The organism is Nostoc sp. C96, from assembly GCF_059384975.1.
Genome location: NZ_CM182020.1, coordinates 230,686 through 346,028, shown reverse-complemented (window position 1 = coordinate 346,028; position 115,343 = coordinate 230,686). Strand labels below are relative to the sequence as shown.

General features: G+C 40.4%; 93 protein-coding genes and 1 tRNA gene (1 of these 94 running past the window's edge). 50 read left to right on the top strand and 44 right to left on the bottom strand.

Features of this window, described 5'->3' with window-relative positions; all coding sequences use genetic code 11:
- The 3 genes in view from AC504W_RS01400 to AC504W_RS01390 are tightly spaced (each overlapping or abutting the next) and all read left to right on the top strand, a layout consistent with a single transcriptional unit that may run on beyond the window.
- Nucleotides 1-3,546, top strand: partial view of an ATP-binding protein gene (locus tag AC504W_RS01400; RefSeq protein WP_494878811.1) — the 3' portion only. The gene continues 615 nt to the left of window position 1, outside the view; only the last 3,546 of its 4,161 coding nucleotides appear in the window; its start codon lies beyond the left edge, outside the window; it ends in the stop codon at nt 3,544-3,546.
- Nucleotides 3,543-3,836 carry a hypothetical protein gene (locus tag AC504W_RS01395; RefSeq protein WP_494875877.1) on the top strand — a complete coding sequence of 98 codons (294 nt, stop codon included), beginning with the start codon at nt 3,543-3,545 and terminating at the stop codon, nt 3,834-3,836. The genes AC504W_RS01400 and AC504W_RS01395 overlap by 4 nt, the downstream gene beginning before the upstream one ends.
- Nucleotides 3,829-4,245 carry an aspartyl protease family protein gene (locus AC504W_RS01390; RefSeq protein ID WP_494875876.1) on the top strand — a complete coding sequence of 139 codons (417 nt, stop codon included), beginning with the start codon at nt 3,829-3,831 and terminating at the stop codon, nt 4,243-4,245. The genes AC504W_RS01395 and AC504W_RS01390 overlap by 8 nt, the downstream gene beginning before the upstream one ends.
- A 114-nt stretch (nt 4,246-4,359) precedes the next feature.
- Here AC504W_RS01390 and AC504W_RS01385 read toward each other — a convergent pair whose 3' ends face one another.
- Complete coding sequence (locus tag AC504W_RS01385) at nt 4,360-6,570, bottom strand: HAD-IIB family hydrolase (protein WP_494875875.1); 2,211 nt, start codon at nt 6,568-6,570, stop codon at nt 4,360-4,362.
- Nucleotides 6,571-7,084: 514 nt separating this feature from the next.
- Here AC504W_RS01385 and AC504W_RS01380 point away from each other — a divergent pair.
- Nucleotides 7,085-8,446 carry a UDP-N-acetylmuramoyl-tripeptide--D-alanyl-D-alanine ligase gene (locus tag AC504W_RS01380; protein WP_494875874.1) on the top strand — a complete coding sequence of 454 codons (1,362 nt, stop codon included), beginning with the start codon at nt 7,085-7,087 and terminating at the stop codon, nt 8,444-8,446.
- A gap of 188 nt (nt 8,447-8,634) precedes the next feature.
- Here the strand turns inward: AC504W_RS01380 and AC504W_RS01375 are convergent, their stop codons facing one another.
- The 4 genes from AC504W_RS01375 to AC504W_RS01360 all read right to left on the bottom strand — a co-directional run bounded on the left by AC504W_RS01375 (nt 8,635) and on the right by AC504W_RS01360 (nt 15,084).
- Entirely contained in the window at nt 8,635-11,376 is a 2,742-nt protein-coding gene (locus AC504W_RS01375) for an EAL domain-containing protein (RefSeq protein WP_494875873.1), read from the bottom strand.
- A gap of 841 nt (nt 11,377-12,217) precedes the next feature.
- Entirely contained in the window at nt 12,218-13,489 is a 1,272-nt protein-coding gene (locus AC504W_RS01370; RefSeq protein WP_494878809.1) for a tetratricopeptide repeat protein, read from the bottom strand.
- Between the two features lie 180 nt (nt 13,490-13,669).
- Nucleotides 13,670-13,996, bottom strand: coding sequence for a fluorescence recovery protein (gene frp / locus AC504W_RS01365; RefSeq protein WP_494875871.1), 327 nt, complete (start codon nt 13,994-13,996; stop codon nt 13,670-13,672).
- 128 nt (nt 13,997-14,124) lie between these two features.
- Nucleotides 14,125-15,084, bottom strand: a complete 960-nt coding sequence (locus AC504W_RS01360; protein WP_494875869.1) for an orange carotenoid-binding protein — start codon at nt 15,082-15,084, stop codon at nt 14,125-14,127.
- A gap of 548 nt (nt 15,085-15,632) precedes the next feature.
- Here AC504W_RS01360 and AC504W_RS01355 point away from each other — a divergent pair.
- From AC504W_RS01355 to AC504W_RS01335, 5 genes are all read left to right on the top strand, one after another.
- Nucleotides 15,633-16,958, top strand: coding sequence for a four-carbon acid sugar kinase family protein (locus tag AC504W_RS01355; RefSeq protein ID WP_494875867.1), 1,326 nt, complete (start codon nt 15,633-15,635; stop codon nt 16,956-16,958).
- Between the two features lie 405 nt (nt 16,959-17,363).
- A complete protein-coding gene (gene minC / locus AC504W_RS01350) occupies nt 17,364-18,506 on the top strand; it encodes a septum site-determining protein MinC (RefSeq protein ID WP_494875866.1) in 1,143 nt (380 codons plus the stop codon).
- Between the two features lie 45 nt (nt 18,507-18,551).
- Nucleotides 18,552-19,358, top strand: coding sequence for a septum site-determining protein MinD (gene minD / locus AC504W_RS01345; RefSeq protein WP_015111215.1), 807 nt, complete (start codon nt 18,552-18,554; stop codon nt 19,356-19,358).
- 31 nt (nt 19,359-19,389) lie between these two features.
- Nucleotides 19,390-19,689, top strand: a complete 300-nt coding sequence (gene minE, locus AC504W_RS01340; protein ID WP_015111216.1) for a cell division topological specificity factor MinE — start codon at nt 19,390-19,392, stop codon at nt 19,687-19,689.
- Between the two features lie 247 nt (nt 19,690-19,936).
- Nucleotides 19,937-20,581: a hypothetical protein gene (locus AC504W_RS01335; protein ID WP_494875865.1), complete on the top strand. Its 645-nt coding sequence runs from the start codon at nt 19,937-19,939 to the stop codon at nt 20,579-20,581.
- Nucleotides 20,582-20,746: 165 nt separating this feature from the next.
- Here the strand turns inward: AC504W_RS01335 and AC504W_RS01330 are convergent, their stop codons facing one another.
- The 5 genes from AC504W_RS01330 to AC504W_RS01310 all read right to left on the bottom strand — a co-directional run bounded on the left by AC504W_RS01330 (nt 20,747) and on the right by AC504W_RS01310 (nt 25,401).
- On the bottom strand, nt 20,747-21,085 hold the full coding sequence (locus tag AC504W_RS01330) for a P-II family nitrogen regulator (RefSeq protein WP_015111218.1): 339 nt from the start codon (nt 21,083-21,085) through the stop codon (nt 20,747-20,749).
- 255 nt (nt 21,086-21,340) lie between these two features.
- The gene (locus AC504W_RS01325) at nt 21,341-21,946 is read right to left on the bottom strand and encodes a hypothetical protein (RefSeq protein ID WP_096582492.1); all 606 of its coding nucleotides are present in this window, start codon (nt 21,944-21,946) and stop codon (nt 21,341-21,343) included.
- Nucleotides 21,947-22,136: 190 nt separating this feature from the next.
- Nucleotides 22,137-22,958 carry a bifunctional hydroxymethylpyrimidine kinase/phosphomethylpyrimidine kinase gene (gene thiD, locus AC504W_RS01320; protein ID WP_494875864.1) on the bottom strand — a complete coding sequence of 274 codons (822 nt, stop codon included), beginning with the start codon at nt 22,956-22,958 and terminating at the stop codon, nt 22,137-22,139.
- Nucleotides 22,959-23,134: 176 nt separating this feature from the next.
- A complete protein-coding gene (locus tag AC504W_RS01315) occupies nt 23,135-24,730 on the bottom strand; it encodes a hypothetical protein (RefSeq protein WP_494875863.1) in 1,596 nt (531 codons plus the stop codon).
- A 230-nt stretch (nt 24,731-24,960) separates the two neighbouring features.
- Nucleotides 24,961-25,401, bottom strand: a complete 441-nt coding sequence (locus tag AC504W_RS01310) for a hypothetical protein (RefSeq protein ID WP_494875862.1) — start codon at nt 25,399-25,401, stop codon at nt 24,961-24,963.
- Between the two features lie 120 nt (nt 25,402-25,521).
- Here AC504W_RS01310 and AC504W_RS01305 point away from each other — a divergent pair, with 120 nt between their 5' ends.
- Nucleotides 25,522-27,366 (top strand): S8 family peptidase, encoded by a 1,845-nt coding sequence (locus tag AC504W_RS01305; protein ID WP_494875861.1) that lies wholly within the window; start codon nt 25,522-25,524, stop codon nt 27,364-27,366.
- A 62-nt stretch (nt 27,367-27,428) separates the two neighbouring features.
- Nucleotides 27,429-27,662 (top strand): hypothetical protein, encoded by a 234-nt coding sequence (locus AC504W_RS01300; protein WP_494875859.1) that lies wholly within the window; start codon nt 27,429-27,431, stop codon nt 27,660-27,662.
- Here the strand turns inward: AC504W_RS01300 and AC504W_RS01295 are convergent.
- Nucleotides 27,649-27,972, bottom strand: coding sequence for a thioredoxin family protein (locus tag AC504W_RS01295; RefSeq protein WP_096582482.1), 324 nt, complete (start codon nt 27,970-27,972; stop codon nt 27,649-27,651). The genes AC504W_RS01300 and AC504W_RS01295 overlap by 14 nt on opposite strands.
- 2,120 nt (nt 27,973-30,092) lie before the next feature.
- Between AC504W_RS01295 and moaA the strand changes: the two genes are divergently transcribed.
- Nucleotides 30,093-31,079, top strand: coding sequence for a GTP 3',8-cyclase MoaA (moaA, locus tag AC504W_RS01290; protein WP_494875858.1), 987 nt, complete (start codon nt 30,093-30,095; stop codon nt 31,077-31,079).
- Between the two features lie 64 nt (nt 31,080-31,143).
- On the opposite strand, the gene rpsD is transcribed toward moaA, so the two are convergent.
- Nucleotides 31,144-31,752 (bottom strand): 30S ribosomal protein S4, encoded by a 609-nt coding sequence (rpsD, locus tag AC504W_RS01285; protein ID WP_096582478.1) that lies wholly within the window; start codon nt 31,750-31,752, stop codon nt 31,144-31,146.
- A 62-nt stretch (nt 31,753-31,814) separates the two neighbouring features.
- Between rpsD and AC504W_RS01280 the strand changes: the two genes are divergently transcribed.
- Nucleotides 31,815-32,531, top strand: coding sequence for a hypothetical protein (locus tag AC504W_RS01280; protein ID WP_245894795.1), 717 nt, complete (start codon nt 31,815-31,817; stop codon nt 32,529-32,531).
- 406 nt (nt 32,532-32,937) lie between these two features.
- Here AC504W_RS01280 and hetR read toward each other — a convergent pair whose 3' ends face one another.
- The 4 genes from hetR to AC504W_RS01260 all read right to left on the bottom strand — a co-directional run bounded on the left by hetR (nt 32,938) and on the right by AC504W_RS01260 (nt 40,497).
- A complete protein-coding gene (hetR, locus tag AC504W_RS01275) occupies nt 32,938-33,837 on the bottom strand; it encodes a heterocyst differentiation master regulator HetR (protein ID WP_494875856.1) in 900 nt (299 codons plus the stop codon).
- A 1,275-nt stretch (nt 33,838-35,112) separates the two neighbouring features.
- Nucleotides 35,113-37,326: an EamA family transporter gene (locus AC504W_RS01270; RefSeq protein ID WP_494875854.1), complete on the bottom strand. Its 2,214-nt coding sequence runs from the start codon at nt 37,324-37,326 to the stop codon at nt 35,113-35,115.
- Nucleotides 37,327-37,979: 653 nt separating this feature from the next.
- Entirely contained in the window at nt 37,980-39,299 is a 1,320-nt protein-coding gene (locus tag AC504W_RS01265) for an inorganic phosphate transporter (protein WP_494875853.1), read from the bottom strand.
- A gap of 151 nt (nt 39,300-39,450) precedes the next feature.
- Nucleotides 39,451-40,497, bottom strand: coding sequence for a zinc-dependent dehydrogenase (locus AC504W_RS01260; protein WP_494878807.1), 1,047 nt, complete (start codon nt 40,495-40,497; stop codon nt 39,451-39,453).
- 454 nt (nt 40,498-40,951) lie between these two features.
- Here AC504W_RS01260 and AC504W_RS01255 point away from each other — a divergent pair, with 454 nt between their 5' ends.
- Nucleotides 40,952-41,278: a protein tyrosine phosphatase family protein gene (locus AC504W_RS01255; protein ID WP_494875851.1), complete on the top strand. Its 327-nt coding sequence runs from the start codon at nt 40,952-40,954 to the stop codon at nt 41,276-41,278.
- Between the two features lie 390 nt (nt 41,279-41,668).
- On the opposite strand, the gene ruvC is transcribed toward AC504W_RS01255, so the two are convergent.
- Entirely contained in the window at nt 41,669-42,160 is a 492-nt protein-coding gene (gene ruvC, locus AC504W_RS01250) for a crossover junction endodeoxyribonuclease RuvC (RefSeq protein ID WP_096582468.1), read from the bottom strand.
- 284 nt (nt 42,161-42,444) lie between these two features.
- Between ruvC and AC504W_RS01245 the strand changes: the two genes are divergently transcribed.
- Nucleotides 42,445-43,815, top strand: coding sequence for a gluconeogenesis factor YvcK family protein (locus AC504W_RS01245; protein WP_494879515.1), 1,371 nt, complete (start codon nt 42,445-42,447; stop codon nt 43,813-43,815).
- Between the two features lie 77 nt (nt 43,816-43,892).
- A complete protein-coding gene (gene tsaE, locus AC504W_RS01240) occupies nt 43,893-44,348 on the top strand; it encodes a tRNA (adenosine(37)-N6)-threonylcarbamoyltransferase complex ATPase subunit type 1 TsaE (RefSeq protein WP_494875848.1) in 456 nt (151 codons plus the stop codon).
- A 1,607-nt stretch (nt 44,349-45,955) separates the two neighbouring features.
- Here tsaE and AC504W_RS01235 read toward each other — a convergent pair.
- The gene (locus AC504W_RS01235; RefSeq protein WP_494875847.1) at nt 45,956-47,278 is read right to left on the bottom strand and encodes a dihydroorotase; all 1,323 of its coding nucleotides are present in this window, start codon (nt 47,276-47,278) and stop codon (nt 45,956-45,958) included.
- Nucleotides 47,279-47,522: 244 nt separating this feature from the next.
- Between AC504W_RS01235 and lepB the strand changes: the two genes are divergently transcribed.
- The 10 genes from lepB to AC504W_RS01185 all read left to right on the top strand — a co-directional run bounded on the left by lepB (nt 47,523) and on the right by AC504W_RS01185 (nt 61,978).
- The gene (gene lepB / locus AC504W_RS01230; RefSeq protein ID WP_096582460.1) at nt 47,523-48,164 is read left to right on the top strand and encodes a signal peptidase I; all 642 of its coding nucleotides are present in this window, start codon (nt 47,523-47,525) and stop codon (nt 48,162-48,164) included.
- A 15-nt stretch (nt 48,165-48,179) separates the two neighbouring features.
- Nucleotides 48,180-48,998, top strand: a complete 819-nt coding sequence (locus tag AC504W_RS01225; protein ID WP_494875845.1) for an MOSC domain-containing protein — start codon at nt 48,180-48,182, stop codon at nt 48,996-48,998.
- A gap of 987 nt (nt 48,999-49,985) precedes the next feature.
- Complete coding sequence (locus AC504W_RS01220; protein WP_494875844.1) at nt 49,986-51,821, top strand: two-component system response regulator; 1,836 nt, start codon at nt 49,986-49,988, stop codon at nt 51,819-51,821.
- Between the two features lie 262 nt (nt 51,822-52,083).
- Entirely contained in the window at nt 52,084-53,244 is a 1,161-nt protein-coding gene (gene ldpA, locus AC504W_RS01215) for a circadian clock protein LdpA (protein WP_494875843.1), read from the top strand.
- 40 nt (nt 53,245-53,284) lie between these two features.
- Nucleotides 53,285-55,021: a R3H domain-containing nucleic acid-binding protein gene (locus AC504W_RS01210; protein WP_494875841.1), complete on the top strand. Its 1,737-nt coding sequence runs from the start codon at nt 53,285-53,287 to the stop codon at nt 55,019-55,021.
- Between the two features lie 582 nt (nt 55,022-55,603).
- Nucleotides 55,604-57,493 carry an iron uptake porin gene (locus tag AC504W_RS01205; protein WP_494875840.1) on the top strand — a complete coding sequence of 630 codons (1,890 nt, stop codon included), beginning with the start codon at nt 55,604-55,606 and terminating at the stop codon, nt 57,491-57,493.
- A 177-nt stretch (nt 57,494-57,670) separates the two neighbouring features.
- A complete protein-coding gene (locus tag AC504W_RS01200; protein WP_494875838.1) occupies nt 57,671-58,726 on the top strand; it encodes a hypothetical protein in 1,056 nt (351 codons plus the stop codon).
- A gap of 330 nt (nt 58,727-59,056) precedes the next feature.
- Complete coding sequence (locus AC504W_RS01195; RefSeq protein ID WP_494875837.1) at nt 59,057-59,728, top strand: DUF1361 domain-containing protein; 672 nt, start codon at nt 59,057-59,059, stop codon at nt 59,726-59,728.
- A 204-nt stretch (nt 59,729-59,932) separates the two neighbouring features.
- On the top strand, nt 59,933-61,108 hold the full coding sequence (locus AC504W_RS01190) for a baeRF7 domain-containing protein (protein ID WP_494875836.1): 1,176 nt from the start codon (nt 59,933-59,935) through the stop codon (nt 61,106-61,108).
- A gap of 48 nt (nt 61,109-61,156) precedes the next feature.
- Nucleotides 61,157-61,978 (top strand): hypothetical protein, encoded by an 822-nt coding sequence (locus AC504W_RS01185; protein WP_494879513.1) that lies wholly within the window; start codon nt 61,157-61,159, stop codon nt 61,976-61,978.
- 4 nt (nt 61,979-61,982) lie between these two features.
- Here AC504W_RS01185 and AC504W_RS01180 read toward each other — a convergent pair whose 3' ends face one another.
- Entirely contained in the window at nt 61,983-64,319 is a 2,337-nt protein-coding gene (locus tag AC504W_RS01180) for a putative PEP-binding protein (RefSeq protein WP_494875834.1), read from the bottom strand.
- 681 nt (nt 64,320-65,000) lie between these two features.
- Between AC504W_RS01180 and AC504W_RS01175 the strand changes: the two genes are divergently transcribed.
- Nucleotides 65,001-65,456, top strand: a complete 456-nt coding sequence (locus tag AC504W_RS01175) for an MgtC/SapB family protein (protein ID WP_494875833.1) — start codon at nt 65,001-65,003, stop codon at nt 65,454-65,456.
- 12 nt (nt 65,457-65,468) lie between these two features.
- On the opposite strand, the gene AC504W_RS01170 is transcribed toward AC504W_RS01175, so the two are convergent.
- The 3 genes from AC504W_RS01170 to AC504W_RS01160 form a co-directional block, all read right to left on the bottom strand.
- Entirely contained in the window at nt 65,469-65,885 is a 417-nt protein-coding gene (locus AC504W_RS01170) for a hypothetical protein (protein WP_494875832.1), read from the bottom strand.
- An 82-nt stretch (nt 65,886-65,967) separates the two neighbouring features.
- Nucleotides 65,968-67,086: a DNA replication/repair protein RecF gene (gene recF, locus AC504W_RS01165; RefSeq protein ID WP_494875831.1), complete on the bottom strand. Its 1,119-nt coding sequence runs from the start codon at nt 67,084-67,086 to the stop codon at nt 65,968-65,970.
- Nucleotides 67,087-67,246: 160 nt separating this feature from the next.
- Nucleotides 67,247-70,108 (bottom strand): cation-translocating P-type ATPase, encoded by a 2,862-nt coding sequence (locus AC504W_RS01160; RefSeq protein ID WP_494875830.1) that lies wholly within the window; start codon nt 70,106-70,108, stop codon nt 67,247-67,249.
- Nucleotides 70,109-70,433: 325 nt separating this feature from the next.
- Here AC504W_RS01160 and AC504W_RS01155 point away from each other — a divergent pair, with 325 nt between their 5' ends.
- A complete protein-coding gene (locus AC504W_RS01155) occupies nt 70,434-72,068 on the top strand; it encodes a transglutaminase domain-containing protein (RefSeq protein WP_494875828.1) in 1,635 nt (544 codons plus the stop codon).
- A gap of 511 nt (nt 72,069-72,579) precedes the next feature.
- The gene (locus tag AC504W_RS01150; RefSeq protein WP_494875827.1) at nt 72,580-73,947 is read left to right on the top strand and encodes a Sll1247 family protein; all 1,368 of its coding nucleotides are present in this window, start codon (nt 72,580-72,582) and stop codon (nt 73,945-73,947) included.
- A 60-nt stretch (nt 73,948-74,007) separates the two neighbouring features.
- On the opposite strand, the gene AC504W_RS01145 is transcribed toward AC504W_RS01150, so the two are convergent.
- A complete protein-coding gene (locus AC504W_RS01145) occupies nt 74,008-74,847 on the bottom strand; it encodes a PD-(D/E)XK nuclease family protein (RefSeq protein WP_494875826.1) in 840 nt (279 codons plus the stop codon).
- 150 nt (nt 74,848-74,997) lie between these two features.
- Between AC504W_RS01145 and AC504W_RS01140 the strand changes: the two genes are divergently transcribed.
- Together AC504W_RS01140 and AC504W_RS01135 are read left to right on the top strand one after the other, a co-directional pair.
- Nucleotides 74,998-76,425, top strand: coding sequence for a phosphoglucomutase/phosphomannomutase family protein (locus AC504W_RS01140; protein ID WP_494875825.1), 1,428 nt, complete (start codon nt 74,998-75,000; stop codon nt 76,423-76,425).
- A 121-nt stretch (nt 76,426-76,546) separates the two neighbouring features.
- Nucleotides 76,547-76,819, top strand: a complete 273-nt coding sequence (locus AC504W_RS01135; protein WP_494875823.1) for a LapA family protein — start codon at nt 76,547-76,549, stop codon at nt 76,817-76,819.
- 43 nt (nt 76,820-76,862) lie between these two features.
- On the opposite strand, the gene AC504W_RS01130 is transcribed toward AC504W_RS01135, so the two are convergent.
- Nucleotides 76,863-77,084 (bottom strand): CopG family ribbon-helix-helix protein, encoded by a 222-nt coding sequence (locus AC504W_RS01130; protein WP_494875822.1) that lies wholly within the window; start codon nt 77,082-77,084, stop codon nt 76,863-76,865.
- Between AC504W_RS01130 and AC504W_RS01125 the strand changes: the two genes are divergently transcribed.
- The 4 genes from AC504W_RS01125 (at nt 77,067) to speB (ending at nt 79,353) form a co-directional block, all read left to right on the top strand.
- Nucleotides 77,067-77,288, top strand: a complete 222-nt coding sequence (locus AC504W_RS01125) for a hypothetical protein (RefSeq protein WP_494875820.1) — start codon at nt 77,067-77,069, stop codon at nt 77,286-77,288. The two genes, AC504W_RS01130 and AC504W_RS01125, sit on opposite strands and share 18 nt — an antisense overlap.
- Entirely contained in the window at nt 77,288-77,635 is a 348-nt protein-coding gene (locus AC504W_RS01120; protein ID WP_494875818.1) for a type II toxin-antitoxin system PemK/MazF family toxin, read from the top strand. Before AC504W_RS01125 ends, AC504W_RS01120 begins: the two co-directional genes overlap by 1 nt.
- Nucleotides 77,636-77,803: 168 nt before the next feature.
- Complete coding sequence (locus AC504W_RS01115) at nt 77,804-78,259, top strand: response regulator (RefSeq protein ID WP_494875817.1); 456 nt, start codon at nt 77,804-77,806, stop codon at nt 78,257-78,259.
- 56 nt (nt 78,260-78,315) lie between these two features.
- A complete protein-coding gene (gene speB, locus AC504W_RS01110) occupies nt 78,316-79,353 on the top strand; it encodes an agmatinase SpeB (protein ID WP_494875815.1) in 1,038 nt (345 codons plus the stop codon).
- Between the two features lie 29 nt (nt 79,354-79,382).
- Here speB and AC504W_RS01105 read toward each other — a convergent pair whose 3' ends face one another.
- Nucleotides 79,383-79,655 carry a hypothetical protein gene (locus AC504W_RS01105; RefSeq protein ID WP_096582416.1) on the bottom strand — a complete coding sequence of 91 codons (273 nt, stop codon included), beginning with the start codon at nt 79,653-79,655 and terminating at the stop codon, nt 79,383-79,385.
- A 375-nt stretch (nt 79,656-80,030) separates the two neighbouring features.
- Between AC504W_RS01105 and AC504W_RS01100 the strand changes: the two genes are divergently transcribed.
- On the top strand, nt 80,031-80,441 hold the full coding sequence (locus AC504W_RS01100; RefSeq protein WP_187308014.1) for a hypothetical protein: 411 nt from the start codon (nt 80,031-80,033) through the stop codon (nt 80,439-80,441).
- A gap of 151 nt (nt 80,442-80,592) precedes the next feature.
- On the top strand, nt 80,593-81,447 hold the full coding sequence (locus AC504W_RS01095; RefSeq protein WP_494875812.1) for an HIT family protein: 855 nt from the start codon (nt 80,593-80,595) through the stop codon (nt 81,445-81,447).
- 87 nt (nt 81,448-81,534) lie between these two features.
- Here the strand turns inward: AC504W_RS01095 and AC504W_RS01090 are convergent, their stop codons facing one another.
- Both AC504W_RS01090 and AC504W_RS01085 read right to left on the bottom strand, forming a co-directional pair.
- Nucleotides 81,535-82,428: a 2OG-Fe(II) oxygenase gene (locus AC504W_RS01090; protein WP_494875810.1), complete on the bottom strand. Its 894-nt coding sequence runs from the start codon at nt 82,426-82,428 to the stop codon at nt 81,535-81,537.
- Nucleotides 82,429-82,675: 247 nt separating this feature from the next.
- Nucleotides 82,676-82,816: a hypothetical protein gene (locus AC504W_RS01085; protein ID WP_494875808.1), complete on the bottom strand. Its 141-nt coding sequence runs from the start codon at nt 82,814-82,816 to the stop codon at nt 82,676-82,678.
- Nucleotides 82,817-82,962: 146 nt separating this feature from the next.
- On the opposite strand from AC504W_RS01085, the gene AC504W_RS01080 reads away from it, so the two are divergent.
- Together AC504W_RS01080 and AC504W_RS01075 are read left to right on the top strand one after the other, a co-directional pair.
- A complete protein-coding gene (locus AC504W_RS01080; protein WP_096582406.1) occupies nt 82,963-83,370 on the top strand; it encodes a hypothetical protein in 408 nt (135 codons plus the stop codon).
- Nucleotides 83,371-83,467: 97 nt separating this feature from the next.
- A complete protein-coding gene (locus AC504W_RS01075) occupies nt 83,468-84,241 on the top strand; it encodes a hypothetical protein (RefSeq protein ID WP_494875806.1) in 774 nt (257 codons plus the stop codon).
- 386 nt (nt 84,242-84,627) lie between these two features.
- Here AC504W_RS01075 and AC504W_RS01070 read toward each other — a convergent pair whose 3' ends face one another.
- The 5 genes from AC504W_RS01070 to gshA form a co-directional block, all read right to left on the bottom strand.
- Entirely contained in the window at nt 84,628-85,062 is a 435-nt protein-coding gene (locus tag AC504W_RS01070) for a SufE family protein (protein ID WP_103123330.1), read from the bottom strand.
- A 176-nt stretch (nt 85,063-85,238) separates the two neighbouring features.
- A tRNA-Met gene (locus AC504W_RS01065) sits at nt 85,239-85,312 on the bottom strand.
- A gap of 172 nt (nt 85,313-85,484) precedes the next feature.
- A complete protein-coding gene (locus AC504W_RS01060) occupies nt 85,485-87,725 on the bottom strand; it encodes a peptidoglycan DD-metalloendopeptidase family protein (protein ID WP_494875804.1) in 2,241 nt (746 codons plus the stop codon).
- Between the two features lie 791 nt (nt 87,726-88,516).
- Nucleotides 88,517-88,978 (bottom strand): tRNA (cytidine(34)-2'-O)-methyltransferase, encoded by a 462-nt coding sequence (locus tag AC504W_RS01055; protein ID WP_494875803.1) that lies wholly within the window; start codon nt 88,976-88,978, stop codon nt 88,517-88,519.
- A gap of 473 nt (nt 88,979-89,451) precedes the next feature.
- Nucleotides 89,452-90,591: a glutamate--cysteine ligase gene (gene gshA / locus AC504W_RS01050; RefSeq protein ID WP_494879510.1), complete on the bottom strand. Its 1,140-nt coding sequence runs from the start codon at nt 90,589-90,591 to the stop codon at nt 89,452-89,454.
- Between the two features lie 1,211 nt (nt 90,592-91,802).
- On the opposite strand from gshA, the gene AC504W_RS01045 reads away from it, so the two are divergent.
- The 8 genes from AC504W_RS01045 (at nt 91,803) to AC504W_RS01010 (ending at nt 101,194) form a co-directional block, all read left to right on the top strand.
- Nucleotides 91,803-92,303, top strand: coding sequence for a DUF2231 domain-containing protein (locus tag AC504W_RS01045; protein ID WP_494875800.1), 501 nt, complete (start codon nt 91,803-91,805; stop codon nt 92,301-92,303).
- Nucleotides 92,300-92,905 carry a DUF2231 domain-containing protein gene (locus AC504W_RS01040; protein ID WP_494875799.1) on the top strand — a complete coding sequence of 202 codons (606 nt, stop codon included), beginning with the start codon at nt 92,300-92,302 and terminating at the stop codon, nt 92,903-92,905. Before AC504W_RS01045 ends, AC504W_RS01040 begins: the two co-directional genes overlap by 4 nt.
- Nucleotides 92,906-92,993: 88 nt before the next feature.
- Nucleotides 92,994-93,911 (top strand): cytochrome c oxidase subunit II, encoded by a 918-nt coding sequence (locus tag AC504W_RS01035; RefSeq protein ID WP_096582390.1) that lies wholly within the window; start codon nt 92,994-92,996, stop codon nt 93,909-93,911.
- 41 nt (nt 93,912-93,952) lie between these two features.
- Complete coding sequence (gene ctaD / locus AC504W_RS01030) at nt 93,953-95,623, top strand: cytochrome c oxidase subunit I (protein ID WP_494875797.1); 1,671 nt, start codon at nt 93,953-93,955, stop codon at nt 95,621-95,623.
- 108 nt (nt 95,624-95,731) lie between these two features.
- Entirely contained in the window at nt 95,732-96,343 is a 612-nt protein-coding gene (locus tag AC504W_RS01025; RefSeq protein ID WP_103123334.1) for a cytochrome c oxidase subunit 3, read from the top strand.
- A 259-nt stretch (nt 96,344-96,602) separates the two neighbouring features.
- Nucleotides 96,603-98,681 (top strand): cation:proton antiporter domain-containing protein, encoded by a 2,079-nt coding sequence (locus AC504W_RS01020; protein ID WP_494875796.1) that lies wholly within the window; start codon nt 96,603-96,605, stop codon nt 98,679-98,681.
- Between the two features lie 297 nt (nt 98,682-98,978).
- Nucleotides 98,979-99,530, top strand: coding sequence for an alpha/beta hydrolase (locus tag AC504W_RS01015; RefSeq protein WP_494875795.1), 552 nt, complete (start codon nt 98,979-98,981; stop codon nt 99,528-99,530).
- Nucleotides 99,531-99,769: 239 nt separating this feature from the next.
- Nucleotides 99,770-101,194, top strand: a complete 1,425-nt coding sequence (locus AC504W_RS01010) for a WGR domain-containing protein (protein ID WP_494875794.1) — start codon at nt 99,770-99,772, stop codon at nt 101,192-101,194.
- A 13-nt stretch (nt 101,195-101,207) separates the two neighbouring features.
- On the opposite strand, the gene AC504W_RS01005 is transcribed toward AC504W_RS01010, so the two are convergent.
- From AC504W_RS01005 to psaK, 4 genes are all read right to left on the bottom strand, one after another.
- Nucleotides 101,208-102,338, bottom strand: a complete 1,131-nt coding sequence (locus AC504W_RS01005; RefSeq protein WP_494875792.1) for an HhoA/HhoB/HtrA family serine endopeptidase — start codon at nt 102,336-102,338, stop codon at nt 101,208-101,210.
- Nucleotides 102,338-102,814 (bottom strand): TspO/MBR family protein, encoded by a 477-nt coding sequence (locus AC504W_RS01000; RefSeq protein WP_494878805.1) that lies wholly within the window; start codon nt 102,812-102,814, stop codon nt 102,338-102,340. Before AC504W_RS01000 ends, AC504W_RS01005 begins: the two co-directional genes overlap by 1 nt.
- A gap of 187 nt (nt 102,815-103,001) precedes the next feature.
- A complete protein-coding gene (locus AC504W_RS00995) occupies nt 103,002-103,556 on the bottom strand; it encodes a CAP domain-containing protein (protein WP_494875790.1) in 555 nt (184 codons plus the stop codon).
- A gap of 200 nt (nt 103,557-103,756) precedes the next feature.
- A complete protein-coding gene (gene psaK, locus AC504W_RS00990; protein WP_494878803.1) occupies nt 103,757-104,008 on the bottom strand; it encodes a photosystem I reaction center subunit PsaK in 252 nt (83 codons plus the stop codon).
- Nucleotides 104,009-104,114: 106 nt separating this feature from the next.
- Here psaK and AC504W_RS00985 point away from each other — a divergent pair, with 106 nt between their 5' ends.
- Nucleotides 104,115-104,747, top strand: a complete 633-nt coding sequence (locus AC504W_RS00985) for a phosphoribosylanthranilate isomerase (protein ID WP_494875788.1) — start codon at nt 104,115-104,117, stop codon at nt 104,745-104,747.
- 168 nt (nt 104,748-104,915) lie between these two features.
- Here the strand turns inward: AC504W_RS00985 and folE are convergent, their stop codons facing one another.
- From folE to AC504W_RS00960, 5 genes are all read right to left on the bottom strand, one after another.
- Complete coding sequence (gene folE / locus AC504W_RS00980; RefSeq protein WP_494875786.1) at nt 104,916-105,623, bottom strand: GTP cyclohydrolase I FolE; 708 nt, start codon at nt 105,621-105,623, stop codon at nt 104,916-104,918.
- Between the two features lie 116 nt (nt 105,624-105,739).
- Complete coding sequence (locus tag AC504W_RS00975) at nt 105,740-106,465, bottom strand: SDR family oxidoreductase (protein WP_494875785.1); 726 nt, start codon at nt 106,463-106,465, stop codon at nt 105,740-105,742.
- A 363-nt stretch (nt 106,466-106,828) separates the two neighbouring features.
- Nucleotides 106,829-107,809 carry an acetyl-CoA carboxylase carboxyltransferase subunit alpha gene (locus AC504W_RS00970; protein ID WP_096582364.1) on the bottom strand — a complete coding sequence of 327 codons (981 nt, stop codon included), beginning with the start codon at nt 107,807-107,809 and terminating at the stop codon, nt 106,829-106,831.
- A 106-nt stretch (nt 107,810-107,915) separates the two neighbouring features.
- The gene (locus AC504W_RS00965; RefSeq protein WP_494875783.1) at nt 107,916-108,935 is read right to left on the bottom strand and encodes a long-chain acyl-[acyl-carrier-protein] reductase; all 1,020 of its coding nucleotides are present in this window, start codon (nt 108,933-108,935) and stop codon (nt 107,916-107,918) included.
- A gap of 264 nt (nt 108,936-109,199) precedes the next feature.
- Nucleotides 109,200-109,895 carry an aldehyde oxygenase (deformylating) gene (locus tag AC504W_RS00960; RefSeq protein WP_096582360.1) on the bottom strand — a complete coding sequence of 232 codons (696 nt, stop codon included), beginning with the start codon at nt 109,893-109,895 and terminating at the stop codon, nt 109,200-109,202.
- 238 nt (nt 109,896-110,133) lie between these two features.
- Between AC504W_RS00960 and AC504W_RS00955 the strand changes: the two genes are divergently transcribed.
- The gene (locus AC504W_RS00955; protein WP_494875781.1) at nt 110,134-110,958 is read left to right on the top strand and encodes a carbohydrate ABC transporter permease; all 825 of its coding nucleotides are present in this window, start codon (nt 110,134-110,136) and stop codon (nt 110,956-110,958) included.
- 859 nt (nt 110,959-111,817) lie between these two features.
- Nucleotides 111,818-112,192: a hypothetical protein gene (locus AC504W_RS00950; RefSeq protein ID WP_494875780.1), complete on the top strand. Its 375-nt coding sequence runs from the start codon at nt 111,818-111,820 to the stop codon at nt 112,190-112,192.
- A 153-nt stretch (nt 112,193-112,345) separates the two neighbouring features.
- On the opposite strand, the gene cobT is transcribed toward AC504W_RS00950, so the two are convergent.
- The 3 genes from cobT to AC504W_RS00935 all read right to left on the bottom strand — a co-directional run bounded on the left by cobT (nt 112,346) and on the right by AC504W_RS00935 (nt 115,015).
- Nucleotides 112,346-113,464: a nicotinate mononucleotide-dependent phosphoribosyltransferase CobT gene (gene cobT / locus AC504W_RS00945; RefSeq protein ID WP_494875779.1), complete on the bottom strand. Its 1,119-nt coding sequence runs from the start codon at nt 113,462-113,464 to the stop codon at nt 112,346-112,348.
- A 72-nt stretch (nt 113,465-113,536) separates the two neighbouring features.
- On the bottom strand, nt 113,537-114,301 hold the full coding sequence (locus tag AC504W_RS00940) for a DUF2232 domain-containing protein (RefSeq protein WP_494875778.1): 765 nt from the start codon (nt 114,299-114,301) through the stop codon (nt 113,537-113,539).
- 12 nt (nt 114,302-114,313) lie between these two features.
- Nucleotides 114,314-115,015: a Crp/Fnr family transcriptional regulator gene (locus tag AC504W_RS00935; protein ID WP_494875777.1), complete on the bottom strand. Its 702-nt coding sequence runs from the start codon at nt 115,013-115,015 to the stop codon at nt 114,314-114,316.
- Nucleotides 115,016-115,343 lie beyond the last annotated feature (328 nt).

The window sequence follows — 115,343 nt, the reverse complement described above, 5'->3', positions numbered from 1 at the left end:
TCTGGGATTACACCCGGAACTGGCGCAACTCCTGAGCAAATTGACTTAACCCAACCTCATGATCCTTGGGATTTAATCCAAGTTAAACAGACAAAGCAAGCTAAGTTAATTCAGAATTTACCTCCAGAAATTGGCATTAATTCTGCATCATCGGCTGTCGTTATGCCTATTGCCCAATCAGGTAAGGTAGAATTAGCCGCCATAGTTATATTAGGCATTAGTCGGCAACGAGCATTTAATGATGAATATGAAGGATTTTTTGATTTAGTCGCCAATAATATTGCTACAGCGATCGCCAATGCAGATGCTTACGAAGCAGAACGTCAACGTGCCGAAGCATTAGCAGAATTAGACAGGGCAAAAACAACATTTTTTAGTAATATTACTCATGAGTTTCGCACCCCCCTGGCTTTGATGCTAGGGCCATTAGAAGAAACTTTAGCAAATCCTAGTGGGCCTTTACCGAGCGATCGCCAAAAACTCGAAATTGCCCATCGTAATTCTCTCCGTTTACTCAAGCTAGTCAATACCCTACTAGATTTTTCCCGCATTGAAGCCGGGCGAATGCAAGCCCAATACCAGCCAACTGACCTCGCAATCTTAACCGCTGATTTGGCTGCGGTATTTCGGTCAGCAATTGAACAAGCCGGCATCCGTTATTTAGTCAACTGTTCCCCTTTGCCAGAAGCAATCTATATTGACCACCAAATGTGGGAAAAAATAGTCCTGAACTTGCTATCCAATGCTTTTAAATTTACCTTTACTGGGGAAATTTCTCTGGACTTGCGCTATTGCCAAGATCATATTGAACTGGAAGTGCGAGACACAGGTATAGGTATTCCCGCTGAAGAATTACCCCGCATATTTGAGCGATTTCATCGAGTTCCCGCCGCTAAAGGACGCACCTATGAAGGTTCTGGGATTGGGCTGTCTTTAATTCAAGAACTAGTCAAACTGCATCAAGGCACAACTACAGTTACTAGTATTGTTGATCGCGGCACCAGCTTTATTATCTCCATTCCTACAGGATGTGATCACTTACCAAGCGATCGCATCTCTGGCGTTACAAGCACATCCATCCTCTACCCAACAATTCAAGCCAGCACCACCTATATTGCCGAAGCACTACGCTGGCTACCAGAAGAAAGCAACAGAGACGAAGAATCAAGCCTATCACCTGTCACCTGTCACCTGTCACCTTTATCACCTTCATCTCCCCGCATTCTCTTAGTTGACGATAATGCAGATATGCGCGATTATGTGCAGCGTTTATTAAGTCTGCGATATGAAGTTGATACAGTAGGGGATGGAATAGCCGCTTTAGCATCTATTCGCCAAAAAATGCCTGATATTGTGCTGACAGACATTATGATGCCAAAACTCGATGGTTTTGGCTTATTACAAGAGCTAAGAGCCAATCCTGAAACTCAAACTTTGCCAGTAATTCTGCTTTCTGCTCGTGCCGAAGAAGAATCTTGTGTCACCGGATTAAACATCGGAGCAGACGATTATTTAATTAAACCTTTCTCTGTCAAGGAGCTATTAGCACGGGTAGATGCTAACCTGAAAATGGCAAAAATCCGCCAAGAACTTGCTGTCTACGAGCAGCGATTACGCCTGGAAGCGGAGACAGCCCGCAATCAAATTGCCACCATTCTCGAAAGTATTACTGATGCTTTTGTGGCTTTTGACCACGAATGGCGTTACACCTACGTCAATGAGCAAGCTACAAGGTTATTGCAGAAAACCCGCGAACAATTGCTAGGGAAGCACGTTTGGCAAGAAGTATTTCCTGAAATAGTCGGAATGCTAAGTTATCAAGAACTTCACCGGGCTATTAATCAACAAGTTGCTGTTGTCTTAGAGGAATTTATTGAGCCTATAGGTAAGTGGCTAGAAGTTCATGCTTATCCTTCACCTGATGGACTGGCTGTTTATTTCCGAGACATTACAGAACGTAAGCAATCAGAGTCAGCTTTGCGCCAAAGTGAGGAACGCTACCGTTCACTAGTGGCTGCAGCATCAGCAGTAGTTTGGATGACTAATCCTTTCGGTGAATTTATTAATGTCCAACCGTCTTGGGAAGAATACACAGGTCAAAGTTGGAATGATTATGCTGGCTGGGGTTGGCTGCAAATGATTCACCCAGAGGATCAAGAACAAGTTCAAAAACAATGGCAACAAGCACTGGCTGCGAAAACATTCTACGAAATAGAATCACGATTGTGGCATCATTCCACTGGTGAATATCGTTATATGATTGCTCGTGCTGTTCCCGTCCTGAATGGCGATGGTTCAGTCCGAGAATGGATTGGCACAAACACAGATATCAACGATGCCTATCAGCAAGCTACGCAACGCAAACAAGTTGAAGAAGAACGCAATAACTTACTTTATCGTGAGCAAGTCGCACGCGCCCAAGCAGAAGAAGCAAACCGAGTTAAGGATGAATTTTTAGCCATTCTGTCTCACGAACTGCGTTCACCGCTGAACCCCATCTTAGGTTGGTCAAGACTGCTGCAAACTCAAAAATTAAATGCAGCCAAAACTGCCGAGGCTCTAGCAACGATTGAACGTAATGCTAAATTACAAACTCAACTAATAGACGATTTGTTAGATGTCTCGCGGATATTACGCGGTAAACTCAACTTGAATGTAGCACCAGTTGATTTATCATTCATTATTGAGTCGGCAATAGAAACGATGCGAACTGCTGCTGTTGCTAAATCAATTGTGGTTCAAACTCAGTTAGAACAGCTAGGACAAGTTGCTGGCGACTCGGCGCGGTTACAACAGATAGTTTGGAATTTACTTTCCAATGCGATTAAGTTCACCCCAGATAATGGGCTTGTGTCAATTCAGTTACAACGAGTTGGCAAATATGCTCAAATTACTGTAAGTGATACTGGCAAAGGTATCGAGCCAGAGTTTTTACCGTTCGTTTTTGACTATTTTCGCCAAGCTGATGCTTCCATCACACGCAAATTTGGTGGTTTAGGGCTAGGACTGGCGATCGTGCGACACTTAGTCGAACTGCATGGGGGAACAGTGAATGTGACTAGTCCGGGTGAAGGATTAGGGTCAACTTTCACGGTAATGTTGCCCTTATTGCCTGTGCAGTCACAAAAGCAGCAAGACTCTCAATCTAGTAATCTGGTATTAGATTTGACGGGAGTGCGCGTTTTAGTTGTTGAGGATGATGAGGACTCCCGCGACTTTTTAGTGTTTGCATTAGAAGAATATGGTGCGACAGTTATGGCTGCTGCAAATGCAGCCACAGGCTTTGAAATATTGCCAGAATTTCAACCAGATGTGTTAATTAGTGATATTGGGATGCCTTTGGAAGATGGCTATAGTTTGATTCGCAGAATCCGAAGATGGGAAGCAGCACAGGGCAGAAAAATTCCGGCGATCGCACTTACCGCCTACGCTAAAAATGAAGACACTCAACAAGCCTTAGCCGCAGGTTTTCAAAAGCATCTTGCTAAACCAATAGAACCAGCACAGTTAGCCATTGCTGTTGTCAGCCTGCTAAGAGAGTTATGACTATTCGCACTTCACTGCAAGGAAACAAAAATAGCTATGAGAAAATAAAGAAGTTGGATTTTTTTCTCGGTTTTATGACAACAATAGACCTTTTTTCAACTCTAAGAAATTTACCTCGCCCAGAAAAATTGAAAGTTATGCAATTTCTAATTGCAGAGTTAGCGAAAGAAGAAGAGCCAACCTTACAAGCTGGAGCAACATACTCACTTTGGTCGCCCCTCAATTCACATGAAGCGGCTCATAAACTTAGCCAACTCTTAGAATCGGATCAATCGATACAAAATGCCTAAAGCCCAGCGATTTCACTTCATAGAAGGGTTTGATACCTTTGGTGTTCCTGATGCACTGCCCCAATTACCGTTAATTATGACCTATAGAGGTTCATCAGTTGAGGTTTCAGCACTTCTAGATACAGGTGCAAGCGTCAATGTCTTACCATATAGCGTTGGCATTCAGCTTGGGGCAATTTGGGAAGAGCAAACGACCTCTGTGATTCTCTCTGGCAACTTGGCTTCGACCGAAGCCAAGGGTTTATTAGTTTCTGCCCAGATTGGCAATTTTGCTCCAGTGCGGTTAGTCTTTGCATGGAGCTTGTCAGATGATGCACCTTTGCTATTGGGTCGAATGAATTTTTTCTGGGAATTTGATGTTTGTTTCTATCGTTCACAGCTTGCCTTTGAAATCTGTCCTAAAGCATAGATAGAAGCCTTTTATCTTGCTCAAGAATTGAGGCAGAATTTTGCGATAAAACTTGAATCCCGCGTATGTAAAAAAGTAAAAACTTACCCCCTACATACGCGTGAAACTGAAAAATTACACTGCTAACATTTCTGGTTCTGGCTGTGTTACAGATAAATTACCAAAAAAGTCGTAGTGATCTAAGGCTTCTAAAATCCCCCAAGCATAGCGTCCTTGAGCAAAGTAAATCTGGGGATAACCGCGTAACTTGTGGATTTCTTTGCTGTAATTCCCCACGACAACTGCCAAGGTATTCCCAGCCAGCATAGATTCATCATTACCTGATGCACCTGCTACTAAGAAACGCTTTACGGGTAATCCCCATTTTAAAGCTACATAGCGCAGAGCATCTCCCTTAGAAGCCCGGAATGGTAATAAATCAAGATACATATTATGGCTAAAAATGCCTTTGACGGGGAGTTGTTGTTGGCGCAGGTGGCGGATGATTTCGCGGAAATTGGGTGCTTTATCAGCATCAACAAAGTAGCTAATTTTAAATTTGCCTTGGGTGTCTGGGGGCTGTAATTCTATTCCAGAGATAGCTTTCATCGCTTCTCGAATTGCCGCAGGCTGCCAATTATAGCTGATGTGTTTTTGCCAACTTGTATCTGTAACGATTTGCGGGCCATAGTAGATTTCGCTCCCAGCTGAGGTAATTAGCAAATCTGGCATCGGAAATTCCCATTCCTCTAACATACTTAAGGTACTTTGGAGGTTGCGGCCTGTAGCAATACCAACACCCGTTGTATGTCCTTCGGCACGAATCCGCTGAATTAACTTGTGTAGTGCTTCTTGGTCGCCTAATAAAGTGTTATCAATTTCCGTAATCAGAAAGCGATCGGCGGTTGGTAAGTGGTTGGTTTCGGGGATTTTCCAGTCTGGGCGATCGCGTGTGGGAAATTCTCGCACTGGACTGAGTAAAGATTGAATCTTTTGTTGGGGAAATAGGCGCACTTTCTCTAGATATTGTTCTACATGACTTTCCCAAGAGAAATGCTTGCGTACATTACTTAAGCCTTTGCTAGACCAACGTTGCCATTGTTCCCTATTTGTCAAAGCATCACGCAGGGCATTTTGAATGTCTTCAATATTCAACGGGTCAATCAACACGCCATTTTCACAAGCACCAATAATATCTCGTGGCCCGCCATCAGATGTGGCAATAATTGGCACACCACAAGCAGTGGCTTCAATCAGCGTTAACCCAAATGGTTCTGTCAGTGCGGGATTAATAAACACGCCGCCAGTTTTCGCTGTCAAGCGATATAAATCAGGCACATCATCAGAATTATGGTGTTTGGGATAGGCTATGTGACCATAAAGATCATAGCGATCGATTAATTGAAAGATTTCTGTAAAAACTTGTCTTGGCCCAGATTCCATTGTTGAGATGTCGTCTCGTTGTCCTAGCACAACTACAAGATTAGCTAGATGACGCAGTTCGGAATCTTCTCCAAAAGCTTTAATCAAACGATTGACGTTTTTCCGCATCGCTGGTCGGGAAATTGCCATGATCATGGGCTTTTCCGGGTCTTTGAGGAATCGCTGTAATTGCTTATATATCGGCGGATTTGGCCAATTTTCTGGTGCAGGATAAAAATTTTCTAAAGTTACTCCAGGCGGGATGACCACCATTCTTTCTGGTTGATATTGGTCGTAAACGCTGTACTGTTCATCAATTTCTTGATGAGTACTGGCGATGACTAAGGCTGCACCGCCAAGGGTAATTTCTTCGGCTTCAATGCGAGTACTAATATGAAAGTGATCTTCAATCGCTTCGAGTTTGGTTCCTTGTTCTAATAATCTTTGCTGTTTGACTCGGCCGAGGGAATGCCCTGTATGTACAAGGGGTGTTCCTAGCCAACCAGCAACTCGACAACCGACATATCCCGCATCGGCGTAGTGAGTATGAATAACATTGGGAATTCTGCCAACTTTGCGAATATGTCTGAGTAATTCATCCGCAAAGGTATCTAAATGCGGCCAAAGAACTTCTTTGCGGAGATAGCGGCGTGGCCCACAAGCCAGGCGAATAATTTGGGCTTTGTCTGACAGCATTTCTACGGGTTTTGCGTAGTCTGAACTGACTTTTGGGTCGTCTACTAAACGCGTCACCAAGTCTACTCTTTCTACTTGGGGATTTTTTGCTAGTGTACAAGCAAGTTCGACTACATATTTTGTTTGTCCACCAGTGTCAGCATCTCTGCCTAATTCCAGGTTTTTACCTCTAATCAAACCGTGAACACTGACTAGTAGAATATACAACCCTGAATTATTTGATACCATGTCTTCCTCTGTGGTTGATTGTAGATAGGTAATGCTATAGTTCGCCTGATGAATGTTGAATTTGTAGGGAGAGTTAAAGACAGAACATCTATCATTAGCATTAGGTAGCCTTAATCAAAGATGTCATACTTATTTTCCCTGGGTGTGGACTGATAATTAAAAAAATTAACTACCAAAAGAAAGGGATTTTGTTACTTTGCCGAAATTGTCGCCAAATGACTTGCCAAAAATGAGAATTAGTGTCTAATTTTATGGATAATTTAGTATGAATGATGACAAAATTAGGCAGTGAAATATGATCTGTCATGGTTAAATCGACAAATGGGATTATGTCTCAGAAAATAATTAACTTCCTGAACGATCGCTAAAAATTTACGGCGTAAAAACAGTATGGTAGTTTGTATTTTTCTCACACAGATCATACGATGAGAAAATTTTGTTGTCTTCTCCTTTATGGAAGATTCAGTTAAGAAAACAGATAATCATTTTTGATAAAAATCATCCCAAAATATCTATGTCTTGGTCTTCTACCCTATCCCAACTGCTGCAAGTGATCTCGGCACAATCTAGCAACTTATCGGCAACTGCTTTAGCACAAGTGAGCAGCGGCATCCAAACTGATACGCGAATTATTCAGCCAGGAGAGGTATTTCTGGCTTTACGTGGAGAAAATTTTGATGGACATGATTTTATTCCCACAGCGATCGCTAAAGGTGCATTAGCAGCAATTGTGGATTTTGACTACGAAAATTCTCAATTTCCGGTGTTGCAGGTGAAAAACACTCTCGCAGCTTATCAACAAATTGCTAGATGGTGGCGCGATCACTTTGATATCCCAGTGATTGGGGTAACAGGTTCTGTGGGTAAAACTACAACCAAAGAATTAATCACAGCGGTTTTATCTACCCAAGGTAGAGTTCACAAGACTTACGGAAATTTTAATAATGAAATTGGTGTACCGAAAACTCTGCTGGAACTGGATGCAGAACATAATTTTGCTGTGATTGAAATGGCGATGCGGGGTAGAGGACAAATTGCTGAACTAACACACATTGTTCGGCCGACGATTGGGGTAATTACTAATGTTGGGACGGCGCATATTGAGTTGCTGGGTTCAGAAACAGCGATCGCTGAGGCAAAATGTGAATTATTAGCTGAAATGCCTCAAGATGGTGTAGCAATACTCAATCACGACAATCCTTTATTAATCGCCACAGCTAAAAAAATTTGGTCGGGTGAAGTTTTAACTTATGGTTTATCTGGCGGTGATATCTCAGGTACTTTAATTGATAGTGAAACAATAGAAGTTGCCGGCATAAAACTACCTTTACCGCTGGCTGGTCGTCATAATGCGACGAATTTTTTAGCCGCTTTAGCTGTCGCCAAGGTATTGGGAATTGATTGGTCAACTTTAACTGATGGTGTCACAGTGGATATGCCCACCGGGCGATCGCAACGTTATGCTTTACCCAATGATGTTGTCATTTTAGATGAAACTTATAATGCTGCACCAGAAGCAATGTTAGCCGCCTTGCAGTTATTGGCTGATACTCCCGGAAAACGCAAAATTGCCGTATTGGGAGCTATGAAAGAATTAGGAGAGCGATCGCCACAATTACACCAAAAAGTCGGTGAAACCGTCCGCCACTTGAATTTGGACGGGTTGCTAGTTTTGGTAGACGGACAAGATGCAGTAGCGATCGCTCAAAGTGCTGAAGGTGTACCCTCAGAGTGCTTTGCGAGTCACGGCGATTTAGTAGCGCGACTCAAAACATTTATTCAAGCAGGCGATCGGATTTTATTTAAAGCGGCTCATTCTGTAGGTTTAGATCGCGTTGTCAATCAATTGCGAGCAGAATTTACGGCAAAATGCTGAGTCAATCAATTTTGGATTTTAGATTTTGGATTTTAGATGAAGATAATCTTACTAAGCTACTGTGCTTACAAGTTGCACAATTGAAATTTTGGGGAAAAACTTCAAACCCTCTCCCCTGCTCCCCTGCCCCCCTGCGGTCTCAACCAGCAAATTAAGTGGTTAACAGCTTATCTAATATCTCCTATCTTCTAATTGAATTGAAATAACTTAAAAGGAGTAGGTCTACCAACACCATAACCTTGGGCATAATTTACCCCAAGGTTTTGAATTACTTTTAAAATGTCGTTGTTTTCCACAAACTCGGCAATAGTTTGAATTCCCATAACTTGACCAATTTTATTAATAGCATCTACCATTGCTAAATCAATTGGTTCTTCTACAATATGCTTCACAAAACTGCCGTCAATTTTTAAATAATCGACTGGTAAATTTTTGAGATAAGCAAAGGAAGACATCCCACTACCAAAATCATCCAAGGCAAAGCAACAACCAAAGTCCTTGAGTGCGCGAATAAATCCCGCTGCTTTACCTAAGTTTTTGATAGCCACAGTTTCGGTAATTTCAAAGCAAATAGCTGCGGGTGGAATTTGGTGTAATGTGAACTGGTCGCAGATAAAATCAATAAATTGCTCATCGTTAATACTAGCGCCAGAAAGATTGATGGTGTATAAACAACCACGAGAGTATTTTAGTAATGGACAATAATGTTGTTGAAAATCTACACATTGACCTAGATGAGTAAAAAAGGTGTGAATTACCCAACGGTCAATAGTTTGCATCAAATTATAGCGTTCAGCCGCAGGAATAAACGCCATTGGTGAGACTAACTTACCCGTTTCATCAATCAGTCTTAAGAGAATTTCGTAATGTTCTGTTTCGCAGTCGTTTCTAGTAACGGGAACAATGGACTGGTAATAAAGCCGAAAACGATTGTCTTCTAATGCTTGGGTAATTCTGCCTACCCATTGCATTTCACCATACTGTCTTGCCAATTCCAGATCATCAGCTTGATAAATATGTACACGATTACGCCCTTGATTTTTTGCCACATAACAAGCTGCATCAGCAGCACTTAAGGCACTATTCATATTTGGCGTATCAGCGTTGATAGCAACTAAGCCAATGCTGATGCTGAGATTGAAAACTTTATCCTGTTTCCAGACAAAGCGAAACTTTTGCGTGTTTTCTCGGATGATATTAGCCTTGAATACGGCTGCTTCTAGAGAACAGTTGTTAAATATAATGCCAAATTCATCTCCTCCTAAACGTGCAAGCGTTTCACAGGAAGGGATATGGCTTTGAAACAAATTAGCAATTTCACATAATAGTTCATCGCCAGCAATGTGTCCGCAAGTATCATTGATAACTTTGAATTGGTCTAAATCTAAATAGCATAATGCGTGTTGTTCTGTACCAGTATGAGCGTTGCTAACGGCCTGTGCTAGACGATTTTCAAACTCTCTTCGGTTTACCAGTCCTGTCAAACTATCATGCTTGGCTTGCCAGGATAATAAACGTGCCATGTTGCGGCTTTGGGTAACGTCGTGAAACACCAGCACTACACCAACAATATCGCCGTCTCTGGTACGAATTGGCGCAGCGGAGTCTTCAATCGACAATTCTCTACCATTGCGGGTAATCAGCACTGTATGATTGGCTAAAGCAACAATCATGCCAGAATCTAAGACTTGTTCAACTGGATTTTCTGCGGCTTCGCGGGTATTTTCATGAATAATCTGAAAAACTTCTGTTAATGGCAAACCCATTGCCTCACTTAGACTCCAACCAGTGAGTATCTCGGCAACTGGGTTGATATATTTAATCAAACCTCTAGCATCAGTAGTAATTACTCCATCCCCAATTGATTGCAATGTCACTAAAGCTAGTTCTTTTTCTTGAAAAAGAGCTTGTTCGATCATTTGGCGTTCGCCAATTTCTGTTTGTAACTGCTCTAGCGCCTTTAATAACTCGCTTGTGCGAAGCATCACTCTTTTTTCGAGTTCTTCATTGGCTTTTTGCAGTGCTATTTGCGATCGCCTTCGCTGATGATCAATAACGTTAAGCGATCGGGCATTCCGCCAAATCAACACCGCAAAGACAATAATATTCAAAACACTTAAAATACACAGTCCAAATTCCGCCGTATAAATCTCCATTCGATACCCATAGAGAACTAGCCAGCAGATGGCTGGCGGAAAGATAATTGCTGCTGGTAATAAATTCCTCGCCATCATCCCACCTGCATGTTTACTAGTGACTACAATCATTAACCCACGGTTTGGACAGGCAAACAAAATGCCACAGATGAGTAAAATCAATGCAACGGCTGTATGTATCGCTATTGATGTTAAGGAACCAAATTTATAGAAATAAGCATTACCATATACGTAGCCTAATAGCCCCATACTGGCAATAAAAAATGCCACTAGTGCAAATGACTGCGCTAAAAAATACTTGGGTTGCGCCAGACTCAACAGCAGTAGGCTCAAGCCCAACAACAAAAAAATAACAGCTGTATGAACAGCCATCCGACCAGGCGCAACATCACCTAAAGGGTCAATGCTGGTTTTAAATAAAATTTGATCAATCCCAAAGTCTAAGTTGAAGGCATATTGCATCAGTGTTAACAAACTAATTACTAACACTAAGAAGGCGCAGACTTGAGCCGCAGGCCGCGTTATGTAAGTTTTCCATTGCCAATGCCACAGCCATAAAGATGTTCCGCCTAAAATTAAACAGATAGCGGTGTTGACTTTCATTGCTACCCATCCCGGCACAACGCTCTTAAGAACTGTAATATCTTTCATCCATCCCATAAGGACAACACAGCCGATCAAAACGACGGCAATACTAGTTTTTTGTGAATAAAATTGGCATAAAGCATGAAGAGAAGAAGACTGATAACGAGACTGAAGATGATTAATAGTCATAGCTTATAACTCATAACTAGCAAATATCATGATATTTGCTAGTTTTACATGAAATTATATACATAAAAGTATAAAAATCTTGAAGCTAATATGAGCCTTTACTTCAAAAAATAGGTGTTTTTTGAGATTCTATCTGAGAGAGAGTATTAAATCGTGTGAACTCTATTCAAAAATAAAATCCGCTTTAGCGAACTAACTATTTAACAATAAGGGCTAATTATTGCTTGTCTGGACAATAAATGTGTCATATTAAGTCCGACTAAACACTTGTCATTACGAGTGCAGAAGAGTAATCACCGAATCCAAGCGATTGTGTCGTTCCAACTTGGTTATACTTGCGGCGGACATACCATCAGTAATTTGCTTGGTATGATATTAGACGACATTTTATTTTTTCTCAATTGAGCCGATATAGCAATATTTATCAATTATTTTTAGACATAATTAATGTAATATTTTCGGCTATTATCTGTGTTTGAAATAATAACAATTTATTTCAAAAAAAAAGTCCGCATTGGCGGACTTCGGACATTGGATAAGGTTAGGTTTTCACCAAGATCGCTTACTCTTTATGAGAGTTATATTTATTCTTATCTACGTCATCTGAAAAATCAAGGCTGATCCAGAAACTGTTTAGACATAAGTCCTGAGATTTGGTCTGCGGATAATTTGCCAAAACTTAGACATTTCTCAACTGGGCATTCACTTCTATGTTCTAGTTTAATTGCGATTTTGGCTGAAAATACTCACTCTACATATAGTTTATCAATGAAATTCAAGGACGATAGTTGAGCATTAATTAATCAATAATTTTCTGCATTTTGCTGGTGAATTTATGTGATTATCTACCGCGATCGCGTTCTAAATCTTCAATCACTTTTTGTAGATACCATTCATCTGGTTTTCCTGGATAATAATCTTGTTTTTGGTCAATTAATCGTTGAGCAATTTCCCAATAACCGCCAACTAAGCGCAAAAGTTTTTGGCGTAATAAGTTATACTTTTGCTTTTTCGATTCAGGATAAGTTGTCTGGATTTTTTGTAGGCTATTTAAAACTTGTTGGTAATTATCCCAATCTTCTTGTTCGCAAAAAATACTAGCTGCACGTTGATAATCTTCAACAGCGCTTTGCATTTCTTCAATTAATGTATAAGCAATGCCACGATTGTAGTAAGCTTGGGCATCATCAGATTTAATTTGTAGCGCTTGCGTATAATCTTGAATTGCACCAAGATAATTACCCATTGCTCGATAGACATTACCTCTAGCAACATATATCAAAGCATCTTGGGGTTGCATTAGCATTGCTTGATTAAAATCTGCGATCGCACCTTGATGATCTCCCAACAAAGCACGGGCTTTACCTCGGTTGCGATAGACGATAGCATCTTGAAACTTGAGTAACAGTGCTTGGTTAAAATCTGCGATCGCCTCGCGGTAATTCCCCATTTTGCAACGCACTACACCCCGACAGCAATAAGCTTGAGCATCTTGAGGATCTGCTTGTAAAACCCAGTTTAAATCTGCGATCGCTTCTCGTGTATCTCCCTTTTCGGCTTTGTCTAATAGTTGCGTAAAATAATCTTTGGTAGAGATGATAGGTGTAGTTGTAGAATTTTGTGGTTGTACGGCTACTTTAGTTGGAGGTTGTAACTGTTTAATCTGTGCTAGACAGAGACGACAATTTTCTTTATCTTTTTGTTGTAAATATAATTCTGCAGCTTGTTTCAAACTAGCGATCGCATCTTGAATGAATCCCTGTTTGCGGCGTACGATTCCCCGCAAATTATAAGCTGCTGCATAATTACCACGCAGATTAATCGCCCGTTCCACATCATCCAACGCGCCAGATAAATTTTTCAGTGCCACTCGCGCCAATGCACGACTATAGTAAGCTTCAACAAATTTAGCATCAATTTTTAGTGCTTCGGTATAATCAGAAACTGCCGAAAGAATTTGTCCTGAATCATAATACGCCAATCCTCTTTGCAAATACGCCTCAGCATCGAATGGCATTAGCTGTATTACTTGGCTAAAATTTGCGATCGCCCCAGCATAATCTTTTTGTTTAGCTTTTTCTAACCCCTGTAAGTAGAGTTCGTGATTACTCATAATTGATAATTTATAGGTGTATGTTGCAATCTGCCCACCGTAACTTCTATCTTGCACCATATTCAAAGCTGCGTTGCGGATAAATGATGAATTTAAATATCAAAGTGCTGGTACAAAAGAAATGCAGCAGAAAACATCTCTGTCTGTCTGCTGCTACCAAATATGAGGCTGAGTCACTTTTTACATCCGAGTCATAACGGCTACTTTGGTCAACTTATCTTTTTCCAGTCCCTGTAGTTCATCAAGATGCAGCCAACCCTCTTTGATCAACCTAGCAAAGACAAAGATGAGAACTGAATATCTGTATTCGTATTTACCATCTATTTCATGCCTTCTGGCACTTAAGAAATCGTGTAACTGCCACATTTCATCAGCCTGTGTCATCTTACTGGATCTTTGCCGGACTTCTTGGATTACCGCTTCAATTTCTCGCTGATATGCTTTTTCAAAAGCGTGTTTAGCTATTTCTTCCTCGGTCTTAGACCATTCAACTTCACTCACTTGCATTCCGAACCTTAAAATTTATACGTTTAATTGTTTTATCAATGGGCGATTTGCTGCAAAAAATAGGAGCGCCCTTGACTAGAGAGCGCTCACACAATCATTCAAGGTATAGCTATTAGCTGGTACTTCTTCTAGCGAACTAAATTTAATAGTTCTTTAGGAGATGCCAGCAAATCAATTGCCACAAAGAAAATTTTACCTTTAGGATTAATTAAAAATCGCCAAGCCATATTCATCCCAACACCAGCACCAAACCAAGGAGTTTGGACTTTACCAGTAACTTTTATTTGGGTGTAACCTTCTTCTGCTGGTTCAGAAACGCCTCGTTCTGGAAGCAATTTGAGGTTTTGGCATTCTTCATTAAAAAATCGCAGGATAGCGTCTCTACCCACGATTGGTCTTTGGAAAGGTGGTTGCAAAGCTGCATCAGGCGCGAATAGCTCAATTAATGCCCCAAAATCATTGGCATTAAGGTTGTCCATATAACTCAGCACTGTTTCATTTGTAATGCCTTCAATGGTGACTTGAGTGCGTTGCGACACATCTTTAGGTGTAACAACAGGTTCAGAGACTCTGGTATAGTCGCCCAACTTGTTGGGATCAAATCCCATATCAACTACAGAATTGCGTAAGACAGTAATTTGTTGTCCCTGATCCAGTTCTCTAACTGCTTGCAGTACTGCTGAAGCATTGGCAGAAAGCTGATAACCAGCAGGAATTGGAGCGACGATACCTTGATCCATCCATACTCCAAGTTGATACCAGAACCCTAGTTTGATATTTGCCGACCAAGTAGCATAGGTACGACAAATAGGTGTATCAGCATTGTTGGCTAGATCGCACATCACCTGACTTTGCTCAGGAAAACTCATTTCCCGAATTTGATTAAGAGTTGCTTCGGCAAACTGCATACGAGCAGCGCCTGGAGCAGCAACAGTGATTGTTTTACCCATCTCTAAATAAGCAAACCAAGTCCATGCCAACTGATCTTCCGCACTGAGTTGCTTAAATCTAGCAATTGTGGCTGGTACTGCATCGGCAGATAGGGTTTCTGGGAAAATACCACGAGCCGAGTCAATTGTAATTGGCATATTTACACACCTAACTTTAAATTGTATTTAGAATTAGCAAAAGGACGTGGGCGTGAGCGTTGAGACGTTCAAGCTTCCGCGACCTGTTACAAAAATATCACATAATTTAACAAAAGTTAATAATTTTTAACTGGATGGCAAAATATACCTCCTCAATGTTTGGAGGTAGTCAAGCAAGACTTATGTAGTGATAACTAATACAAATAGGGTGTAAGGCCATTAACCACCTACACCCCTACCCTCATACCAATTCTTGATGAAGCTGCGCTAAATCAGGGTTCCAGAATAAAGTCGTCAGAGGTGAGAGAGGCAATCATGGAAATACCATTTTTGCGGGATAATGAATGAAAAATTGCTGACAAATAATCAAGAATTATTTGTAAATAATTTAGCAAATCTGCAAGCTTGACAAGTAAGGACGTATGCAAGTTGGCGAATATGCTCAACTACTCAATTAATCATTGCAGATTGTCCTTGATGTGCCAGCCGAAATTAAAAAATTGCCAAAGCCTTAACTATCCCACACAACAGTTGCGCTGCTGACTCTCATGAGTAATAAACCAAAAATAATTGTTTTAGATGATGACCCTACAGGTTCGCAAACAGTCCACAGTTGCTTGCTGCTAATGCACTGGGATGTGGATACTTTACGCATCGGGTTGCGTGATGATTCACCGATTTTTTTTGTCCTGACTAATACCCGTGCATTACCGCCAGAGTCAGCCGCAGCAGTCACCAAAGAAGTTTGTCAAAATTTAAAACAAGCAATAGCGGCTGAAGGAATTAGCGATTTTTTGCTTGTGAGTCGTTCTGATTCTACATTACGTGGGCATTATCCCATTGAAACGGATGCGATCGCCACTGAACTCGGCTCTTTTGATGCTCATTTTCTCGTCCCGGCGTTTTTTGAAGGTGGACGCATCACCCGCGACAGCATCCATTACTTAATTATTGATGGTGTACCAACCCCAGTAGAGAAAACTGAGTTTGCCCGTGATTCCGTATTTGCATATCATCACAGTTATTTACCCAAATACGTCGAAGAAAAAACTCAAGGTCGCATAAGTGAAGAGTCTGTCACCAGATTTTTACTGTCTGATATTCGTGCTGGTAGCTTAGAAAGATTACTCAAACTCACAGGTAATCAATGTGCTGTGGTTGATGGCGAAACTCAAGCCGACCTCGATATTTTCGCCAAAGATTTATTAGCCGCAGCCAGCCAAGGTAAACGCTTTTTATTTCGCAGCGCCGCCAGCATCTTAACAGCTTTAGCAGCATTACCGCCCCAACCCATTCCTGCCGAAAACATGGCAAAATATGTGCGGCAAGGCAAACCTGGCGCAGTTATTGTCGGTTCCCATGTCAAAAAGACAACGCAGCAGTTAAACGCATTGTTGGAAACAGAAGGGACAGCGGGAATTGAAGTTGATGTTCAGCGATTACTCAATCAAGAAGAAAATTCAGCTACTATACTGCTCACCGAAACATTAGCAAATATTCAGACTGTTTATAACGCGGGTAAAACGCCAGTTATTTATACTAGCCGTCAAGAACTCACTTTTAATGATGTGAAAACACGGCTTGATTTTGGCATTCAAGTTTCCAGTTTATTGATGGATATTGTGCAGGGTTTACCTGCTGATATTGGCTTTTTAATTAGCAAAGGTGGGATTACATCAAATGATGTCTTGAGTACAGGCTTGGCTTTAACAACAGCGCGATTATTAGGACAAATTTTAGCTGGTTGTTCGATGGTAATAACACCTGCTAACCATCCTCAATTCCCCAATTTACCAGTAGTATTATTTCCCGGTAATGTTGGTGATGCTCATGCTTTAGCAACAGTTTACCAACGATTAACTAAAGAATTATGAAGTGTAAAGTCTGAAGTCTGAAAGTTTGGAGAGTTTTGCGCCTGCAAATATCATTTGTTATTGAATGTTGATAAAAACTATTGACCATTGACTGACCCTTGACTAATGACAATCCGCAAAAAAAAGTGCAATATGTATGCCTAATAGCTGTCTAGGTCACTAGTTAAGAATAATAAATCAGGGTTGATACAAAATGTTTGTTCTGAAATACTTCAGAAACATGAGTTCAGTGAAATCCTCAAAAGTTCTGAGCCGCAGTTGTTGGTGCATCCCACGGGAGGTAACAGAAGCGTTTACAGCACTTAGTTCTCATAACTTTCTTGGGTGAGAATGTTGTTCCGTTGTGTAACTAATTTAAGATAAGTAATTACCCGGAGTTTCCATTGTGTTTATGGCTGGTGCTGCATGACTTCTGATTTTGCTATCCCTAATCCAGAGTCAAATTCTGCACTTCCTGATGCAGAGTCTATCTCTCATCTATCTGATGTAGATGTAAATTCCAATGTTTTTCATATTGAGTCGAATTCCACCGTTTCTGAGCCAGATCCTCATTCTGTCATTCCAGATACGGAATTATCATCTGTTCTCCTTTATTTAAAATCAAATTCTCCGCCTTTAGTGTTAAATCCAGATTCTGTCCCACAAGAATTAGAGTCAACTGCTCCGCTTCAGGATGTAGAGTTAAATTCTGCTTCTAGAGAATTGGAGTTAAATTTGGCTAAGGACTTAGAACCCAATCCTGAAGCCTCAAAGACAGAAGCGAGTTCCACTCTTTGGGATGTGACAGAAGCCGAAGTAGATAATCGACTCAAAAATATCCAAGTTCAGTTCAAACATGAAGCTGGAAAACTGTTAGTTATCTTACCAACAGAATCTCAATTGCCAGCATCAGAACTAGCTTGGGCTGATATTTGGCAACAGTTGAAGTTGCGATTAAATGCAGGCGATCGCTTAAGGATACCAAATACACCTGTACATTTGATAGCCTATGACCGCTTGTTAGACAGCAGACAACTGCAAGATTTAGCCGATAGCTTTAGCGAAGTGCAACTCCAGCTAAAATGTGTCGCTACGAGTCGGCGACAAACTGCGATCGCCGCTGTCACATCAGGGTATTCTGTAGAACAACTACAGCCACAAACCTCCCTCAGTTCCGAAGCTCAAATAACTACAACAAGCCAAGCAGACGCACTCTATCTCGAAATGACTGTCCGTTCAGGAGTCGAAATTCGTCATCCCGGAACAGTAATTTTGCTAGGAGATGTCAATCCAGGTGGTATCGTAGTGGCAGAAGGAGATATTTTAGTCTGGGGGCGTTTACGTGGAATTGCTCATGCTGGCGCTGGGGGGAACCGCGAGTGCTTAATTATGGCTTTGCAAATGGAACCTACTCAATTGCGAATCGCCGATGCTGTAGCCAGAGCGCCTGAAAAGCTACCATCGCAATTTTCTCCCGAAGTGGCACATATCACGCCCCAAGGAATTCGCATCGCTAGGGCTACTGATTTTTCTAGAAATCAATTAGCTAGGATAAATCAAGTACCATAAATAACTATTATAATTCCTGAACCCTCATCGCTCGCAACTCTGAACATGACTCGCATTATTGTGATTACCTCCGGTAAAGGAGGGGTGGGTAAAACTACAGTGTCAGCAAACCTAGGTATGGCCCTCGCTAAATTGGGTCGTCAAATTGCCTTGGTTGATGCAGATTTTGGTTTAAGAAATTTGGACTTGCTGTTAGGACTCGAAAACCGCATTGTCTATACAGCCGTAGAAGTTCTCTCCAGAGAGTGTCGGTTAGAACAAGCGTTAGTCAAAGACAAACGCCAAACTAACCTTGTACTTCTACCAGCAGCCCAAAATCGTTCCAAAGATGCAGTCACCCCCGAACAAATGAAATTATTGGTGAATGCACTGGCGCAAAAATATCAGTATGTCATTATTGATAGTCCGGCGGGGATTGAAAACGGATTTAAAAATGCGATCGCCCCAGCCAAAGAAGCCTTAATTGTCACTACTCCAGAAATCTCCGCAGTTCGAGATGCCGACCGGGTAGTTGGGTTACTAGAAGCACAAGGTGTTAAGCGTGTACACTTAATAATAAACCGCATCAGACCAGCAATGGTACGGGCAAATGATATGATGTCTGTTCAAGATGTTCAAGAACTGCTTGCAATCCCATTGATTGGCGTGATCCCTGACGATGAGCGTGTAATTGTCTCGACCAATCGCGGCGAACCCTTGGTATTAGGGGATACTCCCTCTTTAGCTGCTATAGCTGTGGAAAATATTGCTCGGAGATTAGAAGGAGAAACAGTCGAATTCTTGGATCTCGACGCGCCCCCAGATAACATCTTCGCCCGTTTGCGGAAGTTGTTGTGGACAAAGATTGTTTAATGTTTCAGTCTCCTGAGATCTATTAACAACAATGATCATTGAACTTATCGAACGACTTTTTTCTCGACCTCCTGAAAACAGTCGCAATCAAGTTAAACGCCGCCTACAAGTAGTCATAGCTCACGATCGCGCTGACTTAGATGCTCAGACGTTAGAAAAAATGCGTCAAGAAATTCTCGATATCGTCTGTCGCTACGTGGAAATCGAAACTGATGGCTTGGAGTTCACATTAGAAAGCAACCAAAGAACAACAGCTTTGATTGCTAATTTACCCATTCGGCGGGTGAAAGATTCTATGTCTCTTTTGGAAAGTGGTGATAAATCACAGTAGTTGACAAAACTATATTTTTTCACGAGTTAGTACTGAGATAAATCTCAATTACTGTGAATTTTTGGTGAGCAAAATCTATTTAAAAAATAAATTTATTTGCTATGAGTTGAAGAAAAAGTCAGAATTCAGCAGTCAGAATCAAGAGTGTTGAGAATTCAGATGATGCACTGAAGAAAGACTAGTGACAAATGTGCGTCCATACTATCTATTTTGGGCAAACTAAACTAGCCAAATACTCAGATAAGTCATGATATCACTACCATTTGCCCACAAATTCTCTTTGAGCTTGCTAGTTTGCACTGCTTTACTCACTACTTGTCAAGTGTCTCAAGCATCAACTCCATCAAATTCTCAAACACCTGCGGCGAAAGAAAGCAAAATTATCGGGGGTGCAATTGATTGCGACAATGATGGGCGACAAAATGACTCACGCATTGATGATGATGGTGATGGTATTCCCGATAGATGTGTAATTGATACTTCTGCAAACGCACAACAGGAAATTAAGACAGAAAGTACTAAAGAAATTTTTGATACGCTAATGCAGGCTTTAACTGAAATGACTGAAGGTTGTGATGAAGCAACAAAAGTTAGAGCAGGCGTTAGTTATAGAATTTGTACTATCAATAATCAACCTGTCGCCGCTTCTGAAGCACTTTTAGAAGTAGGAGACGGGGTAGGTTTCTGGTTTAAAAATAACAAAGTCGTAGCTATCAGATATTTCCACTCAGGAGAAACTTTTTTCTTCGATAATGAAACATTAATTGCTAAATTTTCTGACGACGAGAAACTACAAAGCAACTTCACAAATGAAGAACGTCGGGAAGCTGAGAATTTAGCAAAAGAAGGCTACCAAACAATTTTTCAAGTTTTTGCAAAGTCAGCTAAATAATTTCTTAGAGAAATTAGTCTGTTGAATTTTCACAGTAGGCGTTGCTGATTTTAGAGACGAAAAAACCTCTGAAAGTTTAACTTTCGGATGTTGTTTATCACACTTTCAGCAACGCTGACTATTTGGCCTATAATTGGACGCGATCGCTCGCGCCTCTATTCAGCCTTATACTGCTTCTGTATTCTTTTCTCCAGTCCGAATCCGCACAACTTGTTCAACAGGAGAGATGAAGATTTTACCATCCCCAATTTCTCCTGTGCGGGCAGCAGAAATAATTTTGTCTACCACCATATCAACCTGATTATCTTCAACGACAATTTCTACTTTCAGTTTTTGCAGAAACTCCACAGTGTATTCAGAACCACGATAGCGTTCTGTTTGTCCCTTCTGCCGTCCAAAACCGCGCACTTCCGAAACCGTCATTCCCACGATACCAGCATTAACCAAAGCAATCTTCACTTCGTCAAGCTTAAATGGGCGAATAATTGCTTCTACTTTTTTCATGTATTTGACTCCTAAATTTTAATAGGTTTGTTTATCTATCTAACCAGATCAACCGTGTGACATTATTACCAATAACGCGATTACAAAAACATAATGTAATAATTGCAACTTTTTTTAAAGTGTTTAGTTTTTGTCTATGCAGTTTTGGCATCACAGATTGATGACTCAAAGAGGTAAGAGAGAAACATACTTTATTTAACTTAAAAATAGAAAGCTTCTACATTTAAGTATATTTGTTAACAATTTACAGCAAAATTAGTTACTCTGATGTGCAAACAGGGGACGCACAATTAAATACCCAGCACCAAAAGCAGTCAACATAACTAATAAAATCGTAATCACTAACCCCCAACCATTGATTTCCTTCTTTTTTGCTTCCATCGAAGGATAATAATTAACAGCCTGCTCTTCTATAAAGATTGTTTCTGGGATGTGAGAACTTATTTCTACTACAGGTACAGAAAAATCTGGGCGGCGCTTAGTTTTAGGTGTTTCCGGTGGACGCGTCCGCGCTGAGGGCGAACGAGGACGTGCTTCTTTTTTGGGCTGTTTGGCAATATTTTTCACTTCGCCACTAGCACGGGGATGAGAGTTACTATCCTTGCTTTCTGGACTACGGAAATCAACTAGCTTTTGCAAGTTGGCGACAGACTGTAAAACTTTGGTAATTTCTTGTCGCAAAAATTGATTTTCTTGCGTTAATTGCTGATTTTTTGCGGTGAGTGCATCTACTTTTGCCTGAGTCGCTTCTAACTCTGCTGCCAATTCCCGATATACGTACAGTGGCACAGAGGAAGGATGATTTTGAGAAGCGGGCCTTGTTGCAGAGTGGCTATGAACAGCTGCTGTGGTTGTTCGCATCGGTGAATTGGTATCAAAAGTTAAGGTAATGGAATTTTACAGAGAGGCTATGAAAAATTGCTATATCTGAAACTATGCCCAAGAATAATAGATAAATGCCGAGATAGCAAAGATTTTTTTTGGTCGAGTTAATACCTAAAAATTGCTAAAATCAGCAACTAATAACTTACAATATTCCACTAAGCACAGGTCAATTTCGTAACAAAGGAAAAAAGTGTCCTACAGGGCCTTGACCTTTGCCAATACTGAGTGAGTAAACCAGAGCAGTTGTAACATACTCTTTTGCTTGTTTGACAGATGTTAACAAATCCTTGCCGATCGCCAGATTAGCGGCGATCGCAGCTGATAATGTACAACCAGTACCGTGGGTATTTTGCGTGTCTACTTGCTGTGTTGTCAAGATTTCCAAACGGTTGCCATCAAACCAAATATCAACACCACGGGCATTTCCCTGCATCCCGCCACCTTTGACTAAAACAGTCTTTGCCTTTAAATTGCGGTGAATCATTTGCGCTGCTGCCCTCATATCATCCAGAGAATTAATCGGGAAACCACTTAAAATCTGTGCTTCATAGCGGTTGGGGGTGATAATAGCCGCCTGGGGAATTAACTGCTGGCGTAGCGTCTTAATCGCATCATCATCAATTAACTGCGCCCCTGTACGGGATACCATCACCGGGTCAACCACTAAATTATTTATTTCTAAAGTCTCCACTTGCTGGGCTACAGCAGCAATAATTTCTGGATTCAGCAACATTCCCGTTTTTGCTGCTTGTACACCAATATCCTCCACAACCGCTTGCATTTGGGCTACAACTGCCTCTGATGGCATTGCATCAACTCGCACCACTCCCAAGGTATTTTGTGCCGTCACGCAGGTTACAGCGCTAGTACCGTGGACACAGTGAAAAGCAAACGTACGTAAATCAGCTTGTATTCCCGCACCACCACCACTATCAGAACCAGCAATAGTTAGAGCAACAGGGATTTTTGATGTTGTTTCAACGTTCATAAGGGAAGGGAGGGAGAAAAAAGTATGAAGTTTGAAGTCTGAAATTTCATCCTTTAGCTTCGGTATGTTGACTAATGACTATATGACTTACGCAATAACTCTCTCAAACTCTTATGACTTCGTGTCCTTTGCGTCCTTTGCGGTTTGTTTCTTCATAATTTTGCGTAAGTCCTAGACTATTGACCTTTCAACAAAGGATTTGGTTGAGGATTTTGAGGTCTTGTTTGCGGCACAACTGTAAGATAAGGTTGCAGTTTTTCGGAGTCAACCCAACCAGAGTAATATTTTACGCTGGTGGATTTAGGAGAAATATCAATTAACTCTAAATCACCGCGTATTGCATTCCAATTCATGGGTAATTCTGGGTTAAATTCTCCAGAACCGATACCTTGAGGGCCACCCCCAACTAAATTAAGTCCAACTTCATCCAAAGCACGAACAAAGCGTTGTCCATTCCAGTGCCATTCAAAACCTGGCCATTCCACAGGTGGTTTTTCTGGCGGTAAAGAACGTCCAAACTCATACTTACTGGCACCTTCATTAATTTTAGTGGTGAAGCCTTGAGGGTATGTCACCTCATAACGTCCTTTGTTGGTTTGGAAGTTCACCGGACTCCACCACAACACTTCTACAGTATTATTACCAGACAAAGATACAGCGGGCTTTTTATTAGTTGAGGCACTATAAAGTGGTAATTTTTCTGGCAGTTTTGCCATTGCAGTAAAACGCCAACAAGCCCAACTTTCTGGGTTATCAGCGGCTTGCCATTTCACTTGGCAAACGCCGTTAGTGCCACTCACCCAAAGGATGTTATTTTCTAATCTGAGTTTGTCAGGAATTGCCCCAACTAATGGACTGTTATGTGTGGTGTAAGTACTTAAAGAACCATCAGGACGGTAAGCAACTAATCCTTTAGCGGGAAGGTAGAGATTTCCTTCACCACCCACATTAGTACCCATCCAAAAAGTAGGCTTATTAACATCACCCGTGATGGCTAAATCTGTAATTTGTGTAAATGCAAGTGCTTCTGGTTGAATCAGGCTAAATTTATCTGTTTTTGGGTCATAACTAATCATGGTAGCAATACCATTGTTACCTTCACCTTGCTCAAAAGCGATCGCCCACCAAATGCGATCGCCATAAACTAAACTAGATGTTACTCTCGGCACGCCCAACTGATTACCTTCAGCGGAAAATCCGGCTTTTACTGCTGCGTCCTGCAAATCCTTGAGAGTATACACAGTTTGCCGTTGAGGATTTTTACTATTAGGGGTAATTAGTTCAAAAACAATTTTATCTTTAGTTGGATCTGGGACTTCTGGTCTGGAGATATTATTATCTGAGCTTAAAGAATACTTTGGCTCTTGAACGACCCGATACTGATAAGTTGTACCCTGAAAATTGATATTCTTGAATTTTGGATTTACCCAATCCTGTGCCAAGGCTGCATAATTTTTTGGTGGTTGCAACTCCTTGGGTAAGGTTCCTGATTGTACTGTCCAAGTATTATTAGCTCGACAGAAAACAAAATCCTGTTTTAGAGTTTGAAACTTAATAGTGTCATCATTCGCTACGATATTGCGAATATGCCAATCAAACCTTTCATAAAAACCTTCATTTTTATTTGGTACTGCTAAAGAAACTACCTCAGCTTTTGGACAGTTTTCTACATTCGCTTTTGCTGTGTTAGTTGCCTGAGAGATGCCGTCAATACTAGAACTGCAAGCACCAACAAGTAAAAATACACCCAAAACTGCAATATTTTTCCCCATATCAATTCTCATCTATTGGCAAAAGTTTATTGATTTTTAACCTCTGAAGATTGACTACAGTTCGTAGACATAATATTTCTGAATTTTTGATAAAAATAAATTGATTTGGCCAAGATTATTTTTGGATAAATTCTCAGAAAATTAGATTCCCTATTTCTTACAGAACTGGGGAATCTAAAGTTTCTTAACTCCTAAATATACCTAGCGATTTCCTATAATTTTTGACTGTTCTACGACAGAGTTTGTTCCCCTAGTAAATTTTGTAATGCACCTTGTAAATATTCAGCCCATTTCACAGCTAAAGGGATTTCTGTAAAGGGTACATGTATAGAAGCTTTAGCAGATTCAGCAATAATGAACTCTAACTCAATAGCACGACCTTTTGTTGGGGGAGCTTTTAGATTTACAATTTTGCCATCTACCAAAAGATGAATTTCTTTGACATCAAGCATAGAAAAAGTTTCTAAGTTAATTATTCCTTTTGGTGTGGGTTTACCCCAAGTCAGATTGTTGTCTTTTTGACCTAATACCGCATAAATATCATATTTGGCTCGATCAAATTGTTCTGCCCAAATCTTATAAGCTTCAACTTTTTGATATTCTTTTGAGCCTTGCCAAGCTAACCAAAAAAACGCTATCAACAAAGGCAACCATAAAAGACCACGTTCCATCGTTTAAACAATCCTGAGTCGTAAGTGAAAGTTTAACTAACTAAAGTGACAATTACACCAATGAGGGATGCAGATAAGTTATGTTAGTGAGCAAACTGGCAAAAGCGGTGACGAGTTAATATGAGAAGGCTAATATTATTGTGCCTGTTTATTATTGGGTTAGGCGCTGCTGTTTTTGGATTTTTAAATTTTCAGGGACTAGCAGCGAAAGGTGATTTTGAAACGATTGTGCTTGATTTTCGGGAAGATATTGCTAAAGATGAAATAAACCGAGATTTGCAAGCGATCGCTCAACAATACAACGTTACACCCCAATTAGATAATAAATTTTCTGCACAAGACAATGTGTATATTATCAGAGGCGATCGCCAAAGGCTCAAACAACTGAAAAAATCTCAGTTTGCCAAAGCCACAGAATTCATTGAACCGAATTACATCTATAGAATTCCCCCAGAACCTCAAACCACCGTTCTTGGAGAACTCACACCACCCCAAAATAACGAGGCCAAACCTTCCTTAATCGGCCCCAACGACCCATATTACAGCAAGCAGTGGAACCTTCACAAAATCGGCATTGAAGGCGCATGGACTGAAACGAAAGGTAGTGGTATTACGGTTGCTGTGATTGATACTGGTGTAACCCAGGTACGCGACTTAAAAGAGACAAAATTTGTCAAAGGCTACGATTTTGTTAATGACCGAGAACAAGCCACAGACGATTATGGTCACGGTACACACGTTGCAGGTACAGTCGCCCAAGCTACTAATAATCAATATGGTGTAGCGGGTGTAGCTTACGAAGCCAGCCTCATGCCACTCAAAGTTTTAAATGAGTATGGTGGCGGTACTGTAGCCGATATTGCCGAAGCAATTAAATTTGCCGCCGATAAAGGCGCAGATGTGATTAATATGAGCTTGGGTGGTGGCGGTGAAAGCCAGTTAATGAAAGATGCCATTGATTATGCTTACAAAAAAGGTGTAGTCATCATCGCGGCGGCTGGCAATGAAAGTGCTAATGGTGCAAGCTATCCAGCCCGTTACCCTCACGTTGTTGGCGTTTCTGCTTTCGGCCCAGAGGGTGAAAAAGCTGACTACTCTAACTATGGTGCTGGTGTCGATATCTCAGCCCCTGGTGGTAGTGATACTGGCAAGATTTTGCAAGAAACCATCAACGAAAATGGCGAAAGTGAATTCTTGGGACTCCAAGGTACAAGTATGGCTGCGCCTCACGTTGCAGGTGTAGCTGCTTTAATCAAAACTAAAGGCATAGAAAATCCCGATGACATTTTAAAAGTCCTCAAACAATCAGCCAGAGTCATTCAAGATGATGGTTTGAATTATTACGGCGCTGGACAACTCAACGCCGAAGCCGCAGTTAAACTAGCAGCCCAAGGACAAATTAGTTTCCCAGATTTCTTCCGGTGGTTGCGCGATAACGGTTATATTAACCCCGGCTTTTGGATAGATGGCGGTGTTGTAGCACTGTTGCCGAAGATTTTAATGGTAGTCGGTTCTTATTTACTTGCTTGGTTTTTACGGGTTTACTTCCCCTTTACCTGGAGTTGGGCTTTATTTAGTGGCTTAACTTTTGGTAGTTCGGGATTATTCTTCCTCAAAGGCATCTATATATTTGACCTACCCCAGTGGCCTTTCCGCGTTTTAGGTAGTTCTTTACCTGAATTAGGTAATGCGCTACAAGGTACAGATGCTTTCAATCCTGTATTTGCCAGTGTTTTAATTCCGCTGGTTCTAGTTGTATTTCTGCTAGGACATCCCAGTTGGAAATGGTTTGCTATTGGTTCTACTTTAGGTGTAGCCGCTTGTTTGACAGTCAGTGCAATATACGACCCAGCCGTTTGGGGGTTGGGTAATGGTAACTTAGCAAGAATATTCCTCATTGTTAATGCCCTACTTTGCTACGGACTAGCTCGTTTGGCAGTTAACAACGATAAACAAGTCGCATAAAATATCAGGGAATAGGGAGTAGTGACTACTCACTACTCCCACTCAGCACTCAGCACTTAATTATGAGCATTACAGTTAAAGGCACTATTGAACGTCGTGAGATTGGTATGGGCGCTTGGGCGTTAGTTACCGATGAAGGTGTAACTTACGAAATTCTCAAAGGCGCTGATAAAAGCTTACTCAAAGCTGGGCAGCAAGCCAAAGTTAAAGGACAGGTGCGTGAAGACATCATTACAGCAGCTATGATTGGCCCAGTTTTAGAAGTAAAATCTTTTGAAGTAATTAATTCTGACTAGCGGCAGGATTTACAACTGCTTGCAGGCGACTTCTAAATTCTCCTTTGGGATGTCCGCCTTTAACCTCACCAATAATCTGAAATTCACCTTCGGGAGAATCACAAATAATATAAGTAGGCCATCCCATTTCCGATTTATCAGGATACTGGGTGAGCAAAATTTTCCGATATTTACGATAAGTAGCTGTGTCTTGCATTTTCACATCAATAAACTGCAAGCCCAGTTCTTCTGCTACTTTTTGATCATAAAAAGCCATTTTATGGCAAATACCGCACTCTTCAGAAGAAAATTTAATTACAGCTAAACTCATGATGATCTTGCGCCTCCCTGGAAATCGGGAGTAAATCTTACCATAGTTTCAATAAATAAGCATCTTACTTATGGATGATCAAGGTGCAATCATACAGTTAATGAGAATTTAAGTAAAAATTTATCTAAAAAAATATTTTACAGGAAATAGTTATAGCGAGGAAATGCTGTTGACTAGTACACGGAATTTAGCCAAAACCTAAGCTAGGACTATATTACAGATGTGGAAATCAAGCCTAAAAAATTAATTTTTAGCAATCTGTAATCCGGCTTTGACAAATCAGTAGAGATCTGACTATAAACTATGATAGGATGTACAAAATTACGATTCTCATCCAGGGTAGCTTCTGCAAAGCAACTGAGCGATCGCAAAAAAATTTCCACAATCCATCTGCTGCTTATAGATAGTAGACGTTTAATAAGTGAGTTTAATGTTATAAACACAAAAAGTGTTTAATTAGCTCTATCGGTGGCATGATACCTGCGAAGATTCAGAGTTAAGTTAAGTCAATAAATGCTGACACTGATAGTCAAAAAATACTATTTGCACTAGTATATTGTCTGAAACTTGCGCTAGAATATACGCCTAAGCAACTACCAACATTTCGCAAAAATCTCCAAGAAAGTGTTAGCTAATTCAGGGAGTTAAGTATCAGGGTACATCTACCAATTAATTGTTCCAAGGTCTAGCAAAGTCTTCCGGAACAATTGTTCTAAAGGTTATAAGGTGCTTCAAAATCGCAAAACAGTTGTATCTACCAAATCAGAAAGTTAGTTATCTTAGTACAACTACCAATAATCTGTTTCTAGGATTTAGAAGTATGTTCCGGATAAAAATTCCAAAAGCTAATATGCTGTTAAACCAGCATAAAAAAATCTACCAGTTGTGGCCAGTGCATAGGGGAGTTAGTTATTAGGGCGCGTCGATTAATAATTTATTTATTCGAGAAGTTATCAATATCTTCCGAATAAATTTTAAAAAATCATGGTTGCTATTTACCAAACATAAAAAAATCTCCCAGTGGTTGCAGATAACTAGGAGATTTATTTATCAGGGTGCATTTATAACAATTATTTTGTTCGAGTTTCAATTAGCATCTTCCAAATATAATCTATAATCACTAGCAAAACTTCAGATGAAGTTTTGCTAGAAAAAAATCCCCCAGCCAGTATTAGCCAGCTAGGGAAGAAAGTTATCAGGGTGCATCTACCAATTAATTGTTCTACTACTACAGTGCATTTCCCGGAAAAATTTGCATCGACAAGCTTTCATCTACCAAAAAAAATCCCCCAGCCAGTATTAGCCAGCTAGGGAGAAAGTTATCAGGGTGCATCTACCAATTAATTGTTCTACTACTACAGCGCATCTCCCGGAAAAATTTGCATCGACAAGCTTTCATCTACCAAAAAAAATCCCCCAGCCAGTATTAGCCAGCTAGGGAAGAAAGTTATCAGGGTGCATCTACCAATTAATTGTTCTACTACTACAGCGCATCTCCCGGAAAAATTTGCATCGACAAGCTTTCATCTACCAAAAAAAATCCCCCAGCCAGTATTAGCCAGCTAGGGAAGAAAGTTATCAGGGTGCATCTACCAATTAATTGTTCTACTACTACAGCGCATTTCCCGGAAAAATTTGCATCGACAAGCTTTCATCTACCAAAAAAAATCCCCCAGCCAGTATTAGCCAGCTAGGGAGAAAGTTATCAGGGTGCATCTACCAATTAATTGTTCTACTACTACAGCGCATCTCCCGGAAAAATTTGCATCGACAAGCTTTCATTTACCAAAAAAAATCCCCCAGCCAGTATTAGCCAGCTAGGGAAGAAAGTTATCTGTTAAGTTAAATATACTTAAAAATAAAGGCGCGAGGCTTTGCGCCTTTATTGAGTTACTACACTTTATCTATCGGGAATTGTTATATTTTTTGGGATAAATATCTTGCACCAGCTGCTTGATTGCAATTAAAGTCAGGTGGGTAATACGTAAACTTCCATCAAACCCTAACTTTTATTTTGTGGATATTGCCCAGCATATAGTTATTGAGAATGCTACAAGATATGAGGTGAGCAATGTTGCTTACCCTTTAGCGGAAAATACAATAGAAATAAATACTTTAAAATGAACCAGGTAGACTATCTCCGCATTAGTTTAATCGATCGCTGTAATTTTCGCTGTCAATACTGTATGCCGGAGGGTGCAGAACTAGAATATGCCCTTAAGCAACAGCTTCTCACTGACGCAGAACTACTGACTCTGATTCAAGAGGTGTTTATCCCTGTTGGTTTTACGCAGTTTCGCTTAACTGGGGGAGAGCCTCTACTGCGTCCTGGTGTAGTAGAGTTGGTAAAAGCGATCGCATCATTACCCGAAACTCAAGACTTGTCGATGACAACCAACGGCTTTTTACTTGCACCCATCGCCAAAAATCTTTACGATGCAGGTTTACGCCGAATTAATATCAGCCTAGATTCCCTTGATCCCGATATCTTTGATCAAATTATCGGCAATCACGGACGTTCTCGCTGGGAACAGGTTTGGAACGGGATTCAAGCCGCCTACAAGGTGGGATTTAACCCTTTGAAGCTCAATGTAGTTGTGATCCCCGACGTTAACGACCACGAAGTTCTGGACTTAGCCGCCCTCACAATTGACAAACAGTGGCACGTCCGATTTATTGAATTTATGCCTATCGGCAATTGGCAATTATTTGGCGATCGCGGTTGGGTATCTTCTGCTGATTTACGCCAACGCATCCGCAAGCAATGGGGATTGACAGAATCGCAAGTACGTGGTAATGGGCCTGCCGATGTTTTCCAAATTCCGGGAGCAAGGGGGACACTGGGATTTATTAGCCAGATGTCAGAATGTTTTTGCGATCGTTGTAACCGAATGCGTCTGAGCGCTGATGGCTGGTTACGTCCTTGTTTATTAAATGAAACTGGTCAATTAGACTTAAAAACTGCTCTACGCTCTGGTGTGAGCATCCGTTACTTACGAGAGCAAGTCAGAGACTTATTAGCTATTAAGCCAGAAATTAACTTTAAAGGCCGCGACTCTGGTACAAGCGGCACATACAGCCGCACGATGTCGCAAATTGGTGGTTAGTAAATAGTCCAAAGTCAATAGTCTAAAGTCTTTTGACTCTTGACTGTTGACTTTTGACTCTTGACTACGCTTGGCGTGAATAGTATTCCACAACCAGCAGTTCGTTAACTTGTAGAGCCACCCACTCGCGCTCAATAACACTGTTAACTTTACCAACCAGCTTATTTTTGTCAAATTCCAAATGGCTGGGAAGGTTCGCTAAACCAGGATATTGCAAGTTAGTTTCGACCAACTTCCGTGATTGTTCTTTATCCCTAACAGCAATTACCTCACCAGGACGGCACTGGTAACTGGCAATATTTACTACACGACCGTTAACTGTGACATGGCCGTGATTTACCAGCTGACGCGCTGCTGGAATTGTAGGAGCCATCCCCAAGCGGAAAACGGTATTATCTAAGCGCATTTCTAGCAATTGCAACAGTACTTGTCCTGTAGAACCAGTAACGCGTCTTGCTTTGCGAACATAGCGTAGCAGTTGCTTTTCTGTGAGACCGTAGTTCATACGGAGCTTTTGCTTTTCTTCTAGACGGATAGCATATTCAGAGCGCTTTTTGCGGTTCTGACCATGCTGACCCGGTGGATAGGCGCGTCTTGCGCTTTTACGAGTTAAACCTGGTAATTCGCCTAAGCGACGTACAATTCTGAGGCGTGGCCCTCTGTATCGGGACATGAGTTTCCTTAATCTAATCCTGTTTAAATTTTACCCAGACATACTATTATAAATATCTGTAAATGAAAAATGCCAAAAATCCGAAATTTAATCATCAAAAATTTATAAATAGAAGAATTCAACAGCCAAGTGTCAGAATCCTGAAGATCAATCAGAGTTATCGTACATTTGAGTTAGCAGAACTGATGGGTTTTTGGAAAATGGCAATGGAAACACAAAAGGTTAGTAAAGCTAGAAAACCTCAAAGCAAGTATATTTCTGGGATACTCAAGACTCAGACCATTCGTTGGGCTACACCAGTTTTGGCTATAGCCGGACTATGGACATCTAGCCTTCCCAGTACGGCTCTGACATTATTTTCTGATGATCACGATAGTTACCGTGTTTGTGCAGCGCAACTTTTAAAAGCCGGGGTAGCACAACCAGCAGCAGCCCAAGGTTGTGCTACAGCAATACGTCCCAGAGATTTATCTGCTTGTGTGGCGACAATTAAACAGAGAACAAAAATTGACCCAACAGATGCGCTGGCTTACTGTACAAGGGCGCGTCGTCCCAAGGAATTAGCTAGTTGTGTTGTAGATGTTAGCCTCAATACCAAAGAAGAAATTAACCCAGCCGTTTTAAATTACTGTGGTCGCAGTTTACAGCCTGTCACTTTTGCTGATTGTGTTGTTGGCTTGCGTAAAGAAATTTCTTTAACACCAGTACAAGCGTTAGATACTTGTATTGATGCTAGTGAAACAGCGAATGGACTCACGGTTTCACCGACATTGCCATAAATTTAAGATTACAGAACTTAGGCACAAAGCTTAGTTGTTGAAATTGGGTATAGGAATTTAGGGTGTAAGGGTTTTGCTCATTTACATCCTAAATTCCTATACCTATTGATTGTTGCGTTTTACTGCCTAAGTTTTAATATGACTATAGTGACTTATTTTTTAACGACAGATGGTTGACTAAAAATAACCCTGTTTATTTATATAAAGCTCAAAAATACTAATCATCCAACTTTTAAAAGTGGATGGCAACGGAAGCATCCTGCTATAAGAGACAAAAAATTCACAATGTCTCTGGTTTTGCAGCAGGAGCCTAACCGTCGTGATGATGATACATTTGATCTCAAGTTGTCGGTTGCTGAGTTTGAGGATGCTTATTTGATTAGCGGAAGTTTTCAGAGAAACTTGGCTAGTCTTCTTTTCTACCAAAAACCATCTGTAAAATCATAGGAATACCACCACTTTGGTGATATTTATCTGCCCAAGTACGGATAACTTCATCAAGTTCCTCCATTGCTTGATCCCACTTTTCTGGGGGAATATCTAGTTCTTCTAAAGCACGCATGGAGTTTGGTCGTTTCTCTGCCCAGTTTCTCATCATCCGAAAATACCGCGCCGTATCTTCTAGCATGATATAGGTACGTTCTTGATCGTCGGCTGGTGCATAGAAAGGACGAGTCAGTGCATAGAAGGGCATTCCCCAAGGCGAATCAATTCTAGTTACTGTACCTGAATAAAGCAGCCGACGCTTGATGTGTTCTGCGAGAGCTTCACTCAAGGGCATTTGATGCTCAGGTGGGAGAACTTCTTGCGATCGCTTGTGCAGAAATTCAATCAGTTCCAGAAACTCAAAAGAGCTAACTAATTGCGCGTCTGGCAAATTTCCAGGTAGCTTCTGCTCAATTTGTCTTTTTTCTTCACTCGTCAAACTAGTCCCAGGAACACGGGATCGCCCTGGTTGCCAAGGAAATTTTTCCATCCAAACGTAAGGCAGTTGAATTAAATAGCGTGGTTCTTGAGAACCCAGCATTTTCAGCAGTTTGCCTTCTGTCAGTGCTTGCCGAACTTCTTCAACAATAATCTTGACTCGCTTGGGTTCCAGGTGGTGCAAATGACCCGTCATTCTCAGGTTTTGTCCCTGTTCGAGATAGGTCATATAAATTGCACACTTAGCTGCCGTGGCTGCTGCATCTAAGAATGCTCCATGCCTGTGTCCACTCGTACGCATGGCACTAAAAGCCAGATAAAGCATGATCTGATCCATCGCACTAGGGCCAAGACGTTTGATCAGATCTATGTCGTTACTCATATTACAGACAGTTAAATAGCACGTTTACAGATTTATAGTCAGAGGAAAGTAAGTAGTATACACCCAACTTGAGGCGATGTCGTTACTTTAGACTTTTTAGGATGCTGTGACTCTGAAATTACTAGTAGTCGAAACTGCCAATGGCTCCGAATTATATAGCAAATGACTATTAAAAAGAAGCTGCTTTATTTGGCTATTGTTATCTTTTCCTGACAGACTCTGAAAATAACCGTTTATTTTCTCTACTTGTCATCCCCATTACAAAAGCATCTATTTTCCCGGTTTAATCTATAAAGATTGTCTTCAGGTTCAAGACTTTTGCATCCTTTACTAGTGACAACAGGAAATTCTTCCTAATTGTGGTAACAACCCTTATTGCTGAAATAGCAGTAACTAGCTGATGGATTTTATGGTAAGCACCTTTCCCAAGAATGACTAATTTCTTTGGGTTTGTAGAGAACTTCAGTTACCCGTTGATTTCCTGTTGAGGAGTAATCTCAGAGTCAATCGCCTACTGAACTTGCAACAAATTTCAGGTTGAGTAGATAACTAGTAGACTACCATAGATACTCACATCTTTTGACAATTTGTTGGCATCTTTCGGTGGTTAATACATAGGAAAATTAAATTCCTCAAAGCAGGTAGATAATTCCTAGTCCTAAATACCTTTTATTGCCTTCAATTATGATATTCTATTCTGTCAGATTTTTTATCAAGTTTGTGTAAATTAACCCTATCTTAATATTAAATAGATGTTCAATCTGTCCTGGCTTAGATACTAGTAATTATTAAGGATTCCTGATATTTCAATGAATACGAAAAAGTGATTTTTAATCATTTATGATTTAACAAGTTAATTGATACTTTAGCTACAAAAATGATGCTTTAAGAGTGTATCAAGAATAGATATGGTCTAAATATTCACAGCAGTTTGATGGTAATTTACTGATAAGAATCGAACTTTTAGTAATTGTTTTATCCTAAATACTTGGGTGTTAAACTCTTGTGAAGTCAGTGAGAGTATTTTTATATTTTATTATTTATGAAATATACAATTATCTGGTGTCGAAATGCAATTACCAGATTCAAGACTATGTATTTGCTGAAATTGTTGTTATATTGCTAAGGCAATTATGCTATTGGGGAAGGCTTATACAAAATTATTAAAACAAAATAAAGAATTGAAAAGTTAAAAATCAAAGTTGAGATAATGTTTAGTCCATTTAACATTAGATTTTTAACTTTCCTGGCTGTCAGATGCCTGCTTTTCGACATTTAAGTTTCAGCACTAGAAGATTTAACTTGATGACGCATTTTCTCGAAACTGAAAGCAGCAGCACCAAAAGTGACAAATAAAACGCCTAAAATCTGAATAATTTCTAAATTTTCCTGAATTAACAAACCTGCAAAAACTACGGTTAAGATGGGTACACCTGCGCCAATAATGCCCGATCGCAATGCTCCTAATTGGCGAATACCAACATTATTGAGAACGTAGCTCAAAAGTGTCAGTACCCCCAAAATAAAAGCACTTAAAATAATCTCTAGTAACTTAGAACCATCAATGTCCAGGCTTAAATTGCTTGGTAGGGGCAACATTAAACCGATAAAGCTCAAAACAAACATGGTGGTGAAACTAATTAAAGTAAAAGACACAGGATGCAGTTTCGCTGCACAGATCCGGGTCAAAATTACATAACAAGCAAAAGCAACACCACCAAAAATGGCAGCAGTGCTACCAACAGAAAAATCGCTGATCCCCGCAGTTGCAGCGCCGCCTAACACGAATAATTCACCCAAGAAAATTGCCCCAATTGCCGCAGCGCGGACTTTGCTGGGTTTATCGCGGAATAACAACCAAGACAGTAAACCGCTAACACTGGGATAGATAAAGAACAGTGCGATCGCCATACCTGTCGTTACTTGGCCGATCGCCATATAAATTAGCACTTGAGATAAAAACAAAAAGCAACCACTAGCAATTGATAGTTGCAAAACTCTCTGTGCTTTGACCTTCGCTGCTGAAGGTTTACCTTGAAATGATTCCATCAAGTTTTTGATATCTTGCCAAACTTGGGGGTGCATCATTGGCGCTAACAGCAACGTTAGCGGTACTACGATTGCCAAGCGTAGCAACAAAATTAAAAAAATATTTCCCAAAGTGGGTAATAACAACCGTTCTACAGCCAGACTACCAACCACCGCAGAATTTTGGTGGAACATCATCTTCACCGCTACGTTATACAGTGAAGACACGACTGTAGACAACACAACCAGTAAAAACCCAATTTGCACTGGGGATAAACTTTGAGATTTGCCTAACCTTCTTGATTTAGATTCTGATGCAGTAGGTGGAGATATTGTTTCACCTTCAACTAAATCTGGGTTGAGAACGGATACTGGCTCACTAGCTTTAATTGAGGAAGATTTTATTTGAGTTTCTGGTACATCTAGGCGGAGTGCAGAATTTTGTTCACTCGCCTTAACGTTGCTAGGTGAAGAGAAGGTTTCACTTTCCGCAATATCTTTGCTGGGTAAAACAATTGGCTCAGGTGGTTTCTCTTTAGGGGGAAAATCCTTGGGAGCAATGGAAATTGGCTGGGTGGGGGTTTCTTGAGTCGGTGGAATAATAACTGCTGAAGATGTTACTGGTGCAGAAGATGTAGTCTGGTTGTCATCCGATTTGTTGGTGACTTCTGACAACAATGGGTAAATTATCGCTGTACTCGCTGATGATGGCTCATCTGGTTGTAAAACCGTGGGTGAAGATACTTTGAAAGAAGTATTAGGCGAGCGCTCACTTGATTGTAAAACTGTTGGTGGCGATTGTTTTACAGAACTACCCGACGGTGGCTCATCCGGTGGTTGTAAAACTGTTGGCGGTGATGGTTTAGTTACTTGGGTCGTTTCTTGAATAACTTTGGTTAATTCACCGCGCAGGTGATTAACTAATTCCTCAACAATAACTTCGCCTTGCTGTTGCTGGCTTTGCATCCGAGACAATTGCCCAGAAAGATTACCTTGATAATTTTTTAGTTCCTGTTGCAGCGAGTTAAAAGTAATGGTGAGAGTATCATCCAAAGTGCCTAGCATTTGTTTAATCTGCTCATTACTTTCAGCTGATTTGAGTACTGCTTGTTCGTCAGCACCACTCATCTTCAGTTCACTAGCTAAATTCTTGAGCGATGATTGCAGCTGCGAAGAAATATGTTTGGCTAAAACTTCTGCCAACTGACGAATTAACACTTGCTGTTCGGTAATTTGTCGCACTTGCTGTAAGTGTTCTTTTTCCTCTAACAGCTTTTGAATGTCATCGTACAGTCGTTCTTTTTCTGTTTGTAGCCGTTTTATTTCTTCTTGTAATGATCTCAGCACGTTTTGTTGGAGATTTTCTAAATCCTCCACAACAGCCCAGAGTGCTGTTTCGGCTGATCTCGATAGTTCGCCTCTAACTCGCGGGTTGTCTGGCCGTTTCTCAATTCGCCCCATTAGCTTCTAACCTCTAACACCTTGAAGATAAAGCTGTTTCCCGTAAATTTGCTTGGCGCTCATACTAATTTTCAGTATTTTGTCAGATAGACCAAAAAATTTAACAAGATTTGCACGTATCAAAGTAATTTTGTCACGCTGAACACAGCTTGGCAAAGTATGTAGTTTTTGGGTTTACCGCTGCACATACTTTGTGCTACGTATCAGCCAGAAAATTCAATCCTTTAAAAGTGAGATTTTGATAGAGAAAATATGTCACTCAATATAAATACTTGTTATTTTGATAGCAACCGTAAGTTTTAAATACTTGTAAATAAATGCCTTGTGATCATTAACAATGGACAATTTGTAAAAGTTAGATGTAAATTCGCGCAAAATGTAACTTTAGCGACAGTTTACATTTCTCTTATAGACTGATTTATGTGTCTGGGAAATTATCAAATATTATTCACTCCTAGAAAATATTTTAGCTAATTTCAGTATTTCCAGGCAGTGGACAATAGGAAGTCAGACAATTTTAAATTTGGGATTGACCTCAGCTGGTCAGGATAATTTAAATATTTATTTTTCGATTTTTGCTCCTAGTATTTTTCAAGTTAGCCATTCATCAGTAAATTTTTTTAGCAAACACAAACACTTCGGCCTATTTCGAGTTAGTACCAAAAAAACCGAGCAATACTAAAGATACTTGCGCTGAGAACCGCACTTAATGGAACCGTAATTAACCATGCAGCAGCGATTCCTTGCAAAGTTTGGAATTTAATTGAGTTCAGGCTTTGCACCATACCGATTCCAACTACACCGCCAACAAGTGCGTGAGAAGTAGAAACGGGTAAACCTAACCGAGAAGCTAGGAGAATAGTAGTCGCGGTTGCCAGTTCTGCACAAAACCCACTACTAGGTTGCAAAGCAATGATGTTTTCACCAATGGTAGTAATGACGTTCTTTCCCCAAATTGCTAAACCTGTAACAATCCCTGCGCCACCTACAACCAGAATCCACAAGGGGATAGTAATGCCATTTATCGGTACGTTACCAGTAGTGTTGATATAAACGATCGCCGCTAAGGGTGCGATCGCATTTCCCACATCATTAGAACCATGTGCAAAAGCCACAAAGCAAGCACTCAGTAGCTGGAATCGACCGAATAATTTTTCCAGGGGAGTGGAAAGAGGAAACGGGGCAGGGAGCAGGGGGCAGGGGGGAAATTCATCTCCCCTCTGCTCCTCTGCTCCTCTGCTCCTCTGCTCCTCTACTTCCAGTTGTCGCCAACTAATTAAAGTAAGTCCAAGTGCGGCTAATGCACCTGTGAATAAGGGAATATCGTAAGCAGGTAGATCAACACCAACTTGTTCGATCAAATAGTTAGTTAGAGGTTGCATGAGAGAAGGTAAGACAATTACACCAAATACACTCAATAAAACGGTACTTAACCAAGGAATCCACTCTCTTAGCTGGGTAACTTGATTTGGTTGATCTAAAATCCAGTGCTTGATTTGGCTGTAAAACAACGCAGCAATACTACCGCTAATTATTGGTGTGACAATCCAACCAATGGTAATCATGCCAATTGATGACCAATCGATTGCACCTATACCCATTGCTACAGCACTAAATCCGGCGATCGCACCCACGACTGCATGAGACGATGACACCGGTAAACCTCTAGCAGTAGCAATTTGCAACCATACACCGCAAGATATTAATACTGTCACCATTCCCGTAACTAATAATTGAGGTGTAGCCGCAAATAAGCTAGGATTGGCAACTTTTGTCGCTAAAGTTTCTGATACTTCATGCCCAAACAAGACTGCGCCAGTAAACTCTAAAACTCCTGCAATGATGATTGCTTGTTTGAGAGTCACAGCTTTGGAACCAACAGAAGTTCCCATTGCGTTGGCAACATCGTTGGCACCAAGATTACAGGCGACATAAAAGGCTAGGATAGCAACTATAACTAATGTCATGGGCATGGATTGGGGTAGATGAATAGGAGCTAGGGAACAAAGATTAGGCAATGTGCGTTTTCATAGTTAATATCTCTCCTCAGTTTGACTCCCATTGTGGGAGTCAATGACAAAATTAGCTATAAGTATTTTCTACGAGTAAGCTTCTTTGCCCGGATCAAGGATAGATTAATATTTTGTATGTATCGGCAGAAGGCGCGATCGCTTGTTCTACGGCTGCTGATAAATCTTTTAACGGATAGCGATCGCTAATCAAAGCTGGTACATCAATCCGCCGATTAAATACAATATCAGCCGAAAGTGCCTGAAGACGGTAGGAAGAACTGTAACTCCCCATCAAGTCAATTTCTCGGCGGTAAAGAATATTCGGATTGATAGGAATTTCTAATTCATCGGGAAACTCAGCGAAAAACAGTATTTTCCCGCCTTTACGAGTGCAGTCTAGTGCTTGAAAGAACGCTTTCTCACTAGGTACAGCCAGTAAGGTCACATCCACACCCAATCCATCTGTGACAGCATGAATTTTTGCTGCTAAATCAGGATCACGAGCATCAAAAGCTGCTTCAGCCCCCACATTCAAGGCTTTTTCAATTCTAGAAGGTAGTAAGTCAGTGGCGATCGCTTTTGCCCCAAAATGCTTCACTAACATCACAAACATTAACCCAATTGGCCCGGCTCCGGTAATTAATACAGTTTGTCCTGGGGCAATTTGAGCTTTTTTTACAGCCTTGAGACAGCAGTTAGTTGGTTCAACAAAACTCGCTTCTTCAAAACTAATATCATCGGGTATCGCAATTAACCCACCATTCTGCACAATATGTCCTGGGACTTTCACATACTCCGCAAAACCCCCACCACTAGCGTTAAACCCAGCTGTAGTAGAAATATTTTTGTAGACATTGCACATTGAGAAATTTTCATTTAAACAGTAGGCGCAACGCATACATGGGATATGGTGCATCACCGCTACCCTTTGTCCCACTTGCCAACCTTTGACTTCAGAACCGACTGCGGCTATTATTCCCGCAGTTTCATGGCCAAATATGCGCGGCGGCTCATACAGTGGATAACGAATTTTTTTAATATCTGACTGACACAACCCTACAACTTGTACCTTTACCAGCACCTCATCTGTTAAGAGTGTGGGTACGGGTAGCTCTTCATAGGACAGTTGATTTACGCCTCTAAATACCTGTGCTTTCACGTTGATTTTCTCATCGTTCAACGATCTTAGATGTAACATTTGCGGTCAACGTTGAGCTATAAACTTAGATATTTTTGTGTTTCCACTAAATTTTAGGTAAATTCACAAGATAAAAATATCGGTAACTATTGTCACAAGCTTTTACGCATCATCTTCATACAAACCAGTGTCTTTTGTATTTCATCAACGCAATATCCAAAACAGAGTGTGATTGCCTGAGTTCGGAAGTGATATATAAAAACCACTAAACTCATCGGGAATAAGCATTATTTATTCTAAACATCGATAAGTCGATAGATTAACCGTATATTATGAATAGAGCAATAAAATTATCAAAACAAAAAGACAAATTTAGCGTTAATCAGCCGATTAATTGTATTTTTGTCCAATTTCGTTGTGCATTTTTAAATAGCTGCTCACAGCATATTTGCAAGTCAATTTAGAAGGAGTGAATGTGAACAACGCCATATTAATCAACGAAAGCTTAACAACAACAGGACAAATCTCAGTAAAACAGCTTGAGCAAGCTATCCAAGAAGGATATAAGTCGGTGTTAAATTTGCGATCGCCTGATGAACTAGGATTTTTTCAGGATGAGCAAAAACTGGCTGAAAAATTGGGGTTGTATTACGTTAACGTACCTGTAAGGTTAGAAGCGTTGAATGAAGAATTAATTACCAAAACCCTGAAAATACTCGAACAGTTACCAAAACCAGTTCTTATACACTGTGCCGCTGGGATGCGTTCAACAGGTATTGCCTTGCTGAGTATAGCTATCTAAGAAGGATTAACATCAGAGCAAACCTTAGCCAAAGCCAAGAGTTTAGGCTTTGGCTTCTTAGAAGACTTTAATGGCTTTAGTGTGAGTCCCCGGCTGAAGCAACTATTTGTGAACTATGTTAATCAACATGCAAAAATAGCCATACTGTCTCGCTAGGTAAATTGCAATGTGAATAAACAATACAAATTATTTCCTATCCGACAACAGATTTAAAATTAGAATCACTGTTGTCGGAATTGCTTAATCAAGATATTGATGCCAGAAGTCTAGTGATATAGCAGTAGTCAGATATGTTAGGACAATTTGAAAGCTGGAATGCCAGGAATAATAAGACTTTTCCTCCTGCCTCCTGCCTTCTGCCTCCTGCCTTCTGCTATAAAAGAGCGATAATTACATCTGAAATGATGCTGTCAAAGCTACAGCCAGAGCATCAGCTGCATCGTCTGGTTTGGGAATAGTTTCTAAATTCAACTCTCGCGCTACAGCTGCTTGCACATCAGATTTATCTGCATTGCCATATCCAGTCAGGGCTTGTTTAATTTGTGCTGGAGTAAATTCTAGATATGGTAAGCGATGTTGTCCCAAAACTAACATCAATACACCTCTGGCTTGTGCAACAAGAATAGTACTTGACATACGATAGAAGAACAGCTTTTCGATCGCAACCAAGTCTGGTTGTAATTCCTGAATCAGGGTGTGCAAATCGTCAAACAACGTACACAGGCGCTGACCCATTTCGGCATCTGACGAAGTACTAATTACCCCAAAGTCCACCATATCTACCGTTGTATCCTGTATCTTGCTAGGGCTTTGTTTGCAAGTAATTACGCCAAATCCTAAAATGGCTAATCCAGGATCTAAACCTAAAATTCGTTTTTCCATTAAACTAACTTTGACCCAGCCAGGGTATTGTTTTACTGAGCAGGACTCACATACAAAAGTTATTTGTTGAGACTGGGGTATCAGGGATTAAGAGTGTGGGGTTATCAGGGTTTTGCTCACTTACAACCCCACACCCCCATAACCCTTGTCCAGACTGGCAACTTTGATGACTTATTGTAAGTCTCAAAGCATTGAAATATTTAATAAAGACACACTTGGTGTTACAACCAGGTAGTGTAGATGTTCTTTTATTCATTAGTTTGTAGCACTGCTTTAAATCAGGTATGTCAATTGGTTTTCTCAGACAAGCCCTCAACGCCCTGCAACAGCAGTCGCGCAGCCGTACATCTCATCGGGTTAACCAGTGGTTTAAGTGGTTATCTCCTGGACTCTCAGTCAAACGCTGGTTACTTATCAGTGTTGGCGGTGTATTTTTGGCAAGTCTGGGGTTAGCGATATGGGTGAAGTTGACCCCAATTTTTTGGCTGTTGGAGTTGTTGAGAGGTTTTCTGGGAGTCATTACCAACATCTTACCCAACTATATCAGTGGCCCTTTGGTACTGCTGGGCGGCTTACTTTTACTGTTGTGGGGACAAACTCGCACAGTCGGTTCAATTACTGAGGCGTTTCAACAAGAAGGTGAAGCAGAACTAATTGATGTTCTGTTAGCCCATCGCCGCTTGTACCGTGGGCCAAAAATTGTAGTAATTGGCGGTGGTACAGGACTTTCGACCTTGCTGCGGGGACTGAAAACTTATAGTGCTAATATTAGTGCGATCGTTACCGTCGCTGATGATGGCGGGTCTTCTGGGCGTTTGCGTCAAGAATTTGGCGTGTTACCACCAGGGGATATTCGCAATTGTTTAGCAGCATTAGCAGATGAAGAAAAGCTATTAACTGAGTTGTTCCAATACCGCTTTCGGGCTGGCGATGGCTTGACTGGCCACAGCTTTGGTAACTTGTTTTTAACTGCTATGAGTGATATTACTGGGGATTTGGAACGGGCTGTGGCGGCTAGTTCCAAAGTATTAGCAGTACGGGGACAAGTTTTGCCAGCAACTCTCAGCGATGTTCGCTTGTGGGCAGAGTTAGCGGATGGCCGCCGTATAGATGGGGAATCGAGCATTCCCAAAGCTGGTGGTAAAATAGTCAAAATTGGCTGCACACCAGCTAATCCACCAGCTTTACCCGCGGCCATTAAAGCAATTAAAGACGCTGACTACATTATTATTGGGCCGGGTAGCCTATATACCAGCTTGATTCCTAATTTACTAGTACCAGAAATTGCTAATGCGATCGCTCAAACTAAAGCCCCGCGCATCTACGTCTGCAATATTATGACCCAACCAGGAGAAACTGAGGGATATACTGTTGCTGACCATATCAGAGCAATTGATGCTGCTTGTGGTCAAAGACGGTTATTTGATGCTGTCTTAGTACACAAAAAATCTCCTTCGCCTCAATCACTCATTCGCTATGCCCAACAAAATTCTCATCCAGTTTTTTTAGATAGAGAAGATATATCTTTATTAGGGCGACGGATTGTTTTAGCTAATGTATTGTATGAAGATGAAACTGGTGTTGTACGTCATAATCCCCAAAAACTCGCAAAAGTTTTGTTGCGGTGGTACAGTGGCACACATCATGGAAAATGATAAATAGTCCCAAGTGAATAGTCAAAAGTCCATAGTGAGTGAACAATTGACTATTGACCATTGACTCGTGACAAATAATGAAAATTTTTCTTGCAGATGTACAAGCAACCCTAGATTTGGGTATAAAACTAGGTCAAACTTTGACTCCAGGTAGCGTTATTTTACTAGAAGGAGACTTAGGCGCTGGTAAAACTACATTGGTGCAAGGCGTTGGTCAAGGTTTAGGAATTACAGAATCAATTGTTAGTCCTACTTTTACTCTGATTAATGAATACACTCAAGGGCGTATACCCCTTTATCACCTAGACTTATATCGCCTAGAACCACAAGAAGTTGCTGCTTTAAACTTAGAAAGCTATTGGGAAGCTAGTGAAATAGAACCAGGAATTGTCGCGATTGAGTGGGCCCAAAAAATGCCTTACCAGCCAGATACTTATCTGCGTGTGCAATTAACAAATGAAGACAATGGTAATCGTCAAGCCAAGATTACAGCACTACATTGCAACATCAACGAATTAATTGCTAAAATCTGAGTAATTTATTTACATATAGCTAAAATACTATACAATCCTACAGGATTATCCAGCGTCATATAAAAAGCTTTTGGGTAGGTAGAAGTTGTGTAGATTATCCCACCCAAAAGAAGTGTGAGCGGCAAGTTTTGCCGCTCAAAATTCATACTTCATTGCTGTAGGTTGAGAGGATTTTTGGGATGCTGTTCGATTAACTGAACTACAAGGACAAGTGTCCTAGCCAAATCAGCCTCACATTTTGATGACACTACAAGATTTTGCCGATAGCCGAGGGTGGATAATACACTCGTTCTATCTACCACTACCGCGTTCATCGAAGAAATTGACTAACATTACTGCCTTCATTATTCAAAAATCAATGAAATACTTTGCAATAGGAATTTGGCCTTGATTGACATTTACTAGCTACTGCGTTTAGCTAAGTTGGGCGTATGCTCGCAGATGATATTGCTGTAGATGTCGGTAAATATTGAGTCAAAGCTTTTGAATGAAACAATCCTTTGGAGAGTGACATCTAGCAAACTGCCAGATTTTTTGAGTGCCTGCACTCAAGGTCAATTACATTCAAATTAGAAATGACTTTAATTTTTTGTCTAGGGAATCATCTTTCTGAGAAGGCTCATATACAGATGACTTTCATTTAGCCAGTAAATACTGGTACATTTGTTTGATATACTTGTATTATGTTTGCCTTTGTACCTTCCTTTGATTAACTCAGTAAATTGTTTCTTTTAGTGTGTTTAATTGGATGCTAGTTTTTTACTTCTAACTCCGTTTGCTTTGCTAATGCTGGCTTTTAAAGCACCAACTGCCTAGAAAAAAATCAATCAGAAGTGTAAAAAATAGGTTTTAAGAGCGTCCAAATTAACTGCATATAAAATTTATATATGTATAAAACTGAGTGTTCACAGAAATTTGCCCGTTTACTTAACCCTATTAATTCTCTTCATTTTTTAGCTGAAAAATCCGGATAGTTAAACACAAAAGACTAGTTGAGAAAAGTTAAAAGATTAACGATCACTATCGTCATCGTGTCATCTATCCATTGACCTAGTATTCCCAAGTTAAAACTAGGATCTGCAATTAAAAAGTAACTAATGATCAAATTATGAGATAAAGTAATTTAAATAAGTATTTTTAAAAGAAAATCTTATATTCATACTGATAACTCTTGATGAAGCCTAAACATTTTTAACCAAGTAACATAGTATTTATACGATTTAAAATCGTATAAACACTCAATTTTTCTCTTCAAAATCTAAATCCTAGTATTTTTACGTAGTTAGTTGCAAAATCTTTGCCTCAACTTCTTTGCGGATTTCTACTGCGATCGCTCCACAGATACCGCCACTTTCCCAACTTAATAATCTGAAGGACATAGTATTGCCTGAATTTGGCTGATTGATGTCAAATTCAGTCCTTAAGGCTATAGCTATGATGCCTTATGCTGTCTAGTTTTAAACAGGACTTATGCACCTAGGTTGTCGATTGAGACGAGGTGTAAGGGTTTTAAACATTTATTTATACCCTTATACCCTTGTCCTAGCCCTTGATTTTTCGTTTTCTGATGTAAGTCCTACTAAACTATGGCAATTTGAGTTCGGTAGTTATGGCAAAAAAGTTAAAGCTTGACCGCGCACGTTAGTATTTACCTGATTCTGTTCATAAACAACCTGTCCCCCAACAATCGTGGTGACAGGCCAACCTGTGAGGTTCCAACCTTCAAAGGGACTCCAACCACATTTAGTTAATAATTCTTCGCGCCGGACTGGACGGTAAGTATCCAAGTCTACTAATACTAAATCAGCATCGTAACCAGGGGCGATTGCTCCTTTCTTGGGAATACGATATGCTTGCGCCACTGCCTGTGACATCCAGTGAACAACTTGCGCCACAGTACATTTGCCCTCCATTGCCGCAGTTAACATCAAAGGTAAAGAAGTCTCAACCCCCGGCATACCTGAAGGCGTATTGGGATATTCTTGGGCTTTTTCTGCCAAGGTGTGGGGTGCGTGGTCTGTAGCGATAAAATCAATCACACCATCGCGTAAAGCTTGCCAGAGAACTTGATTATCGTGGGGCGATCGCAATGGTGGATTCATCTGCGCTAAAGTGCCAATATCTTGATAAGCATTGGTATTTAATAACAAATGCTGTGGTGTCACCTCAGCCGTCACCCAACTTGGCTTATCTTGACGCAACAACTCAGCTTCTTCGGCTGTAGATAGATGTAAGATATGTAGCCGCCGCTGATATTTTTTAGCAAGATTTAAGGCTTTTTGTGTCGCTAACAGTGCAGCTTGATTATCTTGGATTTGCGAATGAATAGCTGGGTCATGAATGCCAGCAAATTCTTGTCTTCGTTGATTAATGCGTTCTTGGTCTTCAGCATGAACAGCAATTAAACGATTCCCCTGGGCGAAAATTGTTTCCAGAACAGCATCTTGGTCAACGAGTAACTGACCGTGCATCGACCCCATAAAAATTTTAATGCCGCATGTCGGCTGGGCTGTGAGCAAATCTGGCAAAACTTCTGCGGTTGCGCCAATAAAAAAGCCATAATTCACGACACACTTACTCGCAGCACGTTGGAGTTTGTCATTTAATGCAGCTTGGGTAGTAGTCAGAGGGCGGGTATTGGGCATTTCTAAAAACGAAGTGACACCACCTTTCGCACAGGCGCAACTGGCGGTAAACAAGTCTTCTTTATGTTCTAGTCCTGGTTCACGAAAATGCACTTGCGGATCGATAACTCCTGGCAACAAAGTTAACCCTTGTGCGTCAATTTCTCTGGTTGCGATGGTAGCAGCAATCTCCGGTGCCACTTCCATGATGAGGCGATCGCGTGTGAGTACGTCCCCAACCATGAATTCACCATTGGGTAGAACAATGCGAACGTGGCGAATTAATAAACTTTGTGAAGATGACATGGAGTTAAAAAAAATTACTCAAAGAGTTATGTGTTAGTGAGAACTCTGATTTTAGGGTAAACTTGGTTGCGTTTTCTGTGATCACTTTTTGCAGCTAATTAAAAAAAAGTTTATTTTTAACTTATAAATCTGTCTGTGAAGATGTTACAACCAGCGTAGAAAACCTAATTCTCCCGTTAAAATTTACAAATAGAGTCTCCCTGAGCTAGTTAATTCCTACACTTTTCCTTACTTCAGTACTTTCATGCAAAATCAAGTGTCTGATAAAAATTCTAATCAAAAACCCGATAATTCCTGGATTGCCGAGCTAGGTAGAACAGTTGTATTAAGTATTGTTCTTGCCCTTGGTATTCGTACTTTTGTCGCCGAAGCTCGCTGGATTCCTTCTGGTTCTATGGAACCTACTTTGCATGGTACCCAAAACCAGTGGGAAGCAGACAAGATTATTGTTGATAAGTTGAAGTATAAGTTTGCCAAGCCCCAACGAGGAGATATTGTTGTTTTCTCACCCACTGACGAACTCAAAAAAGAACAATATCAAGATGCTTTTATTAAACGTGTAATTGGCTTACCAGGAGAAACAGTAGAACTGCGGGATGGTAAAGTCTATATTAATAGCAAACCTCTCGACGAAGAAAATTATCTCAGTTCTAATCAACGTACAGTAGTTGATGTTTGTACTTCGGGACAACAACCAGCTTTTTTATCAGCCCCTCAAACCATCCCACCAAATTCATACTTAGTGTTAGGTGACAACCGTAATAGTAGTTACGACAGCCGTTGCTGGGGTGTTGTACCTCGTGACAATATTATCGGCCGGGCTGTACTGCGCTTTTGGCCACTAAATCATGTTGGTGGTATTGATAAATCACCTTTGTATCCGTAACCGAGTCATACTGGAATGCCATACCTAGCCAAAATCTTAATTTACCCGATTAAGTCATTAGATGGGGTAGAGGTGCCACAAGCCGAGGTTTTGTCTAGTGGCGCATTAAAGGGCGATCGCGAGTTCGCCATTTTTGATGTACAAGGTAAATTTGTTAATGGGAAGCGTCATCCCAAAATTCATTTACTGCGAGCGTGTTACACAAGTCTCTTAGGGGAATCGCAATTTAGCATTTCTACCAAAATTCTTTCTCTAAAAATCCCCAACTATAATTTGCCGCAAGTTTTTAATTTAGATATAGAAAAACAAACATTAGCCGCAGCTTTGAGTGATTTTTTTGGGTTTTCTCTTACCATAGAGCAAAACTCACTAATGGGCTTTCCTGATGATACGGACTCCCCAGGGCCAACAGTAATTAGTACGGCAACTTTAAAAGAAGTAGCTTCTTGGTTTCCTGGTATGAGTGTTGACGAAATGCGTCGTCGTCTACGTGCCAATATCGAAATTGCAGGCGTACCTCCTTTTTGGGAAGATCAACTATTTAGTGAACCAAATAAGTTAGTCTCCTTTAAAGTGGGAAATGTGCTGTTTTATGGAGTCAACCCATGTCAGCGTTGTATAGTGCCAACGCGCCATCCTGATTCAGCCACAGCTTACCCGTATTTTCAAAAAATATTTATCCAAAAACGGCAAGCAACATTGCCAGAGTGGGTTAAATCATCCCACTTTAATCATTTTTATCGATTGAGCGTGAACACTAGATTACCCAGATCAGAATCTGGAAAAATATTACAAATTGGTGAAGAAATTAAAATAATTACTGACATTAATTAATTTTTATTTAAAGTTAAATATTTAAGTTTGATAAATATAAACCATAAGCTTACTGTTAAGCTAATATGCAGTTGTCCTGGCAAAATTTTCATATTTATTCTCCAGAGGTTATTTACCAGTGAGGGACTGGTAAAGTATTTGCCGATAATATCTAATTTCAAATTTTATCCAAGAGAATTGGGTAAGCAAGTGTTCATCTATTTTTGATTTTGGCTCAACAGTTTCTTTGATATATCACTAGAAGAGATCAAATAAATTAAGGTGCTATAACAAAGTTTGAAAACTTAGTATAATTATGAGTTTGCCTATACTATGTATGCGTAGAACTTGGCAAAAGTAAATGTTTATACTAAAAATAGTAATATAGTCTGTTATTTTCCCAATGGCACATAGTAATAACCCGGATTAAGACATGTATCTGATACAACATGATTGTTCCACAATTGGACTTAGGAAACAATCAAAAAACGATTTTATTCAAACTTCAATTTGCTCAATCACTTAACCTCATCATTATCATTACTAAAGTTTATGCCAAAAGACTCATGATATTAGTTCTAATTAAGCCTCGTATTTTTTGAATGGATGTTGTGATGTAAGAATTCAGGAGTAATAATATTGGAAAATTCTGCTGAATTACTTTTAAATTCTGACTTCTGACTCCTGAGTGCTGAATTCTTATGTTGTGATTAGTCTATTCGCTTATATTTAGTTGCAAAATAGAATACAGCAGTAAAAAGCTGACTACTCAGCCAGAAAACAAGACTTTGTTGAATTTAGAGATGATTATTGTAGAGCAGGTAAAATGCTCATTTCACAATAGTAGCAAAATCATTCCACCAATATGCAAGTCAGAAAATGAAATCTGCAATCCTATAGGACAGTATTTTAAGGATAAAATTACAATCAAATGTGCTGGTTTTTGAACGATTTAGCTAATAAATCTCAGTTTAAGAAAATTATGAAATTGATTAGAAGCAAGACATAATGAATTACCAGCAGTTAGACCCGGATAAAAAAGATATTTTAATAATTGATGACAAGGCAGATAATTTGAGGGTTTTATCCTCTTTACTAGCTAGAAAAGGATACAACGTCCGTAAAGCTTTGAACTGGCAAATGGCTTTAACTGCTTGTCAAACAGTTTTACCGGATCTGATTTTACTCGATATTATGATGCCGGAAGTGGATGGTTATGAAGTTTGTCGGCGTTTTAAGAACTGGGATTTAACCGCAGATATTCCCGTGATTTTTATTAGTGCTTTAGATGACGTTTTCGATAAAATTAAAGGTTTTAGATTGGGTGGAGTAGACTATATTACTAAACCCTTTGAGTTTGAAGAAGTTGTGGTACGTGTCCAAAATCAACTAGAACTTCGAGAAGCACGCCTAGAAATCTTAAGACTTAATACGGAACTAGAACAAAGAGTAAAATCTCGTACTTGGGAACTAGAAAATACTCTCCAAAAACTTCAAAAAGAAATTTCTTCTCGGCAAAAACTGCAAGATAAATTGCTAGATATTGTTCTACATGATTCGCTAACTGGATTACCAAATCGAGTTTTGTTTTTAAGACAGCTAGGAAAAGCTCTCAACCTCGCTAGGCAAGATATTAAGTATCAGTTTGCTGTATTGTATTTAGATTGCGATCGCTTCAAAGTTGTGAATGATTCTCTAGGTCATATTGTTGGAGATGAATTACTCATTTCTATTGCTCGTCGTCTACAATCCTGTCTCAAGCCAGATGACACTCTAGCACGATTAGGTGGTGATGAATTTGGTATTCTTTTAGAAAATATTACAGATATGAATTCTGCTATCCAAGTAGCAGAATCATTACTGCAAGAGTTATCAATGACATTTAAATTGTCTAGATATGAAGTATTCATGAATGCTAGTATTGGCATTAATTGGGGTAATAAAGATTACGAAAAACCAGAGTATTTATTGCGTGACGCTGACACAGCAATGTATCGGGCTAAAGCCCAAGGAAAAGGTAGATATAAAGTTTTTGACCCTGCAATGTATCAGGAAGCCATCCAACTTCTAGAAATAGAAAATGATTTGCGTAGAGCTATTGAACGAGAAGAACTGATTATTTACTATCAACCCATTATTGACTTGAATACAGGTAGAGTAGCTGGATTTGAAGCCTTATTGCGTTGGCAACATCCAGTTCGTGGTCTCATGCTTCCTACAGAGTTTATCCCCATAGCAGAAGAAACAGGTTTGATTAATGATATCGACATTTGGGTTTTACAATCAGCCTGCAATCAATTACGAATTTGGCAAGATCATCCATCAATATCAGAAAATTTAACTCTTAGTGTAAATTTAAGTGCGCGTCTTTTTACGCAAGTTAACTTAATTGCACAAATTGATCAAATTATTAATAAAACTAAAGTAAATCCATCAAATTTAGAACTAGAAATTACTGAAAGTGTCATTATGGAAAATAGTAATCTTGTCAGAGCAATTATTGAAGAAATTAAACAGCGCAATATTAAATTAGTGATGGATGATTTTGGTACTGGTTATTCCTCTCTCAGCTATATACATAGCTTACCTTTAGATTCATTGAAAATTGATAAATCTTTTATTACAAGAATGCAGTTTTCTCAAGATAATATGGGATTAGTACCAACAATCATCAGTATTGCTAAATCAATGGGAATGACGGTGATTGCTGAAGGAGTAGAAGTTAAAGAACAAGTAGAAAAATTAAGAAGTTTAAACTGTGATTTGGCTCAAGGGTATCTTTTTTCTCAACCTCTGGCACAACAATTAGTAATTGATTTTATTGCATCTATGCCTCAGTGGTAAATATAATTACCCGATTTGAGTTTTTAATTACTGGTAAAGTTAGGGAAGAGGCAAAAAAGGAATAAAGCAATTAATTTTACAATTATTAATATAAAAAAATATATATTTATTATTTTTATCAGAAGGCAATATTTTACCGCATTTCATTGACAGGATCTGTCAAAAATGAGAGTCTGGTCACTCAGAACATCAGAATAGTGTCAGCAAAATTTTTATTGATTAAAGACTACTATTTTCAGTTACATAAAAGCATAATAGAGATGTGACTGATTTGTTTGCCCCTTTAAATTCTTTGGAAAAAGGTCACTGGTTCAAGCTGATTTGCGGAGCCAGTTACCAACATCTGCCAGCAGTCAGAAGTTTAACATTAGCCTACACTTTGGCAGGCGCTGACTGTATAGATGTGGCTGCTGATCCTGCGGTAATAGCAGCAGCCCAAGCAGCGCTGCAAGTCGCTAAAACTCTGACAATGGAAGCTCAACAGCGAGGCTTCAACTATCAAGGTGGCTCACCCTTGCTGATGGTGAGCTTGAATGATGGTGAAGACCCGCATTTTCGTAAAGCCGAATTTGATGCCCGTCAGTGTCCCCCAGATTGTCCCAAACCGTGTGAGCGAGTTTGTCCGGCACAGGCGATCGCATTTAACCGGACACAAGATAATTTTTCGGGAGTAGAATCTCAGAAATGTTACGGTTGCGGTCGTTGCATCCCAATATGCCCATACGGTATAATTTATACTAGTTCTTATATGTCAACGCCAAAGGCGATCGCGCCAATGGTAATTTCCACGGGAGTAGATGCCGTAGAAATTCATACCCAAGTAGGACGATTAAAAGAATTTCAAAAATTATGGCAAGCGATTTCACCTTGGGCTGAACAACTGAAATTATTGGCAATCAGCTGTCCCGATGGCGAAGGCATGATTGAATACCTAAAAGCAATTTATGACCTAATTAACCCACGTCCGCGTACATTAATTTGGCAAACCGATGGTCGTCCTATGAGTGGTGATATTGGAGATGGTACCACTCTGGCAGCAGTCAAATTAGGACAAAAAGTTTTGACAGCTAACTTACCGGGATATGTGCAATTAGCAGGTGGCACAAATAGCTACACCGTTGCTAAGTTAAAGGCAATGGGACTACTGAAGCAGGCAAGGGAGCAGGGAGCAGGGAGTAAGGGAGAAGAATTTTTCCCTCTGCCCCCCGCCCCCTGCCCCTCTGCCTCAATTGCCGGAGTCGCATACGGAAGCTATGCCCGTGTATTGCTGTCGCCAGTTCTCGAACAGCTGGAGAATAAGGAGGTGAATCACACCAGTGTCAAAGCGACTGTCCACCTGGAAGCAGAACCAGACTTATTGTGGGAAGCTGTAGGGCTTGCCCATTCACTCGTTTCCCAGATCAAGTCACAGCAAGAGCGATAATCGCTCGTTCGTTATCTCTCAAAACGTCACCATAGAAAGCATGACGATTAAAGACGATCTCCAAAAGTTATTAGACATCTTGCCCCAAGACTTGCGACAAGTACTAGAAAATCATCCTCAGCGAGATAGTTTAGTTGAAGTAGTCTTGGATTTGGGTCGTCGCCCAGAAGCTCGCTTTCCTAATCAAGCTGAGTATCTGAGTGAAACACCCGTAACTCAAGCACAAATAGATGATTGCATTCAGCGAGTCGGCACCTTTGGCGGAGATAATCGAGCAGGAATTGAGCAAACTTTGCATCGGATCAGTGCTATCCGTAACCGTAATGGTAAGATAATCGGCTTAACCTGTCGTGTCGGTCGTGCAGTATTCGGTACTATTAGCATGATCCGCGATTTAGTAGAAACAGGTAAATCCATTCTGATGCTGGGTCGTCCAGGTGTGGGTAAAACTACTGCATTACGGGAAATTGCCCGTGTTTTGGCAGATGAGTTAAACAAACGAGTAGTAATTATTGACACCTCCAACGAAATTGCTGGAGATGGTGATGTTGCCCATCCTGCCATTGGTCGTGCTAGACGGATGCAGGTAGCTCATCCAGAACTTCAGCATCAAGTCATGATTGAAGCGGTGGAAAACCACATGCCAGAAGTCATTGTCATTGATGAAATCGGCACAGAACTGGAAGCTTTAGCCGCGCGTACCATTGCCGAACGCGGTGTGCAATTAGTAGGTACTGCTCATGGGAACCAAATTGAAAACCTGATCAAAAACCCCACACTTTCTGATTTGGTTGGTGGTATTCAGGCTGTGACACTGGGAGACGACGAAGCCAGAAGGCGCGGTTCGCAAAAAACGGTGTTAGAACGCAAAGCTCCTCCTACCTTTGAGATTGCTGTAGAAATGTTAGAACGGCAGCGTTGGGTAGTGCATGAAAGTGTTGCTGACACAGTAGATACTTTGTTGCGTGGAAGGCAACCAAGCCCACAAACACGCACTGTGGATGAGAACGGCAAAGTCGCAATGACTAGGCAGCTATCTGTGGTTAATGGTCGTGGCGGACAGTTAGCCAGCGGGGAAGAAACTTTTTCCTCTGGGCGACAATCTACTGGCTGGCGTGCATCCGGACAGATGGTAGCACTACCACCATTAACTGTTGAAAGAGAAAAGGCAATTGGACAAAGCGAGTTTGACCGCTTGCTAGAGGAATCCTTTAACTACTCCGACAGCATTGATTTCGCCGCGACGAAGAATGCTGGCCCCAACGGAGAAGATTTGCCACTGCACGTTTACCCTTATGGAGTGAGTCGCCATCAACTAGAACAGGTAATTAGCGTGCTGACTTTGCCTGTGGTATTGACGAAAGATATCGATAGTGCTGATGCAATTTTAGCATTGCGATCGCATGTCAAAAACCACGCTAAACTCCGGCAAGTAGCTAAAGCCCGACATCTACCCATCCACATGATCAAGGCTAGTACCATTCCGCAAATTACCCGTGGACTGCGGCGCTTGCTGAATATGGATGAACCAGAAATTGCTGATGACCGCGAACTGCAACTTTTTCTGCACAGCGGTAGTGATGACGAAATTGATGCCCTGGAAGAAGCTAGACTTGCTGTTGAGCAAATTGTGATTCCTAAAGGACAACCAGTTGAGTTATTGCCTCGTTCTCCCCAAGTTCGCAAAATGCAGCATGAGTTGGTAGAACACTATCGCCTCAAATCCCATAGCTTTGGCGAAGAACCTAATCGTCGCTTAAGGATTTATCCGGCGTAATCTCAATTCAGCACTAACCCAGAAAGGTTAGTTGTTAAAACTGGGTGTTAGGGTTGAGTGATCATTTGATTTACTTCAAACCCTACACCCTAAATTTTTTTCACAACCTAGACAAGCCAAGGAATTCCCGCTACTACAGAGACACAGAAGAATTAGCGTTTGAGAAGTTGTTCGCGTAATATCAATTAAGTTGGTGTGCATTCAAGTGGCAAATTCTCTGGTTGAGACTGTAATTAGTCATTTATCCCATGTCAATACAAATGACCAATAACTAATGACCAAGGACAACCTTTACGAGTGATTGTGTAATTTAGACGTTTAAGCATACAGATAGCACCAGATGCTTTGTGGGAATTAAAGCCAGGTGAGCAATGCAAAAAATTTTGTCAAAATTTGATATTTACACTGTGGACATAGATCACCGTACTGGTGTAACTTTTTATTTCTCTTATACCCCTACACTTGATTTCATACTTCAAACTTTATAATTCAGATTTTTTATAACTTTTTATACAGAAATATCCTGAAGAACACTAAAAAACTTTGTCAAAAGAAATATTGGTGTTAGTCAACAGATATACCATGAGTGACATAAGTCTACTGATGCTGGGCGTATTGACAGCCGGGCAAACATCTCCACCGTCTAATTTACCAGAGCAGCCTGTAATTCAGTCAGACAATGTGGTGCAGCAGCTAACAGAAGAGAATTTATCTCCAAGTTCTCCACCTGCTGAAATCACACCACCTGAATTCATGCAGCATGAAAGCACTTCGCCAGCTATTACTCCGGAAGTAAATCACAAGTATCAAAATCTACTTAATAAAACTCATAAAAATAATAGTTGGCAAAATTCTGCCAACCAAGAACTACCAGCAGAAACCACACCACAACTATCACCATCTGTGCAACTACAAATTTCTCCAGAATCTCCCGCCATACCAGAGTTTTCTGACACATCTGATGCAGATGAGCAGATGTCTCAAGTAACATCAGTGTCGCAACTAGATGATGTGCAGCCTACTGACTGGGCTTTTAGTGCTTTACAGTCTTTAGTTGAGCGCTATGGTTGTATAGCAGGAAAAACCGAGAATTATTTAGGTAACAACGCTGTAAATCGTTATGAATTTGCCTATAGTTTAAATGTTTGTCTCAATCATATTCAGGAATTAATTAATAAAAATCAAGCTAATAGTGTTAGTCAAGCAGAATTAGACCAAATACAAAGATTACAGACAGAGTTTCAAACTGAATTACAGGAAGTAATACAACGTATTGATGTTTTAGAAAATAAAAATGTTGAATTAAAGTCTCATCAGTTTTCCACTACAACTAGACTATTTGGGCAAGCTATTTTTAGTATTCAAGGAACAAATACAACTAATGTTGATTTGTTTCCTAGAGATGGTGTTCCAGAGCGTCAAGGTAAGACAAGTCTCACTTTTACGAATAGCGTACAGTTAACATTAGCAACTTCTTTCACGGGTAAAGATTTATTAATTACAGGGCTATCAGCAGGAAATTTAGGTTCTAATGCCTCGTTAGTTTCTCACAATATGGGGCGATTAAGTTTTGAGTCAAATACAGATAATCAAGTAGTAATTAATGACTTATCTTATCGGTTTTTACTAGCAGATAATTTAGGAGTTGTGGTGGGTTCGGCTGGCGTGAATGCAGCCACTACCTTTCGGGGAATTAACCCTTTAGAAGGTTCAGGAGATGGTGCAATTTCCCAGTTTGGTCAGCGTAACCCAATTTTGAATATTGGTAACGGTACTGGTGGTATCGGTTTTGACTGGGAAATTAGCGATCGCATCAGTTTGCAAGGTGTATATAGTTCAGAAATTCCCAGTTTTCCTGGTAATAGCAATGCTGCTGGATTTTTTGGTGGTAAATATAGCGCAGGCGCACAACTCACTGTCGCACCCACCGATAATTTAGATATCGGCATAGATTACATATATTCTCATTCCCCCAACGATTTGCTCGGTACTGGTATTGGTGACGCGCAATTAATTTCACCATTTGCACCTAGTACAGCTTTTAATACTCATGCTGTTGGTGCTACCGTTGCATGGCGTGTCAATGATAATTTGCAGTTAGGCGGTTGGGGTGGTTTTTCTACCTCCAAACCAGTAAATCTTGCTGGTAGTGTAGAAACTACTAATTGGATGGTATTTGCTGCATTGCCTAATTTAGGTAGGGCTGGTAATTTGGGTGGTATTTTGGTTGGACAACCGCCAAAAATTACTTCGAGTAACTTACCCGATGGCTTCAATTTTCCTAACTTTTCCAATGGGGGAACGCCAGGGGGACGCAGCGATACATCATTGCACGTCGAACTTTTTTATCGCGCCCAACTCAATGATCGTTTGTCTTTAACACCAGGCTTACTGGTTGTATTCAATCCCGATCATAATGCTGCTAACGACACTTTGATAGTAGGCGCATTGAGGGCGGCTTTCCGGTTTTGATTCCGTAATCATGTAAATGTAATCACAGGGGGCGAAACCCCTACTCCGTGTTGCCTTACTACTCTTGACTGTCAGCAATCTTTTAGCGTCTGCAAGTTAGATTTTCGACTTTTTAATCACGCAGTAGATTCCTCTGCGTGTTGTTTTTCATGAGCAAATTTAAGGAGCAAATTTTTCATGCAATTCCAGTCATCAGCAACAAAGATAGGCTGTGCAGTTTTGGGTAGTAGTAGTTTAGCCGCAATGTTGATTGCTTTGGGAGGAAGTAGTGCTTCGGCTCAACTGATCATTCAAAGTACGGGTACAGTATCAGGTACCTTAGAACTACCAAGTTTTAATCCGAATTTTAATAACTCCGTCACACGGATTGATACTGACTCTCAAGGAGTGTATCAACGTAACATAGGTTCTGCAAGTAAGCCCAATTATGTGCCAGTTTACCAGTCAAATTATGTGAAGGTATTAACACGCGCTGATGGGAGTTTGCGTTATGTTGTTGACTTTAAAGGTATCCCTGTAATTTCCTTCAACGGAGTTTTGACTTCACCCGCGCTGTCTGGTGGTAAATTAACACCTTTTACTTATCAAGGAAAAATCCCTAACATTTCCTTTCAAGGTGTAGTTCAAGATGAGTTTGGCTTTGCCAAAGCTTACTACACTGGTGTTGTCACCGACCCAAAAACTGGTCAGCAATATCAAGGTACTTTTTTATTGAATGGCCAAGGGCCAAGATATAGCGATCGCAATGGTGGTGAAAGTCCGACAGTTTTTGATTATAAATCGGATATTCCTGGTACTACGCCAGATCCCACACCCTATGAGATGAAAAATACTCCTTTGGTGAGGTTGACAATTACTGTACCGGCTGATGCTACTCCGATTAATTCCGGTGGTGGAATAACTCCAACCCCAACGCCGCCTAGCGTCAACAATCCTCCTACTTCTACACCGACTCCCAGTACACCTATTCCTGTATCAGTAGACAGTGGTGCGATCGCTAAGGCTCCGATAACATCTAATCTTGGTGGGACATTTGGTCAATCTAGCCCTTCACCTTCTACTGATTCTAATATGGAGTTCAGTAGCGGTTATTCTCTCACAGCCAATCCTGTTAGTTTAGAAGTTTCTTCCATCGACTCAAAAATTTGTCATAACGATTCTCTTAATTGTCGTCCACAAGTGACTGCGGCTAAACAAGCGATCGGCCCCCGCAGCCGGGTTCTGGTACGTTAGCAGCTTGTCATCATCAAATTTTCAATTTTTCGGGAATTGCTCTAAGGCAGATTGTATCTAAGAAACGACTAAAAAAATACGACCTCCTAGAGCAAAAATTATACTGGAAGCGTGAGTGGCAAAACTGCCAGCCACACTTCCAGATTTCTGTTAAATATATTCTTGATAACTTTCTGGTTATACTAGTTGTCTAGGCTGGTTAATTTACAAATTCAGCCGTAGCTAATATAAAAATATCACAGCTAATTTTTGCCCAACTTATCAGTCAACCACAGAAATTAAGACTAGAGAACGATATTAATCAATCACACATCTTGCAAGTGAGCTTTTATGAAAGGGGAATTGATTGAATTGATAGCCAGAGTTTTACAGGTCTTGCGAATCAATATGAATTGGATGACTTGGAACCTGTTTTTGGCTTTTATACCTTTAGCTTTAAGTGTTTGGTTGTTCCGCACAAAACGCGGACGTTCTTGGGTTTGGTGGTTGGGATTTATCGTATTCTATGCTTTCTTACCAAATGCGCCTTATCTATTAACTGATGTTATTCACCTGATAGACGATATTCGGACAATCCAATCAGTGTGGATAATTACTTTAGTGTTAATGCCAGTTTATTTGCTGGTAATTTTTGCTGGCTTTGAAGCTTATGTTATATCTTTAATCAATTTAGGCTACTATTTACACCGCATTGGCAAAAGTCAATGGATTTTGAGGATTGAGTTAATTACTCATGCTCTTTGTGCTGTTGGGATTTATTGGGGAAGGTTTTTACGTTTCAACAGTTGGGATTTTATTACTCAACCTGATGCTTTATTGACTAAAGGTGTAGAGGAACTTTTAGGTAAACAGCCTATAGTGATTATCACTATTACTTTTGTGATTCTGTCGGGTTTGTATTGGATGATGAAACGAGTGAGTTTAGGTTTTGTGCGTCCATCAGCACAAGAGATAGCAGTCCAGCCAAATTCGCCTAATACTGATACACCCAATGCTGGATAAATATAATTTCTTGCTCAAATTGTTTAATAAAAATTTGAATTAATCCGCCCATTTCAGGCGGATTTTTTTTAAATCCACTTTTATCCCTACCGATTTATCTCTCTAAAGAATGGTGATTTAGTAGGTGTTTTTTATCAAAAGAAAGATGTATTTTTGAGTCTCTAGCTTTGAAATAAATCTAGATGCTGCTAGGAGTTTTATAATATGACACTATTATCTATTGATGAACTCAAAACCTTAACTGAGAATAATGAAAAAACTTGTATTTCTCTATATATGCCTATGCAAAAGGCAGGGCCAGAGATTCGGCAAAATCCAATTCGCTTTAAAAATTTAATCCGGGAAGCACAAGCCCGCTTAGAAGCAATGGAAATCAGCCAAAATGAGGCAATTGAGTTGCTTCAGCCAGCAATGGAACTGGATACAGGGGAATTTTGGGAAAATCAAGACCAAGGTTTAGCTATTTTTATTGCGCCGGGAATATTTCGCTATTATCAATTGCCAATGGAATTTCAAGAATTGGTAGTTGTCAGCGATCGCTTTCACATTAAACCATTACTATATTTAATTAACAATGATGGTCAGTTCTATGTTCTGGCTTTAAGCCAACAAGATTTGAAATTTTTTGTAGGTACTCGCTCTGGTTTGAATGAAGTAGAAGTAGAAAATCTGCCCAAGAGCCTTGATGAAGCTCTTTTATATGACGAAACTGCTAAAGAGGGACAATTTCGCATCGCCACAAAAAAAGGTAGCACTACAACTTCTTTTTCAAGTTCACAGCCAGGTGCATTTCACGGACAGGGAAGCCCAGACCGAGATCAACACCAAGAAGCTATCCTGCAATTCTTTCACATAGTTGATGCAGAACTCCATGAAAAACTGCGAGAGGAAACAGCACCACTAATTTTGGCAGGAGTAGATTATCTTCACCCAATTTACCGCCAGGCTAATAGTTATACCAATTTATTAGAACAAGGTATTACCCGCAGACCAGAACTTTTCCAAACTGATGAATTACACGCAGACGCTTGGGAAATTGTTGAGCCGCTATTGCACGAGTCAGAACAGCAAGCTATGGAGCTTTATCAACAACTGGCTGGGGAAGCTACTGGTACAGCTTCTAGTGATCTCAAAGAAATTGTGGCTGCGGCTTACTACCAAAGAGTTGATTCTTTGTTTGTACCTGTAGGACAACAAATTTGGGGTAAATTTGACCCAGAAACCATGAATGTCGAGATTCACTCAGAGCTAGAACCAGATGATCAAGATATGCTAGATTTTGCCGCGATTCACACAATTCTCAACGGTGGCAAGGTTTATGCTGTGGAACCAGAAAAAATGCCAAATCAAGTACAAGTGGCAGCAATTTTCCGATATTGATGGTTTTTGTAGTGTTGTATACAGTTGAACAAGCTATATACAACACTTATGCTGAATAATCTTCGTGCTTTGTTGAGTCCATCTCTAATCGGTCTAGCTGTTTTCAGCCAAATTGCTACATTTTCCCAGCCAAGTAGTGCAGAAACTATTACTGGGCAATTAGGTAATGTTAGTGCAGAAATAACTTATGAAAAACCAGAGGAATATCAATATAAAAATGTCCGTTTGCAGATTAGCCGCGCAGGTAAAGTTGTTTTAGATCAAAAACTGCCCCAAGAAAGTGAATATGACCGACCTGTTGGCGGTATATACGAAAAAGAAGATAAGTTGCCCATACTAGATTTAGATGGTGACAAAGAACCAGAAGTAGTTGCCGATTTCTTTACAGGTGGCGCACATTGTTGTACTTATTCTTTGATTTATCGCTATGACAAAAAATCCCAAAAGTATACTCAAATTCGCCATGACTGGGGTAATGGAGCTTATCGATTCAAAGATATAGATAAAGATGGCATCGTAGAACTTGAGAGTCAAGACGATCGCTTTGCTTACGCATTTACAGCTTATGCGGCTTCTGCTTATCCGCTACAAATTTGGCAATATCGCCAAGGCAAAATGGTTGACGTGACTCGCCGTTATCCCAAGTTAATTTATAGCCATGCTTCTGAGTTATGGAAAACTTATACTGAAATTCGCCAGCAAGGTGATGACGGTAAAGGATTTTTAGCTGCGTATTTGGCAGATAAGTATTTGCTGGGTCAAGGAGAAGATGGCTGGAAAAGAGTCCGACAAGCTTATACCAAAAGTGATCGCAATCAATATTTTGCCGATATACGTAAGTTTTTCCGAGAAACCGGGTACATAAAGTAAGATTTTATGGTTGGCTGATGTGACGGCGTGCATCTGCCAAAATTAACCGATGTTCAGCACGGGCGATCGCTTGATGTGTCCGTTCTACTGCTTCCGGTTCCACAGAAATAGATGTGATCCCCCATTCCACTAGTTGGTCAATAATTTCGGGATACAATGCTGGTGCTTGACCGCAAATAGAACAGGGGATTCCGGCATTTTTGGCCATTTGAATTAGTTGGGCGATCGCACCCATCACCGCTGGATGGCGTTCATCGAATATTTTTGTTAGCTGTCCTTGTTCTCGATCTACTCCCAGCAAAAGTTGTGTCAGGTCATTCGTCCCAATCGAGATTCCCTGAACTCCAGCTTTGACATACTCTGGAAGTAAAAATAATACACTAGGTACTTCTGCCATCATCCACAATTGAAATTGCGATACCTGAGTTAAGCCAATTTGCTCAACTTTGTGGCGACAAAAGGTAAATTCAGCCACATTCCGCACAAAGGGTAACAATAGCCGAAGATTGCTGTAGCCAGCTTTCTGCACATTGAGTAAAGCTGTTAGTTCTAACTCAAAAATAGCAGGATTGCTCACATAACTAAATGTGCCGCGATCGCCAAGAATAGAATGTGGTGCAGATGGTGAAGTATGAGTTAATGATGAAAACTCTGGGAATCGCCAATCAAGAGAACGATAAAACACTGGTCTGGGTGTAAAAGCCCGCGTAAAGTTGATAATCTGCTGTGTCCATATCTCCAACAGTTCAGCCCGACGACCACTCAGCAACCAGCTATGAGGATGTTGTCCTTCTAGTATATTTAATAACATTAATTCTGAGCGTAACAATCCCACACCATCGACAGGTAAGTTTTGCGATCGCTCGATTAAACTAGGCTGACTCAGGTTCACCAATAGTTGAGTAGCAATCATGGGTAGATGAGGGCTAACAAGCGGATGGTTTGATGAAAAAGCAGATATAGGCGAATTAATTTCTTGATTTTCTCCATTTCCGGTTTTAGTTTCTCTGAGGCGATAAACTTCTCCCCTATCGCCATCTACCAGTAATTGTTCTCCGGTTTGAATTAAGACTGTAGCATCTTTGGCGCTGACGACTGCGGGAATACCTAATTCTCTGGATAAAATCGCCGCATGGCTAGTCAATCCCCCTTGTACTGTGACAATCGCCACAACTTTATGCATCAAAGCTAACCAATCAGGTGCGATCTCGGGGACGACAAGAATGACTCCTTGGGGTATTTGCTCAGGTTTTTGTAGCGAATTAATCACATAAGCACTAGCTGTTACCCTGCCTGTAGCTGCGCCTAACCCTTTGATTAACTGTAAATTGGGAATTGCTGATAGGGGAGTGTTAACTTCTGTAATTTGGAGATGAGAAACAGAATCTGCGGCTGAAATACTCCACTGCACAGTAAAACTGTTACCCAGTTCACTCACTAGTTGATTTCCCAAAGCAATCACTTGTTGCAAACTTGGCTCTGGTAATGCGTATTGTTTTTGTGGCTCTTCTGGTAGTAAATGAGCAATTAGACCAGTATTTTCATCAGTGATTACTGACTGGAGTTGAGGTTGTTCTGCTGCTGTTGTGCCATCATCAAGACAATAAGCCAGCATTTTATTACCCAAATGTCGTTCTAAGACGATACCTGTTTCTGGCTGAATATAGTATACATCTGGCAAAACTTCGCCTCTGGTGAGTGCTACACCTAATCCCCAGGTGGATTCAATTGTCCATCCAGCGGAGTTAGCCTGAAGTGAGCCACTAGCGATCGCATTTTGTATTGGTTGGACTAACACAGCCAAATTGACATTTTGCAGATTAATTCCCATCCGTTGCCAATACAGTAAACTTCTAGCACGGAACAACTGACTCCAGATGCGTTTTAACCCTACAGCGATCGCATCTTCATCACAATAACAAAAGCTTGGCTCCAGTAACCCAGATGTATTTCCTAATGCTTGTGCAGTATTCCCAACTGACAATGTTGGGTGCAAAATCAAATATTTAGTTTGCCATTCTCTCGTCGCCGCTAAAATTGTACTCACCCATTGGGGCGGTAAATTTGCACCCACTATTTCTTGGCGCAAGCGACTAGCTACTAGTTGAAGTTGTCGCCAATTAGCTACATCTAAATGTAATGAAGAATGAGGTAAGTCTGCAACTAAGGACTCTGAACTGTGGATAGTTTCTAAAAATTGCCGCAAAACTTCTGCTGAAACCACAAAACCAGGTAGCACAGGGTAATTATGCTGCATGATTCTGCTTAAGTAAAATGCTTTGTCACCTACTTTGGTGCGGTCTTGTAGTTTAATTTGGTCAAGCCAGTAGACTTTTTCCACTCACGTTATTTTTTATTAGTTGTCAATTTTTTTCTCTTGGTCAATGCTTTCAGGCTATTGACTAAATTATCTGCCGAGAGAAGTTCTTCCTAGTCTATTATTTAAGATTAGTTCGACTTAGTTATGAGTTAATTTCTCATTCCACGATATCCGGTAATAATCTCACCTCTTGGTTTAGTTAATATTGTTGGTGCAATAATCATAGATAAAACTCTAGACAGGTATATAGCCTTTAAGTATTGAACTTATGGCTAAAACTAGCAGTTTGAGTTAAAATTTTACCTATTAATCAGTTTTAACACTCAAATAGCTAGTCCCTCAGTTTGAAAGTTATGCAGTTAGTGTAGATCATTAATATTGCCATAAATTTTCATCCAAATTCCATATCATTTGCCTAAATTAGCATTGTGGTGAATACAGTTGCTTATCCAAAATTGTCGTGATTGGCGGGTAATCAATCATTATCTTTAACATCTGGCTTTGTAGTGAAATTAATCAAACTAAGTCAGAATACTTTTCCAAAATAATTTATACTCAGCGCTATTGCTTGATAGCAATAGCCATCAAGTTGGGACACAAAAATCGTATCAAATATCTTTTACTCATCTCTAATTACCAGCAGCAATGCTGCTATTTTTAAGTTAGAGTAACATATATTACTTTATATATCTAAAAACAGAATTGTTAAATACTTACTACTTTCCACCAAATGATTGGCTGAATACTCTTTTTAGACTGTGCCTAGCTTTACTGTTAGGAGCAGTTATTGGGATCGAACGTCAACTCAGACGTAAACCAGCAGGTTTAAGAACGCACACACTTGTTAGTTTAGGTTCAGCCTTGTTCACTCTCATACCTTTGCAAACAGGTATGTTAGAGGCCAGTCCTGATGCTTTAAGTCGGGTAATTCAAGGTATCGCCGCAGGTGTAGGATTTCTTGGGGCTGGAGAAATTTTTCGAGAATCTTCCCAAAAATCACAGCAACCTGAAGTTCACGGACTGACATCAGCCGCAGCGATTTGGGTTTCAGCCGCATTAGGAATTGCTGCTGGGTGTGGTTTATGGCAATTGGGATTAATAGCTGCTTTATTGACAATTTTAGTGCTGAATCTGTTTAAGAAATTAGAAAATAGTTGAGTTTGGCCTGGGTCATTTATTAAATAATGCTAATGCTTGAGTAAAAATTTCTTCTTCGGCTCTAGTTTCTAAGATTAATTTAACTAAATATATAAATTCCCAATCTGTTTGGTTATCAGTTTCAATAGTTTTACTAGCTGCGTAAAAACTCACATCATCAGTACACAACTCATTAGTATTACCTGTTTGTAATTCTGGTCTTCTGATATCCCATGAGACTGTTTTTCCACGCAAGGTAAATTGAAACCAGATGATTTTTTCAAACTCAAATTCAAAAAAAACATCAAAATAAGGTTCTTCACCTTGAAACCAAATTTTTTTATAACCTTCTTTCCGTCTTTGTTTTAAGAACTTTTGCTCAATTGCTCGTAGTGATGCACCTAATGATGCAATTTCCTGTGGCTCTAATTTGTGATTAGTTTTTTGCATAATTGAAATGTCATTTGTCATTTGCCACTTGTCATTCGTCATTTGTCATTTTGAGAATTGACTATTGACTATTGACTATTGACTAATTCATGGATATCTCTCCTGCTTTGACAAACAGAATTTGAGAAGAATTTAACCACTGAGCATCAAAAGAACTCAAGTGAGTTGTGGTAATTAAAGTTTGAAAACGGTCTTGAATCGCATCAAGCAATTGATTTTGACGATATGGATCTAATTCAGCTAGGACATCATCAAGCAACAACAGTGGCGGCTCTTTAACCACTTCTTCAATTAGCTGTAATTCTGCGAGTTTTAAGGCTAAGACTAAGGTGCGTTGCTGACCCTGAGAACCATATTGCCGAGCAGGCGTTTGATTGATAGTCAATTCTACTTCGTCACGATGAGGGCCGACAAGGGTAGTACCTCGGTAGAGTTCGGCCACAGCACGTTGCTGAATTTTGGTTAAAAAAGCTTGCTGAACTTCTTCTGGTTGGTTCAGTTCCAAAGGAATGTTAGGTAAATATTTAATTTCTAAGATTTCGGTACTGCCGCTAATACTAGCGTGCCAAGCCGCAGCAATGGGAGCTAATCTTTGTATAGCCCGATCGCGTCTTCTAATTACTCTTGTACCTGTAGTTGCTAACTGTGCATCCCAAAGAGCGAGTTCTGGCTTCTGAGTGCTGATAGCTGATTCTTGGTTTTTTTTTAAAAAAGCGTTGCGTTGGCGTAATACTTGGTTATATTGATGCAAAATATGGGCGTAAACTGGTTCGAGTTGAATTAATAAAGTATCTAACCAGTTGCGGCGGACTTCGGGACTACCACGCACCAATTCTAAATCTAAACTGGAAAACTGCACGGCGTTAAGAACACCTAAAAAGTCCATTTGTCGCCGCACAATCTCGCCATTAATAGCCACACTGCGACGACCATTACGACGGAGAGTTAAATTTAAATCACTAATACCTGTATCTCGTTCCAGGCTGGCGTTGATTTGGGCAAATTCTGCCCCATCTTGAATTAAATCGCGATCGCGTGCCATACGGTGCGATCGCAATGTGGCTAATAACTCTACCGCTTCCAACAAATTGGATTTTCCCTGAGCATTATTACCTACCAAAATGGCTTTGGCAGCATTAAACTCAACCTTTTGCTCTTGGTAATTCCGAAATTGTCTGAGATGTAAAGTTTTGAGATACATAATTTAACTAAAAAGGCAAAAAGTAAAAGGCAAAAGTAAAGATTATTTACTTTTGCCTTTTAACGAAATTACAAAGGTAAAAAAGCTACAAGCAGAATACAGACTTAGAAAATAGTTGTATTTATTTTCTTTTTACTTTTTACTTTTACCTTTTAACTTTTTAAACAGTTCTCTTGCCCATTAAACGGAAGAAGATTTTCTCACCTTCAATCCAGACAAACATTAAGGCGCTGAAACCAATACAAATTGCCAACTCTTCGGGAGGTAGCCAGTGAGTGCCGAAGAAATCGCGTAGGGGCGGAACGTAAACGAGCATCAGTTGTAAAATTGTTGTTACCACAACCGCACCCAGTACAAAAAGATTTGAAAAGGGATTGATCTCAATGGTGAGTTGGTTATTGGAACGAATAGCGATCGCATGACCCATCTGGGCAATACACAAGGATGTAAATACCATTGTCTTCCAGCGTTCTGGGTCAAGTCCTTCTCCCGTCACAGTTTGGGTATGATGATATGCCCATTCCATGAGAATGATCGTAATAATTGCAAACACAATCCCAATGCGAACCATATATGAACCCAAGCCTCTCGCAAAAATGCTTTCGCGGGGACTGAATGGTGGACGCTGCATCACATCTGGTTCTGGTGGTTCTACAGCCAAGGCTAAGGCTGGTAAACCGTCTGTCACCAAGTTCATCCAGAGAATTTGTAAAGGTGTGAGGGGAACACCACCTAAACCTAAGATGGGCGCTGCGGCAATAGTTAAAACTTCGCCGATATTACTACCCAAAATGTATTTAATAAAGCGGCGAATATTGGTGTAAACAACTCTACCTTCTTTAGTTGCCGCCACGATGGTAGCAAAGTTGTCATCTAGTAGCACCATATCACTGGCTTCTTTACTGACATCGGTACCAGTGATGCCCATTGCAATCCCAATGTCTGCTTGTTTTAAGGCGGGGGCATCATTCACACCATCACCAGTCATGGCGACAAATCTACCCCGACGTTGCAATGCTTGGACAATTCGCAGTTTGTGTTCTGGGGCAACTCTGGCATAGATGCTAACTAAATCAACTTGTTGCTCTAGTTCCTGGTCGCTCATACGTTGTAATTCTTGACCAGTCAGCACTCTATCACCTGCTTGGGCAATCCCCAAATCAATTGCAATGGCGCGGGCTGTCAACTGGTGGTCGCCTGTAATCATGACTGGGCGAATCCCGGCTTGGCGACATTCTGCGACTGCGGCTCTAACTTCTGGGCGCGGTGCATCTAGCATTCCGACCAAACCCAGCCAGACCAAGCCTTTCTCAGATTCTTCATCCGAGCCTTCGGGGGGAACTTCTGTCAGGGGTTTGTAAGCAAAACCCAACACCCGCAAGCCTTGACTTGCCATTTGGTCATTTGCAGCTAGAATTTGGCTACGTTGTTCTTCTGTTAAAGGTACTGAGTTTGTACCTAAATGAATTTCGGTGCAACGAGCCAAAATTAACTCTGGCGAACCTTTGGTAAACATCAGGTAAGATTCAGAGTTGATAAAACCAGAAATTGCCGGATCTACACCTGTTAGTGATGGTTCTCCAGTAGCTATTTCCTCTACCTGAGTAATCACGCTCATACGCTTGCGTTCTGAGGTAAAAGGAAACTCACTCACACGAGGTAACTTACTGTTCCACTGGTCTTTTTCAATGCCAGCTTTGCCAGCGAGGGTGACTAATGCACCTTCGGTAGGGTCGCCTAAAATTGCCCATTCGCCTTTTTCTTTTTGCAATACTGAATCATTACAAACGGCGCAGGCGACGAGTAAAGCAGGAATTTCGGGGTAATCTTCAACAGGGATTTTTTGACTATCTAATTGAAAATCTCCAACAGGGGCATAACCTTCTCCTGTTACCCGAAAAGTTTTGTGATTGGTAAAAATTGATTGCACCACCATTTTGTTCTGTGTCAGGGTACCTGTTTTATCAGAACAAATGGTAGTGACAGAACCCAAGGTTTCTACTGCTGGCAGTTTACGAATTAAGGCATTGCGGCGTACCATCCGCTGGGTTCCTAATGCCAAGGTAACGGTAATAACGGCTGGTAAACCTTCTGGTACTACCGCCACCGCCATACTTAAAGAAACTTCTAAAAGGTCTTGTAAATTGCTAAAACCTCTGGCCTGGATGATACCGCCAATGACAACGATCGCTACTAAAATCAAGGAACCAGAAACTAGAACGTTACCCAGTTGCGTCATCCGTTGTTGCAAAGGTGTCGGTTCACTCTCTACCGATTGCAACATGGTGGCAATTTTACCTAGTTCGGTGGTCATTCCTGTGTTTGTCACTAGAACTTTACCGCGTCCTTGGACAACTTCGGTGCCTTGAAAAACTAGGTTCAGGCGATCGCCTAAAGATGTATCTTCGGGTAGTTGCAGAATTGCCTGCTTGTTGACAGCTTCTGCTTCGCCTGTCAGTGCTGATTCACGTATTTGTAAACTAGACTGTTCGATTAAGCGTCCATCTGCGGCTATCTGCACTCCAGCTTCTAGCAGCATGACATCTCCTGGAACGATTTCTTTAGAGGCTACATCCAACAGTTTTCTATCACGGATGACTCGAACTAAAGGAGAAGCCATTTGTTTAAGCGCGGCTAAAGCTTTTTCCGCACGGCTTTCTTGCACATAACCAAGGATGCCATTGAGAACCACAATTGCCATAATTGCAACTGTATCTTTAAATGGCACTTCTCCTGGCTTGAGTTGACCAGCTTGCCATGCTGTAAAATCCAAAAACCCGGAGATCAAAGCCACCGCAATCAGCATCAACAACATAATGTTCTTGAACTGATCGAGCAGAATTTCCCAAGCACTGCGGCCACCATGTTCTTCTAATTCGTTGGGGCCGTATTTTTGCAACCGTTGTTCAACTTCTTGGGGTGTTAAGCCACTGTCTGCCTTACTATCCAGCAGGTCTAGAGCTTTATCAACTTCCAAAGTATGCCAAATTGGGGTACTTTCAGGCAGGGAATTAGCAGACATTGTGTTAGGTTACAGGAAAAGGTTACAAAATTTGATCATAATTTAGTGATGGCAATAAAACCATTCACTAAAGTTACATTAGGTTATTACTAACTTGTACAAGTTTAAATGTGTTTCCTGACATTTGCTAACTTTTCTTAAGTGATGATTTTGTGTATTCTTATGTAATTCATCGTATTTCTAAAAACATTTTAGAAAAAATTGTTCCCCAAAAAATTTGCGGTTCCGTCTATAGGTTATAGCAAAATCTTTGCTAGGCGTGCTAAACCGGGGAATATATATGCTTAATATAAATTTTGCACTCCCTCATTAGACTGCAAGCCAGATGTTTGGGCAAAGGACAATTCGACCGCTTACGGCTGCCTCCCTATGTGGCATTGCTTTTATTGACGATAGACTGATTGCGATTGACAGTACAAAAGGCCATCTACTAGAGATTGATCCTGAGTCTGACAATAGCAAAATTATCAATCCGCACCAGGTGAAAGAATTTAATGATGTCACCGGTTTAGCAGTTTGGGAAGATACCCTCTGGGTAACTCGTGGTAATAGTGTTTATTTATCGAAGTTGGGATCTTTAGGGCTAGAACATTTTGCCACATTGCCTTATACGGCTAATGGTGTAGCTGTATGGGACTCAACAGTTTATATTAGCTGCCAAAAGCTGGGTTACATTTTGATTTTTGACCGGAATACGCGGAAAGAAATTACCAAATTTTATGCGCCTGGAGTTGGTGTAGAAAATTTGACAGTGACTCAAGAAACTCTGTGGATTTGCGATCGCACTGAACAAACAGTTTACTCGATGGATCGGGCAACGGGTGAGCTAAATTTTAGTGTGCTGACACCGTTTGATTCGCCAACAGGTATCGCCGTACATCACGCTGGTGAGACAGGTAAGGAAACCCTGTATGTGGCCTATGCTTCCGAGGAGCCTTATATTCGGGATAATCCTAATGCTGACCCAAATCATGAGTTAACTTACCGCGATCGTACTTTCATTCACCCACTGTATTACTATTACAATCCTGATAAGCGCTACGCTCTTTCTAATGGCTATCTCATTGAAATGTCCTACGCCGAAGAAATTGCGCCCTTAGAAGAAGTGTATCTCCCAGATGTTGAATGGCGTATAGCTTTACCCTCAGAAACAGAACGCCAAACACTTAAACACGTTGAACCTATTGGTGTCCCTTTTACAGAAGAAGTAATTGACGGGCAACGGGTGGCAGTATTTAAATTTGAGGCTTTAGCTCCTGGTGAACGGCACGTATTTGGCTGGAAGGCATTGTTAGAAGTACGGGGAATTAAGTATCGAATATCACCCAAAGATGCCGAGGAATTACCAGAACTTTCCGCAGAATTTCAAAGTCGTTACTTAGTAGATGACGATGATTTGGCAATGGATACTTCTATTGTCCGCAATGCAGCCCGTGATGCCATTGGCTCTGAAACCAACTTGCTGCGGAAAATGTATAGTATCCGTAACTATGTTTACGATGAGTTGTCTTACGGCATTAAACCCTACATTGACACCCCAGATATCGTTTTAGAACGAGGAGTTGGTTCTTGTGGTGAGTATGTGGGTGTTTTACTGGCTTTGTCCCGTTTAAATGGTATACCCTGTCGTACAGTTGGCAGATACAAATGCCCCCCATATAGCGAACATCAAGGAGTACCATTACAACCAGATTTTAATCATGTTTGGTTGGAGTTTTACATCCCCAATTTTGGTTGGTTGCCAATGGAATCAAATCCTGATGATTTGGGGTATGGTGGCCCTTATCCGACTCGCTTTTTTATGGGCTTGTGTTGGTATCATATTGAAATTGGCAAGGGTATCACTTTTGAAAGTTTAAATAGTCAAGGCACTAGACTGACAAAAGAAGATATCCCTATCGGTGATTTAGCAATTAATCATATTCGCTTTACGATTCTTAAAGAGTTGCCACCTTTTTAATTTTTACCTCAGTAGTTGGGTCACATCCTCCAAATTTTTCCTTGGAGAAATTTGACCCTCTAATATCAAGCCAATATAGATCAAATTCAGCTTGATACCAATCCCTAGTTTTGAAATTAAGCAACATAACTATAAAACTTATATTTGATTTTTGGCAAAAATCGGTACATTCTTATCTACTTTCTTTGCAGTTCTCTGTTCTCTGTCATTTAACCAGATTACGCAAGTAACAGTATGGAGATGGTTCTGTAGTCAACCTACACAGCAGAACCCGTATACACCCCCAAGACAGCTTTTCATAATTAGGATAGTCTTCCTGTATATAGTTAATTTTCCAGCTTTTTTAAAGCTGAAGTTGTGAAGCAATCATAAGGCTGAATTTATTGTCCTGACGCTAAGTAAAAATATTAGTAAACAGAGAGATGAAATTTCTTAAGTTTGCATAAACGAAATCTTCTCTGATAATTCATCAACCCAATTTAACAGTGGTAATGATCAAGTGAATGATTGGATGAATCGTAAATCTCAAAAAATTCCCAAATCACAGGTTGCTAGTAATATTGTCGTCTCCAGCAATCAAGCTTATGTACCTTCATCCTTGACACAAAATTCTCAGCAATTTAATGCTGAAGAAAAGCAAATATATCAACATTTGCTGCATTTGGTGCAAGTCAAATCTCCTCATGAGATGATTGAACGCTGTCGAGCTTTATTTATTGAAGGTGCAGATTACCCTGAACCAGAAATATTATTAATATTAGATAAAATTACAGCATCTAAAACTGCTGTGTATGAGTTTAATTTTTTTCTTAACCGTTGCTGTCATATTTTAATTAATCGCTGGCACATGCAGCCACAGTTACATTATGCTATTCCCCAATTAATAAAATTATTTGAATTATCACCTACTAGGTCAAGAACCACAAGTTTTCGTTATCGCAACATTAGACGCTTGCGTGAATTAATCCCGATGTTTCTCGTCAGTGAACAGTATTTAATTTTACGCAGATTTGTGCAGGTAATAACGAAAAACAACGAGGAAAATCTTAATCATATACCTCAGCCTTTAATTACTTTAATTCGCCGCTATCCTTATTTATATGAACATTGTTTAATCAGTGATGATTCAACCTTTGAACACCAGTGGCGGGTTAGGCAAATACAAGCACAGGTACAAAAACAATTTGAAGTTGATTTATCGAAATATGTTACTTATCAAGTGCGACGCACTCAGCTAATCAAAAAAGTATCAGTAGATGAAGCAGATAAAATTTTACGTCCTGTAAGTAATCCTACATTATTGAGCGATCGCCAACTGCATGATACTCTACAACATTTTATTGGTAAGGTCGAAGGTAACTATACATATCAAGAATTGGCACAAAAATTTTTACATTCTAGTCAACAGGTAAATTGTTTTCGGGACTTTAAAGATAATTTATATGAATATCTGATATCTTCGATTACTGGAGTTTCAGGAAAACGGCAGTTGCAACAAAAGTTATATACACAGTTAAAAAAAACATTACCACAAGCTGATCAGCAAAAACCTGATGAATTTTTAATCATGAGAACCTGTAATCAGTTATTGAATTTTTTAATTATTGAAAGTCATTTATCGATACAACACTTTAATTTTATCGACTTAATTACTAATCAAGGCACTATAGTTACTACTGGATTATTGCTAAAGATTTTGTTGATTTGTCCTAAAGTTAAATCATATCTTGAAAAGCGATTAACAACTTTATTTCACCATTATGAATGTTCTAATACTAGCGATATTAATTGGCTAGTTCAAGTTTTAGAACAAGTTAATATTGCTATGATTCTTTATTTCGGCAATATTGATATATCTTATTTTAAAGAAATTTGTTAGATTTAATCAAAATATCCAACAAAATCACCGCCAACTATTAAATTATTAATTTTTTGACTCTTAAACTGGGATAATTGTGTGAGCAGAAGTTGTGACACTGGCAAATTCACAAATAGAATTAAAGGGACAGAAACGACAGTGATAGCCAGGGTTGGGCGGGAAAATTTGACTGAAATTACTATTTTTTTCCTGATATTTGTGCAAGTCGTCTTGATGTTTATGGGCAATATTAGCTAATTCATCTTTTAAATTTTCAAATTCATGATTAGTAATTTTAATTAAGTCAGATTTTTTCCCCAGTTCTAAATTATAAAATGAGGCTACTGCTTGTCTGCCAGGGTAAAGATAACGCGCAGCTAGTAGATAAACTAGTGCTTGTCTTTGGTCAAAGGCAGATTTGCCTGTTTTGAAATCTAAAATATGTAAAGTGCGATCGCCATCAATAAAAATGCAGTCCATAGCTGCATATAAGCGGAAATAAGAATCACCTTGTTCAATTAAAATTGGCTTGGGAAAACCTTCATCACCTGGAGTTAATTGCAGGATATTTTTTCCCCGCAGCAACGGCGCATCCTGATATTTCTTCAAAATTTGGATGACTCTCTGTTGCACTTGATAGCTAGTATTGCTGAGTTTTAATAACTGTGCGACTTTTTCGACACCATCGGATTTGTTTAACAAATGTCTATTATGATGAAACTCATAAACGCCTTTTTGGGCGAGTATACCAATCCGCTGAGGTGCCGTAGCCTTTGTTAATAGTGCTTTAACTTCGGGTTCATGTTGACGTGCTTTTATAAACCCACGTCGCATCTGACAATGCCAGCGTTCTTGTCCTATGGCTGGGGCAATTAAAGACCAAAGGTGATAACTGGCAAAAGGTCGGTCGGGGGTTGACATCGCTAACAAGCAGTGAGAAGAAACACAGTGGGGAGAAATTTGAGCATTAATTTTGGCTGCTCACAACTTCTTTTGATACTTGCGGCTAGGCACGCTTTGCGGGAAGCTTCGTAATAGACTACTGAAGATGGACGGGAGAAATTGGCAACAATGAGCGTTACTAGCAATTCCGGTAAAATAAAGTTTGGGACTGATGGATGGAGAGGAATTATCGCCGATGATTTTACTTTCCCCAACGTGCGGAAAGTAACTAGAGCGATCGCAAGTTACCTCGAAACAGCCTACTCTAAAGACAGACCTGTTCTAATTGCTTACGATACGCGGTTTTTAGCTGATGAGTTTGCCCGTACAGCCGCGCAAGTCTTAGCAGACTTGGGTTGGACGGTCAAAATTACTGATCGGGATTGTCCCACACCAGTTATTGCCTACAACGCCCGCCACTTAAATTCAGCAGGGGCGTTGATGTTTACAGCCAGCCATAATCCTGCACCATATTGTGGAATTAAATATATCCCCGATTATGCCGGGCCTGCCACTCCAGAAATCACTGATACTATTGTGGCAAATATTGAAAGTGCTGCGGATGATCTGCCTAGTAACAACCCTAGCGGGTCAATTTCTATTTTTGATCCCAAACCCGATTATTTGCAATTTATCTACACATTGCTCGATGTCGAACGGATTAAAAGCGCCCATCTGAAAGTTAAATATGATGCGCTATATTCCACATCTCGCGGTTATTTAGATGAAGTTTTGCAACAAAGCGGCGTGGAATTAGAAAGTTTCCACACTTGGCGAGATGTATTATTTGGTGGCGGAATGCCAGAACCCAAAGGCGAACAACTAGAAGAGTTAGTTGAAGCTGTGCGCCGCGACCACGCTGATTTAGGTTTGGCAACAGACGGTGATAGCGATCGCTTTGGTATCGTAGATGAACAAGGCAATGTTCTCACCCCTAACACTGTGCTGTTAGTGTTAGCAAGGCATTTAATCAAAAATAAAGGTAAAAGCGGCGCAATTGTCCGCACTGTAGCGACAACACACTTGCTAGATAATTTCGCAGCTAAATATGGTCTGCCAATTTATGAAACACCAGTAGGCTTTAAATACATTGGTGAAAAAATGCGGGAAACTACCGTGCTGATTGGGGGCGAAGAATCAGGCGGTTTAAGTATTGTGGGGCATATTCCCGAAAAAGATGGTGTTTTAGCCGATATGCTAGTAGCAGAAGCGATCGCCTACGAAGGTAAACCTCTAAGTCAACTTGTCAAAGAAGCGATCGCTGAAGCTGATGGCCCCTTGTATAATCATCGTCTGGACTTACATCTCACCGAAGCCCACAAAACCGCAGTTATCGACTCCTTTATGAAAAATCCGCCCTCAGAAGTTGCGGGTATTAAAGTCAAAGAAACTGGGCGCAAAGACGGGATTAAACTTTACCTAGAAGAAGGTAGCTGGATACTGCTGCGTCCTTCCGGAACAGAGCCATTGGTGCGCGTTTACATGGAAACCCATAGTCCCGAAAAACTCTCGCAAATCGCCCAAGAAATGGAGAGCGTGATTGCTAAGTTAGGATAAGAATTTATAACGCAGACGGACACAGATGAACAAGCCAGTGCGTTGCGGAGGTTCCCTCCGTTGTAGCAACTGGCGTATTAATCAATAATCTGTGTTCATCTGTTTGAATTTGTTATTTTTTATGAAGACAGTTGCTAATTTGTTAATATCTGTTGTTGTGGCTGTTTGGATAATGGCGATCGCAATTATCTCCGTTCAAAATGCCACACCAGTTTCGTTAAAGTTTTTGAGTTTCCAATCAATTCAAATACCAGTTGGTTTAGTCCTAGCTTTTAGTGCAGCTATTGGGGTAATTGGCATAGCTGTGCTGCAACCTCTGTGGGGGTTGGCTGGTTCCGGTGATAATCGGTTGGAAGAAGATGCTGAGTTTTTCGTTGATGATGAAGATTTTTAAGGGATAAATTAACCGCAGATGAACGCGGATGAACGCAGATGAATTAACTGACTTTTGTGAATCTTGTAAAGGTTGCTTTCACTTCCTCATCATTAGCAAAATCTTCTGCATCAGCTTCAGCAATTCCTTTTTGAATTTCTTCGATTTGCCACTGGTACATCTCTAGATAAGCGTCTATTGCTGCATTTATATCTGACTGCGATCGCTCCACTAAATTGCGGTTAAAATAGGCGCAGGAGATTTGATTATGTCTAACACTGCCCAAGAAATATACAGCCAAGTTGTTCGTAACTTATCACCAACTGAAAGGCTACGTTTAGCGAACCTAATTTTAAATGAGCTAGTTCAGCAAAATTTATCTGTTATAGACGAAAGTGATACTTGGACTGAGCAAGATCAGCTAGAGTTAGTATCCTTTTCCTTACAACATACCGCTTGCATATTTGATGATGGTGAGGAGATAGTTTAGTGACCTTTAATCCTGGTGATGTAGTTACAGTGGATTTTCCAGGTGTTACTGGTGTTAAGCGTCGTCCTGCTGTAGTTCTTTCATCTGCTGCTTATCACACAATACGTCCCGATGTGATTATTGGATTAATCACAACTCAAAGCACCTCACTGGGAATTACTGACTATGCACTTCAAGATTGGTCATTAGCAGGATTACGCGTTGCATCTATTTTTCGTAGTTTTATCGTCACTTTACCACCCTCTGCTAATTTAGTTGTAATCGGTCACTTGTCAGAACGTGATTGGAAAGGTATTCGTGCTTGTGTAAAAATAGCTCTTGCCGAGTTAGATGATTCCAGCCTGTAGCATTCATCATAATTCTGCGATCGCACTCCACTTATATCATCTCTGAAGATATCAGACAGATGTCATGGTAATTTGATTAAAGTTGCCCAGTATTAGCCAGTATACGGCTGGCTAATACTGGAAAATCCTCCGTAATTGATTAGGCCAACTAAGGAGGCACAGCTTATCATGACAAATAATTACGAAGATTCACATCTCCAAGATGATATAAGCAACTACCCATCTTTAGATGGTTTGCAAATTCTAGTGGTAGATGATAACGAAGATAGTCTTTTTTTGACTACTTTTATTTTACAAAGCTATGGTATGCAAGTAACTACAGCCACATCAGCTTTAGAAGCACTAGAAATCATCAAAAATTGCAGATTTGATATTTTAATTTTTGATATTGCTATGCCAAAAGTAGATGGATATTCTTTAATTCGCAAAGCCAGACAAATGTTACTGTTACAAAAACAGCATACACCTGCGATCGCTTTAACTGCTCTGACTTCAGAGGACAGTTATAATCTGGCTTTTTTATCTGGTTTTCAAGGCTATATTCATAAACCTGTCGAAGCTAGTGTGTTAATAGCTGAAATTACAAAAATTTTAGGATTTTCTCAAGAGGGAAATGGTGAATAATCCGGGCGATCGCTAAAATACATACAGATAACCCAGGTAAATTCAGCAGGCGATCGATGGTTAACCAACTCCCAGACTATAATCCTAGTGGTGTAGGTGAAATTAATGGCAACCTCTTTGGTTTACCATTTGATTACGAGTCCGCCAACTTAATTGTCTTTGCCGTACCCTGGGAAGTTACCGTTTCCTATGGTGCAGGTACAGCAAACGGCCCCCAAAGAATCCTTGACGCTTCAACTCAACTGGATTTATTTGATTTTGACAACCCTGATGGTTGGAAACAAGGAATTTTTTTAGTAGAAATTCCTCAAGATATTTTAGAAAAAAATCACTACTATCGCACCTTAGCTGCCCAAATTATTGAAAGATTAGCCCAAGGTAAATCCCTAACAGATACACCAGATTTAACTCCAATTCTGACAGAAATTAATCAGGCTTCCCAACAGGTAAATCAATGGCTATTTACCCAATCTCAAGCAGCAATCAATCAAGGTAAGCAAGTTGCAGTCATTGGCGGAGATCACAGTTCTCCATTAGGTTATTTTCAGGCATTAGCAACTAAATATCCCAACTACGGTATTCTGCATATTGATGCACACGCAGATTTACGCGATGCTTATGAGGGATTTGAATTTTCTCATGCCTCAATCATGTTTAATGCTGTGAAACTACCGCAAATTTCTAAGTTAGTCCAAGTCGGTTTACGTGATATTAGCCATGATGAAGTGCAAATGATTGACCAATCACATGGTCGCATTGTTGCCTATTATGATCCAGCCATCAAGCAAAAACTGTATGCTGGCACCATCTGGATTGATATATGTCGTGAAATTATCAATCATTTGCCAGAAAATGTTTATATTAGCTTCGATATCGATGGTTTAGATCCGAAACTTTGCCCCAATACAGGTACTCCTGTTGCTGGTGGTTTGGAATTAGAGCAAACATTCTGTATATTACGTGAATTAGTCAATAGCGGGAGAAAAATTATTGGCTTTGATGTTTGTGAAGTTGGTGATGCAGAGTGGGATGGCAACGTCGGTGCTAGAGTTATGTATAAGCTGGCGAATTTTATGGAATTATCTCAGCGATGATATTGCCATTCAACTTCAACAAACAACCTCTAAGAGACTTTTGGTTGATACCACAGGGATAAATTCAACTGTGAGCAGAAGTAATTTCCAGCCATAATTTGCTGCTTGTGGTCAACTATCCAATCATACAGTTGTGCTGCTCTTGCTAGTGCTACCCGTTCAGAACGATAAAGCCGCGGACTAGGACAGAATACTTCACCATTGATATGTATACCTGCAATTAACCAATAATCACTACTTTCACCCTCTGGTAAAATTTCGAGAAACCCGCTACTGTAAGGCTCAATTATTCCTATATTCATTTGCAAGCGTGACAACAATCATCCTATTTAATTTACCGAGGGTTTTCCGAAATAAAAGTAGTGTAAGCTCTATTTGTTAGGCTTCAGGTATTTGATCTATGATTAACCATATATGAATGTATCTAGTACAGTAACTTTAATGACAGCAGGCAGAAAGTAAGTACTGGATTTTCCCAACTAGTGCAGCATGGCGTAAATAAAGCACCCATTGTAAATGGCTAAAGGCTTACTATATAGCTTTTTTAATTTCAGACTTGTGCTGTAAATTTGACTACCTAAATTTATCCGAACTTTTGTACCTACTCTACACCTACGGCTCCTATTCCTGCAAATATTGAAAACATTAAAAATATCGTAACAAGAGGATAGATTACATTGACTGCTAAAACACTTCTACAACGAATAAATCAACATCAATATCTGCGTGATTTACGAAATAAATTATTACATCTTCACCGGATGTTGCTAGAAACAGAACGCATCAACTATGAACAAGTTCGTGGAAGAGTATCGAATACTGAACTCTTTCAACTTGTTGTCGCTGATGAGCAATTTGCTTGGCTACATCGAATTTCTGAACTAGTTGTGCAAATTGATGAAACTCTATCATCTGATCAACCTATATCTTTAGAAGATGTGCAGAATTTAATTGCTAGTACCCGCATTTTAATTGCACCCTCAGAAGTAGGTGATGAATTTGCTAGAAAATACTATGCTGCTCTCCAAAGTGAGCCTAGCGTGGTATTAGCACATGCAGCAGTTTCCGAACTTTTAGCCATTAAGTAAATGCGGCAAATTTAAGGATATGTACCGTAAAATACTCAACATTACATATCCTTTTTTAATCTTTTATCTAAAGATTGCTAAAAATGTGAGCAAAATAACGATTTTATTATCAGCTGTGCTAAGACAGGAATGACCTAAAAATAGACATTCTATGCAGCAGCAAAACAATCAATTCAGCCATCTCACAGCAATAGAAAGAACTTACCTGTCATTTCCAGCAAAGCTGTTATTAAATCACAACCTACTTCGTGGCAAAATATTAGATTTTGGCTGTGGTTTTGGTAACGATGTTAAATTGTTACGCGAAAAAGGTTGTGATATTACAGGTTATGATCCTTATTATCAGCCTAATTACCCTCTTGGGCAATTTGATACAATAATTTGCTTTTATGTTTTAAATGTATTGTTTTCTGAAGAGCAAGCTAATGTTTTAATGGAAGTCTCTCACCTATTAAAACCAGGAGGAAAAGCTTATTATGTTGTGAGAAGAGATATTAAAAAACAAGGTTTTAGAGAGCATTATGTTCATAAAAAACCGACCTATCAATGTACTGTAAAGCTACCATTCAATTCAATTTATTTGGATGATAGCCGAGAGATATATGAATACACTCATTATAATTACCAACGTAATTCGTCTAATAACTGTCTCTTTTGTAATCCTTATAAAAATTTAAAGCTATTAACTGAGTCAGCAACAGCTTATGCCATTTTTGATGGTTATCCTGTAAGTAAAGGTCATGTTTTAGTCATTCCTAAACGCCATGTGAGTAATTATTTTGAACTACCTTTCAAAGAGCAATCTGCTTGCTGGTTAATGGTGAACAAAGTTCAAAAAATTATCAAAACAGAATTGGCACCTGATGGCTTTAATGTTGGTATGAATATCAATCGAGAAGCTGGACAAAATATTCTGCACGCTAGTATTCATATTATTCCTCGCTACAAAGGTGACAACATGGGTGTTAAAAGTGGCATCAGGAATGTGATACCCAAAAGAAAATAACTAGATTTTCTTTTTAGATCTCATTTTTCTTAGGTAATTTGTGATCAGTGATTTAAAACTACTGTAGTACTAGTACTATAAAAATAACTATTCTAGATATTCTTGCCAAAATAGAGATTGCTTTTGTTGCACAGAAAGATTTTTTGAAAATTTAAGTAAAGCTTGGTAAGGTAGAGAATTATTAATATAAAATAGTTCTTTTTTTCTCCTAGAAGTATAATCAAAAAATATAGTAAATCTGTCTGAAGCTTCTGGAGCTTTACCTCTATGAAAAATGCTCCCTGTACCAGCAAAAATTACTGTACCAGAACTCCCAATACAGGATTTATAGTTGTCTGGGGAAATTACCTTTTGCATAGTATTATTTGGGATATATCCATAATTATATTTTAAATATTGAACTATATTCGAGGTCAAAGACAGAGGTATATATTGAAAAGGCCCCTGATTTTCTGAAACATCGTTCACATAAACTATTATTTTCAATACTTTGCGATCTTCTGGATCTAAATGCCAAAGTCGAGAACCTTTTTCTAATTTATTTGCTAAATCTCTCCGGAAATATGTTCCATGATATGCCACTGGTAGACCAATATAATGCTCGATAATATTTAGTAAACGTTGTTCTAATCCCCACAAAAAAATTGTGGGATGTGCCATAATTTGCTGTGAACTAGCATGAATAACGTATTGATTATCATCACTATTAATATCTGGTTGAATCTGAGATGTCAGATGCTGGGCTGTCTGAAGGAGTTGATAATTAGATGTAATCCCCAAATTATCTAAGGAAGTAATTGCAACACCTTCATGATTAATTTTTTCAACTAATTCTAGGTCATCTTTTGAGATAATAGGTAAATTTGTTTTATGCTTATTAATTGCGATTTGATAAGTATTTTCATTTTGATGTCTTACAAATGGTATTTGATAAATTTTTTTGAAAATTCTTTTCTTTATTTTTGGTAATAACAAGTTCATATAATTTTCTCGTACGGTTTAAAAAAAAACTATCACTCATACAACCAGCAAAGTAGTTTAATTATCTACTAAATAAAAATTATATTTATGAAGATATTTATGAAAAACAATCTGGTTTAGACTTTTAATAAAGTTAATTAATTTATCCCTATTAAATGTCTTACTTTAGTTATAAATTTGAAGAAATAATTATTTGTTTAGGTAAATTTTAATACTAAAAACTAATGATAGTAAAGAAACGAATTAATTACAAACATCGCTCGTAATAAGAAGCATCAATAAAGGCAAAATCAAAAATGCCAGCTTGTCCGCTCGCTAACAGTTGATCTAAACTTTCTAAGGTTGGTGCTAATCGTAGGTCAATTCGGCTACTCCAGCTTGCTGCCAATATCGCTATGCGATCGCTGTATACTCTTCGTTAACATCACAGGCAAAGATTTGACTATCAGCAGGTAAGCTCAAGCGACTAACAGCGAAATGTAACTATTGAAAGCATATACCGCTATACTAGCGCTGGAGAGTAGAATATCGAAGATGGTGCGATTGTTTGTCACAATGATTTTGCTGGTATTGTTAACCGCTTGTGGTACCGTTGGACTACTGCCAACTAGCGAGTTAGTACGAAAAGCGATCGCACTTGGGCTAGAACAAACTCAACAAGAACTTAGTCAAAAACTCGATCTCGATTTTCAGGGGTTGGAAATTCAGCAGTTAAAAATTGCTGAAGAAAAACCGCTGACAATTCAAAATTTACCAGCATTCCGCGTCAAAGGAAAATACGATTTAATTATCAAGTTACCGCAGCGACAGTTGACGCAACTGCAACAACCTTTTGAACTGTACTTACAAATTCAACAAGAAGGCAAAACTTGGCGATTATTATTGCCAGATAAGACTAGCAAAGATTCTCAAAGAGTTTGGCGCAGTTATCTTATTCAATAATTAATCTGTGCAAGTAACCAAACCAGCACAACCATTCCGTAGAAATCCCCAGCCATCGCCATGATTGAGATGATAGTTTCACTGGAGTCATGGCAAAATGTATTTTAACTTTTTTATCAGTTCCATTGTCGGAATTGTCACTATATTACTGTTAGCATTTGGGGTACTGCAATGGTTTCATGTACCCGCAGGTAACTTCTTAGATTGGGTAATTGGCGGTGCAAGTTTTTGGTGGTTATTGGTAATTGTCACTGTACCTTGGAATGTGCATTTTCAAGCAAAAGAAGTCTTAGCAGAAGCAGCACAATCTACAGAAAAAGGTATTCCTGTAGATGGCAAACAAGTAAAATATGTCCAGTTATTAGCCAAGCGATCACTTTGGTTGGCAGTTGCTTTACACTTATTCTCAACAATTGGACTTTACACTCTCGCAGCCACTGGAATTAGTGCAGTCGGTTATATTAGTTCTGGTGCAGCTTTATTATTAACAATTTTGCGTCCCGCTATTCGCGCCTACGAATATTTATATGCACGGCTAACTATGATTAGCCAAGAATGGAAGTATCCCCGCGAAGATATTTTTGAACTGCGGAATCGCTTCTTAGAATTAGAACAAAAAGTGCAATCTTTAGAAGAACAACTGAACCCAGAACAAGCATATTCTTTACCTGCAACTCAACAACGCTTTGCTGAAGAAACACGCAAGGAAGTATCCAGGATTTTAGCTAATTTAGAAGAATTACGCGCCACAAATCAAACAGAACATGAACGTTTAGCCAGAGAAGCCAGAAATGCGATCGCCCAACTGTCTACTGATGGGCAATTTCTCGATCATGTCCGCGAAATTATCCGATTTTTTAAAACAGCTTGAGATTGTTTGAACAGAAGCTTTTGCAATTGGAAATCGCGGCTATACAAACAAAACCGCTTCGGATTCGTCAGTTGTCTGCGGAGAGAAACCCTCCCGCAGCACTGGTCTCATACCGTTTCACTTTAAGTTTGATACAAATAGACCGCAGGGGAGCCAGCGCGTTGGGGAGACACTGCGTTGCGGAGGGAACTCCATTGTAGCAAGTGTCGGCGGGTTTCCCGACTTGTAGCGACTGGCGTGGGCAGAGGAGCAGAGGGGCGGAGGAGAAATTATTCGTATCATTTATTTAGTGAAATGGTATCACCGCCTGCGCGGGTTTCAAAACTCAATTTTTTCTTAGTCCACTTACGTGGACTTTAGTTAGCTTTTCAACTCAGCACTTTCAACTATTGTTCTAACTTGCATTCCAACGCCTTTTTCTGCATGGTTTTAAATATGTTATAAAACCCGTTAGCGCGGGAAGGTGTCAAGCTGACATTTAAACCTGTTTCTTGAATAAAATCTGGTGTTAATTGGACAATTTCTGTGGGATTCAGCCCATTTAAACCTTCGATTAACAGCGCGACTAATCCTTTAGTTAACTGAGAATCAGATTCTCCTTGAAAGAAAACTTTCCCTTCATTTAAAGTTGCGGTGACATAAACCTGAGAAACACAACCAGGGACTTTATTTTCTGGTAGCTTGTCAGCTTCTGGAAACTCTGGAAGCTTCTGTGCATACCAGATGAGTTGTTCATAGCGCCGCTTAGGATCGGAAGCGCGTTGAAAGCGCTGGACGATTTTAGCGAGAGCAGGTGGTAAAGAATCTAAACTGGAAGACATAACAGAAGCTGCAAATAATTCGGTCTCACCTTGAGTGTAAATTATCTAGAGGGCGATCGCGTTCACGATGAGCAAGTCTATGATCAAACCTCATCAATAGAAAATCTTATTAAAACTCATACTCCAAACTATTGAATACATTTATCGGAGTGAGCGTCAGTTTAAAGTCTTAAAAATGGCTCAGGTCGGAGTTGAACCAACGACCCCAGGCTTATGAGTCCCGTGCTCTAACCAACTGAGCTACTGAGCCAAATGCTTTTGCATTAATTCTTAATATAGCATATACATTTGTTCATGACTAGTCTATTTTTCAAAAAATTTTCACCCACAAACGCATCTAGCATCTGACTAAACTAGGCAAAAGAGGGAGGAAAACTCCCTCTTTTAACAAGGCAATGACTGAGTTGGATACAGGCAAGGACTTATATGCGGTTTTGTTGTGGTAAAAAGGCAATTGGGTTAACTGCGCCCTTACCTGAAGTATGGATTTCAAAGTGGGAGTGAGGCCCAGTACTGAAACCAGTACTACCCATTAAAGCAATGGTTTCACCTTGACGCACTTGTTGACCTGGACGCACCAGAATCTTGCTGTTATGACCATAACGAGTCATACTACCGTCAGGATGGCGAATATCTACGAGATTTCCATAACCACCTTTATTCCAGCCAGCTTTTTCAATCACGCCATCAGCCGATGCGTAAACGGGTGTGCCAGTAGCGTTAGCAACGTCAATACCTTTGTGCATTCTTCCCCAACGCCAACCATAACCAGAGGTAAATACACCTTTTGCTGGCCAAATATAAGCTACAGATGAGGAGGAAGGTGGAGGGATGGTCTCATCAATAGGTTTGGGTAAGTATTGATCTACTGCTGCTAAGGGTGGTAGTTGTGGCGATACCTGAGTTCCCCGCATTCTTCTGGGAGAATCAGCAGCGTTGATCCCAATTGGTGGTACTGCTACTCTAGGCTTGTTAGGCAGAAACTCTGGATTAATTGCCTCGTTTGTAGTGCGAGTAGCACGAAATTCGGGCTTAACCGGTTGAGCGCTGTAGCTTGGTAAGATGGGTGTCGGAACAGGAATAGGTACTGCAAAATTCTTAGTTCCTGATACAGGCTTGGTAACAGCCAAGTTATTAGGAATGGCTACAGGAATTGGAATAGCAACGCTGTTTTTGTCAGTATCAGTTGTTGCTTGTGCAACTACATTGCCAGACTCTTGAGCGCGATATTTCTGCTGTAGTCTTTGAATTTCTGCCTGTAAGCTCTGTAGACGCTCGTTGTTTCTACCTCTGGCAACCTTTTGGGCAGTTTGACTTCCTGACTGTAGTTCGGCAAAGACTTTTGGTACGGGTGTGTCACCACCTACACCGTAAGTATTAGCGTTAGCAGTATTTGTCTGTGTTTGGTTGTTTGTTGTTGCTGTGGTGGTGGGCTTGACAGCATTATTGTTGACAAAAACTGGTGAAACTGGTGCTAAGGATACATTAGGGTTGCTGCTGGCAGTGTTGATAGGTACCCCAGCTACTTTGGAATTATTGGTGAACTGTACGACCGATGGATTAACTGCTACAGGTATTGAGATTGATCCATTGCGGTTGCCGTTAGCCGATGGCAAAATCAGCTTTTGACTAATTTTCAGCTGGTTGGGATTGCTGATATTGTTGAGTTTTGCTAATTCTGCAACACTAGTGTTGTATCGGCTGGCGATCGCTGCTAAGGTATCTCCAGGCTTAACTTCGTAAGCTGTATCAGTATTTGTTGGTGACACCATCTGTGGTGTGGCAGGTGCAGATGTTGTTGCCAGTGGTTGTATCTGCTCGCTAGGAGATTTTATCTGCTTAGTCTCTGGGAAGAACTTTGTTTTGTCTTCATCAACCAAAGCTGGCAACTGTTGTGCTACCTCTTTATTGATAATGGTAGGTGACAATTTCTCTGCTACAGTTGTCTCCTGAGCCAATGCAGTAGTTTTGGTTAAGTTTTTCGACTCCCCAGACCTCAACTCCGCCAGACTTGCTCTTAAACGGTTCGATTTTTCTTGTAAGTGATATAGAGCAAATTCTTGCTGCGCTTTTAATTTAGCATTAACTTCATCGCTGGCAATTGCAGTTTCGCTACCTGTTGTTGGTACTTGGTTTGCAGCTACATTGTTAGCATTCAGGATTTCCTTTGCCTTTTTATCCTTGGCTAATTGCGCCTGGTTGATGGCATTTGTGTCGGCTGCTGTTTGGGAAACATCCTCTGTTGCTGGAACTAGCACAGACATTCCACTTGCCGCAACCTGCAATTTAGCTTCAAGCCCAGGCAATTGTGAAATTGCTGTTGGTTCCATAATGACAGCATTTTCTGCCATAGTCGCGGCAGAAGCTAGTTTTGTCTCTAGCTTTGTGGGAACGAATTTCACCTCAGTGTCAGGCGCAGCAGGAAGATTTGAGGCTACTTTTTGGCTACCTACAGGTGCGGCTGCTTGGGCTTGATCGCTTTGTCGAGTCACTAAAAGACTAGTTGCTCCGACTGAGATAGCCAAGCCAATCATGGCGGCTTGTGTGCTAACCCGACGATTGATCTTGGGATTCACCACATTTAACTGTTCGTTCGGGACACCATCACTGCTGGGGGTATTTTTCAGCACAGCTTTTACTCTTTTTTTCAATGCTCGTTTCAAAGACGACCTCCTATGATCACTAGCGCTTAACTGACCTCGATTTTGCAGTCGGAATACTAGTCCATGATTTCGATCACATCTGATGATAGATCGGGATCACATTCATCAGAGACACTTACGCAAGATTAACCTGCTTCTCTGATTTAGACAAGTTTACACCTGTTAGCAAAACATAAAGTTGCTGTGCTTACTTGTCCGCTCCACTCCTCACACCTTAGAACTTCTGCTCTTTGCAGTTGTCAGCGCTTAGTTTACTTTACTCGCTGGGATGGGAAAAGTTGATATTAGCCGAATCTGCTTTTCTTGTCAGCAATTGTAGTTGCTATAACTTTTAAAAAAGTGATGCCTCCTGCTGTAAATATCTTCAAGGTTTTTCTTGCCAATCCGTCTTCCCAACAGGAGACTTTACGTTGATTCTTCCCTAAAACACAACCGTACAAACTCTCCAGTACTTTTGTCCTCCTGAAATATACTTATTCAGACAAGATAGTACAAAGGGCTTATCCGTATGGATTTTCAGCTTTTTGTTTCCTGCGGCTCGGTGAATGAAATTCATCAAAATCTATCATTCAAATTTGGTAGATTCTCAAATTTAATATATAAATTTCTTATATTAAACCTATCTAGTGAACTAGATTTTTTCAGAATCATTACTTAAATTACAATAGCTCAAGTATAAAAAGTCAAATGTTTTTTGATGAGCATTGAATCATTTGCTGTTGCAAATCTAGGTTTCAATTAAATCCAAGACTTCTATAAGTATAAATGCTTATGAGACTTTTGATCAAAAACTACACTAAATAACCTAGTTGTCGCCGAGCTTCAAATAAGCCTATGGCAACGCTAACCGAAAGATTTAGGCTACGCACCCCTGGTTGAAACATAGGAATGTACAAGGTTGTATCACAAATTGATAACGCCTCTGGTGATAAGCCAGTAGTCTCGCTACCAAATAAAAGCCAATCATTAGGTTCAAACTGAAATTGAGTGTAGTTAAAACTTCCTCTCACAGAGAAACCTAAACATCTACCCCCTCTCTGCTGATGTAAGCTTTTAAAGGCTTCGAGTGACTTATGCTCATGGAGTTTGACATAAGGCCAGTAATCTAATCCCGCCCTTTTAAGGTAGCGATCGCTAATTTCAAACCCTAAAGGCCCCACCAAATGTAGTTCTGTTCCTGTCGCAGCACAAGTACGCGCTATATTGCCTGTATTAGGGGGAATTTGCGGATTTACTAAAACTACCTGGGGCATTGCTCTGTATAACTGAAGATATTTTGTATATAAAATTACATTAACCAGAAAAAATCTATCTAAGGGTAGAGGTTATATATAGGTTTTCTTAATAACCATTTTTTAGTTTACATCGATTAGTTTTTTAAAACAAAAAAATTACCAAGATTCCCCAAAAATTTTCTGAAAATGTGTTGGATTAACCTGTGAAGAAAACTACTTTATGTTTTCCGAAGTGGAAATCCGTCTTGAGTTATTTGCTGGCTACTTGGAGAAAATCTACCTTATGTATGAAACCATAAATTATGGTCTTAGAGTAAAGGGAATTTCTAACTTGGGTATTGGTACTCGTCAATCAGCTAAAACATGTCTAACTACATAACCATCTGTAAAAAAATAGTCATTAGTCATTTGTACCTTGTTCTTTGCAAAGACTAACGACTAATGACAGTCCTAATCACAAAATGTGTAACTTGAACAACCTCAATTTCCCATCAGGCCAGCAAGGATGAACACAATTTGTTTTCTAATTCCATTTCTCGTTCTTGTGTCGCCACAATCGCTTGGGTAATAACACGCTGAGAGTCAAAGCCTACGCTGTGTAGTTGTAACCACTGTTGAGCTTCGTTACCTTCACGCAGAATTTTATGCAATGGGGAAAGGAAACAACTAAAGCCTTGTTGTTTAGCGATCGCCCAAACTTCTTGATATAATTCCGCAATCCAATCTCTAGCTAAAATAGTTCTGCCATCTTGCCAATGTTGCATCTGAGCATCAAGACTTGCACTAGCGGCTGCTATTTCATTGTTAGTTGTCAGCGCAATTAGTTCTTCTGGAGAGAAGCTACTGTTAGTTAAGGGATCTAAATCGGGATTATTGATTACCTGCAACAAACGCGCTTCTAACAATGCGGTAATTGCGAGTAAAGCAATCGGATCTGTGACTAAATCGCAAATTCGCAGTTCTAACCGATTGAGATCATAAGGACGGCGATCGCCATTGGGTTTTACCGATACCCATAAATGGCGGACATTTTGCATTGTTCCCGCCACTAACTGCTCTTCTACCCACTGAATATGATGAGCGTGGCTAGTAAATAATGGTACGTAAGCAGGTGTTTGGGGAAAGACACCCCAACGTGTAGAGTGATAGCCAGTGGTTTTGCCATTAAAAAAGGGCGATGAAGCGCTGAGGGCAAGATACAGTGGTGCTTCTAAGCGGATGAGCCGACAAGCCCGCATTAATATTTCTGGGTCACTAATACCTACATTGATATGCACACTGGCTGTAACTACGTTTGTACCGTAAGTTTGCTCAATATAGTCATGATAAGGATTAGTTGGATCAGAACGAAAAAAGCGATCGCCCCCACTCAAAGACAATGTACTTCCCGGTATTAAAGTGTAGTTACCCAAACGCTGGAGGTACTTTCTTAACTCGCGGCGCGGATACAGCAACGCACATAAGAGATTTTCGTAACTTGTGGATGGCTTCGTTATGTATTCTACGTTGCGGCTGTCTGGTTCCCGCATAAAGCCGTCCAAGTCGGCAACAATCTTATCGGAGAGACCAACAATTTCACCTTGAGGTGTGCCAGTATACATCTCGATTTCAAAGCCTTTTGATAGCACCACTTAGTTCTCCTTGGCTCTCTCAGCCTATTAATTGTATCGAATTAGACGATTTTTTGTGTTGACCTTGCCGTTATTTAAACGTTAAGAATCTTTTAGCAGAACATTTATCACGACAAACTATTTCTTTTATCCCTTAGTAATTACTTAAAATAAAAGTATCAATTTTATTTCTGTCTTTGTATGGAGATTCACATACTAAATTCGGTTGAAAAAACCGTACTCAAGATTACGTTTTTTCCGTAAGTTGAGCCGACTAGTTGTGAAATGACACAAATTTCGCCGACATCACTACCACCAATGACACATACTACTGGATAACTGATACTCACAACCTCTATTTTTCAGAGGAAATTGCCAGTATCTGTTAAGGGCAAATTATTTAGGCGATCGCTTTTAGACGCAAAATTCAATACAAGTATTAATGAGGACAATTTCAATTAAACATAAAACTCATAGTACGGTGCTTTGTGATGCAGCGCCATACACATTAGTTTTTAGCTAGAAGATGATCACAAGTTTTTCAAGGCAGAATTATTGTAATACTGCTCTGAGAAAAATTAATTGGCGATGGCGTGACTCATATTACGCATAACAACAAACTTTTCACTCAGGCTTTTCTTGAATTCTGTTATAAACTTTTATCTTAATGCAAATTTAAATCAATAAAACACTAAAATTTTTAATAGTTTTTCATCTTACTATATCATTCATTTATTTTCTGTTTTTCAAAAACTTCTCTTGTGATTGCTTTTGTTGTTTTAATGACAAACACATATTACCTAATTGTCAAACATCGCATATACAATTTTTTTTATATGTGTAATATCTCAAACTAAAAGGTAGATAAGCTACATCATCATAATAGTTTTTCTGTTAACAGCTTTATTTCTCAAGCTTTCTATTATTTTTTTGACAACTACTAAAAAAATCCTTAAGCTAATAGATAGATGACCGAGTATTAACCCAACAACTTCGATTTTGTGAGGTAAATTCAAAATCGTTGTGAGAAAGTATCAGCATGAACAAATGAATTGAACTCAATCATTGACGATAAATAGTAACTTCAACAAATTTAGCTAGAAAAAAGCTAATACCTGATTTATTGGATTTCGCTACGTGGTTCTGAACATCATCCAATCAGGTGTGAATGTTTGTAGTGATGATCATGTTTGTCTGTTAATTATGAAATTTTGGCTGAGGTGCAGTAAACTATGCTTGATTTTTTTACATCGTTGAACGACCATAACTTACCTTATCCAGATACGCTACATCCCATTGTTGTTCACTTTGTAATTGCAATGGTAGTGTTTGCATTTTTCTGTGACTTAGTAGGCTATTTTACTGGCAAAGCTCGCCTGTTTGAAGTGAGTTGGTGGAATATGTTTGTCGCTACGATCGCCATTTTTGTAGCGATTATTTTTGGACAGTTTGAAGCTGGTTTAGCCCAACCTTATGATGTAGCTAAATCAGTTTTAAATATCCATACACTGATTGGTTGGTCACTTTCTGGCATCATCGCTGCAATTACAGCATGGCGCTATGTAATTCGTTCGCATAATCCCCAAAAATTACCCATTCATTATTTAGCAGCCGGATTTATCTTAGTGGCAATTGTCGGTGTACAAGTATATTTCGGTGATCAATTGGTTTGGGTATATGGATTGCACACAGTACCAGTTGTTGAAGCAGTAAAGGATGGGATGCTGCCATGAATTCAGACCTAATTAATCAATTGAACGTAGAATTGGGCGCTAACGGACTGCCTTACACTCTGCCGATTCACCCAAATTTAGTACATCTCACCATTGGTCTATTCATCATTGGAATTACCTTTGATATCGTGGGTGTTCTATTTCCCTTCCAAAAATGGGTGTTCAAATTTTTGGCCATTACAGTTGAACGTGCCAACTTCTTTGATGTGGGTTGGTACAACATGTTTGGCTCAACCATCATTACCTTTTTTACTGTAGCCGCCGGCTTTTACGAAATGCTTTTAGCAACCCCACCCACAGAAATCAAAAGTGCTTGGGGCTTGCAAGCAATGCAAACTATGCTTTGGCACGGTATTGGTGGTGTCGTCTTACTAGCTCTATTTGTCGGGATGACCATGTGGAGAGGATGGCAGCGCTTTGTGTGGAGCAAAGATTCCGAAACAGAAGTGCAGTGGAGCTACTTGTTAGCGGGAGTAGCAATTATGTTTTTGATGTTCCTCCACGGCACATTAGGAGCGCAACTAGCAGCCGAATTTGGTGTTCACAACACCGCAGATAGATTACTGAAATTAGGTGAAGACCTGAACACAATGCTCAAATAATTGTCCAAGGTCAAAAGTCCAAAGTCTCAAGCATTTAATTTTGACTCTTGACCATTGACCATTGACTCTTGACCAATGACCAAAACCCATGAAACTCCCCAAGATTTTAAACATATTAACCTTAATTACTGGTGCGATCGCCGTGAGCATCACCAGTATGTGGATAGGTAAACAAGCCTATTCCTGGCTACCGCCCCAAGCAGCGGCCGAATCTCATCTGATTGATGATTTGATTAGCTTTTTGGTGACATTAGGTGCATTTATTTTTCTTGGTGTCACCAGCACCTTAATGTACTCCGTGATTTTCCATCGCGCCCAGAAAGATGATCTCAGCGATGGCCCCCACATCGAGGGTAATGTCACTCTAGAAGTTGTCTGGACAGCTATTCCGATTTTATTGGTACTGTGGATTGCTGGCTATAGCTCCCAAGTTTACGAACAAATGGGAATTCAAGGCCCCACACAGCTAGTGCATTTGCATAATCCAGTAGGGATGGAATCTGCTTATGCAGCGACAAAAGACGCTGTTATGAGCGAACCTGTAGAAAAAATTGATGTCATCGCCAAACAATGGGCGTGGGTATTCCATTACCCTGAGAAAAATGTTACCAGTACCGAACTGCATTTACCAAGCGATCGCCGCGTGCGTTTAGCACTGCAATCAGAAGACGTACTGCATGGCTTTTACATCCCCGCATTCCGCCTCAAACAAGACATCATTCCTAATCACACCATCGACTTTGAATTTACCCCCATTCGTCAGGGGCAATATCACCTCACCGACTCTCAATATAGCGGCACTTACTTTGCCACCATGCAGGCAAACGTAGTTGTGGAATCCCCCGAAGAATACCACAAATGGTTGGCAAAAATCGCTACACATAAACCCTTCTTCCCTAAGAACCAAGCCGTGAATGAATACGCCGAAACAGCCAGCGAACCAGTGAAAAATGGCTGGGATACAGTTGTACCCGCCGCCCCTCCTCTGGTCAATTATTCCGGTTGACAACAGACATACCCTTACACCCCTGTTTTTTCCAAAGAACAATGACTAACGTCCCTATTGATAGTCTTAGCCTCCCAGTTGGGAAGCCTCAACATGAATCTCCAGGAGGCTGGAAACAATACTTCAGCTTTAGTACAGACCACAAAGTAATTGGTATCCAATACCTTGTTACCGCCTTTTTCTTCTTTCTCATCGGCGGTATCTTTGCCATGATATTGCGGGGAGAATTAATCACCCCCGAAGCTGATTTAGTTGACCGTACTGTATACAACGGTATGTTCACCATGCACGGCACTGTGATGCTGTTCTTGTGGACATTTCCCTCACTTGTCGGTTTTGCTAACTACCTCGTCCCCTTAATGATTGGGGCGCGAGACATGGCATTTCCCCGCCTTAACGCTGTCGCCTTTTGGATGGTGCCTGTAGTCGGGATTTTGTTGATGGGCAGTTTCTTCGTCCCTGGTGGCCCCGCCCAAGCCGGTTGGTGGGCTTATCCGCCCGTCAGTCTCCAAAATCCTACAGGGAACTTGATTAACGGTCAAGTTTTATGGCTGTTGGCAGTCGCTATCTCTGGTGTCTCCTCAATTATGGGGGCTGTCAACTTTGTCACCACCATCGTGAAGATGCGTGCGCCCGGTATGGGTTTCTTCCGGATGCCTTTGTTTGTCTGGGCAGTCCTCAGCGCTCAAATCATCCAATTGTTTGGCTTACCTGCCCTGACAGCAGGTGCAGTAATGTTGTTACTTGACCTCACCGTGGGTACTGGCTTTTTTAACCCAGCCAACGGCGGCAACCCAGTCATGTTTCAGCATTACTTCTGGTTTTACTCCCACCCTGCTGTGTATGTGATTATCTTGCCAGTTTTCGGCATCTTCTCCGAAATCTTCCCTGTTTATTCACGCAAACCTTTATTCGGTTACAAAGTAGTTGCGATTTCATCTTTATTAATTGCTGTCGTCAGCGCCATTGTTTGGGTACACCACATGTATGTCAGTGGTACACCTGCTTGGATGCGGTTGATTTTCATGCTGACAACCATGTTTGTCTCTGTACCCACTGGCATTAAGGTATTTGCTTGGGTAGCAACAATTTGGGGCGGTAAGTTGCGGTTGAATACACCCATGTTATTTGCCTTGGGTGGATTAATCATGTTTGTCTTCGCTGGTATCACAGGTATTATGCTTTCTTCTGTACCTGTGGATGTTCACGTTAATAATACCTACTTTGTTGTTGGACACTTCCACTACGTCCTGTTTGGTACAGTGACAATGGGCTTGTACGCTGCCATTTATCACTGGTTCCCCAAAATGACTGGGCGGATGTATTACGAAGGCTGGGGTAAGTTACATTTCTGGTTATCATTCATCGGTACTAACCTCAACTTCTTACCTATGCACCCATTGGGTTTGCAAGGAATGTTACGTCGGGTTTCTTCCTACGCCCCAGAGTATGAATTCTGGAACATTATTGCGAGTCTTGGTGCATTTTTGTTAGGTATGTCTACTTTGCCCTTCATCTTTAACATGGTAGTTTCTTGGATGCAAGGTGAGAAAGCACCTGATAATCCTTGGCGGGCAATTGGTTTAGAGTGGTTAGTTTCTTCACCACCACCTGTTGAGAATTTTGAAGAAATTCCTACTGTAATTTCTGAACCTTACGGTTACGGCAAATCAGAACCTTTAGTAGCAGAAGCCCACAGTCAGGCTCAATGATTTATCTGTGTACATCTGCGTCTATCTGCGGTTTTAAACGCAGAGAGGCGCTAAGGAAGGCGCAAAGGTACGCGGAGTATTTTCTCAGCAATATTACACGATTGACCTATGGACAGCTATATCGTTTCTGAAGAGTTGCAAAATCACTCTCATCATGCTGGGGAGCATGGACATGATGAAGAAGGCAATAAAATGTTTGGTTTTATTGTTTTCTTATTGTCGGAAAGTGTGATTTTCTTGAGTTTTTTCGCTGGCTATATTGTTTACAAGCTAACAACTCCTAACTGGCTACCGCCTGGTGTTGAAGGTTTAGAAGTGAGAGAACCGGCTATCAATACTGTTGTGTTGGTTGCTAGTAGCTTTGTAATTTATTTGGCAGAACGCGCTCTACAACGTCATAAATTATGGGGTTTTCGCCTGTTTCTTTTAGCAACAATGGCAATGGGCAGTTATTTCTTGGTAGGACAGGCGATTGAATGGAGTCATTTGGCTTTTGGTTTCACGACTGGCACCTTTGGCGGAATGTTCTACCTGTTAACAGGTTTTCACGGCTTGCATGTTTTGACAGGTATTCTGTTGCAATTGATGATTTTTATCCGCTCTTTTATTCCTGGGAATTACGAATCTGGTCACTTTGGAGTTAATTCTACTTCCCTGTTTTGGCACTTTGTTGATGTGATCTGGATTGTTTTATTTGTTCTGCTCTACATTTGGCAGTAAATATTCAGCTTTACTCAAAAATTAGAGCAAATTTTTAGCGAGAGGGTAAGGTAATTCACCTTTTCCTCTGTTTTTCATATTTAGTTATTAAAAAAATGATCTTATGATCAGTTATAAAAATATGTCACTCTATCTCTGTATAGATGTGAAAAAATTAATTTTTAAGATACAACTGGGAAGGCTTAATGTTAAAAATTAAATTTTACTGAGCTAAATAAATTCAGCATATACAATTTTCCCTAAAAAACTTGATTCACCAATGGCACTTCAAACTTTAGCAGAAAGCCCAATTGTTGCCTTTACTATTCTCCTGACAGTAATTTTTACCGTACCGCCAATATTTGAAAAATTGCAGTTGCCTGGATTAGTGGGTTTGCTAGTAGCAGGTGTCATTCTAGGAGAAAATGGCTTAAAGTTACTCAATTCAGAATCAGATACAATCAAACTGCTATCAGATATTGGCAAAATTTATTTGATGTTCGTAGCAGGTTTAGAAATTGATCTAGAGCAGTTTCGCAAAACTAAAAATCGCTCAATTGGTTTTGGCATACTAACCTTTTTAGTTCCATTAATAGCTGGTATTCTGGTTGGACGTTTGTTTAATTTCGGTTGGAATGCTGCTTTTTTGATTGGTTCTCTATTAGCATCCCATACTCTTTTAGCATATCCAATTGTAAGTCGTTTGGGAGTAGTCACAAATGAAGCTGTGACTGTCACAATTGGGGCAACAATTTTTACTGATACGGGTGCTTTGTTGGTATTGGCAATTTGTGTAGGTATTCATGGGGGAGAATTTTCTGCCCTGAGTTTAGCTACTTTATTGGGGGGATTAGCAATTTACTCCGTTGTTGTTTTGTTTGGTTTTGACTGGGCAGGTAAGGAATTTTTTCGGCGTTCTGGAGATGAGCAAAGCAACCAGTTTTTGTTTATTTTACTAGCATTATTTTTGGCTTCTGTGGGAGCGCAAGTTATTGGGGTTGAGAAAATTGTTGGGGCATTTTTAGCAGGTTTAGCAGTTAATGATGTTCTAGGACGTAGCCCAGTTAAGGAAAAAATTGAATTTATTGGTAGTGTTTTATTTATCCCATGTTTCTTTGTAGATATGGGATTGTTAATTAATATTCCCGCATTCCTTAAAACCCTCAGTTCTGTTTGGTTGACTGTGGTAATTGTAGTAGCTTTGATTAGCAGCAAATTTATTGCGGCATTTTTAGCTAAATTATTTTACCGCTACAACACAGCCGAAATGCTCACAATGTGGTCACTCTCTTTACCGCAAGTAGCAGCGACACTTGCGGCTGCATTGGTGGCTTATCAAACTGTTAACCCGGCTGGGGAAAGATTAATTAATGAAGGTGTTTTAAACAGTGTAATTGTTCTCATGCTGGTGACGGCAATTTTAGGGCCAGTGATTACTGCTAGGTATGCGACTGCTTTACAAGTTAGTGAAGCGGATTTTGCCACCGATAGACTCTCAACTTGGTGGGAAAGTCATGAGCATGAGATAGAAGCAGAACAACAGCAATTCACTGTGGTTGTGCCAATTTATAATCCGCAAACCCAGCGTTATTTAATAGAAATGGCTGCATTATTGGCGCGTCATGAATCGGGGAGAATTGTACCTTTAGCTATTACCAAAGCTCTGATTCAGATGGATGATCCGCAATTAGTAACAGCACTTGAACAGAGCCAAAAAAGATTGCAGTTGGCTAAAGAAATTAGCCAAGAATTTGATGTGGAAGTTTCGCCAGCAATTCGCATTGATGATGATGCAGCTTTGGGAATTAGCCGTGCTAGTCGGGAACGTAATGCTAATTTAGTGGTGATGGGTTGGTCGCAGACTACAGGTTTCCGCGCTCGTTTGTTTGGTAGTGTGCTGGATAGTGTATTTTGGTCTGCACATTGTCCAGTAGCAGTTACACGTTTGTTAAGTAGTCCGAGAACTATCCAAAGAATTCTTGTACCTGTTGGTGATTTGACACGACAAACTATAGGCGCTGTTAGGTTCGCGCAAATTTTAGCTGATGTGAATCAGGCAGAGGTGGTATTGTTGCATGTGAGCGATCGCAAAACTCGCCCAGCTTTAGTTGAGAAATTTACATCCCAATTATCTGAGATTGCCACGAAAAGTCAGTTACAGGTCAAGACAAATATCCAGACTGTTAAAGGTGATGATATCGCTAGAGTAATTATTCGAGAAGCTCAGTCTTTTGATTTAGCGGTGTTGCGTTCTGTTCGCTATCGCACAGCAGGGGGTTTGGCTGTTAGTCAAGTAACAACTCAAATCTTAAGAGAATTAAAATGCTCAATTGTGTTGTTAGGAGAACCCCACTCTTAATTTGTTCAGCAAATACAGCAGACTTCAGAAGTAAAACAGCCTTGATATCTGGCTTTCACTCTGAAATTGTGTACTCGACTAACTTAAAATCTACTGTAATCAGCAAAACTAAATTAGGGTGGGCATAATTATACTCACCCTACTCATGTTGAGATTTTAATTTCTATCGCTGGTCATACCTCAGTAGATTCCACAAACTTAATCTATTTAGATAACCTTATAAATATGTTGTCGTGATCAGCAAGCTTAGATATTTTAGACCTGTGTACGCTCTACACCACTAGGAAGTTAAATGTAATGCAGATTTTTAAATTTTGGAATCAATTAACTAAGGGGAAGTTTAGTAAATTATTGAGTCAGACAGTAGTTTTGGGAGTAGGTGCTAGTGTTTTGCTATTCCATGCTAGTGCAAACGCGGCTGAACAGGTAATTTTAAAATATGGTAGTTTTCAAGGGCCTGTTTCTGTAACGGAATTGAATGCGTTTGTGCAAACAGGGAAAACTACCCCAACACTAAGAAATTATTTGCAAGTAGCTAAACAAGACCCGGCTGTAGCTCGTAAAGCACTAGTCGCAGGTATAAAAGCTGAACCTGCTTATTTAGATAGTTTGTTGTCTGGTTGGACAGGGCCAATTTTACTGGCTCAAATTGGTGATGTAGTTCATCCACCTGCGGGGGACTTAGATGCACAGGCGCTACAAACATCTTTGAGTAAATCTATTCAAGAAGATGGAGAAATCACACTGCTAGGTGCAATTCGCCATTATCCCGATAATACCGTAGAAATAGAAGGCGATCGCCTGATTCCAGTTTATGAAAGACTAAGCAGCTTGGCGAAAGTCCTCTAAGTACTGAGTGCATTGCAAATCTCAAGCTTTATTAATTTCAACAGTCTCATATTGCTTGTAGCAATGCCTCAAATCCTGATTGATTGTGAATCTCCGGTTTTAAAAGATTCATTTGGTTGAAGTTTGTACTTGTAGCTTATAGACACATGACCTTGGTCATAGTTAGAACCGATTAAGGATGGTCAATTTATTTGTATACCACTCCGAATATTTACATTCAGTTTTAACGAGCAAATGTCATGGCTAAAGAAATAACATACTTAGAGTTATCAGAAGATAGTGGAAGTTCCCACAAGTTTTATGAGGTTATTGTTGAAGATACTCAAGTAAGTATCCGCTACGGTCGCATCGGTGACGCAGGACAGACGCAGACCAAAACTTACCCGACACCAGAAAAAGCCAAGGCGGAAGCGGCGAAAAAAATTAACGAAAAGCTGAAAAAAGGCTATGAAAATGCTGTGATGGGTGTGCGTCAAAAGCGTTCTGTGACTCGCCGAGAAGTTGCTAGTACTGTCTCAACGTCCAAACAAGCGCCAATTTTATGGAAATTTGCGGCTAATTCAGCGGCTTTTGGCATTTTCATTGATGCTAACCGTTGCTGGCTGGGTAATCAAGCTGGTCAAGTTTTTGCTTTGAACCATGAAGGTAAAGTCAGCAATCAATTTAAACTTCCTGATGGGGTTAAATGTTTAGTAGCTGATGATATCTGGATTTACGCTGGTTGCGATGATGGCAATGTCTACGATTTAACTGGTAAGTTACCCCGCGTTGCTTACAAAATTGATGAAAATGTCGATATCTTCTGGCTGGATATTAAAGATGGTTTATTGGCTGTCTCTGATGCTAACGGTGGCGTAACAACTATAGATCATAATGATGAGTCACAATGGACGCGATTAAGTCAAGGTAATTCTGGCTGGATGGTTCGCTGCGATGAAGCTGGGATTTATCACGGTCATAGTCAAGGCGTGACGATGTATGATAATCAAGAAGGTCGAATGGTTTGGCATCAAAAAACTGGCGGGAGTGTGCTATTCGGTTGGCAAGAAGCATCCGCAGTTTACGCAGGTGCAAGCGACCGAAAAATTTACAGTTTTAGCAAGCAGGGTAAGCCACTAACAATATATAAGTGCGATGCTGCGGTTTATTCTTGCGCCACTGCACAAGATGGTAAATATGTGTTTGCTGGTGATAATAATTCTTCGATTTACTGCTTTAGTCAAGCCGGAGAAAGACTGTGGAAGTTGGGAACTGGTTGTGGTTCGGCTTTATCCATGCAGTTTTGCGAATCTCGAATTTATATTGTAACCACTGATGGAGCTTTAGCTTGTATTGATGCCAGTGAAACTGCGATCGCCTCTGCTCAAGCTGGTACAATTCCCGATGCAACTATTATTAAAGCACCAAAAACTGAGGGAGCCGCACCTTCTACTGTTCTCGAAACCACTACAGATACGAGTGCTGGGGTAATTGTTGAGTGTTTTCAAGATGGCAGTAAACTGCGTGTCAGAGTGATTTCTCCAGGGTACAATTTTAACTGGAATGTGCAGTTTCCCAAAGATATTCGCCAAGTTGGCGATCGCTATCTTGTCCAAGAAGTCCGCGAGTCAGCTAGAGGCGGTTTTTATCGCGCCTATGGAGATATTAAAAAGATCAATAATTAAGGTTCTAAATTCTTCAACTAATGTCTCTTGCAGGTAAAGCAACTGTGCGAATGGCGATCGCTTGTTTTTTACCATTACGATTAATTGTAATTTGCATCATGTCGCCAACTTTGGTAGTTTCTACCAATTGTTGCACTTGCCGAATATCTTGAATGGCAACACCGTTAATACTGTCAATAATGTCGCCTGGACGCAACCCTGCACGAGCAGCGGGAGAGTTGGAGGCGACTCCTAAAATAATCACACCTGTATCTTGATTAACTTTTAAACCTGTATCACTCTGATTAATTTTGCTGCGTAAATCAGGCGTTAACTCACCCATTTGAATGCCAACATAAGGATGATCTACTCGTCCTTTAGCGATTAATTCATTAGCAATTCTTTGCGCCGTTTTGATAGGAATGGCAAACCCTAATCCTTGCGCTCCTTGGATGATGGCGGTATTCATCCCAATTACTTCTCCTTGAGCGTTGAGCAAGGGGCCTCCAGAATTACCAGGGTTAATTGCAGCATCAGTTTGAATAAAATCTACACGTTCGGTGGGTACTCCTAAATCAGCTACTGAACGCTGAGTTGCACTGATGATTCCTTGGGTAACTGTATTATCTAATCCTAGAGGATTGCCAATGGCGATCGCCCACTGCCCTGGTAACAAATTATCCGAGTTACCTAACTTGACTGTCGGAAGTCCTGTACCTTTAATTCGCACTACTGCGACATCAGTCACTCTATCAACGCCTACCACCTTACCTTGAAGGCTGCGTCCGTCTTTTAACACCACGGATACGTTATCTGCATCGGCGACAACATGAGCGTTCGTTAAAATAATCCCATCCGCACTGGTAATAAATCCTGAACCAATACCCCGTTGCACTTCTTCTCTATTCGGCACCTGTGCGCCAAAAAAACGCCCTAAATAAGAGTCTTGTGGAGATACTGCCACAATCCGCGTTGAGTTGATGCGTACCACTGCTGACCCGACTTGTTGCACAACCTGAGTGATATAGTTTGCATCTTGATTATTGCTGGGTGCTGCTGGATTGAGTGTTGCTGTAACTAGAGGATTTTTACCATCTCTATTGGCAATACATCCAGATAATAGCAAAGTTAAATAAAGCGAGAAATAGGGAATCAATCGTTTCATTATGGGTTGATGGGGCTATTGAGTTGTAGTAATAACCAAGTGAGATAAGTGCCGAAAGGCCCCCACAATGCGTAAGGTACAAATAGCCATGAAGCAGTTTGCGAAATTGGCTTAACAACAAAAGCCAAAATGTACACCAAAACTGTCGCTAAACCGCCCACAATCATACCACCAGTCAAACTGCGAAGTTCTACCACAACGGGACTGTAAAGTGATGTGAGTAAAGCGATCGCACCATAAACTACTAGCAAACCCCAAGGACGAGAACCTTTTTTGCAGCTTTTCTCCCATACGATAATTGCAGAAATCGTGAGGCAAACCCAAATGAAAGTCCAAATAACAGGAATAAGAAACTCAAAGGTCAACCAACTGGGACGTTGCAGATTTTGAAACCACGGGTCGCGCAGCGATGTGAACAGGCTACCACCAAAGAACAGGGCTGCTGAAGCTGCTGTAATTATCCATCTAGCTTTCACTAAAACTCCTGTCATAATAATACATTTGTAGTTTAGATTGAATCGGCGATCGCTGCACCTATCCTGTGATATAGCAACAGTCAGAGGTGTTAGGACAATTTGAAAGCTTGAATGCCAGGAATAATCAGACTTTTCCTCCTGCTTCCTGCCTTATTCTATGGGTGATAGGCGACAGTCTGAGAAGAAGTTATTGTCGTAAAAATAACTGAGTCATGTAGTATGTATTCCCAACTCGCCAGATTCCTACACCCGTTTCTCTGAATACTGGACGCAGAATATTGGCTCGGTGTCCGGGGCTGTTCATCCAACCTTTGATGGCGGCTGGTACAGGTTGCGGCACATTGGTAGATGTAAATAAGTTTTCCCCAACCATCCAATAATTGATTCTGCCTGCACGTACTCTGTCTCGTAAGCTACTACCATCGGCACCAGTGTGACTAAAGAACTTTTTCTGCGCCATCTGATGGCTATAGTTGCGGGCTACCTGGGTGAGTTTTTCATTATTTTGTAGCGGCTGAAGTCCATTTTGCTGACGCACTTGGTTGATACCTTGGCGAATTGCAGCTTCCATGTCTGCAATTTTGGCAGATTCGGCAGAAATTACAGGCTGTGGTGGTTGGCTGGATGGTAATTCAAGACTGGGCAACGGTGGCGCGTATTTTAGCATTTCCTCGCAACCACTTGCTAATAGTGCGATCGCCGCCGATGCTAACCAAATTATTTGCGGTAGTTTGTTTTGCATCTACTTATGGTTCTTTCTCCAGACAAGAACTATCAACTTAGCTTTCGTGATGAAATTGCTATGAAATCTGTCTTTAAGGTAACAAAAATAGCAAAATCTAACTGGGCTAAACTTGAGTGTTGCATTGCTAGAGAAAGAACCAGAATGAGTTTCAGAGTAGGAGATTGATTGATAATCTCACTTCTGTGTCATCTTGTGATTTATAGACGACCAATATTAGTCAGTCCTAAAACGATGCCGATACCGATAATATGCCCAAAAGCCATAGCCGCGATAAATGTAGGAACACTAACGGGCAGAACTGGCAACTTGGGGCCAACTTGAGGTTTTTCAATTCGGGTGGATAGCAACAGAATGATGATGCTGCTAACGCTAATAATGATTCCAACGGTGGGAGTCCACGCGGGAGTTGCGGGAACATTAGCTGCTGCTGCCAGTAAATTTGATAACATCAAGGTTCTGTCTCCTAAATGACAAAATTCATAAAACCTTCAAAATTATAGAATTACTGAGTAAGCAACCAGAGATTGTTAGCAAAAATTCGCTCTTTAGAACTATATGCGGGTTAAAATCTGCGGCATCACTCAACCACAACAAGCTAAAGCGATCGCATCTTTAGGCGCAACAGCTTTAGGATTTATTTGTGTACCTACTTCGCCTCGTTATGTTACAGCAATGCAAATTCGGGCAGCCGTGACACAGCTACCAGATGAAATTGATAAAATCGGCGTGTTTGCTAACGCTCTCATTGAGGAGATTAGCCAGATAGTGAATAATTCTGGTTTAACTGGTGTGCAGTTGCACGGTGATGAAACACCAGAATTTTGCCACCAAGTACGTCAAAAAATCCCCAATGTAGAAATTCTCAAAGCACTGAGGATACGAAGTTTTGACCATCTGGAACAAGCATCTATTTATGCTCAATACGTAGATACTTTATTACTTGATGCCTATCATCCCCAACAGTTAGGCGGTACAGGCCAAACTTTAGATTGGGCAATGCTAGAAAAATTCCACCCCAGTAGCCCGTGGTTTTTAGCGGGAGGATTAACACCAGAAAATATTTTAGAAGCCCTTAGCCAAGTCAAGCCTAATGGTATAGATTTATCCAGCGGTGTCGAAATTCAACCCGGAGATAAAGATTTACACAAGGTAGCGCTACTGTTTGAAAGGCTTAAAACTAAATTATGAAGTATGAAATTTTATTTTTCATACTTCACGCTGTGTGCAACTTTATCTCAGACCTAACCCCCAACTCCTTCTCTACAAGGGAAGAGGAGGAAGAATCAAAGCCTCTCTCCGTTGCGGAGAGAGGAATGGAAGCGGGGTTTCAAAAATAAGTCGCACATCGCGTTACTTCTAAAAGAAGCTTGGTTGATGGCGAATCAAGTTAAAGAATTCTTCGCGGGTTTTTTGTTCGTCTTGAAATACACCCAGCATGGCACTGGTAACAGTCCAGGAACCAGGTTTCTGGACACCCCGCATTACCATACACATGTGAGTAGCTTCCATAACTACTGCTACACCTTGAGGTTCCAAAATCGTTTGAATCGCTTCGGCAATTTGGCGAGTTAATCTTTCCTGAACTTGTAACCGTCGGGAATACATTTCCACAATCCGGGCTAACTTACTTAAGCCCACAACTTTTTGATTAGGAATATAAGCAACATGCGCTCTCCCCATAAACGGCAGCATGTGATGTTCGCAGAGGCTAAAGAAGTTAATATCTCGAACTAGTACCATCTCGTTATGACCTTCATCAAAGATGGCACCATTCACCAGTTCTTCTAAAGATTGGTTATAGCCACTGGTAAGATAACGCATTGCCTCAGCAACACGCTTGGGAGTCTTGAGCAGTCCTTCACGCTCAGGATCTTCGCCAACGCCGACTATGATGTTCCTGACGGCATCCATCATTTGCTCCATATTTTCCTCAGAAGGCGGTTGCAAATCCGGTAGTCGTCCGTCGTGGGTGTTGCGATCGGGTCTGGTATTGATGGCCTCTGCCAAATCGGAAATCAGCGGAGATTGAAAACGATTGGAACCGTTAGAACTAGCAATAGTCATGATGTAATTTTCAGTTAATTTTTGGATGTTTGCTATCAGTCATTAGTCATTGGTCGTTGGTCATTTGTCTTTTGTGATTCACTCATAACAAATGACTAATGACCAAGAACAAATGCCTAAAAAGTGCCTGTATTGGGCATGAGAATCAATTCATCAATCACCGCTTGTGGTGGCAATAAGACGGTGTGGAGAATTGACTGTGCCACAATTTCTGGAGTTAACATTTTTGAACGGTCAAAGTTGACATTAACGGTGTCTGTGTCCCAGATTTCTGTATTCACAGAACCAGGACAAATGGCCGTAACACGGATACCGTGGGCGCGTTCTTCTTGAGCCAGGGTTTGAGAAAGGGCTAGAAGTCCGGCTTTGCTAACACAATAGGCTCCCCATCCAGCAAAGGTTTGCTTGGCAGCTATTGAGGCTACGTTGATAATTGTGCCTGTGCCGCGATCGCGCATTCCCGGCAAAATTCCTTTGATGCACTCAAATACACTGGTGAGATTGATGTTAATAACTTGTTGCCAGTCTTCTAAGCTGGTGTCATTTAAATTAGCTGTGTAGCCTATTCCGGCATTGTTTACCAAAATATCTATGTTGCCAAAATCTTGGGCGATCGCATTTATTTTTGCTTCTACTTGTGGTAAATCGGCTAAATCCAGGGCGTAAGCTTTGGCTTCTACTCCGGTTTGCTTGGCTGTTGCTGCTACCGCCTCTAATTTATCTAAAGAACGGCTGACTAAAGCAACATCTATGCCTGCCTTGGCAAATGCTAAAGCGGTGGCTTTGCCAATTCCACTACTAGCCCCAGTAATCAGGGCATGTTGTTTCTGCTTACTACTCATGCTTTCCCCCATTTTTTTGGCAGTGACCCAAGCCCCTTGCCACCAAATTATTTAAGCCTTTCGGATGGGCTACATTAAAGTAACCTTAAATTCCGATAATTTTTTTTTGACAATTGCTATATTGAATTGTCAGTGTGGGCATTTTTGCCAATTAGATATACGCCAGTGATGAAAATTCTTCTTCATCCGGGTATTTTGGCTGTCTACTCGCAGTAAGTTACTAAAAACTACACAAATCTCTCATTTAAGTGAGACGATTCATCATAAATACAAATGCCTGTGGTTAAAAAGATTGTTAAAAATCTTTAAGAACCACAGGCAATTATAACATTGCTCTTGAGTTAATGACCTAGGTTTGGCTGGCTAGTGGGGAATTTCTGTAAAAACACCAATTTTGCGGAATTTTTCGTAGCGCATTTGCCGTCTTTCTGGAGATGTTAACTGTTTAAGTTCATCTAAATTATCTAAAAGTGCTTGCTTGAGGGTGGTTGCGGCTTCTAAGGGGTCAGAATGAGCGCCGCCAATTGGTTCCGCTAAAATTTGGTCAATAATCCCTAAGTTTTTTAAGTCATGAGAAGTAATTTTTAAAGCGACAGCGGCTTGAGGTGCTTTACTGGCATCTTTCCAGAGAATCGCCGCACAACCTTCAGGGCTAATCACAGTGTAAACAGCGTGTTCAAACATCAGTAGGCGATCGCAAATACCAATACCCAGCGCTCCACCAGAACTTGCTTCACCAATAACTGTGCAAATAATCGGTACATCTAAGCTAAACATCTCGCGCAGATTATAAGCTATGGCTTCGCCAGCACCTTGATGTTCTGCTGCTACTGTGGCTAAAGCGCCGGGTGTATCAACAAAAGCTAAAATCGGCATTCCAAACTTATTGGCATGTTCCATCAAACGCATGGCTTTGCGATAACCACCAGGAGCCGCCATCCCGAAGTTACGGGCAATATTGTCTTTAGTGTCACGCCCTTTTTGTTGACCTAACATTACTACCGGCTGCCCACCTAAACGAGCTACACCAGCAATTAAAGCCGGATCATCTGTACCACAGCGATCGCCATGTAACTCCATCCATTCATCTGTAATCGCCTGGATGTAATCAAGAGTACTGGGACGACGGGGATGACGGGCGACTTGCACCCTTTGAGCCGGAGATAAAGTACTAAAAATCTCTTCACGCAGTTTTGTCGCGCGTGCTTCTAGCTTGCGAATTTCACCAGATACATCAACGCCATTTTCTTCTGCAAGTTGCCGAATCTGCTCAATGCGGTTGGATAGTTCTGCTAACGGCTTTTCAAAATCTAACAGTAGTGGTTTACGCTCGGTAGTAGCCATATAAACTAGGGGTGAGGAACTAGGGATTGGGGATTTAAGAAGTAAAAAGTAAAAAGGCAAAAGTACAAAGATGCTTTTAACTTTTTACTTTTGACTTTTTACTTTGCTAAAGCAGCAGTGGCCTAAAGCCGTGTTTTACCGATGCTTGACCAATCTGCTCCATTTTGTCTACGGTAATCTGATTACGCCCCCAAGAAAAGTTCGTATGTAACTTCTCAAATTCCAGTAGCATAGCTTCGGCAAAACAGGCAAATAGCTGGCGTTCTGGCACTTCCATATTGACGATTTGCATAATTTTCCAGTCAATATCTAAAGAATGCTCAACAATGCCACCGTTGAGTATATAAACGCCAGGATGTTGAATTTTCGTACCTAAATTTTTAGGATAGCCACCATCAATGAGTAGGCAAGGTTGTTTTAACACCTTGGGGTCAATTTCTACCCCTTTGGGCATACTTGCCACCCACACTACAATATCAGCTTCGGGTAATGCTTCATCCAAAGCCATGATTTTCCCTCGCCCCAATTCGTCTTGGAGATTTTGCAGGCGTTCTTGGTTACGGGCAATCAGCAAAATTTCTTTGACATCCGTTTTGGCATCTAGCCAGCGGGTTACTGCACTACCAATATCCCCAGTTGCTCCACATATAGCTACTGTTGCTTTCGACAGTTCAATTCCTACTTGTTTTGCAGCGGCTTCTACTTGCCGACAGATAATGTAGGCAGTGTGTGTATTGCCTGTAGTGAAGCGTTCAAACTCTAATTTGATGTTGCGGACTTGGCTGAACTGCTCTAAATTAAAGTTTTCAAAAATAATTGATGAAAAACCGCCTAAAGCTGTGATGTCTATATCATGCTTTTGAGCATGAGCCATTGCATTAAGAATTTTGCGCGTTGCCGCCTTAATCCGCCGATTCGCCAGCATTTCTGGCAAAAAGCATGATTCTACATACTTGCCTTCAATGATCTCTCCAGTCAGGCTGGTAACTTTAATGTGATCAACAATTTGTGGCGGGGCGCTGCACCAAAAATCTAGACCTTGATCGGCATATTCTGGGTATCCCAATCGTTGAGCTACCGCTTGAGCGTGTTCTAAACTAGTCAGATGTCCAATTAGACCAAACATGTATTGTATTAGGCGTTTGCTGCGTCGAAAGCGTGGAATTTAGTGGGTAAGTGACAATACCTAACCTTAAAAATACAATAAAGTCTGAAGTCTGAAGTCTGAAGTTTTAGCAAAATCGGATTCAGGAGTCAGAATTCAGGATGAATTCTTGACGAAGCCCTAAATAAATCTGTGGGTTGCAGAGCCAGGCTCAGTTATTCTGTATCCTGAATGCCCACTTTTGGATTCTTCTTTTATCTTCATCCTTCATTCTTCATACTTGTTTTAAGCAGCGGAAAGGCCGTAGGCTGACAAGCGCATGATATCTCTAGTTGTGAAGCCAATGTTACTTAGGGCTTCACCGTATTGAATCATGAAGTCTTCGACTAAAGCTTCTTTTTCCATTGCTAACACTTCAGCATCGGCTGCTACTTGGTTGAGCATTTTCCAAACAATGGGTAAGTTTTGGCGGTTTGCTTCTTCTAGTTCAGCTTTAGATGCTTCAAAGTTAGCTTTCAGCCAAACTTCACCAAAGTTTAAATGACTGTATTCATCTTTGACTACACCTTCAGTAATTTTGCGGGCAAAATCATCAGCAACAGGGATATAGATGTTGTAGGCCGCGATCGCAAAGCATTCAATAATCAAAGATTGAATCAGTAAGCAGGTGACAACGTTACCTGTGGCTGCTGCGGCTTTAAAGTTATCGTGCAGAGGTGCAAAAAACTCCTTAGCAAATTGCAGGTCTGGGGTAACTTTTAAATTCCGTCCACAAGCTTCAAAGCCCTTTTTATGGCGGCTTTCCATTTTCGACAAGCCAATCAGTTGATCATGATTTGCTGGCAGCAGTTCAGCTAGTTTGATGTAATTCTCATAAGCTTCTTGTTCCCCTTCAATCACGATCGCATTAATGCGACTATAGGCATCTTTATATGTTTCGCTTTGGAAATCAATTTCTAATTCGGCTGCCAACGGCTGCATGGTATCTTCACTCCTGTAAGATGAATCATTTGATACTAACGCTTAATTTCCCCTGTAATTTTAGGGTAATCTTCACTGTTGTTTAATTTAACTTAACAAGTCACTATGTAATAGATTAGCTTTTGCTGGGGGCGATGCTCTAGTACTAAAGAAACAAATGAATCAAGAGTCAAAGGTTAATAGTCGATAGTCAATGGTCAATTCCTCCTAGCCCCTAGCTTCTGCTATCTATTTACTTATGATGAAATCAAGTTGGAATCTGAAATCTGACGATATTTTTAGTTTAGCGGTGCTGCTATGCGGCGCATTAATTGTCTTACTCCCGCTATTTGTCGTGTTTTTCACATCTTTTGCACCTCCTGGCGCGACTCCAGATATGATGCCTCAAGGTTGGACTTTAGGTAATTATTATGATGCGTGGCAGCGAGGGAAGTTCCTGTTGGCGTTTGCTAATTCTACCTTAGTAGCGATCGCAGTCACGGCGTTTCAGTTGATCACCTCAGCTTTGGCTGGTTACGCCCTGGCGAGATTGAAATTTCGTGGTAGACAAGCTCTACTGCTAGTTGTTTTAGCAACCTTGGTAATCCCTTTTCAGCTGTTGGTTATACCGATATTTTTGGTTTTAAAGTGGGGACACTTAATTAATACTTATGGGGCGCTGATTTTACCAACGGCTGTCAATGGTTTTGGCATATTTCTCTTACGGCAATATTTTCAAACCATTCCAGTAGAATTGGAAGAAGCCGCAAATATTGATGGGGCGAACAGGCTACAAATTTTGTGGCGGATATTGTTACCTTTAGCTCGTCCAGCTTTGGTGACATTGTTTTTATTCACCTTTATTGCTGAATGGAATGATTTATTTAAGCCTTTGGTATTCACCACACGCCCAGAATTAAGAACAGTACAGTTAGCATTGGCGGAATTTCAAGAGCAATTTACCAATAACTGGCCTTTGATGATGGCGGCAGTAACTATTGCAACGCTGCCTGTTATGTTATTGTTTCTGATTGGTCAGCGTCAATTTATTCGCGGAATTGCGACCACAGGGATGAAGAATTGATTCGTGGAAGAATTCATCTCTTGGGCAGACTCAACAACAATTGAGCCAGACAAAACCTTAACAATCAAATGAATTCTACAGCCATTCCAGATAGGTCGTGAACAAATAATTCTGATCACGAACCGCATATACGCGTTATGACTACTCTTCGAAAACGCCTAACGGCGAACCCGCAGAGTAGGACGCAAAGTATACAAAGAAAGGGAACATAGCAGTTGTTCGCTAATGATCGAGGATTGCTATATATGTAGCAATCAATTTTCCAATTGGTGTTAAGTGCTGATACCGTTTCACTTTAAGTTTGATACAAATAGACCGCAGGGGAGCCAGCGCGTTGGGGAGACACTGCGTTGCGGAGATTCCCTCCGTTATAGCAAGTGTCGGCGGGTTTCCCGACTTGTAGCGACTGGCGTGGGCAGAGAGCAGGGGGAAAGAATGAAAAACCCATAAATTTGTATCATTTTTTTTGTGAAATGATATGATTGCTCTTCAAAAATATCATCTCAATGTTTAACACACCTTAGTAATTAAAATTGAATTAAAAAACAATTGTCAGAAAACTATGAATTATGAGAGAACTATATTAACGGTAAAAATATGTTTTTTACCTTAAGTTATCTGTAAATAGTTTTTTATTTTTTACGTTTTCAGGTTTTTCTCAAAATAAATTCCTTTAAGTTTACATTTTTTAATAAAAAATGGAGCTATAACTTTAATTAATATTTAAGAAGCATTGATATTTAATAACTTAGTTATTTCATTCCGACAGAATATTTGAATAATTAAATAATTCATAAGTATGTTTAACATTGCCAGTAAATTGAATAACATGGAGGAAATATACTGACGAGGGTATTAGATGGAGCCATTACAAAACCAGATCCTGACTTTAAGCCATAAACTGGATGCCCTCTACCAGGTAATTGAGCAGCTTGATTTTAAAGTGGCTCAGGCTTTCTCAGAATGCTCCTTAGCGAAAACACAAGCAAAAGATAACTATCAAGAAAATAATGATAGTTTTCCTTATCAATTAAAAGGATCAATTAGTTTGAATCCAGAGTTGGAACATAAGGATGTTCTAACTGATGGCATTTATTTAGATATGAATCGTCAAGGCGGGGATAAGATTTTAACACCAGAAATTCAGATACAACGACTGACAGCGCAATTAACCGCAGCCTACAATCGGATTGCGGCATTAGAAGAACAATTACTCCGAGAAAGAATTCATTAATGGTTCAATAGTCAATATTTCCCAGAATTTACCGGAGCTTTCTCAGTCCGGTACTTTTGCATTGAGGTGATACTTCAGCAAAGTGCTGAGTTAAAGTTTTCAGCAATCAACAATGTCTGAAGTTACCTTTCCTATTAAATGAAACGTATTGAGCTAAATTTTAGATTGACTAAGCCGCTGGAATTGGTCTTCAATAGCTGCTAAAAGTTGAGATTGTGACCAATTTTGGTAGAGATAGGCTGTAATACAAGCGGCTCCTGCACCTACACCTTCTTTGACAAAACCTTGCTCATAAGCTTGGAGTTGGGGATAACGGGAATTGGCAAAACTTAGTTGTGTTGATAGTAAAGGTGGATTTGTACCTTGAGTTTTGCTGATTTTATCTAAGCTGAGGGCTAAATCAACAGTCTCACCGGTGGGATCTTCTGCTACCCAGCGGGTTGTACCGACAATTACCTCTGTGGGTTGCCAAAATAAGTTAAGTGTTTGAGAAATTGCTGTAGTTAAAGCGTAAACGGCCAGCATTTGTGTTCCACCTGCTAGTATTACCCCAGAACGACGACTAGCGGCGATCGCCATTCCCGCCACTACCACTTGCATAGGATCACCCACGGCTGCCACGATTTCTAAAGGATGGGAATTATGGGGAATTTTTTGTAACCCCGACTGAACTATTTCCCACTTTTGCTGATGGTTACAAATTGGGTGACTGCTGTTGACTTTGCCGATCGCATCTATTCCTAAAGCTGTGAGAACAGCTAAAGCGGTTGTCGTACCGCCAACAACGCATTCACTCAAAATTACGTAACTTTGTGGAACTTCAGCCGCCAAGCGATCACCCCAAATCATTCCTTGTTCTAGCAAATGTTTGACTGTGGCTAATTCCATCGCCTTACCTGTACTTACACACTCAGCCAAGGAACCACCCAAATCAATTGCTGGTACAGCCGGGAACTGAGGTAATCCCGCATTAAATAAATAAACTGGAATTTTGAGTGCTTCCACCACAGCGCGAGAAATTAACACAGGCGATGCTCCCGCTGTGAGTGGTGGTAAAGAATACTGCGGTTGATGTGCTGCACCGTAGTATAAAAATTCAGCATCCGCGCAAGCTGTGTACTTGCGGTCTTCTGGCGTACTTCCAGCCGCTGAAATTCCGGGAATCAAAGCAGTTTCTGTAAAACCTAACACACAGGCAAACACAGGTAAATTACCACGATATTTATTAATCCAGGCTTTACCTTGTTCTATTTGAGTATAAATACTAATCATAAATTAAGAATCAAGTGTCAAAAGTCAAAAGTCAATAATTAAAAAACTCTGGACTTCTGCCTCCTGCCTTCTCTACCCTTCATAATCCATCATGACTTGCACCCAGCGGGGAGGACGGGGAATAGGATTGCCCAAACGATCTAGTAGTAGCCATGCAGCTAGGTGTACCACAAATAGATAAATAAAGTTATTAATAACAACCAAGGCAAAAGCTCCGACTTGAATCAAAAATACACTGGGAGTATTTAATAATCCGAGTTTGAGAAATATCCACTCGATGATATCTGTAACTTGGTTAATTAAATAAATCCATAAGTCTTCGCCGGACAATATAGACAGTAACCACATCCGAAAAAAGAAACCTAAAGTGCCTAAAAGTGTCGCTAAAGTAATAGACACAATCCAAGGAACGCGACGATTCCAGGTTGCGCCCAAGAGTACGCCCATAAAAGCATACGGCATGACAAACAAGAGACTGCGAACAGGCCCCATGAGTACAGATAACAACAAGCCAGAAGTAACTGCGGCCATCCATGCGGCTCTTTGTCCCCAGCGCAGGTAAACTAGAGCGATCGGTACTGGAAAAAATATCCGCAATACTGGCCCCAAAGGAAAATAAAAATTAATAAACCAAATTAAGCTGGCAGTACTAGCTAAAAATGCCGTTTCTACCATTCTTAAAGGTGCAACAGCTTTTAAATGAGGAGATTGTAATTGACTATGGTTCCCAGAATGATGGGAATTGTCGTTTTGTTGTAATTCCTCTTGGTGAGAAAATGGAGATTCAGAAGATGGGCTTTCCTCTGGCTCTTCGGGCAGAGAATGGACAATACTCATTTTGAAAATTTTTTATACAATCAATCTTTCCAGGGCTAACACATCGGGGATGGAAATAGTGTCTTGATCCCGTTGAATTAACCCTTTCTTTTCTAACCTAGTCAAGACTCTTGTCACGGTTTCTCGCGCCAGTCCACTTAAACTACTCAATTCTCGGTGAGGCAAATTCGGAATTTCTGTTCCTGTGAGCGATCGCTTGCCCTGCCCTTCTGCTAAAAATAACAAAGTGTCTGCTACCCGCGATTGACTATCAGATTCTCGCAACCGTAGACGACGATTTACTTGCCGCAAGCGCCTAGCCATCAACTTGGATAATCTTACCCCTGCCAAGGGTTCTATTTGGAGTAACTTAACAAAATCTTGAGATGGTAGACTGCCGATAACTGTAGTAGTAAGAGTAATCACATCGGTAGAACGAGGCACTTCATCTAAAGCTGCCATTTCACCAAATAATTCGCCTTTACCCAGAATATTCAGAGTTACTTCTTTACCTTCCAAATTATAAGTACGAATTTTTACCCAACCCTCAAAGATGAAATATACAGAACCACCCCAGTCATTTTCCAACAAAATCACTTGATTTGCTGGGTGTGTTCGAGTCACCAGATGGATAAGGGCTGCTTCCACCGCTGATTCGGGCAACCCTTGAAAAAAGGGAGCGGTTCTAATCCACGGATGAATAGGTTCTTCTTGCAAGCTATATCGGTCTCCCATTACGGCATCTTCATTAAAGGTATTACACACAAAACAAACAACAGAGCTAATTTCAGCCTAAGCCATCAAGGCTAAGACTTTTTTCAATACAGACTTCAGCCCAGTAAACAAAATCACAATAAAAGCATTTGTAAGAACAGTCTCACTGACGCAGTTTAAATAGAGTAAAACTTTTGTAAGTAATGTCTAAGTGCCTCTGGGAGAAGTTTGAAAACCTAGCTGCATTGCAAAAATATTTACTAAAAAATTTAGGTAAACCACATTAATGATACTCAAACTAGTTAATTTTTGCTAACGGAAAATCTTCGGAAAATTGATCATTCCCTAC

Coding starts and splice junctions, on each gene's coding strand:
- AC504W_RS01380 (WP_494875874.1), top strand. CDS start 7,085: ATGTCTTGGTCTTCTACCCTATCCCAACTGCTGCAAGTGATCTCGGCA.
- AC504W_RS01035 (WP_096582390.1), top strand. CDS start 92,994: ATGAAACTCCCCAAGATTTTAAACATATTAACCTTAATTACTGGTGCG.
- moaA (WP_494875858.1), top strand. CDS start 30,093: ATGAACCAGGTAGACTATCTCCGCATTAGTTTAATCGATCGCTGTAAT.
- AC504W_RS01385 (WP_494875875.1), bottom strand. CDS start 6,570: ATGGTATCAAATAATTCAGGGTTGTATATTCTACTAGTCAGTGTTCAC.
- AC504W_RS01005 (WP_494875792.1), bottom strand. CDS start 102,338: ATGAAACGATTGATTCCCTATTTCTCGCTTTATTTAACTTTGCTATTA.
- AC504W_RS01325 (WP_096582492.1), bottom strand. CDS start 21,946: ATGCGAACAACCACAGCAGCTGTTCATAGCCACTCTGCAACAAGGCCC.
- AC504W_RS01210 (WP_494875841.1), top strand. CDS start 53,285: ATGACGATTAAAGACGATCTCCAAAAGTTATTAGACATCTTGCCCCAA.
- folE (WP_494875786.1), bottom strand. CDS start 105,623: ATGACTATTGCTAGTTCTAACGGTTCCAATCGTTTTCAATCTCCGCTG.
- minD (WP_015111215.1), top strand. CDS start 18,552: ATGACTCGCATTATTGTGATTACCTCCGGTAAAGGAGGGGTGGGTAAA.
- AC504W_RS01205 (WP_494875840.1), top strand. CDS start 55,604: ATGAGTGACATAAGTCTACTGATGCTGGGCGTATTGACAGCCGGGCAA.
- thiD (WP_494875864.1), bottom strand. CDS start 22,958: ATGAACGTTGAAACAACATCAAAAATCCCTGTTGCTCTAACTATTGCT.
- AC504W_RS01300 (WP_494875859.1), top strand. CDS start 27,429: ATGAGCATTACAGTTAAAGGCACTATTGAACGTCGTGAGATTGGTATG.
- AC504W_RS00975 (WP_494875785.1), bottom strand. CDS start 106,465: ATGAGTAGTAAGCAGAAACAACATGCCCTGATTACTGGGGCTAGTAGT.
- AC504W_RS01040 (WP_494875799.1), top strand. CDS start 92,300: ATGAATTCAGACCTAATTAATCAATTGAACGTAGAATTGGGCGCTAAC.
- AC504W_RS01125 (WP_494875820.1), top strand. CDS start 77,067: ATGTCTAACACTGCCCAAGAAATATACAGCCAAGTTGTTCGTAACTTA.
- lepB (WP_096582460.1), top strand. CDS start 47,523: ATGCAAAATCAAGTGTCTGATAAAAATTCTAATCAAAAACCCGATAAT.
- AC504W_RS00935 (WP_494875777.1), bottom strand. CDS start 115,015: ATGGGAGACCGATATAGCTTGCAAGAAGAACCTATTCATCCGTGGATT.
- AC504W_RS01245 (WP_494879515.1), top strand. CDS start 42,445: ATGTCAATTGGTTTTCTCAGACAAGCCCTCAACGCCCTGCAACAGCAG.
- AC504W_RS01235 (WP_494875847.1), bottom strand. CDS start 47,278: ATGTCATCTTCACAAAGTTTATTAATTCGCCACGTTCGCATTGTTCTA.
- AC504W_RS01355 (WP_494875867.1), top strand. CDS start 15,633: ATGAGTAATAAACCAAAAATAATTGTTTTAGATGATGACCCTACAGGT.
- minE (WP_015111216.1), top strand. CDS start 19,390: ATGATCATTGAACTTATCGAACGACTTTTTTCTCGACCTCCTGAAAAC.
- AC504W_RS01025 (WP_103123334.1), top strand. CDS start 95,732: ATGGACAGCTATATCGTTTCTGAAGAGTTGCAAAATCACTCTCATCAT.
- AC504W_RS00955 (WP_494875781.1), top strand. CDS start 110,134: ATGATGAAATCAAGTTGGAATCTGAAATCTGACGATATTTTTAGTTTA.
- AC504W_RS00940 (WP_494875778.1), bottom strand. CDS start 114,301: ATGAGTATTGTCCATTCTCTGCCCGAAGAGCCAGAGGAAAGCCCATCT.
- AC504W_RS01145 (WP_494875826.1), bottom strand. CDS start 74,847: ATGTCAACCCCCGACCGACCTTTTGCCAGTTATCACCTTTGGTCTTTA.
- AC504W_RS01135 (WP_494875823.1), top strand. CDS start 76,547: ATGAAGACAGTTGCTAATTTGTTAATATCTGTTGTTGTGGCTGTTTGG.
- AC504W_RS01160 (WP_494875830.1), bottom strand. CDS start 70,108: ATGTCTGCTAATTCCCTGCCTGAAAGTACCCCAATTTGGCATACTTTG.
- AC504W_RS01225 (WP_494875845.1), top strand. CDS start 48,180: ATGCCATACCTAGCCAAAATCTTAATTTACCCGATTAAGTCATTAGAT.
- AC504W_RS01015 (WP_494875795.1), top strand. CDS start 98,979: ATGCAGATTTTTAAATTTTGGAATCAATTAACTAAGGGGAAGTTTAGT.
- AC504W_RS01305 (WP_494875861.1), top strand. CDS start 25,522: ATGAGAAGGCTAATATTATTGTGCCTGTTTATTATTGGGTTAGGCGCT.
- minC (WP_494875866.1), top strand. CDS start 17,364: ATGACTTCTGATTTTGCTATCCCTAATCCAGAGTCAAATTCTGCACTT.
- AC504W_RS01105 (WP_096582416.1), bottom strand. CDS start 79,655: ATGAATATAGGAATAATTGAGCCTTACAGTAGCGGGTTTCTCGAAATT.
- AC504W_RS01095 (WP_494875812.1), top strand. CDS start 80,593: ATGCAGCAGCAAAACAATCAATTCAGCCATCTCACAGCAATAGAAAGA.
- AC504W_RS01315 (WP_494875863.1), bottom strand. CDS start 24,730: ATGGGGAAAAATATTGCAGTTTTGGGTGTATTTTTACTTGTTGGTGCT.
- AC504W_RS01200 (WP_494875838.1), top strand. CDS start 57,671: ATGCAATTCCAGTCATCAGCAACAAAGATAGGCTGTGCAGTTTTGGGT.
- AC504W_RS01155 (WP_494875828.1), top strand. CDS start 70,434: ATGTTTGGGCAAAGGACAATTCGACCGCTTACGGCTGCCTCCCTATGT.
- AC504W_RS01090 (WP_494875810.1), bottom strand. CDS start 82,428: ATGAACTTGTTATTACCAAAAATAAAGAAAAGAATTTTCAAAAAAATT.
- AC504W_RS01075 (WP_494875806.1), top strand. CDS start 83,468: ATGTATTTTAACTTTTTTATCAGTTCCATTGTCGGAATTGTCACTATA.
- AC504W_RS01295 (WP_096582482.1), bottom strand. CDS start 27,972: ATGAGTTTAGCTGTAATTAAATTTTCTTCTGAAGAGTGCGGTATTTGC.
- AC504W_RS01330 (WP_015111218.1), bottom strand. CDS start 21,085: ATGAAAAAAGTAGAAGCAATTATTCGCCCATTTAAGCTTGACGAAGTG.
- AC504W_RS01115 (WP_494875817.1), top strand. CDS start 77,804: ATGACAAATAATTACGAAGATTCACATCTCCAAGATGATATAAGCAAC.
- hetR (WP_494875856.1), bottom strand. CDS start 33,837: ATGAGTAACGACATAGATCTGATCAAACGTCTTGGCCCTAGTGCGATG.
- speB (WP_494875815.1), top strand. CDS start 78,316: ATGGTTAACCAACTCCCAGACTATAATCCTAGTGGTGTAGGTGAAATT.
- AC504W_RS00960 (WP_096582360.1), bottom strand. CDS start 109,895: ATGCAGCCGTTGGCAGCCGAATTAGAAATTGATTTCCAAAGCGAAACA.
- AC504W_RS00995 (WP_494875790.1), bottom strand. CDS start 103,556: ATGCAAAACAAACTACCGCAAATAATTTGGTTAGCATCGGCGGCGATC.
- recF (WP_494875831.1), bottom strand. CDS start 67,086: ATGTATCTCAAAACTTTACATCTCAGACAATTTCGGAATTACCAAGAG.
- AC504W_RS01270 (WP_494875854.1), bottom strand. CDS start 37,326: ATGGGGCGAATTGAGAAACGGCCAGACAACCCGCGAGTTAGAGGCGAA.
- tsaE (WP_494875848.1), top strand. CDS start 43,893: ATGAAAATTTTTCTTGCAGATGTACAAGCAACCCTAGATTTGGGTATA.
- AC504W_RS01140 (WP_494875825.1), top strand. CDS start 74,998: ATGAGCGTTACTAGCAATTCCGGTAAAATAAAGTTTGGGACTGATGGA.
- AC504W_RS01265 (WP_494875853.1), bottom strand. CDS start 39,299: ATGCCCATGACATTAGTTATAGTTGCTATCCTAGCCTTTTATGTCGCC.
- AC504W_RS00985 (WP_494875788.1), top strand. CDS start 104,115: ATGCGGGTTAAAATCTGCGGCATCACTCAACCACAACAAGCTAAAGCG.
- AC504W_RS01045 (WP_494875800.1), top strand. CDS start 91,803: ATGCTTGATTTTTTTACATCGTTGAACGACCATAACTTACCTTATCCA.
- AC504W_RS00950 (WP_494875780.1), top strand. CDS start 111,818: ATGGAGCCATTACAAAACCAGATCCTGACTTTAAGCCATAAACTGGAT.
- AC504W_RS01390 (WP_494875876.1), top strand. CDS start 3,829: ATGCCTAAAGCCCAGCGATTTCACTTCATAGAAGGGTTTGATACCTTT.
- AC504W_RS01360 (WP_494875869.1), bottom strand. CDS start 15,084: ATGCCAATTACAATTGACTCGGCTCGTGGTATTTTCCCAGAAACCCTA.
- AC504W_RS01375 (WP_494875873.1), bottom strand. CDS start 11,376: ATGACTATTAATCATCTTCAGTCTCGTTATCAGTCTTCTTCTCTTCAT.
- psaK (WP_494878803.1), bottom strand. CDS start 104,008: ATGTTATCAAATTTACTGGCAGCAGCAGCTAATGTTCCCGCAACTCCC.
- AC504W_RS01220 (WP_494875844.1), top strand. CDS start 49,986: ATGAATTACCAGCAGTTAGACCCGGATAAAAAAGATATTTTAATAATT.
- AC504W_RS01335 (WP_494875865.1), top strand. CDS start 19,937: ATGATATCACTACCATTTGCCCACAAATTCTCTTTGAGCTTGCTAGTT.
- AC504W_RS01170 (WP_494875832.1), bottom strand. CDS start 65,885: ATGCAAAAAACTAATCACAAATTAGAGCCACAGGAAATTGCATCATTA.
- AC504W_RS01010 (WP_494875794.1), top strand. CDS start 99,770: ATGGCTAAAGAAATAACATACTTAGAGTTATCAGAAGATAGTGGAAGT.
- AC504W_RS00965 (WP_494875783.1), bottom strand. CDS start 108,935: ATGTTTGGTCTAATTGGACATCTGACTAGTTTAGAACACGCTCAAGCG.
- ruvC (WP_096582468.1), bottom strand. CDS start 42,160: ATGGAAAAACGAATTTTAGGTTTAGATCCTGGATTAGCCATTTTAGGA.
- frp (WP_494875871.1), bottom strand. CDS start 13,996: ATGCAAGTGAGTGAAGTTGAATGGTCTAAGACCGAGGAAGAAATAGCT.
- ctaD (WP_494875797.1), top strand. CDS start 93,953: ATGACTAACGTCCCTATTGATAGTCTTAGCCTCCCAGTTGGGAAGCCT.
- AC504W_RS01185 (WP_494879513.1), top strand. CDS start 61,157: ATGCTGAATAATCTTCGTGCTTTGTTGAGTCCATCTCTAATCGGTCTA.
- AC504W_RS01150 (WP_494875827.1), top strand. CDS start 72,580: ATGAATCGTAAATCTCAAAAAATTCCCAAATCACAGGTTGCTAGTAAT.
- AC504W_RS01190 (WP_494875836.1), top strand. CDS start 59,933: ATGACACTATTATCTATTGATGAACTCAAAACCTTAACTGAGAATAAT.
- AC504W_RS00970 (WP_096582364.1), bottom strand. CDS start 107,809: ATGGCTACTACCGAGCGTAAACCACTACTGTTAGATTTTGAAAAGCCG.
- AC504W_RS01020 (WP_494875796.1), top strand. CDS start 96,603: ATGGCACTTCAAACTTTAGCAGAAAGCCCAATTGTTGCCTTTACTATT.
- AC504W_RS01395 (WP_494875877.1), top strand. CDS start 3,543: ATGACTATTCGCACTTCACTGCAAGGAAACAAAAATAGCTATGAGAAA.
- AC504W_RS01310 (WP_494875862.1), bottom strand. CDS start 25,401: ATGGAACGTGGTCTTTTATGGTTGCCTTTGTTGATAGCGTTTTTTTGG.
- cobT (WP_494875779.1), bottom strand. CDS start 113,464: ATGATTAGTATTTATACTCAAATAGAACAAGGTAAAGCCTGGATTAAT.
- AC504W_RS01055 (WP_494875803.1), bottom strand. CDS start 88,978: ATGCCCCAGGTAGTTTTAGTAAATCCGCAAATTCCCCCTAATACAGGC.
- AC504W_RS01195 (WP_494875837.1), top strand. CDS start 59,057: ATGAAAGGGGAATTGATTGAATTGATAGCCAGAGTTTTACAGGTCTTG.
- AC504W_RS01070 (WP_103123330.1), bottom strand. CDS start 85,062: ATGTCTTCCAGTTTAGATTCTTTACCACCTGCTCTCGCTAAAATCGTC.
- AC504W_RS01080 (WP_096582406.1), top strand. CDS start 82,963: ATGGTGCGATTGTTTGTCACAATGATTTTGCTGGTATTGTTAACCGCT.
- AC504W_RS01280 (WP_245894795.1), top strand. CDS start 31,815: ATGAAAAATGCCAAAAATCCGAAATTTAATCATCAAAAATTTATAAAT.
- AC504W_RS01370 (WP_494878809.1), bottom strand. CDS start 13,489: ATGAGTAATCACGAACTCTACTTACAGGGGTTAGAAAAAGCTAAACAA.
- rpsD (WP_096582478.1), bottom strand. CDS start 31,752: ATGTCCCGATACAGAGGGCCACGCCTCAGAATTGTACGTCGCTTAGGC.